Here is a 102,122-nt window from a genome sequence, read left to right as displayed (position 1 = left end):
CGACGGCACCGGCGTCGGCCTGCAAGACCTCGCCGTCGCCGCAAAAGTCACACAGATCGCCAAGGAAAAAGGCGTCGCGCTGGAAGTGGAGGTCTAGCGCAATCACCGACAAGGGAGGAGGAACCATGTCACAAATGGAACTCGACCGGGCATCGGACCCGGTCGAACAGATGCTGCCTGCGCCACGGCTATTCACGCTGGGCTTTCAGCATGTGCTTGTCATGTATGCGGGGGCAATCGCCGTTCCGCTGATCGTGGGCCGCGCCCTGCAGCTTTCGCCGCAGGACGTGGCATTTCTGATTTCTGCCGACCTGTTCGTCTGCGGTATCGTGTCGATCATCCAGTCGATGGGCGCGACGCAATGGTTCGGCATCAAGCTGCCCGTGATGATGGGTGTGACCTTCGCGGCCGTGGGGCCGATGGTGTCGATCGCCAGCGCCAATCCCGGCAACGAAGGCGCGAGGATGCTGTTCGGAGCGATCATCGCGGCGGGCGTCATCTCGATTTTTCTGGCGCCCTTCGTGGGCAAGCTGCTGCGGTTTTTCCCCAGCGTGGTGACGGGCACGGTTATTCTGGCCATCGGTATCAGCCTGATGCCCATCGGCATCAACTGGATCTTCGGCCTGCCGGTCGGGCCGACCGCGCCGAAACTGGTCGATCCCGCAGCGCAGGAATGGCTAAACGGCGCGATTGCCGCGGGCGGCGTACCGCAAGGCGTGCAACTGATGCCGACGGTGCCGAACCCGGCCTATGCCTCGGCGCAGAACATCATCATCGGCATCGTCGTCTTGGGCACGATCCTGCTGCTGTCGCGTTTTGGCCGTGGGTTCGTGTCGAACATCGCCGTGCTGCTGGGCATTATCGGCGGCGGCATTCTGGCGGCGGTCATGGGCATGATGCATTTCGACGCCGTGGCGAACGCCGCATGGTTCGCGCCGATCAAGCCGTTCCATTTCGGGATGCCGATCTTTGATCCGATCATGATCACCACCATGCTGCTGGTGATGTTCGTGACCATGGTGGAATCCACCGGCATGTTCCTTGCGCTGGGTGAGATCTGCAACCGCAAGATCACGCCCAAGACCCTGACCGCTGGCCTGCGTGTCGATGGGCTGGGCACGGCGCTTGGCGGGCTGTTCAACACCTTCCCCTATACTTCGTTCAGCCAGAATGTCGGGCTGGTGGGCGTCACGGGCATCCGGTCGCGCTTCGTCTGCGTGGCGGGCGGCGCGATCATGATCGTTCTGGGCCTGATACCCAAAATGGGCGCGCTGGTGGAATCGCTGCCCACCACCGTTCTGGGCGGCGCGGGGCTGGTAATGTTCGGCATGGTCGCCGCGACCGGCATCCGCATCCTCAGCAAGGTCGATTTCGCGGGCAACCGGCACAACCTGTTCGTGGTCGCAATCTCGCTTGGCTTCGCGATGATCCCGATGGTGGCGCCGGACTTCAACCAATGGATGCCCCATGCGATCCACCCGCTGATCCATTCGGGCATTCTGCTGGCCACCTTGGCAGCAGTGGCTTTGAACTGGTATTTCAACGGCGCTGCCCCGATCAGCGAAGACGAAATCCGCGCCGCTGGCCATGCCGCCGAAGCGCATTAAGGAGCTGCCATGAAAACCCTGATCCGCAAGGCCGAGGTGGTTGTCACCATGAACGGCACCCGGCGCGAGATCAAAGGCGGCGACGTGTTGATCGATGGCGGGGTGATCCTTGCCATCGGTCAGGACCTGCCCCGCGGCGATGCGCAAGTGGTCGAGGCGGCGGGCTGCGTCGTGACGCCGGGCCTGATCAACACCCATCATCACCTGTTCCAGACCCTGACCCGTGCCGTGCCCGCAGCCCAGGATGCGGCGCTGTTTGGCTGGCTGCGCACGCTTTACCCGATCTGGGGCCGCATGACGCCCCATGACATCCGCCTGTCGGCACAGATCGGACTGGCCGAACTGGCGCTGTCGGGCTGCACCTGTTCATCGGACCATCTGTATCTGTTCCCGAATGGCGCGCGGCTGGATGACAGCATCGAGGCCGCGACCGAAATCGGCATCCGCTTTCACGCCACGCGCGGCGCCATGTCCATCGGCGAAAGCAAGGGCGGCCTGCCCCCCGACGCGCTGGTCGAAGATGAAGCCGCGATCCTGCGCGACAGCGAACGCCTGATCGCCGCCTTCCACGACCCCAATCCCGGCGCGATGGTGCAGGTGGGTCTTGCCCCCTGCTCGCCCTTCTCGGTCAGCCGCGAACTCATGCGAGACGCGGCCATCCTTGCACGGGGAAAAGGCGTCCGCCTGCACACCCATCTGGCCGAGAATGATGAAGACATCGCCTATTCTCTGGCCAATTTCGGGATGCTGCCCGGTGATTACGCTGAAAGCCTTGGCTGGACCGGTGATGATGTGTGGCACGCCCATTGCGTGAAGCTGTCGGATAAGGAAATCGACCTGTTCGCCCGCACCGGCACCGGGGTCGCACATTGCCCCTGTTCCAACGCCCGCCTTGCATCCGGCATCGCGCCGGTGCGCGCAATGCGCGATGCGGGCGTGCCGGTGGGGTTGGGCGTGGACGGCTCGGCCAGCAATGATTGCAGCCATCTGGGGCTTGAGGCCCGCCAGGCCATGCTGATGGCACGCCTGAAGAACGGCCCCGCCGCGATGGGCGCGCGCGAGGCGCTGGAGATTGCCACCCTTGGCGGTGCCCGCGTCCTTGGCCGCCCCGACCTTGGCAGCCTTGAACCCGGAAAACGCGCGGATCTTGTCCTGTGGGACATCACCGAACTGGCAGCGGCGGGCGAATGGGATCCGGTCGCGGCCCTTGTCTTCTGCGCGCCGATGCGGCCCAAATCCGTTTATGTCGAGGGGCGTGCCATCGTCCAGAATCACCGCCTTCTGACCGCCGACCCGCGAAAATTGAACGAACAGGCCCGTGCGGCCACCATCCGCCTAGCGAACTGAAAGGACCGTCATGACCGGCTACCTGACCACCCATGTCCTCGACACCGCCAATGGCGCCCCGGCGCAGGGCATGAAGATCGAACTTTACCGCCTTGATCCCGACCGCCGCCTGATCGCGGAAACCGTGACCAATCACGACGGCCGCACCGACAGCCACATCCTGCCCGCCGCCGATTTTCAACCCGGCGAATACGAACTGGTCTTCCACGTGGGCGCATGGCTTGACGCTCAGGGCCACCAGGCCCCGAAACCCCGTTTCCTAGACACTATCCCGCTGCGTTTCGGCATGTCGGAACAGGACCATTACCACGTCCCGCTGCTGATCTCGCCCTATGGCTACTCCACCTATCGCGGCAGCTGACTTCTTGGTTCTGCAAATACCCTGGGGGTGAAGGCCCCACAGGGGCCGAGGGGGCAACGCCCCCTTTTCGCATTCTTCTGCCCAAAAGATTTTCAACCAATTCTTTAGACAGCCACGGCACTCCTCTGGATTTCCGCAAAGACGCCCGATGCGCTAGAATTTCCCCAGCAAGACAGGGAGCATATGAATGTCCGATTTCGCCGTGATCTGGGACTGGCTGGCCTTTGCGATCCGCTGGACGCATGTCGTCACCGCGATTGCCTGGATCGGCTCGTCCTTCTATTTCGTCGCCCTTGATCTGGGCCTGCAAAAAGCCCCGCATCTGCCCAAAGGCGCACATGGCGAGGAATGGCAGGTTCATGGCGGCGGCTTCTACCACATCCAGAAATATCTGGTCGCCCCCGAAACAATGCCCGAGCATCTGACATGGTTCAAATGGGAAAGCTACGCCACATGGCTGTCGGGCGCGGCACTGCTGATGGTCACCTATTGGGTCGGGTCCGAACTGTTCCTGATCGACCCCGCCAAGATGGAGCTGGTGCCCTGGCAGGCCATCCTGATCTCGGCCGGATCGCTGTCGATCGGCTGGCTGGTCTATGACACGCTGTGCAAATCGAAACTGGGCGAGACGCCGACGCTGCTGATGCTGCTGCTGTTCGTGCTGCTGCTGGTCATGGGCTACAGCTACAATCAGGTTTTCACCGGACGCGCGACCATGCTGCATCTGGGCGCATTCACGGCGACGATCATGACCGCGAACGTGTTCCTGATCATCATGCCGAACCAGCGCATCGTGGTGGCCGACCTCAAGGCCGGGCGCGCGCCGGACCCGAAATACGGCAAGATCGCCAAGCTGCGTTCGACGCATAACAACTACCTGACGCTGCCTGTCGTCTTTCTGATGCTGTCGAACCACTATCCGCTGGCCTTCGCCTCGGAACTGAACTGGGTCATTGCCGGGCTGATCTTCCTGATGGGCGTCACCATCCGGCATTTCTTCAACACCATGCACGCCCGCAAGGGCTATCAATGGTGGACCTGGGCCGTGACCACGATCCTGTTCATCATCGTCATGTGGCTTTCGACCGCGCCGATGTTCCGCGAAACCGTCGAAGAATCCGAGGCCCGCGCCCTGACCCCCACGCAGGTCGCCATGACCGAGGCGCCGGGCTGGGACGCGGCTTACGGCGCGGTGATGGGGCGCTGCAGCATGTGCCACGCCCGCGAACCCAGCTACGAAGGCATCCACACCGCCCCAAAGGGCATCTTGCTGGAAACCCCCGACGACATCACCCGCGCCGCGCGCGAGATCTATATCCAGGCGGGCGTGACGAATGCCATGCCCCCCGCCAATGTCAGCTTCATGGAGCCTGCCGAGCGGCAGGCGATCATTGACTGGTATCGCAGCTTGCCCAAAACCTTCGCCTTCAACTAATCTGCCCGGACGCCCCAAGGTCAGGCCCGTGCCGCCCCAAGGGGCGGCTTTCGTCGTTTTCGGGGATCAACCATGCCAGAGCTGCCGAACCTGCTAGCATTCGCCGCCATCGCGATGGGGATGGTGCTGACGCCGGGGCCGAACATGATCTATCTGATTTCCCGCTCGATCAGTCAGGGTCCGATGGCCGGGCTGATCTCGCTGGGCGGCGTGGCGCTGGGATTCGTGTTTTACATGCTTTGCGCCGCCTTTGGGATCACGGCGATGCTGATGGCCGTGCCCTATGCCTATGACGCGCTGCGCCTTGCTGGCGCGGCCTATCTGCTGTGGCTGGCATGGCAAGCCGTGCGGCCCGGTGGCGCATCGGCCTTTCAGGTGCGCGATCTGCCGCGCGACGGACCGCGCAAGCTGTTCCTGATGGGTTTCCTGACCAACCTGCTGAACCCCAAGATCGCCGTGCTTTATCTGTCGCTGCTGCCCCAATTCATCCGCCCCGAACAAGGCGGCGTGCTGGGCCAATCGTTGACCCTTGGCGCGGTGCAGATCGCGATCAGCGTCTCGGTGAACGCGACGATCGCGCTGACCGCAGGCGGGGTGGCGCTGTTTCTGGCCCGGCGTCCGGCATGGGTGCTGGTGCAGCGTTGGCTGATGGGCACCGTGCTGGCGGGACTGGCCGTCAGGATGCTGACCGAGGCGAAACGCTAGACCCCGCACCCACGCCGCGCTAAGGGAAGCCCTTTGCCGCGAGCGGAGGGGATCATGGACGACAGCAATGGATGGGATGCCTCGGCCGAGGCATGGATCGCCGATATGGGCGACAGCGGCGATTTCTCGCGCCGTCATGTGCTGGACCGTCCAATGCTGGCGCGCGTGGGTCAGGTGGGCACCGCGCTGGACGTGGGCTGCGGCGAAGGACGGTTCTGCCGGATGCTGGCCGCGCGAGGTATCCGAACCACCGGCATCGACCCGACGCAGCGCCTGATCCAGACCGCCCGCGAACGCCACCCCGAAGGCCGCTATCTTGAGGCGCGGGCCGAAGCCCTGCCCTTTGACGATGCCAGCTTTGATCTGGTCGTCAGCTACCTGACGCTGATCGACATCGACGACAGCGATGCGGCCATTGCGGAAATGGCGCGGGTGCTGCGCCCCGGCGGTCGGCTGCTGGTCGCCAACCTCAACAGCTTCAGCACGGCGGGCCAATGGGCGGGCGAACGCACATCGCCCCGCGGCTACCTGATCGACAATTACCTTGAGCCGCGGGCGGAATGGGTCAGCTGGCGCGGCATCATGATCCGCAACTGGCACCGCCCGCTGCATCACTACATGCAGGCGCTGCTGGCAAACGGCCTGCGCCTGACCCATTTCGACGAGCCGCAGCCCGTGGACGGCGATCCGCAACTGGTCGCCCGCTACAAGCGCGCGCCCTATCACCACGTGATGGAGTGGGAAAAGCCCGCCTAGTCGAACTGGCCCCGCGTTTCGCGCGCGATGTAATCGGCAAACAGCCGGACCTTGGGGTCTTGCAGGCGGCGATGCGGGGTCAAGACGCCGAATTGCGCGGGCATCGGCAGCGTATCGGGCAGAATCTGCAACAGCCGACCCGAGGCGATATGCTCGGCCACCTCGTATTTCGGGCGGTTGGCGATGCCGCGTCCCTCCAATGCCCAATCGGTCAGCACGTCCCCGTCATCGGCGTCGAAATGGCCGTTCACCAGCATCTTTTGCGGGCCTTCGGGGGTTTGCAGCACCCAGTAGAATTCCGGGCTGCGCGGGTAACGCAGCAGCAGGCAATTATGCCCCATCAGGTCATCGGGCACCTGTGGCGTGCCGTGTTTGGCCAGATATTCCGGCGTCGCGACCAGAATGCGGGTGCATTCGGCGATGCGGCGCCATTTCAGCGCGCTGTCCTGCGGTTCGCCCAAAAAGAACGACAGATCGATGCCGTCAGCGATGATGTCCACGTTGCGGTCGGACAGGCGCAGACGGATCTCAACCCCCGGATATTCCTCGCAGAAACGTGGAACCAGCGGCGCGATCAGACGCCGCCCCAGACCCAGCGGTGCCGTCACGCGCAAGGCGCCATGCGGCATCCCGGAAAAGCCCGAAACGACCGCCTCGGCCTCGTCCAGCGTCTCGATCACGCGGCGCGCGCTGTCATAGAATGCACGCCCCACCTCGGTCGGGACCAGCTTGCGGGTGGTGCGGTTCAGCAGCCTCACCCCGAAGCGTGTTTCAAGATCCTTGATGCGGTTTGAGGCAACTGCCGGGGACATGCGCAGATCACGCCCCCCCGCTGTGATCGAACCCAGTTCGACCACGCGCACGAAAACGCGAAGACTTTCAAGATATGCCACGGTCCAAACCCGCTTCTTTCAAGGAACGGCTGAAAGTCTTATGCTCAATCCACGGATTCCGCAAAGGGCAATTCGCATCTAGGCTTTCATCATACCCAGCGACCTGCAGCGAGGACCTGATGGGCGGCGAGATACGCTTTCTGCTAAACGACACCGAGATCAGCCTGACCGAGGCGGGATCGCGCGACACGCTTTTGGACTTTCTGCGGCTGAACCGCCGCCTGACCGGCACCAAGGAAGGCTGCGCCGAAGGCGATTGCGGCGCCTGCACCGTGCTGGTCGGACGCCTGCATCACGGGCATATGCATTATGAGCCGATCAACGCCTGCATCCGCTTTCTGGCATCCTGCCATGGCTGCCATGTCGTGACGGTCGAACATCTGCGCGGCGCTGATGGCGGGCTGCATCCCGTCCAGGCGGCGATGGTCGAACATCACGGCAGCCAATGCGGCTTTTGCACGCCGGGCTTCGTCATGGCGCTGTATGGGCTGTGGATGCAAAACCCCCGCCCCGACATGCTGGCGATCGAGACCGCGCTGCAGGGCAACCTGTGCCGCTGCACGGGCTATGAGCCGATCGTTAAGGCCGCCTTTGCCGCGGGCGAGGCGGGGGGGCAGAATTTCGACGCGCTGACCGTCGAACGCGACCGGGTGATGGCCGCGTTGATTGCGATGCCGCGTGAACGGGTGCAAGTGTCGCGCGGCGATGACCGGGCGATCCTGCCGGCGGACGCCGCCGATCTGGCCGCCGTGCTGGCCGAAAACCCCAAAGCCACCATCGTCGCGGGCGCGACCGATGTCGGACTGTGGGTGACGAAATTCCTGCGCGACATCTCTCCCGCCGTCTTCATCGGCCATCTGACCGACCTGAAGCGGATCGAGATCACGCCGGGCCAGATCAGCATCGGCGCGGGCGTCACCTATTCCGAATTCGAGCCCTTCATCCTGCAGCATTTCCCCGAGGCGCTGGATTACTGGCGCCGCATCGGCGGCTGGCAGGTCCGCAACGCGGGCACGATTGGCGGGAATGTCGCCAACGGCTCTCCCATCGGGGAGACGCCGCCCTTGCTGATCGCTTTGGGTGCCACGATGACTCTGCGCAGCACCGAAGGCGCGCGCGACATCGCTGTCGAGGATTTCTTTATCGACTATGGCAAACAGGACCGCCGCCCCGGCGAATTCGTTGAAAGCATCCATATTCCGCTGAAGGGCGATGCGCGGATCGCGGCCTACAAGGTCTCGAAACGCCACCACGCCGACATCACCGCATCCGCCGCCGCGTTCCACATCGAAACCGATGGCACGACGATCATCGACGCGCGGGTGGCCTTCGGCGGTATGGCTGCGACCCCCAAGCGCGCCCGCGCCGCCGAGGCCGCGCTGAAAGGCCAGCCCTTTGCCGCCGAAAGCTTCGAGGCTGCGGCCAAGGCCGTCGCCAATGACTTCCAGCCGCTTTCCGACTGGCGGGCCAGCGCGGCCTATCGCCAGACGCTTGCCGCCAATTTCTTCCGCCGCTTCTGGTTGGAACAATCCGGCCAGGAACACCGCCTGAGGAGGGTCGAATGAAACAGGACGTTACCCTGCGCGGCGCCGCGCATAGCAGCATCACCCATGACAGCGCCGAAAAGCATGTCACCGGGCTGGCCGATTACACCGACGACCTGATGCTGCCCGAAGGCACGCTGCACGCCTATCTGGGGCTGTCGACGGTGGCGCATGGCCGCATCACCCGCATGGACCTTGATGCCGTGCGCAAGGCCCCCGGCGTGCATCTGGTGCTGACGGCGGACGACATTCCCGGCGTCAACGACATCAGCCCGAACGGACTGCATGACGACCCGGTCTTTGCCTTCCCCGAGGTGCAGTTCCACGGCCAGCCGATCTTTGCCGTCATCGCCGAAACCCGCGATCAGGCGCGGCGTGCGTGCAAGCTGGCACAGATCGAATACGAGGAACTGCCCTTTGCGCTGGACGCGATCTCGGCCCGCGACGCGGGCATGGGCTATGTCACCAAGCCCCTGAAACTGGCGCGAGGCGACATGGCCGCGCTGGACGCAGCCCCCCGTCGCCTGAACGGTCGCCTGACGGTCGGCGGGCAGGAACACTTTTATCTGGAAAGCCAGATCGCCATGGCCGTGCCGGGCGAGGATGACGAGATCGTCATCCACACCTCGACCCAGCACCCGACCGAGGTGCAGCACATGGTCGCCCATGTCATGCATGTCCCGGCCAATGCGGTCGTCGTCAACGTGCGGCGCATGGGCGGCGGCTTTGGCGGCAAGGAAACGCAGATGAACCTGTTCTGCTGCGTGGCCGCCATCGCCGCGAAACGGCTGCGCCGCGCCATCAAGCTGCGTCCCGACCGCGACGACGATTTCGCCATCACCGGCAAACGGCATGACTTCGTCATCGACTATGACGTGGGCTATGACGACAGCGGCAAGATCCATGCCGTCAGCGGTGATTTCTATGCCCGCTGCGGCTTTTCGGCAGACCTGTCCGGCCCCGTCACCGACCGGGCGCTGTTCCACGCCGACAACGCCTATTACTACCCTGCGGTGGAACTGCGCAGCCACCCGATGAAGACCAACACCTGCTCGAACACCGCATTCCGCGGCTTCGGTGGCCCGCAGGGCGTCATCATGGCCGAACGCGTGGTCGAGGACATCGCCTATGCTCTGGGCCGCGACCCGTTGGAAATCCGCAAGCTGAACCTTTACGAAAACGGCCAGCTGACCCCCTATCACCAAGAGGTCGAGGATCAGATCCTGCCCCGCATCTTCGCGGATCTGGAGGCGTCGTCCGACTACCACGCCCGCCGTCAAACCGTGCTGGATTTCAACGCTCGCGCCTTGGTTTCGGGCGGCGCGATCCGCAAAGGCATCGCCCTGACGCCGGTCAAGTTCGGCATCAGCTTCACCGCGACGTGGTATAACCAAGCGGGCGCGCTGATCCACATCTATTCCGACGGCTCGGTCCACCTGAACCATGGCGGGACCGAAATGGGTCAGGGCCTGAACACCAAGGTCGCGCAGGTCGTGGCCGAGGCGTTGGGCATCAGCATCGACCGCATCAAGATCACCAAGACGACCACGGAAAAAGTGCCCAACACCTCGGCCACCGCCGCGTCCTCGGGGACCGATCTGAACGGGATGGCGGCGCTGGATGCCTGCCAACAGTTGATCACCCGCCTGACCGCCTTCGCCGCTGATGCGAAAAACCTGTCCCCCGACCAGATCAGCATCGGCGAAACCGTCCGCATGGGCGATGAGGAGATGCCGTTCCAGGACTTCATCAAGACCGCCTATATCGCGCGCATCCAGCTTTCGGCGGCGGGTTTCTACAAGACGCCGAAAATCCATTGGAACCGCGAAACGGGCCGGGGTCGCCCCTTCTATTACTACGCCTATGGCGCGGCCTGTTCCGAGGTTTCGGTGGACACACTGACCGGCGAATATGTCATCGAACGCGCCGACGTGCTGCATGACGTGGGCCGCAGCCTGAACCCCGCGCTGGACAAGGGCCAGGTCGAAGGCGCCTTCGTTCAGGGCACCGGCTGGCTGACGACCGAGGAATTGTGGTGGGACCAGAAAGGTCGTCTGCGCACGCATGCACCGTCGACCTACAAGATCCCGCTGGCATCCGACCGGCCCAAGATCTTCAACGTCAATCTGGCCGATTGGTCGGTGAACCGCGAAAAGACCATCAAACGCTCGAAAGCCGTGGGTGAGCCGCCCTTCATGCTGGGCATCAGCGTGTTTCAGGCGCTGAACATGGCGGTGGCCAGCTTCAACGGCTACCGCGAAAACCCGCGCATCGACGCCCCCGCCACGCCCGAGCGCGTGCTGATGGCCATCGAGGGCTTGCGGTGATCCGGGTGCTGGTGACGCATACGCGCGGTTCCACCCCGCGCGAGGCGGGGGCCGAGATGATGGTAATGGATGACAGCACCATCGGCACCATCGGCGGCGGGCAGCTGGAATACATGGCCATCGACCGCGCCCGCCAGATGATCGCGCGGGGCGAGGTGGTGGCGCATATGAACGTGCCGCTTGGCCCGGAAATCGGCCAATGCTGTGGCGGGCGCGTCGAACTGGCACTGACCCGCACCGACAAGCTGCCGGGCCGGCCCGACCATCCGCAGGTGATGATTTTTGGCGCGGGCCATGTCGGACGGGCATTGTCGCGCGCCATGTCGCTGCTGCCCTTGCGCCCGATCCTGATCGACCAGCGCGCGCCGGAAATCGCGCAATCACCCGGCGAAACCCGCCTGACCCCCCTGCCCGAGGCCGAGATCCGCCACGCCCCCTATGGCACCAGCCACGTCATCCTGACCCATGACCATGCGCTTGATTTCCTGCTGGCCGCCGAGGCGCTGCGCCGCATGGACGCCCCCTATATCGGCATGATCGGCAGCGCCACGAAACTGGCACAGTTCCGGCGCTACGCTCGGGCGCAGGGGCTGGACACCGACCGCCTGACCTGCCCCATCGGCGCAGGCTATTCCCACGATAAACGCCCCGAAGTCATCGCGGCCTTCACCGCCGCCGAAGTCATCGGCCAATTGACGAAAACGGTTCAAAGACAGACATGCGACAACTAATCCGGGGACGCACCCTTTCCTTCCACGCCGATCCCGTCACCACGGAAAACGCCTATAGCTATCACGAAGACGGCGCGATCATCGTGTCGGATGGCCTGATCGAGGCGATTGGGGACTATGCCGACCTGCGTCAGGCCGACATGCCCGAAATCGATCATCGTCCGCATCTGATCCTGCCGGGTTTCATCGACACGCATATCCATTTCCCGCAGGTGCAGGTCGTCGCCAGCTGGGGTGCGCAGCTTCTGGACTGGCTGAACACCTATACCTTCCCCGAGGAATCGCGCTTTTCCCAGCAAGGCCACGCCCCCGAAATGGCCGAGCATTTCCTGAACCTGTTGCTGGCGCATGGCACGACCACCGCCGTCGCCTTCTGCTCATCCCACAAGCAATCCGCCGAGGCGCTGTTTTCCGCAGCCCATGCCCGCAACATGGCCATGATCGCAGGCAAGGTGATGATGGACCGAAATGCGCCCGAAGGCGTCTTGGACACGCCGCAATCGGGCTATGACGACAGCAAGGCGCTGATCGAGAAATGGCACGGCACCGGCCGCCAGCGCTACGCGATCACGCCGCGCTTTGCGATCACCTCGACGCCCCAGCAGATGGCGATGACTGGCCAACTTGTCCGCGAACATCCCGATTGCCACATCCAGACGCATCTGTCGGAAAACCTTGACGAGATCGCCTTCACCCTCAGCCTTTACCCCGAAGCCCGCGACTATCTGGACATTTACGAGACCTACGGCCTGCTGTCCGACAAACTGCTGCTGGGCCATTCGATCCACCTTGAGCCACGCGAGATCGCCCGCATGGCGGAAACCGGCAGCCGCGCGGTGTTCTGCCCGACCTCGAACCTGTTCCTCGGCTCGGGTCTGTTCGATGAGGCGGGCCTGCGTAAGGCGGGCGTCGTCAGCGGCATCGCCACGGACATCGGCGGCGGCACCAGCTATTCGATGCTGCAAACCCTGAACGAAGGCTACAAGATCCTGCAATTGCGCGGGCAAAAGCTGCATCCCTTTGCCGCTTTCCACTGGGCCACACGCGGAAATGCCGTGGCACTGGGGATGGAGGATCAGATCGGCACTTTGGCCCCCGGCTCTGCCGCCGACCTTGTCGTGCTGGACAGCCGCGCGACCCCCGCAATGGCCCTGCGCATGGCCCGCGCCGAAACGCTGGCCGAAGAACTGTTCGTGCTGCAAATCATGGGCGATGACAGGTCCGTCGCGCAGACCTATGTCGCAGGACAGGCGATGCTGTGAAGGCTGCGGGTGGGCAGAGCCAGAACAGGGGAAGCGTGCGCAAACGAAAGCAATAGCGTGCGCAAACCCTTCAACGCTTTGCAGCCAAGGGATCGAAGCGGCCCTCCGCGCTGTCGCTGACCAGCCCCGCAGCTTGCGATGCTCAAAATGTTCTGACGATACCGATAGCGCTTCGGAAAATTCTGTCCCGGTCATACCTGTGTTCAACCGTTTGATCGTATCATTGCGGGGATTGCCGCGCTGGCGATCTCGGGCAGCTAAACCTATCTTGGCCCCGCAAACCCGGCGAGCCACTTGCCCGATGACTGGTTGCTGGTCGCGGTGATCGGTATCGCCGTGCAGGGCGAAGAACTGCCGTCAGGATTTTTCCTTGCCAAGCTGATCGCCATACTTGTTTCGGGCATTCAGGGCGGGATCTTTGCCCCCCTCGCTTTCGGTCGGGGCGGGACTGGGCAACACGATTGGCGGCATTCTGGGCGCATCGCTGGGACTTACCGGGGTTCGGGGCATCGCGCCGATGACCCTGTTTGTCATCGTCATGAAATGAACGCCGCGCAGGCACATGCATGGCCGATCATGGCTGCGGCTATGCTGGGGTTCGGTGTCTCTCGCTTGACTCCAAGCCCAAACCGCTTTGTCACCGCCTTGCCCGGCTTTGGCTGGTTGATGCGATCAGACAAGGCCGGGGTGACGCAGGACGACAGGTGGTAAATCGGATGATGCCAGACAGTTCGCCATATCACCAAGCCGACTATATGAAGGCCGGTCAGACCATCTCTGAAATCTCCTGCGAAATCAGCAGGTCGGGCGTGGGCCATATGTCGGTCAATATTGGGCGATCATCGCGCTTTTTCTGCACGCTTTTCTTTGATTGGCACTTCGGTCCGCCCCACTTCACTCCAACGCGCCCCCGATAGCGGGAATGGCAACGCGGGAAAAGTCGATCTTTCCGGTCATGCCATCGGCCATCCGGGCAAAGCTCATGCTGTGGATATTGCCCGAAATACTGGTTCCATCGGCATAGCTCACACAAACCACACCGCGAAACAGCGTCTGGTCCTGAAAATCCAGCCCACCGAATTCGACCGAGGCGATTTGCGCCGCGCTGATCGGGAAAGCCGAACCTTCGAACGGGCCGGTATCACCGATCATAAAGGTGACGCGCTCCATGTCATTCGCCCCCGTTGGTGGCGCGGTCATTTTGCCGGGCATGACGGTCGCCCGCCTCGCGGTTCTCGCCCCCGGCATTTGGCGGATTGGCCTTGTGCAATTGCTGCGGGTTCTGCAGTTGGTTCATCTGGTTCAGCTTTTCCTGCTGCGCCCTGTTCTTGGTGTTGAAGTCTTCGTTGGCTTTTTCGGGGTCGAATTTCTGGCCCATCGGGAAAACTCCTTGTGCTTCACAGGCAATAACGTCTGCGTGCGGACGATGTTCCTGCCAAATCGCAAAGGGGCCGTCATGGCCCCCTTGCGGTGGTGGTTCAGGCGGCTTGGGCCGCGGTCTTGTTGGACTCGGTCCGGGCGATCTCGGTCAGAAGCTCATCCGTGGTCGCCTCTTCCTCAAGCGTCTGGTCCAGAAGCTTGGCGGCGTCCTTCATGCCCAGCATTTCGGCCCATTGGCGCAATGTGCCGTAACGCGCGATTTCGTAATGCTCGACCGCCTGCGCTGCCGCGACCAGCCCGGCATCCAATGCGGGCGTACCCTTGAACGCATCAAGGATTTCCTCGCCCTCTTCGATGATACCGTCGATCGCGTGGCAGGTTTTCCCCCGAGGATTCTTGCCGATCAGTTCGAACACCTGCTGCAAGCGTTCGATATGGGTCTGGGTTTCTTCGCGGTGCTTCAGAAACGCATCGCGCAGCTTATCGGACTGCGCACCACGCGCCATCTTGGGCAGAGCCTTCAATATCTGGCGCTCGGCGTAATAGATATCCTTGAGCGTTTCGTGAAACAGGTCGTCGAGGGTCTTTGCGGACATGTCTTCCTCCGATCCATAAGCGTCGATGCGCTATGAACCGAAGGGACCGGGATTTGTTTCTGCTGTGTTGGGGATTTTGGCCGGATGGGCCGTTAAGGCGCTGATCGGATGCCGAAGAATTCCGCAGGCTACAGGATCGGCGCAGTCGCGCGGGCAATGAACCTGCGGATCAGCTCGGGGTCTTTCACCCCCGGCGCGCTTTCCACGCCCGAGGACACATCAACCCCCTGTGCCCGCGTCAGCCGCAAGGCTTGCGACACGTTGTCGGGCGTCAGCCCCCCGGCCAGCAACCAAGGTTTCAGAATTTGCCGCCCCGCCAACAGGCGCCAGTCAAATGCCAGGCCATTGCCGCCCGGAAGGTCTGCCCCCTTGGGCGGCTTGGCATCGATCAACAGCATATCCGCGACAAGGCCGTAATCCCACAGCGCATCCAGATCCTGCGGCTCGGCCACGCCGACGGCCTTCATCACAGGCAAGCCTGTCAGCGATTTCACCTCGGCCACGCGGGCGGGGTCTTCGCTGCCGTGAAGCTGGATCACGTCCAGCGGCACCGTCGCCAATGTGCTTTCCAAAAGCGCATCATCGGGGTTCACGAACAGCCCGACGCGGGCGATGCCCAACGGCACCTCGGCGGCCAAAGCAGCCGCCTGCGTCGCGCTGACATGGCGCGGCGATTTCGGGAAAAACACGAAACCCAGATAGCGCGCGCCAGCCTTTACGGCAGCGTCAACGGCATCGGGCTGAGTCAGCCCGCATATCTTGACCGAAACGGACATGGCTTAGCGGGTCGCGGGCAGCCCGGCGGCCTTGGAGTTTGCCGGGCGGGTCGCGGATTCGTCAAGGATGGCCAGCACCTCGTCGCGCGGCCCTGCGTGGGTGCGACGCAGATCGCCGACCTCACGCTCCAACCGTGCCAGTTCCTTGGCCCGGACTTTGGATTCGGCACGCAGGTTGGCTTCGCGCAGCCATTCCCAGACCAGTCCGACGACAAGGCCGAACACCATGGCAAGGAACAGCGCAAGGAAAGCAGGCATCGACAGCGACCATTGCCCACCCGTGAAATGCGCCATGCTGGCCGGGATCAGGCTGATCGTGACAATGTCACGGTTCGCCAAAGCGACAAGGATCAGCACCACGGCCAAAAGAGCAATGAAGAACAGCCGGATCGCGCGCATGATTCACCTTTAATGAATTTCGCCGCCAATCTGGACTATTCGACTTCGCCGTTCAACCGCTCGCGCAAAAGCTTGCCCGTCTTGAAGAACGGAACATGCTTTTGGTCAACGCTGACCGCCTCGCCGGTGCGGGGATTGCGCCCCTGCCGTGCATCGCGTTTCTTGACCGAGAAGGCCCCGAAGCCGCGCAATTCGACCCGGTCACCGCGCGCCATCGCATTGATGATTTCCTCGAAGACCGTGTTGACGATCCGTTCGACGTCGCGTTGGAAAAGGTGCGGATTCTCTTCTGAGATTTTCTGGATCAGTTCGGATCGGATCATTTCGGTTCCCGAATTTGGCAGTTCCAACAGATTACCTGCCGTGACGATCTTAGATCAGCCCCGGCGTCTTGCAATCCCAGAACGCCTTGTCGCTGATTTGGTTGCGCTATTTTTCACCAAGCTGCAAATCTTGGGCGAAATCCCGCATGAAAACGCCCCCGGGCCAGTGACCCGGGGGCGTTTCAAGTGCTTCAGACTAAGGATCAGTTCTTGCTTTTCAGCGCAGCGCCCAGGATGTCGCCCAGCGAAGCGCCCGAGTCGGACGAACCGAACTGCTCGACAGCTTCACGCTCTTCGGCGATTTCGCGGGCTTTGATCGACAGGCCCAGACGGCGGGTCTTGGCGTCGATGTTGGTCACGCGAACGTCCACGTTGTCGCCAACCTGGAAGCGCTCGGGGCGCTGGTCCTGACGGTCGCGGGCAAGGTCCGAACGACGGATGAAGGATTTCATGCCGTTGTATTCGACCTCGATGCCGCCGTCTTCGATCGCAGTCACGGTAACGGTCACGACCGAACCGCGCTTCACGCCTTCGACAGCTTCAGCCATGGCTTCGTTTTCCAGCGCCTTGATCGAGAGCGAGATGCGCTCTTTCTCGACGTCGACTTCCTGGACAACGGCTTTCACCATGTCGCCCTTGCGGAAGTCCTGGATGGCTTCTTCGCCACGCTGGTCCCACGAGATGTCGGACAGGTGAACCATGCCGTCGATATCGCCTTCCAGGCCGATGAACAGACCGAATTCGGTGATGTTCTTGACTTCGCCCTCGATGACGGTGCCCTCGGGGTGGGTTTCGGCAAAGACTTCCCACGGGTTGCGCATGGTCTGTTTCAGACCCAGCGACACGCGGCGTTTGGCTTCGTCGATTTCCAGCACCATGACGTCAACCTCTTGCGAGGTCGAGACGATCTTGCCGGGGTGCACGTTCTTCTTGGTCCAGGACATTTCCGAAACGTGGACCAGACCTTCGACACCGGCTTCCAGCTCGACGAACGCGCCGTAGTCGGTGATGTTGGTCACGCGACCCGAATGGACCGAGCCGATCGGGAACTTGTCGGCAACCGTATCCCACGGATCGGCCTGCAGCTGTTTCATGCCAAGGCTGATGCGGTGGGTGTCTTTGTTGATCTTGACGACCTGGACCTTGACGGTCTCGCCGATCGACAGGATCTCGGACGGGTGGTTGACGCGGCGCCAGGCCATGTCGGTGACGTGCAGCAGGCCGTCAACGCCGCCCAGATCAACGAACGCACCATATTCGGTGATGTTCTTGACCACGCCCTCGACCGTCTGACCTTCGGTCAGGTTGGCGATGACTTCGGCGCGCTGTTCGGCGCGGCTTTCTTCCAGGATGGCGCGGCGCGACACGACGATGTTGCCACGACGACGGTCCATTTTCAGGATCTGGAACGGCTGCTTCAGACCCATCAGCGGGCCGGCATCGCGCACGGGGCGCACGTCCACCTGCGAACCCGGCAGGAACGCAACAGCGCCGCCCAGATCCACGGTGAAGCCGCCTTTGACGCGACCGAAGATGGCGCCTTCGACGCGCTCTTCTGCGGCATAGGCTTTTTCCAGACGGTCCCATGCCTCTTCGCGGCGAGCTTTCTCGCGCGAGATCGAGGCTTCGCCGCGGGCGTTTTCGACGCGGTCAAGGTAAACCTCGACTTCGTCGCCAACCGCGATCGAGGGCGCTTCGCCCGGATTTGCGAATTCTTTCAGATCGACGCGGCCTTCCATCTTGTAGCCGACGTCGATGATGGCTTGGCCCGCCTCGATGGCGATGACCTTACCTTTGACGACCGAACCTTCGTCCGGGGTGTCGATTGCGAGGCTTTCGTTCAGGAGGGCCTCGAACTCCTCCATGGTCGCTTTAGCGCACATATAGATCCAGTTTCCTTTACATGGTTTTCTGGCCTTGCGGTTGGCTCCGCCGGTCTTTGTCGTTGCCGCCGGTAATGCTGAAAGGGCCGAAGGCTTGCGCCCGACCCTTCCCGAATTGGCCTGTCATGGCCGTATTCTTCATCCCGACCGGCGCGATATAACGAGGATTTACCAGCCTGGCAAGGGTTTCAGGCTGCCAGTGCCGCCTCGATCTCATCTGCCAGCTGTGCGACCAGCCGGCCCGCAGGCATCGCGCGGGCGCGCGCAGCCCCGGTTCCCGCCCATTGCGCGGCATAATCCGACCCGCCCGCCGCTGCGTGCAGCGCCTTGGCGGCATCATAGGCAATGGGATAGTCGGGCAGCGGCGGCGCGTCGGGGCGCATTCCCAGCGCGATCAGCCGATTTTCCAGCCCCCGCGCCGGACGGCCCGAAATCGCGCGGGTCATCACCGTTCGCCCCAGCCGCAGCCGTGCGCGCCATTCGGGCGAGGCGGCAGATTCGGGGCAAGGCAGAAAGGCCGTGCCCATCTGGACCGCGACCGCGCCCGACCGCAGATGCCGGGCAGCGTCCTCGCCGTTCATGATGCCGCCTGCGGCGATCAGGGGCAGACCCAGATGGGCAAAGTCGCGCAGAAGCTCGATCGAGGGTTGGCAGGCGTCAGGTCCGTCCGGGTCGAAAATGCCGCGATGGCCGCCCGCCTCGAACCCCTGCGCAATGATCGCGTCCAGCCCCGCATCGCGGATCGCACGCGCCTCGGGCAGCGACGTGGCGCTAGCGGCAATCAGCGCGCCCGTCTGCCGCAGGGCCGCGATGCGCCCCGCCGAGGGTAGGCCGAAATGGAAGCTGATCATCGCCGGCCGCGCCGCAATCACGGCGGCCAGCATCGCGTCGTCATTCAGAAAACTGGGATAGATTTCATGCAATTCGCTGGGCGTATTTGCCCCCGCCCTGGCAAATTCGGGCGACAGGAAGTCCAGCCAGCCAGCCTCTCGGGCCGGGTCTGCCTTGGCCGGGTGGTGGCAGAACAGGTTCACGCCGAAATATCCCGATCCCAGCTTTTGCCGCGTCGCCGCCATCATCGCCGCCGCCTGTTCGGCATTCGACGCCCCAAGCCCCAGCGACCCCAAGCCCCCCGCAGCGCTGACCGCCGCCGCAAGCGCAGGCGTTGCAGCCCCCGCCATAGGCGCCTGAATGACCGGAACCTGCAACGCGGTCAGCAGCACGCTCATGCGCGCACCCGCTCGGCATGGGCGATGGCTTGCGTCAAGGCCTGCTCGATCGTCAGGTCGGAGGTATCCAGCATGATCGCATCATCCGCAGGCCGCATCGGTGCGACATCGCGCGCTGCGTCGCGGGCATCGCGTTCGCGCAATTCGGTCAGGATCTGGGCAACATCCGCGCCCAGTTCCAGCGCGCGACGTCCCGCGCGCACCTGATCGCTGGCGGTAACGTAAAGCTTCACCTCGGCCTCGGGGCAGATCACCGTGCCGATGTCGCGACCATCCAGCACGGCACCCGGTTCACTGCGCGCAAAGCGGCGCTGGAAATCGACAAGCGCCGCCCGCACCTCGGGGATGGCAGCGACGCGGCTGGCCGCCTGCCCCGCCTCGGCGCTGCGCAAGTCGTCACGTTCCAGATCGGCAGGCTGCAATCCACGCGCCGCGACAATCGGATCGCCGCCCAACGCACCTACGGCCCGGTAAAGCAGCCCCGTATCCAGATGCGAAAAGCCGAAATGCCGCGCCATGGCCCGCGCAATCGTGCCCTTGCCCGACGCTGCCGGTCCGTCAATGGCGATGGTGAATGGCATGGGCCTGTCTCCGTGACTTTTAGAACCTGTCTTCATCCATGCCACGCCATTTCCCGCGACGCCATAGCACGCCCCGCAAGCCATGCACGGCACGCAACGCAGTCCAGAGGACTGTGCACATGTGTCGAACAGCCCTTTTGGTTCTGGTCGCACATGATATTTATCATATAAACCGGCCTGTATTGCGCATACCGCCGCCCAAGGGCAATAATATTACCATACGAGCCCGGCGACCTTGGCCGAGACGAACGGAAAGTAGACTGACATAAGATGGACTTGCTGGACCGGATCGAAGCGATACTTCAGGCACGAACGATCGAAGATGCCTGGGACATCTATGTCGATCGCCTGACCGCAATCGGCTTTCCGCATTCGGTCTATGGTGGGCACCGCCTGCTGGGCACGGTCGAGCGGATGATCCTTGACGACGGGCTGGCGCTGTCATCGCTTCCCGATACGCTGCACACGGAACTGCTGGAGAAGCGGCTGTGCAACAGCCTGCCAATGCTCAGCTGGATGACGCGCAATCACGGTATGCAAAGCTGGGATTGGGTGCACAAACGCAGGATGGCCGGAAAGCTGGCAGCTCCGGAATCGCAAAGCCTTGCAATATTCGAACGCTACGGTTTAAGCGCAGGCATCGCGCTTAGCCTGTCGGACCGCGTTCCGCGCGTTCGGGCCGGTCTCTTGCTGATCGGACCCAGCGGCGCGACACAAAAGCAGATCGACCGCATATGGCAGAAAGATGAGCGCGAGATCATCGTCCTCAGCTCGGTCCTGCATCAGCGCCTGTCCAACCTGCCCTATCGCGAACCCGAGCAGATCCTGACCCTGCGCCAACGCGAGGCGCTGGAACTGACCGGATCGGGACTTTCCACGCAGGAAATCGCGGAATGTCTGGACCTGACCCCCGGCACGGTCGAAAAACACCTGCGACTGGCCCGCAAGTCGTTGGGCGCAAGAACCACGGCGCAGGCCGTGCTTCTGGCCATGAGCCGCCGCCAGATCTTTTGCGATCCGGGCGAAAGCTGCGCGCCTGTCCCCTCTGACATGACCGCGATGTCCAGCGGCGCTTTCCCGAAACCCTGGACCTATCTGAAGTTCGTGCAAGTGGCGCAGCATCTGCCGAACATCGCCAAAATCTAGTCCGGCAAATGAAAAACGCCGGTCAGAAAGACCGGCGTTTCCCATAGTGGCAAAAGTCTGAAGATCAGGCGCCAGCGCGGGTCTTGGCGACCTCGGCAGCGAAATCTTCTTCTTTCTTCTCGATGCCTTCACCGACGACGATGCGGGCGAAACCGGTCACTTCCACACCTGCGTCAGCAGCGGCCTGCGCCACGGTGACATCGGGGTTGATGACGAATTTCTGGCCCAGCAGCGTCACTTCTTCGAAGTATTTCGCCATGCGGCCGACGATCATCTTTTCGATCACGGCGTCGGGCTTGCCCGATTCACGCGCTTGCTCGGTCAGAACGGATTTCTCGCGTGCGACCAGCGCCGGGTCCAGATCGGCTTCCGACAGCGAGGCCGGGTTGGTCGCAGCAATGTGCATCGCGATCTGCTTGCCGATTTCCTGCGCTTTGTCCGCATCGCCTTTCAGCGCGACCAGCACGCCAATCTTGCCCATGCCGGCGGTCGCAGCGTTGTGGACATAGGACACAACGGTGTCGCCTTCCAGAACGTGCATACGGCGCAGGGTCAGATTTTCACCGATGCGCGCGATGGCGTCGGTGACGACTTCTGAAACCGGCTTGCCGTTCAGATGCGTGGCTTTCAGCACTTCGACATCGGTGGCGGTTTCCAGCGCGACTTCGGTGATTTCGCGGACCAGTTGCTGGAAGTCAGCGTTCTTGGCAACGAAGTCGGTTTCCGAGTTCAGCTCGACGGCGACACCACGGCCAGCGGCGACGGAGACGCCCACCAGACCTTCGGCGGCAACGCGGTCGGCTTTCTTGGCAGCTTTGGCAAGGCCCTTGGTGCGCAGCCAGTCAACCGCGGCTTCCATGTCGCCATTGGTTTCGGTCAGCGCCTTCTTGGCGTCCATCATGCCCGCGCCGGTCGATTCGCGCAGGTCTTTCACCATCGCAGCGGTGATAGCCATCGGATGTCTCCTTGCTTTTCTCATGCGTCAGGCGGGGCTTATCCCCGCCTGATGAATATTCCATGAACCCTGACGGGTCCGGGCGGGTCCAGCATATAGCTGGACCCTATCCGATCAGGCTTCGGCGGTCTCTTCGACTTCGCCTTCCAGATCTTCGTCCAGGCTGGCTTCCAAAGCACCCAGATCAACGCCGGCCGCACCCATCTGGGCGGTCATGCCGTCCAGCGCCGCGCGCGAGGCCAGGTCGCAATACAGCGCGATCGCACGTGCCGCGTCGTCGTTGCCCGGAATGATATAGTCCACGCCCTTGGGCGAGCAGTTGGTGTCGACGATCGCGACGACCGGGATGCCCAGCTTTTTCGCTTCTGCGATGGCCAGGTCTTCCTTGTTCACGTCGATCACGAACAGCAGGTCCGGCAGGCCGCCCATTTCACGGATGCCGCCCAGCGACGCTTGCAGTTTGGCCTGCTCGCGTTCCATCTGGAGGCGCTCTTTCTTGGTCAGACCTTCGGCACCGCCCGACATGGTTTCGTCGATGGCTTTCAGGCGCTGGATCGACTGGGAAACGGTTTTCCAGTTGGTCAGCGTGCCGCCCAGCCAGCGGTGGTTCATGTAGTATTGGGCCGATTTCTCGGCGGCTTCGGCGACGGCTTTCTGGGCCTGACGCTTGGTGCCGACGAACAGAACACGACCGCCTTTGGCGACGGTGTCGCGAATGGCTTGCAGCGCGGCGTCCAGCATCGGGACGGTCTGCGTCAGGTCGAGGATGTGGATGCCGTTACGTTCACCATAGATGAACTCGGCCATACGGGGATTCCAGCGTTGCGTCTGGTGACCGTAGTGCACGCCAGCTTCAAGCAGCTGACGCATGGAGAATTCGGGAAGCGCCATTCCATGTTCCTTTCCGGTTTGCGCCTTGGCGGGGTTTTCAGGACGCGGCCTTGCATGGCCTGCCCCAACCGGTGGACCACCGAGGATTTCTCCCCCGAAGGCCCGACCCCACCTGTGAAGTGCGCGCGACTTAGGCCCATTCCGGCGCGATTGCAAGTCAAATACGCCAAACGGCCTGGACAAAGGATCAGAATTCGCCCGGATGTGTTTCAGGCGGCTTGCGCATGCCGGAATGAGCAGGTATCGGGACTGGATGCCGGTTTAGCTCAGCAGGTAGAGCAGCTGATTTGTAATCAGAAGGTCGTGGGTTCGATTCCTATAACCGGCACCATGCCATTTTGCGCGCAAACGCGACAGCAACATGCAAAAGTGCGCCGGCCCTGCCATATCATCTCGTCAATCTTAAGATGAGTTCAGATTGCAGGTTGCACGTCAGCCGTGGGTCATGCCTAACAAAGGCATAAAACTGGCTGGGACCATAGCTGATGAAGAAAGTTACAGTTCTTGCGCTTGGCGGCTCGAATACCGTCATGCGGCCCGGATATCTGACCGAGTTGCCCCGATGCCTGCAGAAACACGGCATCGATATGACGCTGTCTGCCAATTTATCGGTTGGGAATACATCGATCTTCATGGGGCTGATGCAACTCAAGATGAACGTGGAGGCCATCAGCAGATCAGATGTGATGCTGATAGAATATACACTAAACGACACTGGCTTCTTTTCGGCATCGCTTCAGCGCGTCGGCGAATGGGCCAAGGGAATGGAGGCGGTCATCCGGTTTGCCCGGCTCACAAACCCCAAGATCAAGATCATACCAATTATCTTCGCGACCCAAACCGGCATTCACAGGAACGGCATCAACCCGCTGCATGCAGGCGTGCATTATCTTGCGAGTTACTATGGAATTCGCGTGGTCGACGTGAACGCCGAACTTGTCTCAAGATTTGGTGTAGATTTTCACGACATCCCTGGAGCTTATCAGGATCCCGCCCATTACCAGCGCCCCCTGATCACGACGCTCGCCGCCGAGATTGTCGCTGAGAAATCGGGCGACTACCTGCGCTCGCACGTTCTGCCTTCAAACCTGCCACCCCAGATCTGCGCTGGCCGATACACGGAAGCCAACATCGTAACTCACGCGCAGGTCGTGGAACTCGATACAGCGAACTTCAAGAACTATCTATATGACGAAACGACCTACGATCTGACCTCTGGCAGCATTACCCTGGAGATCGAAGGCGGCACGATCCTGGCAACAAAATATGTCTGCACAGACGACGCAGCGCAGCTATTCCTTAACGTGAACGGCAAATGGTTCCAGACACAAACGATGCAGCCAGGCATGGTGGAACCCAAATACAAGTTTTTGCTTTCGATGCTGTCATTTGATGGCCTGCCAGCATCAGAGGGCATCAACAATATCACTTTGACCGCCGTTCGTCCCGAAGGGGTCGAGATCAGTCCGCTACCCCAGCCGGGCGCAAAGCCCCCCGTTCGCGACGAAAAGCGGCTGCCGATCGCCGCCATCCTGCATACCGGAAAGCTCGTGGGCTTCAAGGTCTCGCGCGCCGATCAACGCTTGACCGACACTGCCGCCTGACGACAACATCCAAAGATACAAGACAGCCCCGTCGATTAAGACGGGGCTTTTGCAATGTGACACACATCGCTCACCCGGAACGGTTCAGTTCGAATTAACCGTTTTTCCACCTCGTCAGAAACCCGATTCCCACCCTCTCTGACATCGATTTCACCCAATTTTTGCGAGAATCCGCAACAAACCTATCCAAAGGGACAGGCGCCCGTCCAAGGAAACTAACCAAATAGCCAACTACTCGTGCCACGGGAAATTTGGCATATGTTCGGTGTCGGTAGGCGGTTGCTGGTTGTGGTTTTAAGCGGTTGTTTTTTATGGCCCCGACAGAACCGGGCGAGTGTTGTGGTGGCGCTCGCCCGGTTGTCCCCTTCCCCAAAGTAAGCTCGCTTTTGGCGCGATTTCTGCTGAGCCAGAGCTTCACATTCCCAGGTTGAAATCGCAGTCTGACTCGCGGCAAGCGTGCCCGGATTGCCCCCGGTTCGCGCGGGTGGTTTTCCTGCTGCGCAATGGCCGCTACTGTGCGCGCTCAAACGAGTCAGGAGCGCGCATCGTATGCAAGTCGTCTTTCACTGCGGGGTCCACGGCACCGATCTTTATCGCATGGTCAAAACCCTGACGCAGAACCGCGACTGGCTGACAGAGCATGGAATCGAGGCGCCGACCCCCGACAAGCACCGCGAGGTCTTTAAGGACGCCCTGAAAGCACTGGACGGCGATGTTGCGACGCCTGAAATGGAACAGGTGATGCTGGACGCTATCCTGGAATCCGACGATCCCAGTCGCATCATCTTTTCGACCCCTACCTTTCTGGGCAAGGCCACGCGGGCGGTGTCGGCGGACGGGCTGTATGCAGCGGCGGGCGAAAAGATGGCAGCCCTTGCCAACCTGTTTCCCAGCGCCGAGGCGGAATTTTTCATCGCGCTCAAGAACCCCGCGACGTTGATTCCGTTCATCGTGGGTCAGGATGGGGGCAGCTACGAACAGATCATGTCGGGCACACCGCCCGAAAGCCTGCGCTGGGGCCCGGCGATCCGTGCCATTCAGGCAGCGATCCCCGACCACCGGCTGGTGGTCTGGTGTCACGAAGACACCTCCCTCATCTGGCCCGAGGTGGTGCGCCGCATCGCGACCATGCCCAGCGATGTCCCGCTGAAAGCCGGGCTTCAGGTGCTGGGCGACATCCTGCAACCCGAAGGCATCCACATGATCCGTGCGGAAATGGCCAAACAGGATCGACTGACCGTCGAAAGCCGCCGCGCGATCTTTTCGGCGGCGCTGGCGCAACATGCCCTGCCCGACCAGATGGAGATCGAGGTCACCCTGCCCGGCTGGACGCAGGAACTGGTGGACCATATCAGCGACCTTTACGACGAGGACGTGGCCCAGATCGCCGCCCTGCCCGGCATCGAATTCATCACACCATAAGAAAAAGGGGGCGCGACGCCCCCGATTTCATGCCATGCCAAGCGCGGCCTTATACATTTCAAGGATGGCTTCTTCCTCGGCGATGTCGTCCTTGTCGCGCTTACGCAGCGCGATGACCTTGCGCATGACCTTGGTGTCGTAACCGCGGGCCTTGGCTTCGGCCATCAATTCCTTCTGACGCTCGGCCACGTCTTTCTTTTCGGCTTCCAATTGCTCGAATTGCTCGATGAACTGGCGCAGCTCTCCGGCTGCGATGCCATAGGCGTTGTCGTCCGACATGTTCCGCTCCTTCGTTTTGGGGCGGGAATAGGCGGTCTTGCGAGCTTGTGCAATCGCGGCTAGTCCCGAGCCTGCGAATGAGATGGGGGCAGGCATGACGATCTGGGACGGCATCATCTGGGGCGGCGCGGCGCTGACCCTTGCCGGAGTGGCGGGACTGGTCTGGTGCATCGTCACGGCAAGCCGCGCCAAGGCGCGCAAGCTGGATGACGACGCCATGCGCGCGGTGATGCGCAAGGTCGTCACGGTGAACATGGCGGCACTGGGGGCTTCGGTTTTTGGCCTGATGTTCGTGGTGCTTGGCATCATGCTGGGGCGCTGACATGCGCGCCCTGATCCAGCGCGTGACGCAGGCGCAGGTCGATGTGGACGGCCAGACCATCGGCCAGATCGGCCCCGGCCTGATGGTGCTGGTTTGCGCCATGCAGGGCGATCCCGACGACGCGCCGGAAAAGCTGGCCGCGCGCATCGCCAAGCTGCGCATCTTCCGCGACGAGGCGGGCAAGATGAACCGTTCGGTCACCGATATTCGGGGCGGTGTGCTGGTCGTCAGCCAGTTCACGCTGGCCGCCGATACCCGCACCGGCAACCGCCCCGGCTTTTCATCTGCCGAAGGGCCCGCGCGGGGTCAGGCACTGTATCTGCAATTCGCCGATGCCCTGCGCAAGCTGGGGCTGCCTGTGGAAACCGGCAGCTTTGGCGCGGATATGGCAGTGTCACTGACAAATGACGGTCCGGTCACCATCTGGATGGATAGCACGGACCGCGCTTGACTTTTCGCGCGTCCGGCCCCAATTGGGCCATGTTGCCGCCCGCTGCCGCGTGAGCAGCCGACGCTTGCGCGTCAGGTCGGCACAAGATTTCAGTTTCCCATTCACGCGGGGAGGCTTGCGGGCAATGCGTATCGCGCCCGCCCCCTCGCAACCTGCCGCGCATGATCGCGGCCCCGTGTCATTTGCGCCGATACGCAGGCGGAATGGCTGAAAGACGACATGACCACTGAAAACACCCGCCCGGCCCGTTCGGGCAAACCCCACCAGCCCCGTGGCGCCAACGCCAAGCCGCGTGGCCCCAAGACCGACAAGCCGCGCTTTCCGCGCAATGATGGTGGCCCGATGACGCATCACCGCCGCCACCGCGAGGAGCCGGAGGAAAAGTTCATCCGCCGCGCAATCCCCGACATCGACACGCCCTTTACCCGCATGGGCATCGACGCCCGCGTGGCCGTGAACCTGCCGCCGATGGGGATCGAGGCCCCCTCGCCCATTCAGGAAAAATCCATCCCCGGTATCGTCGCCGGTCGTGACCTGCTGGGTCTGGCCCAGACCGGCACCGGCAAGACGGCGGCCTTTGGCCTGCCGATGCTGACGCGCCTGCTGAACATCGGCCGCAAGCCCGAACCCAAGACCTGCCGCGCGCTGATCCTTGCGCCGACCCGCGAACTGGCGACCCAGATCGCGGAAAACATCGACGCCTATGCCGCTGGCACCGCCATTCGTCAGTTCCGCGTCGTGGGCGGTGCGTCGATCAACGTGCAGACCATGCGGATGGAACGTGGCGTTGACGTGCTGATCGCCACCCCCGGTCGTCTGATCGACCTGCTGGAGCGTGGCGCGGTCGATCTGTCGCAAACCAAATATCTGGTGCTGGACGAGGCAGACCAGATGCTGGACATCGGCTTTATCCATGCCCTGCGCCGCATCGCAAAGCTGCTGCCGCGCGAACGCCAGACGCTGCTTTTTTCGGCCACCATGCCGAAACTGATGGAGGAGTTGGCCGACAGCTATCTGAACGATCCGCTGAAGGTCGCCGTGAACCCGCCGGGTCAGGCCGCCGCCAAGATCGATCAGGGGGTGCATTTCGTCAATCAGGGCGACAAGGCGACGCTGCTGGCCGAGTATCTTGCCAAGCATCGCGACGAATTGGCGATCGTCTTTGGCCGCACCAAGCACGGCAGCGAAAAACTGTCGAAGCTGCTGGAGAAATGGGGCTTCAAGGTCGCGGCGATCCACGGCAACAAATCGCAGGGCCAGCGCGAGCGCGCCCTTTCCAGCTTCCGTGCCGGCGATACCAAGGTGCTTGTCGCGACCGACGTGGCTGCACGCGGCATCGACATCCCCGAAGTCGCGCATGTCTATAACTACGACCTGCCGAACGTGCCCGACCAATATGTCCACCGCATCGGCCGCACCGCGCGCGCCGGTCGCGACGGTCGCGCCATCGCCTTCTGCTCACCCGCGGAAATGGGCGAATTGCGCGCCATCGAGAAGGCGATGAAATCGGCGATTCCGGTCGTCGGTGGCGAAGTTCCGTTCGAGGCCGCGAAGATGCGCGAACGCGGCGGCCCCGCTGGTCGCAGCGGCGCACCCGCCGGTGGCGCGCGCAAGCGCCCTGCCCGCCGCCCCTCGCGCGCGCCGAAATCGTCACAACGCGACTGAACAATGCCGTGAGCCGCCGCGTCATCCGTGATGCGGCGGCTTGCCTGAAAGGCCCCGGCGCGGCTATCTGCCCGCATGGCCAAGCTTTATTTCCACTATTCAACGATGAATGCCGGCAAAAGCACGCTTTTGCTGCAGGCGTCCTATAACTATCGCGAACGCGGAATGCGGACGCTGCTGCTGACCGCATCGCTGGATGATCGCGCAGGACCGGGGCTGATCGCGAGCCGCATCGGCATCTCGGACATGGCCACGACCTTCACGCCTGACACCGACCTTTTCACGCTGATCGCGGATCAGGGCGCGGGCTGCGCCTGCATCTTCGTCGATGAGGCACAATTTCTGACCGAGGCTCAGGTCTGGCAACTGGCCCGTGTCGCGGACGATCTGGGTCAGCCTGTCATGTGCTACGGGCTGCGCGTCGATTTCCGGGGCCAGCTTTTCCCCGGATCGCGCGCGCTGCTGGCCTGGGCCGATGACATGCGCGAGGTTCGCACCATCTGCCATTGCGGCCGCAAGGCCACCATGGTCGTCCGCCATGACGACCATGGACAAGTCCTGCGCGAGGGGGCGCAGGTCCAGATCGGGGGGAATGAAACCTATGTGTCGCTGTGCCGCCGACATTGGCGCGAAGCGATGGGAGAAATCTGATGAAAGCCAGCAATGACGCCCGCGCCTATGGCGGGGTGGCCCGCCTGTTTCACTGGTCGATCGCGCTTCTGATCCTTGCCGCCATCGGCCTTGGACTTTACGCGGGCAACCTGCCGCGCGGCACGCAGGACCAGTTGCAGGCGATCTTTGCCGCGTTCTCGGTCCACAAGACCGTGGGCGTGGCGGTGCTGATCCTTGCGGTGCTGCGCATCCTTTGGACGCTGACCCAGACCAAGCCGAAACCCCTGCACCCGCAGCGCCGCGCGGAAACCTTCGTGGCCGAGATGGTGCATTGGGCCATGTGGATCGGCATGGTCATCATGCCGCTGACCGGCTGGCTGCTGCATTCGGCGGCTCCGGGCGGCTTTTCGCGAATCCTGTGGCCCTTGGGCCAGCGCCTGCCGATGGTCCCCGAGGACGCCCATCTGGCCGAGCGTTTTGCCGCTTTCCACGAAACCGGCTGGTGGGTGCTGGCCGGGCTGATCGTCTTGCATGTCGCGGGCGCGATCAAGCACACGGTCATCGACCGTGATGGCACGCTGAACCGCATGGCAGGCCCCGCCCATCGCGCGCCCGAGCCGCCGCATTCCGAACATCCCCTGCTGATGCATCTGCTGGCAGCCGTGGGCGCGCTGTTGATCTGGGCCGCGACCGCTGTTCTGGCAACGCCCGAGCCGGAAGCGGCCGAGGCCCCCGTGACCGAGCAGCCCGCGACCGCGCCGGTTGCCGCGCAAGCCTCGGGCTGGGCGGTGCAGCAGGGCACGCTTGGGATCGAGGTCATTCAGGGTGGGAACCCGATCCAGGGCCAGTTCGGCACCTGGAACGCGCAGATCGACTATGATCCCGAAACGCAGGCGGGCCGGATCAATGTGGGCATCGACATTGCCTCGTTGTCCTTGGGGTCGGTCAGCGACAGCGCCAAGGGTCCTGATTTCCTGAACGCCGCGGCCCATCCACAGGCGAATTTCGCGGCTGACATCCTGCCCCCGGCAGATGGCGGCCAGCATATCGCCAAGGGCAAGCTGACCATCGCGGGCAAGACGGTCGATGCGGAACTGCCCTTTGACCTGACGGTGGACGGCGCCAACGCGACGGCCAGCGGCATGATGAAGGTGGATCGCCGCGATTTCGGCATCGGCACGGGCTATGCCGATGAAAGCACTGTGGGCTTTACCGTCGCGATCAAGTTTGACCTGACCGCTACCCAACAATAGGCCTTGCGCGGCCGGGGGGCGCCCCCGGCCGCCGACTTATTCCGCCAGCAGCGCGCGGATCAACTGATGCGTGGCGCGGACCCGCGCCTCGTTCGGATAGCTGCGGTTTGCCAGCACGATGATGCCCAGATCCTCGCCCGGCACGATCGCGACATAGCCGCCGAAACCACCGGTCGATCCGGTCTTGTTCAGGATCACGCCCTGCGGAGCCTGCGGCACCACGGTCTGCATCGGCTGGGGCGACATGATGAAATCAGTCCCGTTCCCCGCCACCATGGTTTCGACATCCACCGGCCAGGGATAAGCTTCCCAGATCATCGCCTGCGTAAAGAACGCGGTCTGGCCCTGCCCCATCTGCGTCCTGGCGATCGCCGCGCGCAGCTCGGGTGATCCGCCGTGACCCAGTTCCAGATCCAACAGCTTCAGCATGTCGCGCGCGCTGGATTTGACACCATAGGATTCGTCGTCCAGCACGCCGGGATTGACGCGGATCGCAGCATCCGTCTTGCGGTCATAACCCCATGCGTAATCCGGCATCCGCTGGGCCGGAACGTCGATCCATGTATCCGTCAGACCCATTGCCGGGAACAGCACGTTCTGCGCAGCCTGCGCATAGGGCATCTCGAACGCCCGCGCGGTGATATGCCCCAGCAGCCCGATGCTGATATTGCTGTAGCTGCGCGCGCCGGGCTGGGACGGTGCCCAACCGGCCAGCCAGCGGACCACCCCTGAGGTATCGCCCGCCTGATCGGGCACCTGCAAGGGCATTCCCCCGGTGTGATGCGTGGCCAGATCCATCAGCGTCAGCGCGCCTGCCGGGGTCTTGTCCAGTTGCGGCAGATGGGTCGCGACGGGTGCATCCAGCGACAGCTTGCCGCGTTCTTCGGCCAATGCCGCCAGCGTCACGTTGAAGATCTTGCTGATCGAGCCAAGTTCGAACAGCGTGTCCGGCGTCGCCGCCCGCCCCTCGTGACGCGAGGCAAGGCCCGTCGCGTAAAAGCTGTGCTGGCCGTGATGGGTGATGCCGACCACAAGGCCGGGGATCTTGTATTCCGCGACAGCGTCCCGAAACGCAGCCTCGGCGGCTTGGGTCGGTTCCTGGGCCACGGCCAGAGTTGGCACAAGGGATGCAGCGATCAGCAGGGCGGCTGCCCCGGTCATTTTTGTCATGGTTCCGCCTGTTTTTGTCTGTTGGTGGACTGATACCGCAAGCCGGGCCACAGGGGAACCAAACGAAAAGGGCCGCCCCGACGGACGGCCCCAGCAGTTCCGGTGATTGGCTGAAATCAGCCGACCAGTTCCAGACCCGAGAAGAAGAAGGCGATTTCGCGCGCAGCGGCTTCCGGGCTGTCCGAACCGTGGACCGAGTTTTCGCCGACCGACAGGGCGAATTCCTTGCGGATCGTGCCTTCGTCGGCGTTGGCGGGGTTGGTTGCACCCATGACTTCGCGGTTTTTCAGGATGGCGCCTTCGCCTTCCAGAACCTGCACGACGACCGGCTCGGACACCATGAATTCGGTCAGTTCACCAAAGAAGGGGCGTTCCTTGTGCTCGGCATAGAATTGGCCGGCTTGGGCCAGCGTCAGCTGGATGCGCTTTTGTGCGACGACGCGCAGGCCAGCTTCTTCGAACTTGGCGTTGATCTTGCCGGTCAGGTTGCGCTTGGTAGCGTCGGGTTTGATGATCGAAAGCGTGCGTTCGGTGGCCATGATGCTGTCCTTTTTCCGTCCCAAACCCCATGGTCCGGGCAATCCGCGCCCGGTTATCATGGGCAGCGTCCGATGAAAAGCCGGGTCGGAATGGCCCATGCGCAGCGCTCCGCCACAGGATAGCCGCATCGTGACCGTCCTTTGCCTTGTCCCCATTGACGGCGGCCAAGGTCTGGGTCAAGGACCGGACATGCTGCGCATTGATGACATATCCTATTCCATCGCCGGTCGCCCGCTGCTTGAGCACGCCTCGGCCACGATCCCCTATGGCCACAAGGTCGGCCTTGTCGGTCCGAACGGCGCGGGCAAGACGACGCTGTTCAAGCTGATCCGGGGCGAACTGACGCTGGATGGCGGCGACATCAGCCTGCCCAGTCGCGCCCGCATCGGCGGCGTGCGCCAAGAGGCGGCGGGAACCGCGATCAGCGTGCTGGAAACCGTGCTGGCCGCCGATGAGGAACGCGCCAGCCTGCTTGCGGAATCCGAGACGGCGACCGACCCGCACAGGATCGGTGAAATCCAGACCCGTCTGGCCGACATCGACGCATGGTCGGCCGAGGCGCGGGCCGCGACCATCCTGCGCGGCCTTGGCTTTTCGACCGAGGATCAGGCCCGCCCGACCAGCGATTATTCCGGCGGCTGGCGGATGCGCGTCGCGCTGGCGGGTGTGCTGTTCTCGCAGCCCGATCTGCTGCTGTTGGACGAACCGACCAACTATCTGGATCTTGAAGGGGCGCTGTGGCTGGAAAGCTATCTGCAGCGTTACCCCCATACCGTCATCGTCATCAGCCACGACCGCGACCTTTTGAACCGCGCCGTGGGCCATATCCTGCATCTGGAAGAACGCAAGCTGGTCCTTTACACCGGCGGCTATGACACGTTCGCCCGCACCCGCGCCGAAAAGCGCGCGCTGCAAGCTGCCGAGGCGAAGAAGCAGGAAGCCCGCCGCGCCCATCTGCAAAGCTTCGTTGATCGTTTCCGCGCCAAGGCCAGCAAGGCCGTGCAGGCGCAGGCCCGCATCAAGATGCTGGCCAAGATGGAGCCGATCACCGCCCCCGAGGAAGCCAAGTTCCACCGCTTCAGCTTTCCGCAGCCCGACCAGCTGTCGCCGCCCATCATCTCGCTCGACAGTCTTTCGGTGGGCTATGAAGACCGCGCGGTGCTGAAAAAGCTGAACCTGCGCATTGATCAGGACGACCGCATCGCCCTGCTGGGCCGCAACGGTCAGGGCAAATCCACGCTGTCCAAGCTGCTTGCCGACCGGCTGCAACCGATGGATGGTCGCATCGCCCGTTCCGGCAAGTTGCGCATCGGCTATTTCGCGCAGCATCAGGTCGATGAGCTGCATCTGGACGAAACCCCGCTGGATCACGTCCGGCGGATGCGTCCCAATGAGGCCCCGCCCAAGCATCGCGCAAGACTGGCGGGCTTTGGCCTGATGGAGGCACAGGCCACGACGCTGGTCGGCCAGCTTTCGGGCGGTCAAAAGGCGCGGCTTTCGCTGCTGCTGGCGACGATCGACGCGCCGCATCTGCTGATCCTTGACGAACCGACCAACCACCTCGACATCGAATCCCGCGAGGCTTTGACCGAGGCACTGAACGACTATACCGGCGCCGTCGTGCTGGTCAGCCACGACATGCACCTGCTAAGCCTTGTTGCGGACCGGCTTTGGCTGGTCGATCAGGGCGCGGTCGAGCCGTGGCAGGGCGATCTGGACGACTATCGCCGGATGCTTTTGTCGGGCGAACAGACCTATACGCCCAAGCCCGAACCCAAGGCGGCAAAGCGCCCCTCGCGTGACCGCATCCTTGAACTGCGCGCCGAGGCTCGCAAGGCCGAGGAGCGGATCGAAAAGCTGACCGAGATGCTGGAAAAGCTGGACAAGATCATGGCCGATCCCGCGACCTATGACGACAAATCCCGCGCAGAAGCCTACGGTCGCAAGCATTCAGAAGCGACCGAGGCGATGAGCCGTGCGGAAAGCCTGTGGATGAAGGCGCTGGAACGTCTGGAGGCAGCCGAGCGCGCCTGATTGCAACAGCTACAGCTTTTTGATCGGCAATATGTCATTGTTGGGTTGCCGCAAAGCAGCGAATCGCCCATTGGTCGAACTTAGACATAAGTGGAAAAATTGATGCGCCGCCTTCTTGCCCTTACCCTGATCTCGACCTCGTTGGCTGCCCCCGCCGTGGCGCAGTCATTTCTGGACGTCGATCAGGTATCCTTGGATGCAGGGATCGGCGCAAGCTACAGCCCGGAATATATGGGTTCGGGCGACAATAACGCCTCGCCGTGGTTCATCCTGAAGAACGTGACGCTGGGCACCCCCGAAGGCGAAAAGCAGGGCTTTTCGTTCATCCCGTCGCTGCGCTACATGGGCGACCGCGACAGCAGCGATTACGACCGCCTGCAAGGGCTGGACGACATCGACCGCGCGGGCGAACTGGGTCTGCGCGTGAACTATGTCACCGGACCCTTCACCAGCTATGGCGCGGTGCGCAAGGGCTTTGGCGGCCATGACGGCGTGGTCGGCGAAATCGGCACGAAATACCGCTTTGAGCCGAACGACAAGCTGACCCTGTGGACCGGGGCCGAGCTGGAATTGGGCGATGACAAGTTCACCGGCACCTATTTCGGCGTCTCGGATTCGGAAGCAGTGTCCAGCGGATATTCGGCCTATGATCCCGATGGTGGCCCCTATCGGGCCAATATCAGCCTTGAGGCGCGTTATATGCTGACGCCCGACACCTCGCTTCTGGGCAAGGTCACCTATGGTCGCCTGATGGGCGATGCGGCCGACAGCCCGATCGTCGAAGAAAAGGGCCAGCCCTCGATCAGCATCGGCGTGGCGCGTCGTCTGAATTTCCGTTTCTGACGCGCCTATTCCGCGCCTTGGGGTTGCGGTCTGGACCCCGGCGGGCCACGGTCCTATATATGCGCCAAGCATTGACAGGACTCCACGAATGAGCACCGAGAATCTTCAGGAAGGCGATCCGCTGATTGCGCCTTCCAGCACCGAACATCCGCTTTACGACAGCATCGTCGAAGCGTGCAGAACTGTTTATGACCCGGAGATTCCGGTCAACATCTTCGATCTTGGCCTGATCTATACCATCGCCATCGACGACGCGAATGCCGTGCGGGTCATCATGACGCTGACAGCCCCCGGCTGCCCGGTCGCAGGCGAAATGCCCGGCTGGGTCGCTGATGCCGTCGAAGCGATCCCCGGCGTCAAGCAGGTCGATGTGGAAATGACCTTCCAGCCGCAATGGGGCATGGACATGATGTCTGACGAGGCCCGTCTGGAGCTTGGGTTCATTTGACGGCGCGCGAGGACATGCTGGCCGGGCGGCCCTATGCCCCCGGCGATGGGGAATTGGTCGCCATGCGCAAGACCGCTCAGGGTCTGATGCGCGACTACAATTCCACGATCATTGGCGACAAGACGCGCGCCCGTATCCTGACGCAGCTGTTGGGCACATGGAACGGGACGGTCATCCGCACGCCATTCCATGTAGATTACGGCAAGCATATCCATTTCGGCCCGGATTGCTTCGTCAATTTTGGCTGCTTTTTCATGGATATCTGTGAAATCCGCATCGGCGCACGCTGCCAGTTCGGCACAGGCGTCCAATTGCTGACCGAGGATCGTCCGCGTGAACGCGCCCGTCGCGCCACCGGGGTCGAGTGGGGCAAGCCCGTGACAATCGGCGACGATGTATGGGTCGGCGGCGGCGCGATCATCCTGCCCGGCATCACCGTCGGCGCAGGCGCGATCATCGGCGCGGGCGCAGTCGTCACGCGCGACGTGCCCGAAGGCGCGACGGTCGTGGGCAACCCCGCCCGCCCGCTGATCAAGGACTAAAGCGTAATCCGATGCGTGCCTGCGCCGATATGGTGCAGCGCGCCTTGGGTCATCTCGATCTCGGCCATGCGGGCTGCCGGCAGTCCCATCACCAGCGCACAAATCATGCGCAGTGTGATGCCATGCGTGACGATCACCGCAGGTCCGTCAAGATCGGCAAGGAAATCGCGCACCCGCGCCTCAAGCGCGGCGAAACCCTCGCCGTTCGGGGTGCGATCATACCAGCCGATGCCGCCATCTGCGAAAATCGCGGGATGGGCGGCGCGCAGATCAGCCTCGCTTGATCCGGTGAAATCCCCCACATCGATTTCGTGCAGGCGGTCGTCCTGCATAAAGGCCCGCCCCCTGAACACGATGCGCGCGGTTTCGACCGCCCTGCCCGCCGGACTGCTAAAACGCAGCAGATCATCGGGCAATGCCGCCACCAATTCAGCCTGCCGCCCCGCCTGCGCACGCCCCAGCGCGGTCAAAGGTGAATCGCTGCGCCCCTGAAAGCGCCCGGCCAGATTCCATTCGGTCTGACCATGGCGCAGCACATATAGCGCGGGCAGGTTCAGACCCATTTCGCCAGCGGTGGCAAGCTCATCAGCACTGCTTCGGCATCATGGCCGGTCGCCAGGCCGAATTTCGTCCCGCGATCGTAGACAAGGTTATATTCGGCATAAAGCCCGCGATGTATCAGTTGCGCATCGCGGTCCGCGTCGGTCCAGGGCGTCACCATCCGGCGTTCGGCCAAGGGCAGGAAGGCGGGCAGAAACGCCTCGCCGACGTCATGGGTAAAGGCGAAATCGGCCTGCCAGTCGCCGGTGTTCAGATCGTCGTAAAAGATGCCGCCGACACCCCGCGCCCGACCGCGATGCGGGATAAAGAAATACTCATCCGCCCACGCCTTGAAGCGGTCGTAATAATCCGGCGCATGGGCCGTGCAGGTCGCCCGCAGCACGTCGTGGAAATGTGCCGTGTCCTGCGCGATTTCGATGCAAGGGTTGAGGTCGGTTCCACCGCCGAACCACCACGCATTCGGCGTCCAGAACATCCGGGTATTCATATGCACCGCAGGCGCGTGCGGGTTTTGCATATGTGCGACCAGACTGATCCCCGAGGCCCAGAAACTCGGGTCGGCCTCGATCCCAGGCACGCCCCGCGCGGCCATCGCCTGCTGGGCTGCGGGGCCAAGCGTGCCATGGACCGCTGACCAGTTGACGCCGACCTTTTCGAACACGCGCCCGCCCCGCATGACCGACATCAGACCACCGCCGCCGTCTTCGCCGCGCCGGGTTTCCTTGACCTCGAAACGTCCGGCGGGCTGATCGCCCGGCGCTTTATCCTCCAGCGCCTCGAATGCCGCGACGATCCGGTCGCGCAGCGTTCGGAACCATGCCGCGGCCTGTTCGCGTTCTGCCTGCATCTGCATGTCCCACGTCCTCTTTCGTGAATTGCCCGATTGCCAAGTCGGTCATATGCTTGCCCTAAACAACTAGAGTTCCGCACCATGACCCGCAACATCGTGTTCGGCCTCTTGCCCGTCCTTATTGTCGCAGCTTGCGGCACGCCGCAGGAACGCTGCATCAGCCGCAATACCAGCGAATATCGCACCGTCTCGAAGCTGCTGGCCGAGGTCGAGGGCAATATCGCCCGTGGTTACGCCTGGGAAGAACGGCAGGTGACGCGCACCGAATGGGACGATTGCCCCTATGTCGTGCGCGGCAAGGATGGTGAACGGCGCGTGGCCTATCGTTCCTGCCTGCGCGACGTCACCGATACCGAGCGTTACCGCGTCCCGATTGACCCGCTAGCCGAAGAACGCAAGCGCGACAACCTGATCGCCCGCCGCACCGCATTGGCAAAACCAGCGGCCAGCGCCGTCGATGCCTGCAAGGCCGCCTACCCCGAGGAAAAATCCTAGAAGGCGCCGGCAGCCAGCGGGTCACCCAGCGAACGCCCGCCATCGACCCGCAGGATCTGGCCGGTAACGAAGCTCGCGCCGTCGCTGACCAGATATTGCACCGTCGCACCCAGCTCATCCGCGCCAGCGATGCGGCCCAGCGGAGTTGCAGACAGCAGCTTGTCGCGCAGGTTCGGCTCTTCGCGCAGCTTAAGTTGCAACTGGTTCGACATAATCGAGCCGAAGGCCACGCCATTCACGCGAATGCGTTTGGGGGCCAACGCCATGGCCAGCGACCGCGTGGCCTGCGCCTGCGCCGCACTGGCGATGGAATAGGCCAGCATCTGCGGCTCGGGCCGGTCGGCAGCAAGCGAGGTCAGGTTGACGATGGCCCCGTTCTGCAAGACCTCGCGCTCCGGCTCTGCCTCGGACTGGGCGACCATGCGCTTTGCGACCATCTGCGACAGCTTCAGCCCAGACGCCATGTTTTCGCGCAGCATATCGCCAAGCAATTCGTCGCTGACCGCCAGCGGATCGCAAAGCTGAACCATGCGATGCGCGTTGACCAGAATGTCGATCCGGTCGAACGCATCGATCGTGGCCGACACAAGATTGGCCAGAGTCAGTTTCTGCCCCAGATCGCCTGCGAAAGCCCGTGCCGACCCTTCGGTCCACGCACTGCTGCCCAATTCCGCCTCTAGACCCGCCTCGTCGGCATCGGCGAACATCACATTCGCACCCGCTTCCTCGAGGTGGCGGGCGATGGCCAGACCGATGCCGCGTGCGGCGCCGGTGACAATGGCGGTCCTGCCCTGAACCGAAAAGCTCATCTTCTGCGACCCTTTGGCACGGATTTCGCGGTCCCCGGCCTGCGTGCGCCGGTGGCAGTCAGGATCTTGAAACGGGTATCGCCGCCGATTTCCTGCACATCGGCAAAGCTCTCGCGCAGCACCGCCTCATAGGGCAGATGCCGGTTTGCAACCATCCACAGCCGCCCCGCGCCGGTCAGCAGACCCGCTGCGGCACGGATGAAGCCCGCACCCAGCGACGGATCGGCTGCGCGACCTTCGTGGAAAGGCGGGTTCATCACGACGCCGTTCACCGGCTCGGCCAAACGGAAATTCAGCGCATCGGCCCAGTGGAACTGGGCGCGCGGATCGGTGATATTGCGGCGCGCGCAGTCAAGCGCGACGGCATCCGCCTCGATCAGGTGCAGGGTAGCAACGCCAGGACGTTTCAGCACCTCGGCCGACAGCCAACCCCAGCCAGCGCCCAGATCGACCATGCGCGTCGGCAGCTTTTCAGGCAGATGCGCGGCCAGCGCGACCGAGGCCGGGTCCGGCCCATCCGCCGAAAACACGCCAGCCCGCGTCACGAAACCGGGGGCTGCCTGAATATCGCGGTCGGCCCAATCAGCGGGTACCCAGCCCGCATCGGGTAGCGTCAGGTGAAAAATCTTGCCATGCGCGCGCGATTGAGGCTCATCGACCGGGGCCAGCGTGCGCATTTCCTTCAGCGCGGCATCAATGCCATCGGTCTTTTGCCCGTCGATCCAAAGCGAGGCGCCGGGCGCAAGATGCGCCACCGCCTCGGCGATGCGGGCATGGGCCTCGGCGCGGGCGCGCGGCAGAAACACCACGGCCGCATCGAAGCTGCCTTCGGCGGCAGTCACCGGGGCAAACCCCCGCGCCTGCAAAGCCGAAACATCGGGAAAGCGACGCTGCACGATCTGCGTGCGCGCGGGGTCGAAATGGCTAAGATCGGTCTGCGCATCGGCACCGATCAACAGCATACGACCATCAGGCGGCGTGCCGCCAAATACCAATTCCAGTCGGGAACCTGCCACGAACTACTCTTTTTCCAGGGTGCATTGCAGCGGATGCTGCTGGCGGCGTGCAAGTTCCATCACCTGCGCCACCTTGGTTTCGGCAATCTCGTGCGAGAAAACGCCAACGACCGCAACGCCTTTGCGGTGGACGGTCAGCATGATCTCGATCGCTTGGGCATGCGTCATGTTGAAAAGCCGCTCAAGCACATGCACGACGAATTCCATCGGCGTGAAATCATCGTTCAGCAGCAACACCTTATACAAAGGGGGACGCTGCGTGCGCGGCTTGGTCTTGACCGCTAGATCGACATCCTCGCGGTCGTCGGGACGGTTGGTCATGTGCGGATCTGTCACTGCGCCTGCAAAGGGATAAGGGTTGCCTAGAACGCCGAATATAGGGCTTCTTCCAGCCGGATGTAAGCCCCGCATCGGCGACAGGGCAGTCTGACAGCCTGCAATCACAGGGCGAATAATGGCCAAAACCAACAAAGTTACAGTTTCCGTGACGCGGAAGCCGTGGTATTGTCGGTTTATTAATGAAGGGTCCGCAAATTGAACGGACCCTCAGAGGCAGAAGAGACCGGGACAGTGAGCAGAATCACCAAGAACGTCCGACTCGGACTGATGATCCTATTTGCATGGGCAATTCCCATGTCCGTCGCCGCGGCACCGTTCGCGGCTTATGTCATGGACGCGCGCACCGGCAACGAGATCTATTCGCAGAACGCGAATACGCGGCTGCATCCCGCCTCGCTGACCAAGATGATGACGCTTTACATGGCCTTCAATGCCATTGAGCGTGGTCAGGTCCGGCTGGACAGCAAGTTTCTGGTCTCAAGCCATGCCGCGTCGCAGCCGCCGTCGCGGCTGGGTCTGCGTGCAGGCCAGCGGATCGAGCTGCGCTATCTGATCCGCGCCGCTGCGGTGAAGTCGGCCAATGACGCCGCCACCACCATCGGGGAAGGTCTTGCGGGATCCGAACCGAAATTCGCGGCCCAGATGACCGCGATGGCCAAGGCGCTGGGGATGAGCAACACCAATTTCCGCAACGCGAATGGCCTGACCGTCGAAGGGCACTATTCGACCGCGCGGGACATGAGCGTGCTTGGGCGTCGCCTGTTCTATGATTATCCGCAATATTACAACATTTTCTCGCGTCGTTCGGCGGATGCAGGGATCGCGACCGTTTCCAGCACCAACAAGCGTTTCCTTGACAGCTACGAAGGCGCGGACGGCATCAAGACCGGCTATACCCGTGCGGCAGGCTTCAACCTGACCGCTTCGGCCAAGCGCGGCTCCAAGCGCATCATCGCGACGGTGCTGGGCGGCAATTCGACCGCGCATCGCAACGCGGTCATGGCGCAGTTGCTGGACGCAGGCTTTGGAAAGGCACCCACCCGCGCGCGCGAGGTCAAACCCGCGCCGCCCGAGCTGATCGTGGCTGAGCCCAAGAAGGTGGTTCGCCGCGTGGTGCAGGTTGCGCGGGCTGAACCTGCTGCCCCGGCAGCCGCTGCCGCATCGACGGTGCGCCTGTCCGCATCGGATCGTCCGGTTGCCCGCGCCTCCAGCGCAAGCGTCGTCACGCCTGCGGCGATCACCGCCGCCGTGTCGCGGGCTCAAGCCGCAGCCAAGCGTGGCGATGACCGCATTGCCGCAAGCTCGCGCCCCGTGCGCAAGCCCGGCCCGGCGGTCGCCACCGCCTCGACCAAGGGCAGCGAGGAGTTGCTGGCAACCGCACGCCCCGCGTCGCGCCCCGAAGGCGATGTCCCTGCGGATGCGGCTTTGGTCGAATCGGTTCGCCCGACCCCGGCCCCGCGCGACGACAAATCGGCAAGCGCGGGTCAGGCGCAGCCCACCGCGTCGCTGTTCATGATGTCCACCCCGGTCCCGACCGAGGCGGATGCCCAACCCGCCCCGCAACTGGCGCTGGCCGAAACCACCGCGCCGGTTCCGCCCGCGGCGCGTCAGGATACGATCATCCTGACCTCGCTTGCCCCGAACGAAGCGGATGAGGACGTGGCCCGCGAAATCGTCAGCCGCGATCCAAGTGCCGGGCGTGGCTATGGCGTGACGCTGGGCCTTTACCGTTCGCAGCGCGAGGCCGAGCAACTGCTGCTGCGCACCGCGCTGCAGGAAAACGGCACGCTGGGCAACGCGGCCAGCCATGTCGCGAATACCAAACGCGGTTTCCAGCCGAACTTTACCGGTATGTCCAAGGAAACCGCAGAACTGGCTTGTGGCAGGCTGTCGGCCCGCCAACTGGATTGCACCGTCGTCGGTCCCTGATCCTTTCGAACCAAGCCAGACCTTGCACCGCCCGGACATCTCCGGGCGGTTTTCTTTTGCCCCCATGTGGCGACGGGTCGCATCCCCGATCCGAACATTCCAAAGCCCGGTGGCGAAACCCGCAGGCCATTCAGCGCGTTGCATCCTTGCCGATACAACCGGAGCGGCACATTTCCGACGCATCGGCGCAACAAGCCGCAATCGCGGCGAAAGGAGAAGCCGATGGGCTATAAGTCGATCCTGACCGTTCTGACCCGCGAGCAGCCCGAGCTGCTGGATTCCGCAATCGCCATGACGCAGCGCGAAGATGCCCATCTGGACGTGTTCTGCATGGGGGTCGATCACACGCAAAGCGGCTACTATTACGCGGGCGCATCGGCCTATGTTTTCCAGGAATCCATAGACAAGGCGATGACTGCCGCCAGCGAGTTAGAAGAGATGGTCCGCGCCCGACTGGCCAACGAACAGATCCGCTGGTCGGTTGAATCCGCCGTGGCGCAGGTCGGCGGCCTTTCGACGCTTGTCGGGATGCGGGCGCGCTACTCGGATCTTGTGGTGCTGACCCGCCCGTATGCCGACGATGCGACCCCCGATGCCGAGGCCGTGACCGAGGCTGCGCTGTTCGAAGGTTCGGCCCCCGTGCTGATCGTGCCGCAAGACCTGAGCAAACCCTGCGGGCGCAAAATCATGATCGCGTGGAACCAATCGAATGAGGCGATGGCCGCCGTCCGCCGCGCCATGCCCCTGCTGCAAGCCGCAGATGAGGTCGAGATCACGGTCATCGATCCCTCGCCGCACGGTCCCGAACGCTCGGACCCCGGCGCGGCGCTATGCCAGATGCTGACCCGTCAAGGTGTCAAGGCCGACATTGCCGTGCTGGCCCGCACCCTGCCCCAGATCAGCGATGTCATAAACCGCCGCGCAATCGAGATCGGAGCGGATATGATCGTCATGGGCGCTTACGGCCATTCGCGGTTCCGGCAGGCATTTCTGGGCGGCGCGACGCGCAGTATGCTGGAAAAAGCGCAAATCCCGGTGCTGATGGCGCATTAGCCTTAATGCGCCTCGGCCCAGCTTGCCCCTGATCCCGCATCCACGACCAATGGCACGTCCAGTTGGATTGCAGGTGTTGCCGCGTTTTCCATGACGTCGCGGGCGCGGGCGATCAACTCGTCCAGCGCATCCTCCTGCGCCTCGAAAACCAGTTCATCATGGACCTGCAGCAGCATCTTGGCAGGCAGATCAGCAATCGCGGCGGGCATTCGGATCATCGCGCGACGGATGATGTCAGCCGCGGCCCCCTGGATCGGCGCATTGATCGCGGCGCGACGGGCACCACCCGCTGCGGGACCGGACTGGTTGATCCCCGGCGTCATGATGCGCCGCCCGAACAGCGTGCGGACGTAACCGTCCTGCTTCGCTTCGGCCACCGTGCGGTCCATATAGGCGCGGATTTCGGGGAAACGCTCGAAATAGGTATCGATGAACGCTTGCGCCTCGGCGCGCGGAATGCGCAGATTCCGCGCCAGCCCAAAGCCCGAGATGCCATAGATCACCCCGAAATTGATAGCCTTGGCGCGACGGCGGATCATCGGATCCATGCCTTCGATCGGCACGCCGAACATCTGGCTGGCGGTCATCGCGTGAATGTCGATCCCGTCGCGGAAGGCCTGCTTCAGCGCCGGGATCTGCGCGACATGCGCCAGAATGCGCAGCTCGATCTGGCTGTAATCCAGACTGACGATCCGCATCCCCGGTCCTGCGACAAAGGCCTGACGGATGCGCCTCCCTTCCTCGGTCCGCACCGGGATGTTCTGCAGGTTCGGGTCGGTCGAGGCAAGACGCCCGGTCTGCGCCCCGGTGATCGAATAGCTGGTATGGACGCGCCCGGTTTCCGGGTTCACATGCAAAGGCAGCGCATCGGTATAGGTCGATTTCAGCTTGGAAATCCCGCGCCAGTCCAGCACGCGGGCGGGCAGGTCGTGCCCCTCGGCCGCCAGATCCTCCAGCACATCAGCACTGGTCGAAAATGCGCCGGTCTTGCCTTGCTTGCCACCCGCCAGACCCATGCGATCAAACAGGATTTCGCCCAATTGCTTGGGGCTGCCGACGTTGAAGGGACCGCCCGCCAGTTCATGGATTTCCGCCTCCAACGCCGCCATTTTCTGGGCAAAGGCGCTGGACATGCGCTTCAGGTGATCGGCATCGATGCGGATGCCGGTCATCTCCATATCGGCCAGCACCCCCACCATCGGACGTTCCAGCAGCTGATAGGCAGTCGCCACACGGTTTTTGGGCAGCAACGGGCGGAAATGATGCCATAGCCGCCAGGTAATCTCGGCATCCTCGGCGGCATATTCGCCCGCCTTTTCAATCGGCACCTCGGCAAAGCCGATCTGCGACTTGCCCGAGCCGATCAGCTCTTTGATCGGAATGCATTTATGGCCCAGATAGCGGTCGGCCAGCTCGTCCATGCCGTGATTGTGGTCGCCCGCATTCAAGGCATAGGACATCAGCATCGTGTCCTCGATGGGCGCCATGCGGATGCCGTTCCGCGCCAGAATCTTCCAGTCATACTTGATGTTCTGGCCGATCTTCAGCGTGCCGGCATCTTCCAGCAGCGGCTTCAGCATCTCCAGCGCACGGGCGGGGTCGATCTGCCCCTCCAGACGCACGGGCGCGCCGAACAGATCGCCCGCAGCACCTTCGCTGACATGGGCCAGCGGCAGATAGGCCGCGCGCCCTGGCCCCGTGCAAAGCGAGATGCCGATCAGATCGGCCCGCATCTCATCCAGCCCCGAGGTTTCGGTGTCGATGGCGACCAACCCCTTTTCCGCAATCTCGACCAACCATGCGGTCAGTGCGGTCTCATCGCGGATGATCTCGTAGCGGCTGCGGTCGATGCCGGGCAGTTCCACCTTGCTTTCCGCGGCCACAGCGACCTCGACCGCGGGCGGCGCCTCGGCTCCGAAACGCTCGGCCACGCGGGTGGTCAGGGTGCGGAACTCCATCCGGGTCAGGAATTCCAGCAGCCCTTCCGGGTCCGGCTCGCGCACCTCCAGCGTCTCCAGCCCGAAATCCAGCGGCGTGTTGCAATCCAGCTCGACCAACCGTTTCGAAATGCGGATCAGCTCGGCATTGTCGATCAGCGTCTGGCGGCGCTTGGGCTGCTTGATCTCGGCTGCACGTGCAAGCAATGTCTCAAGATCGCCGTATTCTTCAATAAGTTGCGCGGCAGTTTTGATGCCAATTCCAGGTGCGCCGGGCACGTTATCAACCGAATCTCCGGCCAAGGCCTGCACATCCACCACACGTTCAGGCCCGACGCCGAATTTCTCGCGCACCTCATCTGGACCGATGGCCTTGCCCTTGATCGGGTCCATCATCTCGACGCCGTTGCCCACCAACTGCATCAGATCCTTGTCGGAACTGATGATGGTGACGCGCCCCCCGGCATCGCGCGCCTGACAGGACAGGGCCGCGATGATGTCATCGGCCTCATAGCCCTCGGTCTCGATGCAAGCGATGTTGAAAGCCCGCGTCGCCTCCCGCGTCAGCGGGAATTGCGGGCGCAGATCCTCGGGCGGCTCGGGGCGGTTCGCTTTGTAAAGCGCATAAATATCATTGCGGAACGTCTTCGAGGAATGGTCAAAGATTACCGCCGCATGTGTGGGCGCATCGCTGCCCTTGCCGTCCTGGATGTATTTCCACAGCATATTGCAGAAACCCGCGACCGCCCCGATCGGAATCCCGTCCGAGCGGCGCGTCAGCGGCGGCAGCGCGTGATAGGCGCGAAAGATAAAGGCCGAACCGTCGATCAGATGCAGATGGTGGCCCTTGCCGAATGTCTCGCCCATGCCTGCCGCTCCTTCTGCAAAAATTCAGAACCCCCTTCTGCCACGAAGGCAGCCGGGGGCCAAGCCCGCGACTTGGGCGGGCAACGTCTTCTTGGTTCTTATAATACCCCCGCCGGAGGCATCCCGACCGCGCGACCGGCGCGGCGCCGGGATCAGTGATCGTCGTGCGCGTGATCGCGGTCGATGACGAAGCGCTTGTCACAATAGCCGCATTCGACTTCGCCCGTGGTCTGCGGGATCGCCAGCCAGACGCGCGGATGGCCAAGACCGCGGCTTTCATCGCCATCGCAAGCCACCTTCCACGAGGTGACGACCTGAATCTCGGGGGCCGGAAGGGTCATGGCAGTTCCTTGAGCTTTGACGACAAACGGGGTTAAACCGGCGGCGATCATAATGACAGCCGAGGCGCTATGCCAGCCCCCCAGAACCCGATGGAAACCGCGAATGCAATCGAAATCCGCGGTCTGGCCAAGACCTATGCGGCAGCGGGTGGCAATCCGCCCAAGGCTGCGGTCAAGGGGCTGGACCTGACGATTCCCGCCGGATCGATCTTTGGGCTTCTTGGCCCGAACGGTGCGGGCAAGTCCACGACGATCAATATCCTGGCCGGACTGGTGCGCAAAACGGCGGGCAAGGTCACGATCTGGGGCTTCGATCAGGACGTGAACCCGCGCCAGTCCCGCGCGGCAATCGGCGTCATGCCGCAGGAATTGAACATTGACCCCTTCCTGTCGCCCCGCGCCAGCCTTGAGGTGCAGGCGGGCCTTTACGGCGTGCCCAAAAGCGAACGCTGGACGGATGAGCTGCTGGAACTCGTCGGCCTGACCGAACAGGCGAACAGCTATTCGCGCCACCTGTCGGGCGGCATGAAGCGGCGCTTGCTGCTGGCCAAGGCGCTGGTGCATCGCCCGCAGATCCTTGTGCTGGACGAACCTACAGCGGGCGTGGACATCCAGCTGCGCGACATGCTGTGGCGCAATGTCCGCCGCCTGAACGAGCAGGGCATGACCATCATCCTGACGACGCATTATCTGGAAGAGGCCGAGATGATGTGCGACCGTATCGCCATCATCGACCGGGGCGAATTGATCTTGTGCGAAGACACGCGGACCCTGCTTGGCCGTGCCGATTCGAAATCGCTGGTGGTCGATACGGGCAGCGACACCACCTTGCCCGCCCTGCCCGAAGGCGTGCGCGCCGAACGCCGCGCGGACGGAAGACTGGCCATCAGCTATGCGCCGTCGCGGGTCACGGCAGACGGGCTGATCGACATGCTGCGCGCGGCCGACCTGCCCATCCGCGACATCGCGGTCGAGGTGCCGGATCTGGAAGATGTCTTCGTCCAGCTGACCTCGCGCCGCTAGGGCTTATTCCGGCTGAAGCATCCGGCCAAGACTGCGTCCGCCAAGGATATGCATATGGAAATGCGGCACTTCCTGAAGTCCGTATTCCCCGGCATTGGCGATGACGCGGTGGCCGTTGCCGCCGTCCAGATCGACGCCCAGATCGCGGGTCAGCCGCCCGACAGTGCGGGTGAAATCCACGATTTCGGCGTCCGAGGCGTTTTGCGCGAAATCGTCATAGCTGACATAAGCCCCCTTTGGGATCACCAGCACATGCACCGGGGCTTGGGGGCGGATATCTTCGAACGCCAAGGTATGTTCGGTTTCAAGCACCGTCTTGTTGGGGATCTCGCCGCGCAGGATGCGGGCGAAAATATTGGTGTCGTCATAGGTCGGCATCTTTCGCGCCCTCGTGGTTTCAGTCGCTGAACAGATAATCGGTGCTGACGATGCGATGCGCCGTATCGGGCATCACATCAAGGAAATTGGCGATCTGGACCGCATTGTCCTCGGCGCTGCGCCAAGGTGCAACCGAGTGGAAATGCGTGAATTCGACATCGCGGATACGCTCGGCCTCATGCTCCAGATCGGCGCGGACGGTGGGGACCAGCCGGTCGATGACGCCGGGCGGGGTTTCTGGCCCCGCCAGACCGACCCGCCCGATATGGCCGCGCACGTAATCTTCGTCGAACTGCGAATCGATCAGCAGGATGCGCGTATCGGCTTTGTCGGCCATCAGATCCTGAATCAGATGCAGCGCCGAGGGGTCAAGGCAGATGACCAGCCGATTCGATTCAAATTGCTCGAACAGCAGCTTGATCAGCGCGCGGCGGTGACGCTGACGTTTTTCGACCGTAGTCTCAACCCCGCCCAGATCGGGCAGATGCGCATTCGCTTCGTTGAACAGATAGTCCACGGCGGGAATGTCGGTATTGGCGCGGATCGCGGCGGTCAGGCGCTTGGCCACATGCCATTTTTTGCCCACGATCAGCCGCAACGAATTTTCGCGCCCAAGGCTGCCATCCGTTTCCCAGAAACGCGGGGCAAAGCGGCGCCCGATCCGCCCGCGCCCTGTCAGGAACTTGAACAGCCCAGTCGCCTCGTTCGAGATCGGGAAATGCACGCCCGTTGCTGCCCAAAGCGCGCCCAGCCTTTCGCGCAGCCGGATCGCCTCGGGGCTGATCTTGCGGGCGAACAGATAGTTCTGCCCGATCAGCAGGTCGTAATGGTCGTTATGGAACACCACCGGCATCCCGTAATCGGTGAACACAAGATAGGTCAGCGTGCGCGCCCGCAATTCCTTGCGCGGCACGACATGGGGCACGATGGTCTGGAAGAACGTTTCGTCCGGGATCCATGTCGTGGCGAAAAAGCGCATGACATCAGGGCGGCTGTCGCAGAATTCCAGCACCCGCTCGATCGAGCGACGGCGCAGGCACCACCATTGCGACCCGATCTGCACCTGAATATCGGCAGGAACCTGACGTGTGACCTTGAACCGCTTCTGCAGATTGAAGCTGCTGTAGAACAGCTTGGGCTGGGTGCGTTCGTTGAACCAGTGGCGATAGATCAGCCGTTCTTCCTTGAAGCCGGTCTTGATCCAGTCCGAACCGAAGAAGTCGAAATTCTCGATATAGTCGCATTCTTCGGCGTCAAGGAAGGCGTGGGCATACTCGGCCGACTTGATCGGCATACAGTCGCCCGACAGCATGTAGAAATGCGTTGCCAGCGGAAACGAATCAACCGCCGCGCGAACGGTGTCCAGCGTGGCGCCCACCAGCGACCATTCGCCCCAGCCGCATTTCCACCGCTTTGCGGCAAAGACCACGCCGGGATTGTCGGCCAGCGCCGCGGTGATAAGCTCAAAATCCTTGGGATTTGCGCGTGCGTCAAAGTGGATGGCCACATAATCGCCCGATGCGGTCAGCCGCTTGGCCTGCGCAATCACCCCCTTGGGGTCTTTATGACAGAGCAGAATGAAGGCAATCCGCGCCATTTATGTAATCAATCCGTAATCAAGAGCTGCCATGCCGTTCTACACGCGGTTGAATCTCTTTCGGCGATTTGCTTTCTGTCCTTACCGATTTTGGCGATGGCGGCAACCCGGCCCAAAGCCCGAGAACAAGGAATGATAGAATGGGATTTCCCGGAACCTGGATGACAGAGAGCGAAAGCATGGTCTATCGGGTTGTCCCGAAATGCGCCTGCTCTTCGATTGGTCAGATCATGTTCTATTCCGATCATGGCCGATATTTCGACGGTGACATTCACGACTCGACCGACGGGATGCACAAGTGGAGCCAGGACAAAAGCCAGCGCGCCATCGAAGAAAGCGTGCGTGGCCACAAGGCTCTGACCTTCACCTGCGTGCGCAACCCCTACGGGCGCATCCTGTCGTCGTTCTTTGACAAGATCGCGGGCATCCAGCGCAACGGCAAACGCTATCGCGGCAATCTGGTGCCACAGCTGATCCAGCGTTACGGCATCGACGTGGGCAGCCCGGAAAACAATTTCGACTTCGACCAGATCGCCAGCTTCCGCCGCTTTTTGCTGTTCGCGCGCGACACCATCCGCTGGCGCCGCCCGATGGAGCCAGACATCCACTGGTCGTCCATGGCCGGTCACATCTCGACATTCATCGTCAACGGCGGGCGCTATGACCAGATTTTCTTTACCGAAAAGTTCAACGAAGGCATGCAAAAGGTGCTGGACGCCTCGCCCACCCGCGTCAAAATGGACGTGAACGACGTGCCCAAGTTCAACGAATCCGAAGGGCACGGACCGAAACGCGCCCACAAGATCAGTGAATATTTCGACGATCTGTCGCGCCATCTGGTCTGGGAAATCTATAAAAAGGATTTCCAGCTGTTCAAATACGACTTTGACAATCCCGACAACAAGATGCCCAAGAACGATGTGGATCTGGAAGAGGTCCACGCAAAGCTGGGCCGCTAGGGCTTTCGCCGCCCCGATCGTTTCCTTTCGTCGTTGTGCTTTCCCGGCCACGCGAAAGGCCAAGATTTGACTTGCGGAATGCGAAAATCTCGCTATTTTCGCGCGTTCATTCGACCGGCGGGGGAAGACCCGGACCGAAGCCCCCGTATGCGCAACACGGTTTCGCGACTTGCGGCTGACGCTCCATTGTCCTATGCCCCGCCCCAGAAACGATATCAGAATCCGGGGCCGTCACATGGCCGCCCCCCTAACCTTGAGGTTGTGACATGGCTGTCCCTCAGAACCGAGTTACCCGCTCCCGCCGCAACATGCGTCGTTCGCATGATGCACTGGTTGCCGGCAACCCGAACGAATGCACCAACTGCGGCGAGCTGAAGCGCCCGCACCACGTCTGCCCGTCTTGCGGCCACTACGGTGATCGTGAAGTCGTCGCGCAGGCGAACGAAGTCGATCTGGACGACGACGCGGCGTAAGCGGACCGACCGCGGACATGACTTCGGCGGAAAGCACAAGCAACGCGCCTGCCCCTGAATCCAAGGGCGGCGTGGTTATATCTGTTGACGCCATGGGCGGAGACCGGGGCCCTGCCGCGGTCGTGGCGGGTATAGCACAAAGTGCCGAAAAGAATCCCGATATCCGGTTCATCGTCCACGGTCCACGGACCGAACTGGAGCGTTTGATCGGACGTCGCCGCGACCTCGCGGCGCGTTGCGACATTCGTGACGCCCAGGGCGTGGTCAGCATGGAAGACAAGCCCAGTCAGGTGCTTCGCAAAGGCGAAGGAACCTCGATGTGGTCCACCGTCGAATCCGTCCGCAAGGGCGAAGCGACGGTGGCTGTCTCCTGCGGGAATACCGGCGCGCTTATGGCGCTGTCCATGCTGCGTCTGCGCAAGCTGCCCGGCGTGAATCGCCCGGCGATCGCCTGTCTTTGGCCCTCGCGCAATCCGCAGGGGTTCAATGTCATGCTCGACGTCGGTGCGGATATTCGCGCCGATGCGCAGGACTTGCTGACTTATGCGCTGATGGGCGCATCCTATGCCCGTAACGGCCTTGGCCTTGCCCGTCCTCGGGTGGGGCTTTTGAACGTGGGCACGGAAGAACACAAAGGCCGCGCCGAGCTGAAACAGGCGCATGAACTGATCGGCGGCACCGCCGATGCGGGCAATTTCGAATATATCGGCTTCGTGGAAGGCGGCGATCTGCCCTCGTCCCGCGTCGATGTGATCGTGACCGACGGCTTTACCGGCAATGTCGCGCTGAAGACCGGCGAAGGCACCGCCAAGCTGGTTGGCGACTTCCTGAAGGAAGCCTTCGGCAATTCCGTGATGTCGAAATTCGCGGCGCTTCTGGCGATGACTTCGTTGAAGCGGCTGCAAAAACGCATCGACCCCCGGCGCGTCAATGGCGGGGTCTTTCTGGGCCTGAACGGCACGGTCGTGAAATCGCATGGCTCGGCCGATGCGATGGGCGTTTCGTCCGCGATCAAGCTGGCTTTCCAATTGGCGCAGTCGGGCTTTCACGACCGTCTTGCGGCGCGTGTCGCGCAATCGCTGACCGTCGAGAATACGGTACACCTAGAAGAAGTTGCGAATAAGGGGGCGTCCTGATGCGACGTGCGATCGTCCGGGGCACCGGTCACTACCTTCCCGAACGTATCGTCGAAAACAGCTGGTTCGAAGACAAGCTGGAAACCACCGACGAATGGATCCGCTCTCGCACCGGGATCGAGCGTCGCCATTTCGCAGCCGAAGGCCAGGGGACCAGCGATCTGGGCATCCGTGCCGCCCAGGCGGCTTTGGCCAATGCCGGGCTTGAGGCCGACGACATTGATGCGGTGATCGTGGCGACCTCGACGCCGGATTACACCTTCCCTTCGGTCGCGACGATGATTCAGGCCGGTCTGGGCATGAAGCGCGGCTTTGCATTCGACGTGCAGGCGGTCTGCGCGGGCTTTATCTATGCGCTGGCCAATGCCGATGCGATGATCCGTTCGGGTCAGGCCGGGCGCGTGCTGGTCATCGGGGCCGAGACCTTCACCCGCATCATGGACTGGACCGATCGCGGCACCTGCGTGCTGTTTGGCGATGGCGCGGGGGCATTGGTGCTGGAAGCTGCTGAAGTCGCGGGCGAAAGCAGCGATCGCGGCATCCTTGCCACCGATCTGAACAGCGACGGGCAATACCGTGATCTGCTTTATGTCGATGGCGGCGTCGCCTCGACCGGAACGGCGGGTTTCCTGCGGATGCAGGGCAATCTGGTGTTCCGTCATGCGGTCGAAAAACTGGCCGATACCGCGCATCGCGCGCTGGACAAGGCAGGCATCCCCGAAGAACAGGTGGATTGGCTTGTCCCCCATCAGGCGAACCTGCGCATCATCGAAGCGACGGCCAAGCGGATGCATCTGCCGATGGAAAAAGTCGTGCTGACCGTTGCCGATCACGGCAATACCTCGGCTGCGTCGATCCCGCTGGCCCTTTCGGTCGCAAATTCGCAAGGACGTTTTCAGCCCGGTCAGGTGCTGGTGGCCGAGGCGATCGGCGGCGGTCTGGCCTGGGGTGCGGTGGTGCTGCGCTGGTAATCAGCGCAGCTGCGAATCCTTCGATCCGCGACGGTTGATCCCGGCACGGGGCCGAAAAGCCTTGTCGCGCCCGGATTGGCAATCCACGCATAGCTGCACGCCCGGAATGGCCTTGCGCCGCGCATCGGGGATGGGTTCATCGCATTCCGCGCAGAATTCGGCGCTTTCACCCACGGTCCGGCTGGCATTGCGCAGCTGCATCCGCTCGATCGCTTCCTGAGTCGAGATGTCGATCTGTTCGTTCACCGCCTCGTCACGCGCCCAACCGCCGGCCATGCTGCCCTCTGTCGCAATAGCAAACCGTTTAGATAGGCGTTAATTCGTGACAGTCAAATGACACCACTTGCGGATACCCGCAATCGCCTTGCGCGAATTGGTGAAATCCCGGTATGGCGGAACCCGAAACGGGCGCAGGTTGTTGACACAACGCGACAAAAAAATCATCCTTGAACCAAGAGAGAGGTTTTCAGATGAGCGACTCCACCCTGACCCGAATGGATCTGGCAGAAGCTGTGTTCCGCGAGGTCGGTCTGTCCCGCCATGAATCCGCGCAATTGGTCGAAAGCGTCCTTGGACATATTTCGGATGCGCTGGTGCGTGGCGAACAGGTCAAGATCTCATCCTTCGGCACCTTTTCGGTGCGCGACAAAAATGAACGCATCGGTCGCAATCCAAAGACCGGCGAAGAAGTTCCGATCACCCCCCGGCGGGTGCTGTCCTTTCGCCCCTCGCATCTGATGAAGGATCGGGTGGCTGCCGGAAACGATTCCGAAAGCTGATGGACAAATCGCCCGACGCCTTCCGATCCATCGGAGAAGTTTCGCGACTGGTCGGCGTCGCGCCCCATGTCCTGCGCTATTGGGAAACGCAATTCAGCCAGCTTTCGCCCGTCAAGCGTGGTGATGGCAGACGATATTACCGCCCCGACGATGTGCGCCTTGTGGCCGGACTTTGTCAGGTCATGCGCGAGGAAGGGCTTAGCATTCGCGGTGCCAAGCGCCTGATCGCTGCTGATCGCGGTCTGGGCCTGCGCCGGATCGGTGCGGCGCGTTTGGGTGAAAGCGTGCCCGACAATGATCCGGCAGAGGCGGTTTCGCTGCCTCGGGCCGAACAGCTGACCCTGCCCGCAGATGATCCCAGACCCGAACTGGACCGCGTGAATGTCGCACGCGCGGCCGCGCGCCGCCGGAAACCTGTGGGCGATGCGCAGTCCTTGCCGCTGTTTGACGGTCCGCAGCAGACGTCCCGGCCTGACTGGCTGCATCGCCTGACGCGCATCGCGCAGCAATTGCGTAAAAGCGAAAGCGCGGGTGCGGTCCTGCCTGCCGCCGCCATCGACCTACGCGATGCACTTCGCGACGCGCGCTGACGCCGCGGAACTGCCCAGATGCGGGATCGTCGTCATAACATCGACATTATCCCCAGATTTCCACTTGCTACCCCTTGTGCTGGCCGCGCGCTTCGCTCTATATGCCCCTCGTCGGGCCGTGGCGCAGCCTGGTTAGCGCGTCCGTCTGGGGGGCGGAAGGCCGAGAGTTCGAATCTCTCCGGCCCGACCATTCCGAAAACGCCCATCCCTTTTCAGGGGTGGGCGTTTCCCTTTTCCGAAAGATCGTAAGATGAACGGTGTCCTGCCCGATAACGCCCTGCACAAGCTGATCCAATCGGGGGCGATCCGCGCCGATCAACCGTTCCTGCCCGGCCAGATCCAGCCTGCCAGCCTTGACCTGCGCCTTGGCACGACCGCGTGGCGCCTGCGGGCATCGTTCCTGTGCGGGCGCGGGCGCAAGGTCAGCGAACGTCTGGCCGATTTCGAAATGCACCGCATGGACCTGACCGGCGGCGCGGTGCTGGAAAAGGGCTGCGTCTATCTGGTCCCCCTGATGGAGCGTCTGACCCTGCCCCACGGGCTGGATGCGGTGGCGAATGCCAAAAGCTCGACCGGGCGGCTGGACCTGTTGACGCGGCTTGTGACCGACGAAGGCACCGAATTCGACCGCCTGCCCGATGGCTATGACGGCCCGATCTATGCCGAGATCTGCCCGCGCAGCTTTTCCGTGCTGGTGCGCCCCGGTATGCGGCTGAATCAGCTACGGCTGCGTCAGGGGCAGGCAGTGCTGTCAGATGCCGATCTGCGCGCCCTGCACGCCGCGCAGCCGCTGGTGACCGGCGATGCCCTGATTGATGACGGTCTGGGCTTTTCGGTCGATCTGCGCCCCGACACGGGCGATCTGGTGGGCTACCGCGCCCGTCCCCATAGCGGCGTGATCGACTTGGACCGCATCGGTGCCTATCGCGCGGCGGATTTCTGGGACGAACTTCGCACGACCGAAGGCCAGCTTATTCTGGACCCCGGCGCGTTCTACATCCTTGTCAGCCGCGAATCGGTGGCAATCCCGCCCGATTACGCCGCCGAAATGGCGCCCTATCTGGCAATGGTGGGCGAATTCCGCGTGCATTACGCGGGCTTTTTCGATCCCGGTTTCGGCCACGGTTCAGGCATGGGCGCGCGCGGCGTGCTTGAGGTGCGCTGCCATGAGGCGCCCTTTGCGCTGGAACATGGTCAGGTCGTCGGACGCCTGGTCTATGAACGCATGGCCGCGCGGCCCGAGCGGCTTTACGGCACGGGCATCGCGTCGAACTATCAGGGGCAGGGTCTGAAGCTGGCGAAACAGTTTGCCTAGCGCATCCGCTTGGTGATCCGCGCCGCCTGACGCGCGCGCTTGACGGCCTGCCGCGTGGCTTTCTCGCGGCTTTTCTGCTGTGGCGTCTGTGTGCCGCCGGTCTGGTTCACCTTGCGGATGCCCTTGTTGATGCCCCAGTTCAGCAGGCGGTTGGTCACCATCCGGCTAAGCATGTTGAAAAGCTGGTTCATTGGCGAAGTTCCTTCACTCGTCCTCGAACAGGTCTTCTGCGGGAACGCCCGGCTGACCCGTCTCATCATCATCTGCGTCGGTGTGGGCCGGGAATAGCGGTGCATCCCCCGGCGGGCGCGATTCCAGCAGGCCCGCCGCGCGCAATTCGGCAAGCCCCGGCAGATCCCGTGCGCTTTCCAGCCCGAAATGGTCAAGGAATGTTTCCGTGACCACGAATGTCACCGGACGGCCCGGCGTCTGCCGCCTGCGGCCCACGCGCACCCATTCCAGTTCGATCAGCTGATCCAGCGTGCCGCGATTGACGGCGACGCCTCTGATCTCCTCGATCTCGGCGCGGGTGACGGGCTGGTGATAGGCGATGATCGCCAGCGTTTCCGTGGCCGCGCGGGACAGGCGGCGGCTTTCGACGGTCTGTTCCTGCATCAGGAACCCCAGATCGGCAGCCGTGCGAAACGCCCAGGCATCGCCCACGCGCAAAAGCTGCACCCCACGCCCGTCATAGCGCGCCCGCAGGGCCTGCAACGCCTCGGGGGCATCGCAACCCACGGGCAGGCGCTGGGTGATTTCGCGCAGGCTCATGGGTTCGGCGGCGGCGAACAGCACGGCCTCGACCATGCGTTCCTGCTGATCCATGGGCGGCGGCGGGAAGCGTTGCAGATCGGTTTCGGTCATTCGGGACGCCTGCGGATGGTCAGAGGGGCAAAGGTATCGGTCTGCCGCAATTCCAGCTTGCCCTGCCGCGCCAGTTCCAGCGTGGCGGCAAAGGTGGCCGCAGTGGCCGAGCGGCGACGCTTGGGGTCCATGTCCCAGCCATCGGGCAGGAAATCGGCAAGCGAGGTCCAGTCACCCACATAGCCGATCAGCCCGCGGACCCGCTCCAGCGCCTGCTCCATGGTGAAGACATCCGTGCGGTCAAAAGCATAGGGGCGGAATTCATCGCGGGTGCGCAGCCGGGCATAGGCGCGCATCAGGTCGATCAGCCCCGCCTGCCATGCCACCTGGCGCGAGCGCACGACCGTTTCAGGCGCACCCCGTGCGAAACGCTGATGCCCCAGCCTGTCGCGGCCCATCAGCTGCGCCGAAACTTCGCGCATGGCTTGCAGGCGTTCCAGCTGAAAGGCCAGATGGGCGGCCATGTCTTCGGCGCTTGGCCCCTCGGCCTCGGGGTCGGGGGGCAGCAGCAGGCGTGATTTCAGATAGGCCAGCCACGCCGCCATGACCAGATAATCCGCCGCCAGTTCGATCCGCAATGCGCGGGCCTGTTCGACAAAGGCCAGATACTGATCCGCCAGCTGCAGGACCGAGACCTGCATCAGATCGACCTTTTGCGTGCGCGACAGGGTCAGCAACAGGTCCAGCGGCCCTTCGAAACCCGACACATCGACGACCAGAACCTCATCGGCCTGCCGCTCGGCCACGCTTTGCGGCTCAAGCCCCGGCAGTGCGGCCTGGTCGGGAACGGGCGTCAGATAGGGAACCTTGGTCATGGCAGGGCCGCGCGAAAAGATCGGCGCAGAATCGGGCATCGCTGGTCCTGAGTCAATCGCTCAGGCCAGCCCGCCCAAGGCGCGCAGCTCATCGCGCAGACCCGCCACCGGACCCGGCACCTGACGCAGCGCCAACGCGGCATCGCCCCGGCGCGTGGCATCGGCGGTCATGGCACCTGCTGCGGCCACGATCTCCTCCATCTGGGACAGCGTTTCGTTGCAGGACAGGACCAGATCGCAGCCTGCGCCGATGATGGCGCTTGTGCGTTCGGCCATCGTGCCCGACAAAGCCTGCATCCCAATATCGTCCGACATCAGCAAACCGTCGAAACCGATATGGTCGCGGATCATGCGGATCACCGTCCCCGAGGCCGTCGCGGGTGCATCGTCCAGCGCCGTGAACCGGATATGCGCGGTCATCGCCATCGGCAGATCCGCCAAGGCGCGAAAGGGGGCGAAATCCGTTTCCTCAAGCTCGGCCAGCGGTGCATCGACCACGGGCAGGTCTTTGTGGCTGTCCACCCGCGCGCGGCCATGGCCCGGCATGTGCTTGACGATGGGCAGGACGCCCGCCGCCAGCAGCGCCTGCGCCGCGATGCGGCCCAGACGGATCACCGTTTCGGCGTCGGTGCCAAGGCAGCGGTTGCGCAGGAACGGATGGGTGTCGTCGCGGGCAATGTCCAGAACCGGGGCGCAATCGGCATCGATTCCCATCTCGCGCAGTTCCTGCCCCAGCAGATAGTGGTGCAGCCAGATCGCCCGGTCGCCCAAGGCTGCCTGATCCAGCGGCGCGGGCCAGTCGGTCCAATGCGGCGCGCGCATCCGCTGCACCCGTCCACCTTCCTGATCGATCAGGATCGGTGCATCACGGCCCACGGCATCACGCAGATCACTGGTCAGGCGACGCAGACGGTCGGGCGTGTCGATATTGCGGCCAAACAGGATGAAACCCCAAGGATTGGCCGAGCGGAAAAAATCCCGCTCGGCCATCGTCAGGTCGGGACCCGAGATCCCGCCAAGTATCGTTGCGCCAGTCACTTTGCGGTGGCCGGGATACAGTCCACGCCTTCGGCGATCAGGGCGGCGCAGAAACGGCGCGCCTCGTCCTTTGAGGCAAAGCCTGCGGCGCGCAGACGCCAGAACTTGCGGCCATTGGCGGAATGTTCCTGCACGATCATGTTCTTGCCGGCAAACAGCCCGCCGAACTTGCCGGAAACGCGGTTCCATTCGCCCCGCGCCAGTTTGTCGCTGTCAAACGCACCAATCTGGGCCATCGACGAACCGGCGCTGACCTTTGCCGCAGGTGCCGCCTCGGGTGCCGCGTCAGCCGGGGCGGCTGCGGGACGGTCGGCAGGCGCGGTTTCGGCCACGGCGGGCGCAGGTGCGACGGCGCTGGCCGCAGCAACGCGCCGCGGACGCGGTGCCGGACGGACCGAGGCTGCGACGGCAGGCGGCGGACCGGGTTCAGCCGTCGCCTCGGCCAGCGCCTGATTGATGGCGGTGTCTTGGGTCTGCTGGCCGGAAAGATCGGTCAGCGCCTCGTTCACCGGGGCTTCGGGGGCGGTCGGCACGTCGGCGATGATCGCCGCTTCGACCGAATCCGGCTCGATGGTGGATTGCGCGGCTTCGGCAGCGGCGCGGGCGGCATCGGCGTCCGGCGTGGCGATGACGCGGGCCGTTTCGTCCAGCGGCGGCAGCTCGACGGCGCGCGACGGCTCAATGGCGGTGGCACCCAAGACGCCCATGGCCACGTCCTGCGCCTGCAGACCCGTAGCCCCCGGCGCGATGGCAACCTGATCGACGCGCTGCGCTTCGGTCCCGGCGGCGACGGAATTGACGGCAAGCCCGGTGCGATCGGTCAGCTCACCCCCCGGATTTTCCGGCGCGGTCCGCGCCTCACCCTGCACGGCGCGGATCACGGGCACGCCCGAGACGTCGCGCACGACCAGCTTGAAGCCCCAGACCGCAAGAACCACGATCAGCCCGACCGAGACCAGCGCACCCAGATAATGCGTCAACCGCGACAGCCGCCCCAACATCGAAGGCGGCTCTGCCGTGGCTTGCCCATAAGGGTCGTCATAGCGGGGATCATCCCAGCTTTCGTCGCGCGCATCGTCATATTCGTCGGCATACGCGTCATGACCGTAGCCATGAGCATGCCGGTCCTGCGGATGCGTGCCCTGAAACCCGCCAGAGCGGAAGTCTACTACTGCCATTCCTGCCTGCCTGCCGGTTTGCCCGGATCTGTCTGCTCGTTGCTCTGCTCGACACCCGACAGGACGCTGTTATCAGCGCATCTCTTTGGCCGGAGTCACGCCCAAGATACCAAGACCGGCCGAAATGACAACGCCAACGCTGCGCACAAGCGCGATTTTCGCGGCAGTTGCGGCGAAATTCCCATCCTGGACAAAGCGCAGGCTGGTTTCGTCATTGCCGCGGTTCCACAGCGAATGCAGGTCGGACGCGATGTCGTATAGGAAAAAGGCGATGCGATGCGGTTCATTGGCGCGGGCCGCGATTTCAACCGTGCGCGGCCATTCGGCAACCTTGCGGGCCAGCTCCAGCTCGGCCGCGTGATCCAAAAGCGTCAGATCGGCCCCGGCCAGCGCCGCGTCCGAGGTGTCCACGCCCATTTCCGACGCCCGACCCAGAACCGAGTTCACCCGCGCGCTGGCATATTGCACATACCAGACCGGGTTGTCCTTGGACTGTTCCAGCACCTTGTCGAAATCGAAATCCAGCGCCGCGTCATTCTTGCGTGTCAGCATGTGGAAGCGGGTCACGTCGGCCCCCGCCTGTTCCACCACGTCGCGCAGCGTGACGAAGGTGCCCGCGCGCTTGGACATCTTGAAGGGCTCGCCGTTCTTGAACAGCTTGACCAACTGGATCAGCTTGACGTCCAGCGGCACGCGACCGTTCGACAGCGCCTTAACGGCAGCGGTCATGCGCTTGACATAGCCGCCATGGTCGGCGCCGAACACGTCGATCAGCTGATCGAAACCGCGGTCGATCTTGTCCCAGTGATAGGCGATGTCGGGTGCGAAATAGGTCCAGGCGCCGTCCGATTTCTTGACCGGACGGTCCACGTCATCGCCATGGCTGGTCGAGCGGAACAGAGTCTGTTCACGCGGCTCCCAATCCTCGGGGGTCTTGCCTTTCGGCGGCTCCAGCACGCCTTCATAGATCAGGCCCGCATCGCGCAGCCGGTCGATGGCGGCTTCGATCCGGCCCGTGCCGTAAAGCGCCTTTTCGCTGGAAAAGACATCCATATGGACATTCAGCAGCGCCAGATCCTGACGGATCACCTCCATCATCGCCTGGGTGGCGAATTCGCGGATGTCGGTCAGCCACACATCCTCGGACTGGTCCAGCAGGCTGTCGCCATATTTGTCCTTCAGCGCCTGACCCACGGGAATCAGGTAATCGCCGGGATAAAGCCCTTCGCGGATCGCAGGCTCCAGCCCGTTCGCCTCGCGGTAGCGTTCAAAGGCCGAGCGCGCCAGCACATCCACCTGCGCGCCGCCGTCGTTGATGTAATATTCGCGCGTGACGTCATAGCCTGCGAAATCCAGCAGCGACGACAAGGCATCGCCAAAGACCGCGCCGCGCGTATGGCCGACATGCATCGGCCCGGTGGGGTTGGCGCTGACGAATTCGACGTTGACCTTGACCCCCTGCCCCAGATTTGAACGGCCATATGCCGCGCCTTGGGTCAGAGCCGCGCGGATGACGCTCTGCCACTGGGCCGGGTCGATGCGCAGGTTCAGAAAGCCCGGACCTGCCACCTCGGCTGCGGTGATGCGCGGATCGGCAGCAAGGCGCGCGGCCAATGTGTCGGCGATGTCGCGCGGCTTTTTCCCGGCGGGCTTGGCCAGCACCATCGCGGCATTGGTCGCCATGTCGCCATGCGCGGCGTCGCGCGGCGGCTCGACCGTCACGGCTGCGGTATCAAGACCTGCGGGCAGTTCGCCCGCCTGTTCCATCTGCGTCAGCGCGTCGATCACCAGCGCGCGAATATCCGAGAAAAGGTTCATCGCTTCCATCCTTAGTCGATGCGGGATAGCCCTTGGCGCGGGGGGCCGTCAACCACGCCGGCACCCTGCCCCACGCGATCAGATTGACGCAGCGCCGCTTTTCGGTTAGGTCCGGCGCGTCTGCATCCGGCAGACATGGCGAGGGGCGTGCGGAAATTGCGTCCCTGAACGTTGCCCCGGTTCCTGAAGGTTGCGGGTTCCACGGGTGGCGATGGACGCAAAAGACAGCGCAGGCAAGCTGCGCTTTGACACGAAAGCCCTGAATGACCAAGTTTTCCGATCTGAAGCTCGACCCCAAAGTTCTGCAAGCCATTGCCGAGGCGGGGTATGAAACCCCCACCCCGATTCAGGCCGGGGCGATTCCCCCTGCGCTGGAAGGCCGCGACGTCCTGGGCATCGCGCAGACCGGGACCGGAAAGACCGCCAGCTTTACGCTGCCGATGATCACCCTGCTGGGCCGTGGCCGGGCGCGGGCGCGGATGCCGCGTTCGCTGGTGCTGTGCCCGACGCGGGAACTGGCAGCCCAGGTGGCCGAGAATTTCGACGTCTATGCCAAGCATACCCGTCTGACCAAGGCGCTGCTGATCGGCGGCGTCAGCTTTGGCGAACAGGACAAGCTGATCGACCGCGGTGTAGACGTGCTGATTGCGACGCCCGGTCGCCTGCTGGACCATTTCGAACGCGGCAAGCTGTTGCTGACCGGCGTTCAGATCATGGTCGTGGACGAAGCCGACCGGATGCTGGACATGGGCTTCATCCCCGACATCGAACGCATCTTCCAGCTGACGCCCTTTACCCGTCAGACGCTGTTCTTCTCGGCGACGATGGCGCCGGAAATCGAACGCATCACCGACACCTTCCTGCACGCGCCGGAACGGATCGAGGTGGCACGTCAGGCCACAACCAGCGAAACCATCACCCAAAAGCTGGTCGAGATCACGCCGACCCGCCGCGACCAGTCGGCCAAGCAGAAACGCGAATTGCTGCGCGCCCTGATCCGCGCCGAGGGTGAGGGGCTGAAGAACGCCATCATCTTCTGCAACCGTAAAACCGATGTAGATATTGTTGCCAAATCCTTGAAATCGCACGGATTTGACGCCGCACCGATTCATGGCGACCTTGACCAGCGCCACCGCATGGCCACGTTGGACGAATTCCGTGAAGGCAAGCTGCGCATTCTGGTCGCCTCGGACGTGGCGGCGCGCGGTCTGGATATTCCGGCCGTGGGTCACGTCTTCAACTATGACCTGCCCAGCCATGCCGAGGATTACGTCCACCGCATCGGCCGCACCGGCCGCGCCGGACGTCTGGGGACCGCAATCTCGATCTCGACCCCAGCGGATGAGAAGTATTTGACCGCAATCGAAACTCTGGTGAAACAGACATTGCCCCGCGCTGACATCCCCGAAGGCTTTACCCTGACCGACGCCGCACAAGAGGCACCCCGCGCCCCGCGCGAAAATGGCCGCCGTTCGGGCCGTGACCGCGACCGTCGCGGTCGCCGCGACGACAGCGAACAGCGCCCTCAGGCCGAACCGCGTGCCGAAGCCAAAGCTGAGGCGAAGCCGGCCGAGAGCCGCGAACGTCCCCAGCGCGAAGAACGCCGCGACGATCGCCGCGAACGGCATGAGCGGCACGACCGCCATGAACGTCAGGATCGGCATGAACGTCAGGACCGCCGCGAAGAACGTCGCGGAGATCGCGGCGACCGTCATCCCGTCATGGGCATGGGTGATCACATGCCGGAATTCATGACCCGCAGCTTCCGCCCCGGCATCATCGAAGGCGCACCGTCAGATGACGCGCCCGAGATCGAAGCCCCCGAGGTGCAGGCCGTGGCCGAAACCGTGCCCCCGACCTTTGTCGCCGCCGAAATCCCGGCTCAGGCTCCGGTTGAGACCATCGACGCCCCGATCGAGGCCGCCGCCCAGCCCGAAGCGGTCGCGGAAGCCGCGCCCGTGGCCGAGCCTGCCGCCGAAGCCCCGGCCAAGCCCGCCCGCAAGCCGCGCGCCCCGCGCAAAAGCCGTGCGAAAGCGCCCGAGCCTGCGGAAACCGTAACCGAGGCGGAAGCACCCGCCGAGGCACCTGCAGCGACAGAAACCGCCCCCGCAGTGGAAGCGGTTGCAGAACCTGCCGAAGCGCCCGCGGAAAAGCCCAAGCGCCGCACCGCGACGCGCAAGCCCGCCGCCGCAAAAGCGCCCGCCAAGCCCCGCGCACAGCGCAAGAAAAAGACCGACGCTGCCGAGGCAGACGCGGCCACCCCCGCGCCCGGCGCGGATGAGACCTCAAGCGAGGCGTAAATCTTGGCCATGACGGCCCCGATGACCCAGACACGCCAGCGGGGCCGTCCCTCGCTGGCGTCGCTTGCTTTCGACCTGACGCTTGGCGTTGCAGCGGCCCTGGGACAAGCGCCGTGGAACCTGTGGTTCCTGACGGTTCTTGCCATGGCGCTGCTGTGCTGGCGAATTGCACAAGCCCAAAGCGCGAACCGCGCAGCGTGGCACGCCTTTGGCGCGGGCCTTGGCCATTTCGCGCTGGCGATGTCGTGGATCGTCGAACCCTTCCTTGTCGAACCCGAGGTTTACGGCTGGATGGCCCCCTTTGCCTTGCTGCTGATGGCGGCGGGCGGGGCGCTGTTCTGGACCGCACCCGCATGGTTTTCGGCGAAACTCAGCCCCGGTTTCGCACGGGCGGGCGTGGCCTTCGCGGGGCTGATGGTGCTGTCGGACTGGCTGCGCGGCTGGATATTCACCGGACTTCCCTGGGCGCTGACCGGCCATATCTGGATCGCGACCCCGGCGGGTCAGACCGCTGCCAGTTTCGGGGCCATCGGCCTTTCCGCGCTGACGATGCTGGCCGCCGTGCTGCCGCTGATATTCTGGCGCAGCCACGCACGCTTTCCAGCCCTTCCCGGCGCGGTCCTGTCCACCCTGCTGATCGGCACGGCATGGAGCCATGGCATGGCACGGCTGGCCCACCCCCTGCCCGCCGATACCGATCACCACATCCGCCTGATCCAGCCCAATGCCACGCAGGCGCTGAAATGGGATCCCTATTGGTCTGAAGTGTTTTTCCGCCGCCTGCTGGACCAGTCCGCCGCCCGCGATCCCGGCAAGCCGGCGCCTGACGCGGTGATCTGGCCCGAAACGGCGGTGAATTTCCTGCTGGACCAGTCCGGCACCGCGCCTCAGGACATCGCGGCCTATGTCGGCGCGCCCGTCGTTCTGGGCATCCAGCGTTCGTGGGGCGAACGTTATTTCAACAGCCTGACCGAGTTTTCGTCCAAGGGCATCGGCCCGATCTATGACAAGTTCCACCTTGTCCCTTTCGGCGAATATACGCCCTGGGGCGATCTGATGGCCCGTCTTGGCATCCGCGCCTTTGCCGCCCAGCACGGCTTTGGCTACTCGCCCGGACATGGCCCCGAGGTGCTGCATCTGGAAACGCTGCCCCCGGTCCAGCCCCTGATCTGCTATGAGGCGGTGTTTCCCCAGCATCTGATCACTGGCGAAAACCGTCCCGCATGGCTGCTGCAGGTCACCAATGACGGCTGGTTCGGCAATCTTTCCGGGCCGTGGCAGCATCTGGCGCAGGCCCGCCTGCGCGCCATCGAATCCGGCCTGCCCCTGATGCGGGCGGCCAATACCGGGGTCTCGGCGGTGATCGACGCGCGTGGGCAGGTGCGCGCGGAACTGGGCCTGAACCTGGAAGGCCGGATTGATGCGCGCCTGCCTGGCGCGCTGCCGCCCACGCTATGGTCGCTGTGGCGCGACTGGCCTGCGCTGCTTCTGGCTTGCGCTCTGGTCATACTGGGTTTTTCCCGACGCAGGTTGACGACAACTGGGGCGTGATCTATCGCTGATCCGACCGTCACAACGGCTTCCTGGCGTGACGGCGTGATCTAACGGAGCAATTCTCATGGCCAGACAGAATTATGTGTTCACCTCGGAATCGGTATCCGAGGGGCATCCCGACAAATTATGCGACCAGATCTCTGACGCGGTGCTGGATGCGCTGCTGGCCGAAGATCCCATGGCCCGCGTTGCCTGCGAAACCTTCGCGACCACCGGCACCGTCGTCATCGGCGGCGAAATCGGCCTGACCGACCAGAAGAAACTGGGCGAATACATGGGTCGCGTGACGCAGATCGCCCGCGATACCATCCACGACATCGGCTATGAGCAGGAAAAGTTCCACTGGAACACCTGCCACGTCCACAACTACCTGCACGAACAATCGGCCCATATCAGCCAGGGCGTGGACCGCGACGGTGCGGGCGATCAGGGCATCATGTTCGGCTACGCGATCGACGAAACGCCCGAACTCATGCCCGCGCCGATCCAGTATTCGCACGCCATCCTGCGCCGTCTGGCCGAGGCGCGCAAATCCGGCGCCGAGCCGATGCTTGGCCCCGACGCCAAGTCGCAACTGTCGCTGCGCTATGAAAACGGCAAGCCGGTCGAAGTCACCAGCCTGGTCCTGTCGCATCAGCACAAGGACGAGGCGCAGACCTCGGACGACATCCGCGCGATCGTGGAACCCTATATCCGCGAAGTCCTGCCTGCCGAATGGCTGACCGAAAACACCGAATGGTGGGTCAACCCGACCGGCACCTTTGTCATCGGTGGGCCCGACGGCGACGCGGGACTGACCGGACGCAAGATCATCGTCGATACCTATGGCGGCGCGGCGCCACATGGCGGCGGCGCGTTTTCGGGCAAAGACCCGACCAAGGTTGACCGTTCGGCCGCCTATGCCGCGCGCTATCTGGCAAAGAACGTGGTCGCGGCGGGTCTGGCAAAACGCTGCGTGATCCAGCTTTCCTATGCCATCGGCGTAGCGAAACCGCTGTCGATCTATGCCGACACCTTCGGCACCTCGGAACTCCCCGAGGCCGAGATCGAGCGCGCGATCTCCCGCGCCATGGACCTGACGCCCCGCGGCATCCGCGAGCATCTGGACCTGTGCCGCCCGATCTATCGTCGCACGGCGGCTTACGGCCATTTCGGCCGCGCCCCCGAGGCCGATGGCGGCTTCTCATGGGAACGCACCGACCTTGCGGATGCGCTGAAGCGCGAGCTGTAAAGACAAGGGCCGGGGCGCAACCCCGGCCTTTCTCGGTTCTGGAAATACCCTGGGGGGAGCGCGGAACGCGCGGGGGGCAAAGCCCCCTATCCTTCAATCCTTGAAGCTGCGGCTGTCCTTGATCTGGTCCCAGGCCCAGACGACCTCTTGCAGCCGGTCTTCGTCGGACCGGTCGCCGCCATTCATATCAGGATGAAGATCCTTCACCAACGACTTGTATTGCTTGCGGATTTCTGCGCGGGTCCAGCTGTCCTTGGCCTCAAGGATTTCCAGCGCCTTGCGTTCGGTCGGCGGCAGCTTGCGGGTGGCGGTGCGCCGCACCTCGGGATTGGTGCCGTTTGCGCCCAGAATCTCCAGCGGGTCGCTGACGCCGTGGCGCGCCCATTTGTCTTCCTGCGCCGAACGGCCAAAGGGTTTGGTCGGGCGTTCCCAGACCGTGGCATTGTCCAGGAACTCCTGAAACTCGGCCTCTGACTGACCTTGGAAATAGTTCCAGTTCAGATTGTATTCGCGCACGTGATCCTTGCAGAACCAGAAATAGTCGTCGAGGTTGCGCGGCGATTTCGGCGCGCGATACTGGCCGGGTTCGTTGCACCCCGCCTTGTCGCAGCGCCGCGTCGAGGTCTCGAAAGCGCCGGACATGCCCCGCCGGCCCTTGGACCGCCGCTTCTTGTCCGAGGCTGCGGAAATATCGAATCCGAACGGGTCGTTCTTGCTCATCTGCCTGCCTTGTCCTGATCGGGACGCGCAGTCTAAGCTATTTCACGGGACATGAAAGGGGCATTCAGGATGATTGCGGACGAGATGCGGGAACGGCTTCAGCAGCTTCACCCGACACGGCTTGAGGTGATCGACGAAAGCGAAGGCCATCGCGGCCATGGTGGCTGGCGCGAGGGCGGAGAAACCCATTTCCGCGTCCGTATCGCCAGCGCGGAATTCGCCGGATTGGGTCATGTGGCACGCCATCGCCTTGTTCATCGCACATTGGGCGATATCGTGCCCAGAATCCACGCTTTGGCGCTGGAACTTGCGGAAAACTGAACCGTTAGCGCACCCAGACTTGCCGGTGTCACAGACGCCACGTAGAAGCCAGACAAAGCGCCATTACAAGGAATTAACCAAATGACTGCGCCCACGGATTTCAATGACCGCATGCTTTCCCTGGGCCTCGCCCGCGTCAGCGAGGCGGCGGCCCATGCCTCGGCCCGCCTGATCGGTCGCGGCGACGAAAAAGCCGCCGACCAGGCCGCCGTCAACGCCATGCGCGAACAGCTGAACATGCTGGACATCAAAGGTGTCGTCGTGATCGGCGAGGGTGAGCGTGACGAAGCCCCGATGCTGTATATCGGCGAAGAAGTCGGCACCGGCAGCGGTCCCGAGGTGGACATCGCGCTGGACCCGCTGGAAGGCACAACGCTGACCGCCAAGGACATGCCGAACGCGCTGACCGTGATCGCCATGGCCCCGCGCGGCACGCTGCTGCACGCCCCCGACGTCTATATGGAAAAGCTGGCCATCGGTCCGGGTTATGACAAGGACGTGGTCAGCCTGAACATGTCCCCGTCCGAGCGTGTGCGCGCATTGGCCAAGGCCCGTGGCGTCAAGGACAGCGACATCACCGTCTGCATTCTGGAACGCCCCCGCCACGAAGACCTGATTGCCGAAGTCCGCTCGACCGGCGCCGCAATCCGCCTGATCACCGATGGCGACGTGGCCGGTGTAATCCACTGCGCCGAAGCCGAGCTGACCGGCATCGACATGTATATGGGTTCGGGCGGCGCGCCCGAGGGTGTGCTGGCCGCATCCGCGCTGAAATGCATGGGCGGCCAGATGTGGGGCAAGCTGTTGTTCCGCAACGACGACGAAAAAGGCCGCGCGCACAAGGCAGGCATCACCGATCTGGACCGCATTTATTCGCGCGACGAACTGGTGACCGGCGACGTGATCTTTGCCGCGACCGGCGTGACCAACGGCTCGATCGTGGCTGGCGTCAAGCGCGAGCCGGGCTTCCTGCAGACCGAAACCATCCTGATGCGTTCCAAGACCGGTTCGGTCCGTCGCATGATCTATCGCAACCCGATCAAGTAAGGCCGAACCGGCCCCAGTTGAAACGGGACGCTTGATTGCCGGGCGGTCATGGGGGAATAAGCTCCATGACCGCCTTTCTTTCTGTCGAATCCTCGCTGACCGGACGCCTGTGGCGCGGTCCCGATGCCGCCCTTGAACGCGCCGCCGAGGCGCTGGCGCAGGACAGCCGCCTGCCCCTGCCCGTCAGCCGCGTTCTGGCCGCGCGCGGCATCCCCTCGCACGAGGCGGCGGGGTTTCTGGACCCGAAGCTGCGCGACCTGCTGCCCGATCCCCTGACCCTGCGCGACATGGACCGCGCGGCGGCCCGCATCGTCGCCGCCGTGCAGGCGCGTCAGCGCATCGCGATTTTCGCCGATTATGACGTGGACGGCGGATCATCCGCCGCGCTGCTGATCGACTGGCTGCGCCGTCAGGGCCTGGATGCGACCCTGTATATCCCCGACCGCATCGACGAGGGTTACGGCCCCAACATCCCCGCCATGCAGGGTCTTGCCGCGAGCCACGACCTGATCGTCTGCGTCGATTGCGGCACGCTTAGCCATGATGCACTAGCCGCCGCGCCCCGCGACGTGATTGTGCTGGACCACCACCAGGGCGCCGAGACTTTGCCCGACGTGCTGGCCGTGGTGAACCCCAATCGGCAGGACGAAGACGGCAGCCTTGGCCATCTGTGCGCGGCGGGCGTCGTGTTTCTGACGCTGGTGCAATGCAACCGCCTGCTGCGCGCGGCGGGTCTGCCGCAGCCCGACCTGATCGCGCTGCTGGATCTGGTGGCGCTGGCGACAGTCGCCGATGTCGCGCCGCTGATCGGCGTCAACCGCGCTTTTGTGCGGCAGGGCTTGGCGATTATGGCGCGGCGCGAACGTCCGGGTCTGGTCGCCTTGTCCGATGTGGCACGGCTAGACAGCGCCCCCAGCGCCTTTCATCTGGGCTTTCTGCTGGGGCCGCGCATCAATGCCGGTGGCCGCGTGGGCCGCGCCGATCTGGGCGCGCAATGCCTGTCCTGTGTCGATACCACTCTGGCCGGGAAATACGCCGCGGAACTGGACGATTTGAACCGCGAACGTCGCGCCATCGAAGCGGCGGTCCGCGAAGCCGCGCTGGCGCAGGTTGATGCCCGTGGCGGCACGCCGCTGGTCGCATGGGCCGCCGATCAGGGCTGGCATCCCGGCGTCGTGGGCATCGTCGCCGCCCGCATGAAAGAGGCGACGGGCCTGCCCTCGGTCGTGATCGGCGTGGAACGCGGCATCGGCAAGGGCTCCGCCCGGTCGGTGCCCGGCGTTGATCTTGGCCGCGCGATCCAGCGCCTTGCGACCGAGGGGCTGCTGCTGAAGGGTGGCGGACACGCCATGGCCGCAGGTCTGACGGTCGAGGAAGCGAAAATTCCCGCCGCGATGGAACGCCTGTCCGAATTGCTGGCACGCGAGATGGCCGAACGCACCGGCGCGGATGAACTGCGCATTTCCGGCCTGCTGGACCCTGCGGGCGCGACGGTCGAGCTGATGCAGATGCTGGAACGCGCCGGACCCTTCGGTCAGGCTGCCCCCGCTCCGCGTTTCGCCTTTGCCGATCAGGTGATCGACAGCGCCTCGACCATGGGGGACAGCCATCTGCGGCTGCGGTTCCGCAGCCCCGGCAGCGCGCCACTGGAAGCGGTGGCATGGGGCGCGATGACCGGTCCGCTTGGCCCCGCTTTGCTGGGGGCCAAGGGGCGGCGCTTCCATCTGGCGGGCAAGCTGGAGCTGTCGATTTGGGGTGGCAGGGAACGGGTGCGCCTGCGTCTGGACGACGCCGCAGCGGTGAGGTGAAAAAACTTCACCGAACTGCCATTTTTGTGCTTGCGTGATATGCGCGGCTGACCTAAACACCGCTCCACGCCGCAGGGCACTGACCCGGCGGAAACGAAAGTGGCCCGTTCGTCTATCGGTTAGGACGTCAGGTTTTCAACCTGAAAAGAGGGGTTCGACTCCCCTACGGGCTGCCACTTCTTCCTGTTACAAGCAGGTTGCGCGCCGAAAGCATCACGCTTTCCGGCGCATTTTCTTTTCTCCATCAGCCACTTCCGCGCCTTTCGAAAATTCGTCGGAAACTTTGGCGATACCCTCTTGCGGCTTTCCGCCGGGTGGCCTAAACGCCCCTCAGCCGCAGGCAAGCGGCGCATGATGTGGCCCGTTCGTCTATCGGTTAGGACGTCAGGTTTTCAACCTGAAAAGAGGGGTTCGACTCCCCTACGGGCTGCCACTTCCTTCAAATTGCCGGTTATGAAAAAGGGCGCTTAACGCGCCCCCGTTCGTTTATCCGACATCTTCAATGCGCCGCATCAGCATCAACGCCAGCCCCGAACAGATCAGCGTTGCCAGCATGATCGGACGCGCTGTTCCGTCATAAAGTTGACCCACGGGCGCTGCGATCAAAACCGCGCCGATGGTGGACACGGCCGCCACTACAGATGCCGCCATGCCCGCCAGATGACCCATGCGTTGCAAGGCCATGGCGTTCAGGTTGCCAAAGGTCACGCCCGCCATAAAGAACACGCTGACGGCCCACAGGAAGAATGCCGGGAACCGCAACGTCTGGGGCAGCAGATCGCCCCATACCAGCACGACCATCACGGCGGACACGCAGACCTGCATGGCATAGGCGCTGGTCACGATCCGCTTCATCCCAAGCCGCAGCACATAGCGCGCGTTCAGCACCGTTCCCGACCCCGACAGCAGTGCCATGACGGCGAACCATGTCGGGAAGCTGTCGGTCTTGCCATAGGTGTCCGCGAACAGCTGCTGGGCCGAGCTCAGCAGCGCAAACATCTGGCCAAAGCCCAGCGTCATCACCACCGCAATCATCCGCACCTGCGCATTGCCCAGCACCTCGCGCGCACCAGAGATCATGTTGCGGGCGTTCATGGGGCGGCGCTTCTCGACGGGCAGGGTTTCGGCCTGGCGCAGGTTCAGCCAAAGGCTGCCGATCAGCGCCAGCACCACGAAGGAACCGAACACGCCACGCCAGCCGACCAGATGGATCACCCCTGCCCCGACAGACGGCGCAACCGCCGGGATCAGGATGAAGATCATCATCACGAAGCTGGTGATCCGCGCCATCTCGCGCCCTTGATACAGATCGCGCACCAGTGCCAGCGAAACGATCCGCGGGGCCGCCGCGCCAAGCCCCTGCACGAAGCGGGCCACCAGCAGCATCTCAAGCGATTGCGCGAAAACCGCAGCAATCGCCGCCAGCGCATAGATGGCAAAGCCCAGCGTGATGACGCGCTTGCGACCGTAAGCATCCGATAGCGGCCCGGCCACGAACAGCCCCAACCCCATGCCCCCGACAAAGGCTGTCAGGACAAGCTGGGCGCGGTTCACGTTGTCAGGCGTCAGCACCTGCGCAATCTCGGGCAATGCGGGCAGCATCGAATCGATGGAAAAAGCGATGACCGCAAAGATCACGGCAAGCATCGCAATGAATTCGGGCTGGCTCTGCCGGGCGGCGGCTGGCGATGTCGTATCGGACATTGGGGGCCTCAAGGTATGGGAGCCTTTGCGGGGTATCCGCCCCCATCCAAAGGTGCAAGACCCGCGCCGTTGCACATTGCCGCGCGCAGGCTATATCTGGCGCATGAGCATGTCCCCACCCCTGAACCTGATGAAGCTTTGCGTCGGCTGCGATAGCCCGGCTGAACTGGCGGCCTGGCAAAAGGACCGCTGGAAAGGCGGCCCCGCGCGCCACGTCACCCGCATGTGGCCCAAGCGCGAGGCCGAGATTCTCAACGGCGGCTCGATCTACTGGGTATTCAAGGGGGTGATGCAGGCCCGCCAACGCCTGATCGGCATGGATGAGGTCAAGGGCGAGGACGGCATTCGCCGCTGCGCACTGGTGATGGAGCCAAAGCTGATCCGCACCGCCGCTGTCCCCCGCCGCCCGTTTCAGGGCTGGCGCTACCTGAACCCCGCCGACGCGCCCCCCGACCTGCCCGAAGGCCGCGAGGAGGAACCCAGCCTGCCCGCAGAGATCGCCCGCGCTCTGGCCGAAATGGGCCTGCGCTAAGGCGTCACCAGCCAAAGCCGATCCACGCGATCTGCGACATGTCATGAAGGCTGGATATTTGGAGCGGGTAGCGGGAATCGAACCCGCGCCAAGAGCTTGGGAAGCTCGTGTGATACCATTTCACCATACCCGCGCAGGCGACCCGATAGCATTGCAACCCGCCCTGCCGCAAGCCCCTTCTCGTGCGGCCCGCGGCTTCTCGGTTCTACAAATACCCAAATGCAACGCCTGCCACGCTGCGCGACCTCAGATCAACTCGCGCGCCTGATTACGCAGCAGGAATTTCTGGATCTTGCCGGTCGAGGTCTTGGGCAATTCCCCGAACACCACCGTCTTGGGTGCCTTGTAGCGGGCCATGTTCTGTCGGCAGAACTCGATCAACTCCTCGGCTTCGGCGTGGCGTCCGGCCTTCAGCGTGACGAAGGCGCAGGGCGTTTCGCCCCATTGCGGGTCCGGGCGGGCAACGACGGCGGCCTCCATCACGGCGGGATGGCGGTAAAGCACATCCTCGACCTCGACCGAGGAGATGTTTTCCCCACCCGAGATGATGATGTCCTTGCTGCGATCCTTCAGCTCGACATAACCGTCCGGGTGCATCACCCCCAGGTCGCCCGAGGCGAACCAGCCGCCGCGAAAGGATTTCTGCGTGGCGGCGGGGTTCTTCAGATAGCCCTTCATCACGTTATTGCCACGCATGAAAATCTCGCCCATCGTCGCGCCATCGGCGGGAACGGGAACCAGCGTTTCGGGATCGGCGACCATCAGCCCACCAAGCGCCGCGTTGCGCACGCCTTGGCGCGATTTCAGCCGGGCGCGTTCATCGGCGGGCCGGTCGTCCCATTCGTCCTTCCATGCGCATACGACCGAAGGACCATAGGTCTCGGTCAGGCCATAGGCGTGCGTCACCTCGATCCCCATTGCCTCGACCGCAGAGATCACGGCGGCGGGCGGCGGCGCGCCTGCGGTCATAACCTTGATCGGGTGATCAAAACCTTTCAGCTCATCGGGGGCATTGGCCAGCATGTTCAGAACGATCGGCGCACCGCAGAAATGCGTGACCTTTTCGTCGCGGAAAAGCCGAAAGATCGGCTCGGCCCGAACGGCGCGCAGGCAGATGCAGACGCCCGCATTCGCGGCGATGGACCACGGGAAACACCAGCCGTTGCAATGAAACATTGGCAGCGTCCACAGATAGCGCGCGTGCTGCGGCATCTGCCACGAAATGATATTGGCCATCGCGTTCAGCGTCGCACCGCGGTGGTGATAGACGACGCCCTTGGGATCGCCGGTCGTGCCGGATGTATAGTTCAGCGAGATCGCGTCCCATTCGCTTGCGGGCATCTGCCAGTCGAAATCGGCACTGCCCTCGGCCAGCAATTCCTCATAGCTGATCTGGCCCAGACGCGGCGCGTCGATCGCCGGATCAAGGATGTCCACGACCGGAATGTCGCGCCCGGCAATCTGCAGCGCCTGCGAGGCGGTATCGGCAAACTCGGGATCGACGATCAGCAGCTTCGCCTCGCCGTGGTTCAGGATGAAGGCCACGGTCTGCGCATCCAGCCGGGTGTTGATCGCATTCAGCACCGCGCCGGTCATGGGAATGCCGAAATGCGCTTCGAACATCTCGGGGATGTTGGCCGCGATGATCGCAACGGTATCGCCCTTGCCCAGCCCGCGCGCAGCCAATGCCCCTGCCAGCTGACGGCAACGGGCATAGGTTTCGGCCCAGTTGCGCCGCAGATCACCATGGATGACGGCAGGCGCATCGGGGAATGTCGCAGCCGCCCGTTCAATAAAGCGCAGGGGCGAGAGTTGTTCGAAATTGGCCGGCCCCGCCTCCAGCCCGGTTTCATAGATATTGCCTTGCGCCATTCTGTCCTGTCCTCCGCTTCATGCGGCGAATGGCCCCCTCTGCCCGCCGCGCTGGATCGAAGGTTAGCGCAGCTTCGAAGCACTTCGCCAGAGGCGTGACACCGTGGGCCGCTTGCCGCGCCGATCCGCGCATTCCGGGAGGTCATGTCACAAAAAGATTGAACATCGTCACGAAACCGTGGGTTATAGGCACAAAGTCAGAACATGCCCCGGAGCCCGATCATGTCAGCGCTTGTGCGCCGGTTTACCGTCACGTTCCTTTTGGCCCATGCCGCCGGGCTGGCCTGCGCACCCGCATGGGCGCAGGCGCCGGGGGGCGAAATGCCGCCCCCCACGGTCACGGTCGTCACCCTGCACGCGCAAGACGTGCCGCTGACGACCACCCTGCCCGGTCGCGTCACTGCCTCAGCCGAGGCCGAGGTGCGCCCGCAGGTCAATGGCATCGTCACCGAGCGCATGTTCGACGAAGGGCGGCAGGTCAAGCGCGGCGATCCGCTGTTCCGCATCGACCAGACCACCTATGAGGCGGCCGTCGCACAAGCCGAGGCGGCCGTGGCCCAAGCCCGCGCCACGGCCGACAACGCCCGGCGCGAGGCCGAGCGCGCGGGCGCGCTGCGCGACCGGCGCGTGACCAGCGAAAGCACCTCGGACACCGCCATCGCCACGCGCGACGCCGCCGAAGCCGCGGTGAAAGTGGCCGAGGCACAGCTTCTGTCCGCCCGGATCGAGCTTGAGCGCACCACAATCCGCGCCGAACTGGATGGCGAGATCGGCCTTGCGCAGACCAGCCAGGGCGCGCTGGTCACCGCCAGTCAGGCCAATCCGCTGGCCGTGATCCGCACGCTTGACCCGGTGCATGTCGATGTGACGCAATCGGCGGCGGAACTGATCCGCTGGCGGCGCGACATGGCCGCGCAAAACGCCGCGCAAGACGGCGAACATCCCGGCCAGACCGTTACCCTGCGTCTGGCCGACGGCACCGAATATCCCGAAAAAGGCACGCTGACCGCAGCCGAGCCTTACGTCAACGAAACCACCGGCGTCGTGACGCTGCGCCTGTCATTCGCCAATCCCGAACGCATTCTGCTGCCCGGCATGTATGTGCAGGCGGTGGTGCAGCAGGCCACGGCGCGCAACGTCATCCTTGCCCCGCAGGAAGGTGTCAGCCGCGACCGCCGCGGCCTGCCCGTGGCCATGGTGGTGAATGCGCAAAATCAGGTCGAAAGCCGCGAACTGACCGTATTGCAGGATCTTGGCAATGACTGGGTGGTCAGCAAGGGCCTGAACGACGGCGACCGCCTGATCGTCGAGGGTGTGCAGTTCATCGCCCCCGGCGCCCCCGTCAATGTCGAGGAGCGTCAGGCCGGTGCCCCGCCCACCGAAGGTGCGGCCCCGGACAGCCCGCCGCAAGGCGAAGCGCCTCAGCAGGAAGGCCAGGCACAACCGGCCCAGCCAGGCGAGGCAGCCCCAACGAGCGAGGCCGCCCCCGAAGCCGCAGCCCCCGCAGAAGGTGGCGCAGCCCCGCAGCAAACCGAAGGCACGACAGGCTCGGACGGTTAATCCCGTTTCGAGGTAATACCTACAGGAGCCTATAATGGCGCGCTTTTTCATCGACCGTCCGGTCTTTGCCTGGGTTATCTCGATCCTGATCATGGGGATCGGGCTGCTGTCGATCTTTACCCTGCCCGTCGCGCAGTATCCCCAGATTGCGCCGCCTTCGGTCACGATCCGCGCCACTTATCCGGGCGCGTCTGCGGATACGATCGCGAACACGGTCACGCAGGTGATCGAACAGCAGATGACGGGTTTGGACGGTCTGCGCTATTTCAACTCAAGCTCCAGCTCGGCAGGCACGTCCAGCACCACCCTGACATTCGAGACGGGCACGGATGCCGACATCGCGCAGGTGCAGGTCCAGAACAAGCTGGCGCAGGCGACGTCGCTTTTGCCCGAACCCGTGCAGCGTCAGGGCGTCACGGTCGAGAAATCGGCCGAGGGTTTTCTGATGGTGATCGGCCTGATTTCCGAAGGTGGAAAGCTGGAGGAGGTCGATCTTGCCGACTACATGATTTCGAACCTCGTGAACGATCTTAGCCGGGTCGAAGGCGTGGGCTCGGTCCAGATATTCGGTGCGCAATATGCCATGCGCATCTGGCTGGACCCGTCGAAACTGGCGGCCTACGAATTGACGCCGGGCGATGTGGTCAGCGCGGTTTCGGCGGAAAACGCGCAGATCTCGGCGGGGTCTTTCGGCAGCGAACCTGCGCCGCAGGGCCAGATGCTGAACGCCACGATCACTGCACAATCGCTGCTTTCCACGCCCGAGGATTTCGAACAGATCGTCCTGCGTGCCGAACCCGATGGCGGTCTGATCCTGCTCAAGGACGTGGCCCGCGTCGAAATCGGGGCCGAGGATTACGCGACCAGCGCCAAGTTCAACGGCAACCCCGCCTCGGGTCTGGCGATCAGCCTTGCCTCGGGCGCGAACGCGCTGGACACCGCCGAACGGGTCAAGGCGCGGATGGAAGAATTCGCCAAGTTCTTTCCCGAAGGCGTCAGTTACGTCATCCCCTTTGACACCACGCCTTTCGTCCTGATCTCGATTGAGGAGGTGGTGAAAACGCTGGTCGAGGCGATCGTGCTGGTCTTCTTCGTCATGCTGCTGTTCCTGCAGAACTGGCGCGCGACGCTGATCCCCACGCTGGCGGTCCCGGTCGTCATTCTGGGCACCTTCGGCATCCTTGCCGCGCTGGGATTCACCATCAACACGCTGACCATGCTGGCCATGGTGCTGGCCATCGGGTTGCTGGTCGATGACGCCATCGTCGTTGTCGAAAACGTCGAGCGGATCATGGAGGAGGAAGACCTTGAACCGCGCGAGGCGACCCGCAAATCCATGGGTCAGATCACCGGGGCGCTGGTCGGCATCGCGCTGGTCCTGTCGGCGGTGTTCGTGCCGATGGCGTTCTTTGGCGGCTCGACCGGGGTGATCTACAAGCAGTTCGCGATCACCATCGCATCGGCCATGGGCCTGTCGGTTGTGGTGGCGCTGACGCTGACGCCCGCGCTGTGTGCGACGCTTCTGCGCAACGAACACGGCCACAAGACACGCGGCTTTTTCGGGCTGTTCAACCGCGGATTCGACCGCACGATGCATGGCTACAGTTCGTGGGTGAACTGGATCATCCGGCGGCCTTTGCGGATGATGCTGGTCTATCTGGCGCTTGGCGCGGCGATGGTTTTCCTGTTCCTGCGCACCCCCACGGGTTTCCTGCCGGACGAAGATCAGGGCATCATGTTCGTGCTGGTCCAAGGCCCCACCGGGGCCACGACCGAACGGACCGAGGCGGTGATCGAACAGATCCAGCATTATTTCGCCGAACAGGAATCCGCGAATGTGGACAGCATGTTCGGCGTCACCGGCTTCAGCTTTGCCGGTCAGGGCCAGAACATGGGCATCGCCTTTGTGCGAATGAAGGACTGGGCCGACAGGCCGAACGCCGATCAGAACGTGCAGGCGGTGGCGGGCCGGGCATTCGGCGCCTTCAGCCAGATCCGCGATGCGATGGTCTTTCCCATCGTGCCGCCTTCGGTAATCGAGCTTGGCAACGTCTCGGGCTTCGATTTCTATCTGCAGGCCCGATCCGGCCAGACGCATGAACAATTGCTTGACGCGCGCAATCAGCTTCTGGGCATGGCTGCGCAGGACGGGCGCATCGCGCAGGCCCGACCCAACGGGTTGGAGGATGCGTCGCAATACAATCTGGACATCGACTGGCGCAAGGCGGGTGCCATGGGCGTGTCGGCCACCGATGTGGGCAGCCTGTTGTCCGTGGCATGGGCGGGAACCTATGTGAACGACTTCGTTGACCGGGGCCGCATCAAAAAGGTCTATGTGCAGGGTGAGCCGAACTCGCGTGCGCAACCCACGGACATCGACAAATGGCGGGTCAGGAACAGCTCGGGCGGGTTGGTCCCCTTTTCGAACTTTGCCGAGGGGCGATGGACCTTTGGTCCGCAGGGGCTGGACCGCTATAACGGCGTGCCCGCGATGCAGATACAGGGCAACCCGATCCCCGTCATCTCATCCGGCGAAGGCATGGCCGCAATCGAGGAGATCGCGGGCCAACTGCCCGACGGCTTCGACGTGGCATGGACCGGCCTGTCGCTGGAGGAGCAGCAGGCCGGAAACCAGACCACGCTGCTATATTCGCTGTCGCTGGCCGTGGTGTTCCTGTGTCTGGCGGCGCTTTACGAAAGCTGGTCGATCCCCTTCGCCGTCATGCTGGCCATGCCCATCGGGGTGCTTGGCGCGCTGGTCGGCGCGTGGCTGGGCAAGTTCGACAATGGCGTGTTCTTTCAGGTCGGCCTGCTGACCGTGATCGGCCTGACGGGCAAGAATGCCATCCTGATCGTCGAATTCGCCCGCGAACAGGCCGAACAACACGGCAAACCATTGTATGAGGCGGTGGTCGAGGCGGCACGCCAGCGGTTCCGCCCGATCATGATGACCTCGGTCGCGTTCTCGCTGGGGGTGCTGCCGCTGGTGCTGTCATCGGGGGCGGGTTCGAACGGGCGCAACACCATTGGCGCGACAGTGCTGGGCGGCACGGTGTCTGCCACGGTGCTGGGCATCCTGTTCGTGCCGTTGTTCTTCGTGCTGGTGCGCCGCGCATTGCGCCGTCCTGACCAGAAACCCACCGTCGCGCAAACTTGATCGTGGTGCTTGCCCCGCGCCAGCGCCGCGCCTAATCTGCTCGATCAGGGGAACTGCCGTCTGCGGCAGAGGGGGAACATGGACGCAACGGGCCAGATCGGCACGATGGCGAAGGCGCAGCCTGTCGGGCGGCGACGCGGCATGGCCCTGTCGGGGATCGCGCTTGGCGGCTCGGCCTTGGTCTGGATCGTGATGTTCGCCATTACCGTGACCGTGGTGATCTGGAATGCGCGGGATTCGGTCCGGCAGGAAACCGAATCCGCCTTTCGGCTGGCCAATGCGGCGGCGACGCTGCGCCTGCCCACCTCGTTCGGACGCAAGGACATGATGGCCGAGGCCGCGATGATCGCCGCCGATATTCGCAGCCAGCGCCATGTCACGGCCGAGCTGCGCGATGTGCAGGGCAAGCCCGTCCCCCTGCCTGACCTTGCGACACCACGGGACAAGGTGCCCGACTGGTTCGCCGCCCTGTTGCGCCCCGAACCGCAGCGCGATCTGATCCCGGTGACGCATTATCCCAACGTGCTTGGCGTCTTGGAAATCCGCACCGAGCCGTCGGATGAAATCGCCGAGGTGTGGCGCGACCTGCGTGTGCTGCTGCCGCTTTTGCTGGTCACGGCGCTGGTCGCAATCGGTGTGACGATGGCCGTGACGGGGCTGGTCTTGCGGCGTTTGGGCCTTTTGGGTGCGGCGCTTGATCAGATGCGGGCAGGCAATCTGGAACAGCGCGCGCCTCTGACCGGCCTGACCGAGCTGAACGATCTGACCGAAGGCGTGAACGCCCTTGCCGCGCATCTGGCGCAGGAACGGGCCGAAAACCGCCGCCTTCAGGCCCGCATGATGACATTGGCCGAGGCCGAGCGCGCCCGCATCGCCAGCGACCTGCATGACGAAATCGGCCCGCAGCTTTTCGCTTTGCACGCAGCCGTGGGTCAGGCCACGCGCCACAAGACCGATCCCGAACTGGCCGAGACGCTGGGCGCAATCTCTCGTCACTCGGATGCGATCCGCAAAAGCGCGCGGGCGGCGATTGACGACCTGCGCCTTGGACCTGCGGACGGCGCGTCCCTGCCCGAGATGCTGCATGAACTGCTGATCGAATTCGAAGACCTCGCGCCCAACACCGCCTTTCGTTTCGCTGCCGACGATGACCTGCCCGACCCCGATGAGGCAGGGCAGATCGCCATCTATCGCTTTGTGCGTGAAAGCGTGCTGAACGCGTTGCGTCACGCGGCCCCCGCGCAGATCGGCGTGGAACTGCGGGCGGGGTCCGAACTGGTCGCCCGCGTGACCGATGACGGCGTGGGTGCCGCCGTCTCGCAGCGGCGCGGCATGGGCCAGACGGGGATGCGCGACCGTGCCGCGGCGCTTGGCGCGACATGGCTGGCCCCCGAACGCCGCGATGAACGCACCGTTACCGAATTCCGCATCCCGATGAACCAAGGCGCGCCATGACCCAGACATCGACCGAAACCCTGCGCGTCCTGATCATCGACGATCATCCCGTGGTGGCCGAGGGCTGGGACCGCATCACCCGCGGGCGGCTGGATTGTCAGGTCATCGCCGCCTCGACCCCGTCACAGGGCTTTCAGGCATGGCGCAGGGAAGCGCCCGACGCCATCGTCGTCGATCTGACCATGGGCGATTCCAAGCTGGCCGGGGTGCGGCTGATCGAACGCCTGCGGGCGGCAGGGGCGGCGCAACCCATGCTGGTATTCACCATGCATCGAAGCCCGATCATCGCGCGCCGCGCGCTGCAAGCCGGCTGCAATGGCATCATCATGAAGGACGCGCCTTCGGACCAGATTTGCGACGCGCTGGAACAGGTGGCTGCGGGCGGCGATTACGTGCCCGCCGATCTTGCCCGCAAGATCGCGCTGCTGGAACGTCCCGGCGGCACGGCCCGTCCCCGCCTGACCCCGCGCGAACTGGACATTCTGCGCGCCATTGCCGAAGGGCTGGCTTACCGCGAAATCGCCGAACGCGCCCGCATCAGCTATAAGACCGTGTCGAATGTCAGCCAGACGCTGAAGGATAAGCTGGGTGCCAACAGCTTCGCCGATCTGGTCGTCAAGGCGATCCGGCATCTGGATGAGACCGGAGACCGGGTCTGACCCATGCCGCGCCCGCCGCAAAATCCCACCCCCGGACGCGCCGCAGCCCGACCTCAGGCCAAAAGGCCGCTGATCGGCACGCGCATCCGCGAACGCAGGCTTTCGCTGGGTTGTCGCCAGACCGAGGTGGCGCGGAGGGCCGAAATCTCGGCCGCTTATCTGAACCTGATCGAGCACAACCGCCGCCCCGTGGGCGAGGCGCTGCTGGCGCGGCTGGCCGAGGCGCTGGAAATCGACGCGACCGAGCTTGCCTCGGACCGCGAGGAGGCGCTGATCTCGGGCCTGCGAGAGGCGGCGGCGCTGGCACAGGACCATTCGCTGATCATCGAGCTGGACCAGATTGCGGAATTTGCCGCACGGTTTCCGGGCTGGGCCACGGCGCTGTCCGCCTCGGTCCGTCGGGCCGATGCACTGGAGCGGCGGCTGATCGCGCTGTCAGACCGCATGACGCGCGACCCCTATCTGCTGGCTACGTTGCACGAAGTCCAGTCAGCTGTAACCGCCGTGCGTTCGACCGCCTCGATCCTGTCGGAAACGCCGGATATCGAGACCGAATGGCGCGAACGTTTCCACGCCAATCTGGACAGTGACAGCCAGCGTCTTGCCCGCACCGCGCAATCGCTGGTCGCATATCTGGACACGTTCGAAGACGACGCCGTGCCCATGTCGCCGCAAGAGGAAGTCGAGGCGTGGATCGCCGCAGGTCAACCCCAGCCCGACGGTCTGGCATCGGATGCGGCGCGTGCTCTGGCGCAGGATTTGCTGACGGCGCAAGCCCGCGACCGGGCGATGCTGCCCGATGCGGAACTGGCCAGCGCCGCCGGTTCTTTCGACGGCTTCGACCCCGCGGCGCTGGCCGTGCGGATCGGTCGTCCGCTGGATCTGGTGCTGCGCCGTCTGGGCGTGCTGCGCCCCGGTCCATGGGCGAATGCCGGGCTGATCATCTGCGACGGTTCGGGCGCCACGCTGTTTCGCCATGCGCCGGGTGGGTTCGAACTGCCGCGCCCCGGTGAAGGCTGCGCGCTTTGGCCGCTGTTCGAGGCGCTGGCCCAACCTCAGCTGCCGGTGGTGCGGCTGATCGAAACGCCGGGCGGCGGGCGGTTTCTGGCATGGGCCGTGGCCGAAAGGCTGCTGCCCATGGGCTTTGACGGCCCGCCCCTTAGCCGCGCGCAGATGCTGCTGTTGCCCGCAGGTGGTGGCCATGACCGCACGCCTTTGGCGGTCGGTCCGGCCTGCCGCATCTGCCCGCGTCCGGCCTGCCCTGCCCGTCACGAACCCTCGATTCTTGGCCCGGCATGAGACCGCGCAGCCGTCGCCTGTTTCTGGGCCGCACCGCATATCGCCGCCGCCGCATGATCGAGGCGACGCGGCTGGTCCCCGTCATCTTTGCGCTGCTGGTGCTGCTGCCGCCGATCTGGTTGCCCGCCCGTTTCAGCTTTGCCGCCGGAACGATTTGGCTGGCCTGCGGCTGGAGCCTGACCATTCTGGCGACCGCGCTGCTGCATCGCGCCATCGGCTGGTCGGAAGACGCGCCGGAGGATGACGATGACGCCTGAGACGCTGGGCGCGGCGGGCATCATCTATGTCGCGGGCATGTTCCTTTTGGCCCATGCCGCAGACCGCGCGGCCGCGGCGGGCCGCTGGCGCTGGATGGACAGCCCGCTGGTCTACACGCTGTCGCTGTCGGTCTATTGCTCGGCATGGACGTTTTACGGCGCGGTCGGCTATGCCACGCGGTCCGGGCTGGAGTTCATGACCATCTATCTTGGCCCCGGCATCGTCTTTGCGGGCGCATGGTGGGGTCTGCGGCATCTGGTGCGGGTGGCACGGATGCATCGCGTGACCTCGATCGCGGACCTCATCTCTAGCCGCTTCGGCAAATCGGCGGGACTGGCGGCGCTGGTCACATTGATCGCCGTGGTGGCGGTGACACCCTATATCGCGCTGCAATTGCAATCCGTGCATATGGCTCTGTCGGCATTTGCCACCGATGGCCGCGTCGTGCCCGGCGGCATCGCGCTTTGGACGGGGCTGGGGCTGGCGGCGTTCACCATCCTGTTCGGCACGCGCAATCTGGCCGCCGACGAACGCCACCACGGCGTCGTCATGGCCATCGCGCTTGAGGCGGTGGTCAAGCTGCTGGCCTTTGTCGCCGTCGGCTGCTTTGTCCTGTGGGGACTGGCGGACGGGCCGGGCGACGTGCTGGCCCGCATCGACCGCATTGCCGCATCCCCCGAAGGCGCGGGCTGGATCATCAAGCCCGACCGCTGGGCCGTTCTGATCACCCTGTCGGGCGCGGCCGTCATCGTGCTGCCGCGCATGTTTCAGGTCATGGTGGTCGAGGCAAGCGATGACGACCGCCTGCGCCACGCGGGCTGGGCATTCCCGCTTTACCTGTTCGTGATGACCTTTCTGGTGCTGCCCATCGCCGTGGTCGGGCGCGACATGATGCCCGCAAGCGCCAATCCCGATCTTTACGTTCTGGAGCTGCCGCTGTCGCAGGGACAGGACGCGCTGGCAGGGCTGGCCTTTATCGGCGGCTTTTCCTCGGCCATGTCGATGGTTGTGGTCAGCGCCATCGCCGTTTCGACCATGATGGCGAACCATTGGCTGGTGCCTGTGTGGCTTTGGCTGCGCGGCGGCTTTCATGCCCGTCCCCTGCCCGGCGCAGGACGCGAGGATCTGCGCGCCATGATGCTGAACGCCAGACGGCTGGCGATCCTTGCCATTATCGGCGGCGGCTGGGCCTATCACCAGATGTCGGGCGGCACCTCGGCGCTTGCGGTCATGGGGATCGTCGCGTTTTCCGGCATGGCGCAGGTCTTGCCCGCAATGGTGGCCGGGCTGTGCTGGCGCGGCGCGACGCGCAGGGGCGCAATGGCCGGGATCGCGCTGGGGGCCGCGGTGTGGTTTTCGCTGATCTTCCTGCCCTCGCTGGGGTTGATCGGCGCGCCGCCCATGCCGGACGGGATCGACCCCTTTGCGGGCGCGGTTCTGCTGGCGCTGGGGCTGAACATGGCCGTGCTGACGCTTGTATCGCTGTTCGATTTCCCGAACCCGGTCGAACGGTTGCAAGCCCTGTCCTTTGTCCACGCCATCGCCCCCGACCGCTCGCCCCGCGATGCGGCGGGCGGCAACAGGGCCGAGGCGCTTTTGACGCTGGGAGGCAGGCTTTGGGGCAGCGACCGGGCGCTTTCGCTGTTTCGCGCCGCCACGCTTGAACAAGGCAAATCGGGCTATCTGCCGGATATGACCCCGCGTTTCCTGTCCGAGTTCGAGCGTCAGATCGCCGGGACCGTGGGCGCTGCGACCGCTGCCGCCCTGATGGGTCGCGTGACCGGGCGCGGCGGCGTGACCGTGGCCGACCTTATGGAGGTCGCGGGCGAGGCCAGTCAGGCCCGCGCCGACAATATCCGCCTTGAAACCGCGACCGAGGAACTGGCCCGCTCTGCCCGCAAGCTGCAAGAGGCCAATGACAAGCTGACCGCGCTTTCCGCGCAGAAGGACGCCTTTCTGGGCCAGATCAGCCACGAATTGCGCACGCCCATGACCTCGATCCGGGCGTTTTCCGAAATTTTGATGGATCCGCAGCTGGGTCGCGACGACCGCACCCGCTTTGCCGCGATCATCCATGACGAAACCCGCCGCATGACCCGCCTGATCGAGGATATTCTGGACCTTGCCGTGTTGGAATCGGGTCAGGCCAAGCTGCTGCCCCGCGTGCTGAACCTGCATGACCTGATCGAACGCGCGCTGCTTTCGACCCCTGCAGGCCCGGACGGGCGCAGGTTCACGCTAAGCCGTGACATTCCGGGCGAACAGCTGATGCTGATCACCGACGCCGACCGGCTGCTGCAGGTGCTGCTGAACGTTCTGGCCAATGCCCGCAAATATTGCGACGCGCCCGAACCCGAGATCCGCATCCAGACCCGCCGCCGCCCGGACGGCACGACCGAAATCGACATCGGCGACAACGGCACGGGCATCGCGCCTGCAAATCGCGCCCTGATATTCGAAAAATTCGCACGGCTGGACGATCCTTCGCGGGCAGGCGGCGCGGGGCTTGGCCTGGCGATCTGCCGCGAGATCATGCAATTTCTGGGCGGAACGATCGTCTATCTGCCCGGACAGGGCGGCGCGGCATTCCGCATCACGCTGCCCGCGCGTCCGCCGGGAATGACCGATCGGGAAAATGCCGGGGCCGTTTCCGGGTAAACCTTTTGGAAACCACTCGTTGCGATGCTGTCCCTTGGGGGTAACGACGATTCGGATATTGATATGGACAGCGTGAATTCGGAAAGCCCGGCTATTGGTGCCCCCGTCCTGCGCCGTATGATCGCCCAACGCGAAAAACTGCGCGGCCCCGCGTTGCAGACCGCGCTGGCGCTTCGCGATGCGGCACATGTCAGCACTGAACGCGCCGCCGCGACCGCGCTGGGGCGCGCCGCAGAACGGCTGCATCGATTGCCCGTCTTTGTCGAAAAGGCCGAATTTGGCCCGGTCAGCCTGTCGGAACTGTCCGAATTGCTGCCCGAACGCGCCCTGCTGGCCGTGTTGGAAGGCGGGCGGGACATGCTGGGGGTGATGGCGATCTGCCCCGCGCTGCTGACCTCGCTGATCGAGATGCAGGCGCTTGGCCGTGTCACCTCGCGCCCGCCCGTGCCACGGCGCGCGACGCGGACCGATGCCGCGATCACCGCCGATCTTGTGAACGGATTTCTGGCTGAGCTGACGCGGGAACTGGGCGGCAGACCGGACATGCCGGACTTTGGGCAGTTCCGTTATGCGACATATCTGGACGATCCCCGCCCGCTTGGGCTGATGCTGGATGACGTCGAAATGACGCGGTTGGTGCTGAAATTCCGCATCGGCGGCGGCGGTCAGCGCGACGGCTTGATCCTGCTGGCGCTGCCCGCGACGCATCTGGCCAAGACCAGGCCCGCCTCCGGCCAGATGCAGATCACCGCCGAAACGCCGCAGCAGTCGCCACCCGCACCAACGCTGGCAATCGCGATGCAGCAGGCCCCTGTCCGGGTCGTGGGGGTGCTGTGCCGCCGCACGCTGAGCCTGCGGACCCTGCGCGGCCTTGTGCCCGGTGCGGTGATCCCGCTTCCACAGAACGCACTGGACGATGCGCGGATCGAAACGACCGCCGGCCAGTTGCTGGCCCGTGGCCGTCTGGGTGAGGCAGAAGGGATGCACGCCATCCGGCTTAGGGCCAGTGCCGAGCCCAAAGCCACGCCGACCGACGCCGTGCCGATAGCGGATCTGGATCAGCCCGACGCCTTCCGAAGCGCACCTGATGCAGGACAGGCCACCCGTCACGCCCCACCTGAACAGGCCCGGTCGCATGGCTGAACAGCCCCGTTTCGGTCACAAAAACGGCCCATCCTGACACATTGCCCAAGCTCTCCTGCGCCTGCAAGTCAGATTCCCCTTGAAAATCCGGCCCTGCGGACGCATGTAGCGGGCGCCCGTCACATAGCGGGTCACCCTTACAGGAGAGAACATGGCCAAGGAAGAAATGCTCGAATTTCCCGGCGTCGTGAAGGAACTCCTGCCCAATGCGACATTCCGGGTCGAGCTTGAAAACGGCCATGAGATCATCGCACATATGGCAGGAAAGATGCGCAAGAACCGCATCCGCGTTCTGGCAGGCGACAAGGTGCAGGTGGAAATGAACACCTATGACCTGACCAAGGGGCGGATCAATTACCGCTTCAAGTAAGCCCTCTGCCCCATCTGCGGCCGCGTCCGCAGATGCAGGCAAGTGGAAGGCGGTTTTTCCATGACTGAACAGACCCAACCCCGCGCGGATGCCGCTGCCGGGGCTTTCGGCGTTCCCCGGCTGGTGCTGGGATCGGCCAGCCCGCGCAGGCTGGAACTGCTGGCCCAGATCGGCATCGTGCCCGATCAGGTGCTGCCCGCCGATATCGACGAAACGCCCCACCGCGCCGAAGATGCGCGCCACTATACCGCCCGCATGGCCCGCGAGAAAGCGCAAGCCCTGACGGGCGCGGATGGCGCGGTGCTGTGCGCCGATACCTCGGTCGTGGCGGGACGGCGTATTCTGGGCAAGCCCGAGGATGCGGATGAGGCGCGGGCTTTCCTGCGGCTTTTGTCCGGGCGGCGCCACCGCGTGCTGACCTCGGTCGCGCTGGCGCATGGTGGCAGATTGCACGAACGTCTGGTCGAAACCACAATCCGCCTGCGCCCCCTGTCCCCCACCGAGATCGAGGGCTACGTCGCCTCGGGCGAATGGCAGGGCAAGGCGGGCGGTTATGGCATCCAGGGCCGCGCCGGTGCGTTCGTCGCGTGGATGCAGGGATCATACAGCGCCGTGGTGGGCCTGCCGCTTGCGGAAACCGCCACCATGCTGGCGCATATCGGAATACGGGGGAAACCATGAAGGGACGTCAGATCGTTCTGGGTCAGGTCTTTGGCCGCGATGCCGCCGCGTTGGTGCAGGACGGCGTGCTGCAGGACCTGATCATCGACCCCACCGGCGCGACGCCGCTTGCCCCCGGCGCCATTTGCCGGGGCAAGGTGGACCGTCTGGTCAAGGGTCAGGGCGGCGTGTTCCTGCGCCTGCCCGATGGTGCCAAGGGCTATCTGCGCGACCGCGGTGGCCTGCGCGAAGGTCAGGCGCTGCTGGTTCAGATCAGCGGCGCGGCCGAGGATGGCAAGGCGATCCCGGTATCGTCGCGCCTGAATTTCCGGGGTCGCAATGTCATCGTGACACCGGGGATGCCGGGCGTGAACGTGTCGCGCCGCATCCGCGAAGATGACATCCGCGAGGAGTTGGCCGGTCTTGGCGAAGCCGCGATCGAGGGGCAGGCAGACGCCCCCGGTATCGTCTTTCGCAGCGCCGCCGCTCAGGCCGAACTGGACGAGATCGCGGATGAGCTGAACCAGCTTCTGGACCTTGCCCGCGCCGTGACCGCGGATGCCGACGGCCAGCCCGAATTGCTGCTGGACGCCCCCGAACCCGCCGAGGCCGCGTGGCACGACTGGGCCGAACCCGCGCCCGATGCGGTGGAAGACGGCCCCGATGCATTCGACCAGACCGGGACGACCGATGCAGTCGAGGCGCTGCTGTCGCCCCGCGTCGATCTGGGCGCAGGCGCTTGGGCCGAAATCGAGGCGCTGCGCGCACTGGTCGCGATCGACGTGAATACCGGCGCCGACACCTCGCCTGCCGCCGGGCTCAAGGCCAATATCGCATTGGCGCGCGATCTGCCCCGCCAGTTGCGGCTGCGCGGTCTGGGCGGGCAGATCGTCGTCGATTTCGCCCCGATGCCCAAGCGCGACCGTGGCACGCTGGAACAGACCCTGCGCGCCGCGTTCAAGGCCGAGGCCGCCGAGACTGTGCTGATCGGCTGGACCGCGATGGGACTTTTCGAGATCAGCCGCAAACGCGACCGGATGCCTTTGTCGCGCCTTGCCGAGACGCTGTGATGGCCTGTCCGATCTGCGGCAAGCCCGCCACCGAACGCTATCGCCCCTTCTGCTCGCGCCGCTGCGCGGATGTCGATCTTGCGCATTGGTTGCGGGGCGACTACCGCATTCCGGGCGAGCCCGTGGACGACCCCGATGCTGCCCTTGGCAACGCTTCCGGGCAGCGTGATACAGAAGAGTAAAAAATCTGTCTTTTCTCTCTGGACACCGCCGCGCGTGTCGCCTAATTACCCGCCAGTCGAAAGCGAAAGCGCGACGCCCGGATAGCTCAGTTGGTAGAGCAGCGGATTGAAAATCCGCGTGTCGGCGGTTCAAATCCGTCTCCGGGCACCACTCCTCCCCCTTATCCCGATACTGCGACATAGCCAGACCGTTTGCGGTCGGCAGACGCCAATCCGGTCAGTCGTCATCATCGTCGTCACCACGATAGCGCCCGCGCCGGCCGTCATCGTCGTCATCGTCGTCATCGTCGTCGTCATCCCAATCCACATGACGCGATCTGCGGCGGTCGTCGTAATACCAGCCGTGATGCGGCGGATAACCCCATCCGATCACGCCGCGCATCAGCAGATGCTCCAGCGCGTCACGCTCGGATATGCGATAGCGCTGGCGGTCGTCGTCATCGGCAAGGGCCGCAACGGGAGCAAGGGCCAGCGCCCCAGCGGTCAGCATGATGTGAAACAGCCTCATCGTCCTTTTCCATCCCTTTCTGGGCAGCACTTCGCGGCTGCAAAAGGGTTACGGACGACGAGGCTTGGCTATTCCCGGCGGCGACGAATTTCCTAAAGGACCGAGGCCATGCCCCCATCCGCCATGATCAGTTGCCCGTTGACATAGTTCGACGCATCCGAGGCCAGAAAGATCGCGATGCCCGCCAGTTCCTCGGGTTTGCCCCAGCGCCGCATGGGGACGCGGCCCTTGACCCATTTGTCGAAATCAGGGTTCGCGATCAGCGCCTCGTTCATGTCGGTGATCATGTAGCCCGGTCCGATGGCATTCGACTGAATGCCCAGCTCGCCCCATTCGGCAGCCATCGCCTTGGTCAGCATCTTGATGCCGCCCTTGGCGACGGTGTAGGGCGCGATCGTCGCCCGCGCCAGTTCCGAGGTGAGCGAGCCGATATTGACGATCTTGCCCCGGCCCCGGCCCGCCATGCGCCGCGCGGCTTCGCGCCCCACGACAAAGGCCGCCGTCAGATTGGTGTCGATCACGCGCTGCCAGTCGGCAGTCGCAAGCTCAAGCATCGGTTTGCGGAACTGGATGCCCGCGTTGTTGACCAGAATATCGACCTGAACCCCGGCCTGATCCAGCGCGGCAAAGCCTGCGACCACCGCCGCCTCATCCGCCACGTCAAAGGCTGCGGTCAGAACGTCATGGCCTGCTGCGCGCATCTCGGCCTCGGCTTCGGCCAGACGGTCGGGGCTGACGCCGTTCAGCACGACACGCGCCCCCGCCTTGGCCAGACCTTCGGCCATGGCGCGGCCCAGCCCACGCGATGAGCCGGTCACAAGTGCGGTGCGGCCTGACAGATCGAACAATTCCATGATTTCCCCCAACTTGAGTCGCGATCAATGTATACATTGTGTCTGGCTGCGCCATTGCAAATCGCGTCGGGAAAGCGGATAAGCCTGCGCTTACCGGGAAACCCAGATGAATATACCCAATCGCCTTCGCCCGCTGACCACCCTGCCCGAGCTGACGCAAGCCGGGCTGGCCGTGGCCGATCCGCGACTAGAGCGGGTGGCGCAGGAATTCCGCATCCGCATCACGCCCGCGATGCAAAGCGCCGATCCGGGCATCGCCGCGCAATTCGTGCCCGATGTGCGGGAACTGGTCACGCGCCCCGAGGAATTGCTGGACCCGATCGGCGACGATGCCTTTAGCCCAACCCCCGGCCTGACGCATCGCTATCCCGACCGGGTGATCTTGCACATCACCAAGACCTGCGAGGTCTATTGCCGCTTCTGCTTCCGACGCGAGACGGTGGGCGACAGCGGCAACCTGCCGCCCGATCAGGTGGATGCCGCGCTGGATTACATCGCCCGCACCCCGGCGATTCATGAGGTGATCCTGACCGGCGGCGATCCCCTTGTGCTGTCGGCCCGCCGCATCGCTGCGCTGATGACACGGCTGGCGGCGATCCCGCATCTGGACGTGGTCCGGTTTCATACCCGCGTGCCGGTGGTGGCCCCTGCCCGGATCGACGCGGCCCTGCTTTCGGCGCTTCGGCCTGACCGGCTGGCGGTCTGGGTTGTGCTGCATACCAACCACCCCGCCGAGCTGACGCCTGACGCCTGCGCGGCGCTGGCGCGGCTGGCCGATGCGGGCATCCCGCTGCTGTCGCAATCGGTGCTGCTGCGGGGGGTGAATGCCGATGCCGGGATCCTGGCCGAATTGTTCCGCGCCCTGATCCGCAACCGGGTGAAGCCCTATTACCTGCATCATTGCGATCTGGCGCGGGGAACCAGCCATTTCCGCACCACGATTGCTGAAGGTCAGGCGATCATGGCCAGCCTGCGCGGGCGTATCTCGGGGACGTGCCTGCCGACCTATGTGCTGGATTTGCCGGGGGGGCACGGCAAGGCGCCGCTGGGATTGGGCCATGTCGAGACGCTGGATACGGGGCGGTATCATGTGCGGGACTGGCGCGGCAATCTGCACGAATATCGCGACCCCGAAGCGTAGCACCGGGGGCGCTTCGCCCCCCGGACCCCCCGAGGGTATTTCAGGAACCAAGAAGAATGGCCGCGCCGCGGGTTTCGCGGCGCGGTTTCTTCAGATCGTAGCCGCGCGCAATGCCTGACGGCGCGCGACGCGGGCGCGGATCGCCTCGACATCCGTGATCGGGGTCGCGGCGAACAATTCGCGGGTATAGGGGTGCGACGGCGCAGCAAAGACCGCCTCGCGGGTGCCTTGTTCCACGGCCTCGCCCTTGTTCATCACCAGCACGTCGTCGGCGATGTAGCGCACCACCGACAGATCGTGGCTGATGAAGACATAGGCCAGATTGAACTCGGCCTGCAGATCCGCCAGCAGGTTCAGAACCTGCGCCTGCACCGACAGGTCAAGGGCCGAGACGGGTTCGTCCAGCACCAGAAGCGTCGGTTTCAGCATCAGGGCGCGCGCGATCGCGATCCGCTGGCGCTGCCCGCCCGAGAACATATGCGGGTAGCGGTTGAAGACCTCGACCGGCAGGCCGACCTTGACCAGCATCTCCTCGGCCCGTCGCCTGCGTTCGGCGGCGGGGGTGTCCGTGTTCAGAAGGAGCGGCTCCATCAGCACGTCGCCGATCTTCTGGCGCGGGTTGAGGCTGCCGTAGGGGTTCTGGAACACCATCTGCACCTTGGACCGCATCTCGCGCGTCAGGCGTTGGCTGGCGATATCGACGGGCTGGCCCTCGATCCGCAGCTCGCCGCCTGATGCCGGGTCGATGAGCGCGATGATCCGCGCCAAAGTCGATTTGCCCGAGCCGGATTCGCCCACGATGGCCAGCGTTTTGCCGCGTTCAACGGCAAAACTGATGCCCTTGACCGCGTGGACGGTTTTCGCCTTGCGGGTCAGCGAGCCGGGGACCAGATAATCGCGCGTGATGGCGCGACCTTCGACGACAACAGTCATACCTTCACCTCCGGTTCCACCATGAAGCTGCTGACGGTGGGCAGGCGGTCGCCCGTGGCGTTTTCCGGCAGCGCCGAAAGCAATGCGCGGGTATAGGGGTGCTTGGGTGCTTCGAACAGCGACAGCACGTCGGCTTCCTCCATCTTCTTGCCCTTGTATTGCACCTGCACGCGGTCGGCGGTTTCCGCGACCACGCCCATGTCATGGGTGATCAGGATCAGTGCCATGCCGGTCTGTTCCTGCAACTTCATCAAAAGGTCCAGGATCTGCTTTTGAATGGTCACGTCCAGCGCGGTCGTCGGTTCGTCGGCGATCAGCAGGCGCGGGCCGGTGGCAATCGCCATTGCGATCATCACGCGCTGGCACTGGCCGCCCGACATCTGGTGAGGATAGCTTTTCAGCTTCTCCTCGGGTTCGGGGATGCCGACCTGTTTGAACAGCTCCAGCGCGCGGGCGCGGGCATCGCGTTTGGACATGCCCGCGTTGTAGCGCAGCACCTCCTCGATCTGGTAGCCCGCCGTGAAGGACGGGTTCAGCGATGCGATAGGTTCCTGAAAGATCATCGTGATCTCTCGTCCGATGATGCGGCGGCGGTCGCGGGGCGACATGGCCAGCAGGTTCTGACCGTCGAAGGTCATTTCATCGGCCGTCACCGTGGCGGTGTCGGGCAAAAGCCCCATCGCCGCCAGCATCGACACCGACTTGCCCGAGCCAGATTCGCCCACGATCGCCAGCACTTCGCCCTTGTCCACGCGCACGTCGATGCCGTCCACAGCGGTAAAGCTGCCGGTCGAGGTGGCAAAGCGGACGGTCAGGTTGCGGATGTTGAGGATAGACATGGTCATCAGCTCCGCTTCAGTTTCGGGTCAAGCGCATCCCGCAACCCGTCGCCCATCAGGTTGATCGCAAGGACCGAGATCAGGATGGCAAGGCCCGGAAAGGTCACGACCCACCAGGCGCGCAGGATGAATTCGCGCGCCTCGGCCAGCATGGTGCCCCATTCGGATGCCGGGGGCTGCGCGCCCATGCCAAGGAAACCAAGCGCCGCGCTGTCCAGAACCGCGCTGGAAAACGACAGCGTGGCCTGCACGATCAGCGGGGCCAGGCAGTTGGGCAGGATCGTCTTGAACATCAGGCGCAGGTTCGACGCGCCCGCCACCTTGGCGGCGGTGACGTATTCGCGCGCCTTTTCCGACATGACCGCCGCCCGCGTCAGACGCGCGAAATGCGGCTGATAGACGATGGCGATGGCGATCATCGCATTGGTCAGGCCCGGCCCAAGGATCGCAACCAGCACCAAAGCCAGCAGCAGCGATGGGAATGCCAGCACGACATCCATGACCCGCATGATAACCGTATCGACCCAGCCGCCGAAAAAGCCCGCGACAAGCCCGATGATGATGCCGCCGGTCAGCGCGATGGCGACGACGACGATGCCGATGAACAGCGAATATTGTGCGCCATAGATCAGCCGCGACAGCATGTCCCGGCCCACGGCATCGGTGCCCAGGATGAAGCCCGCGCGCCCGTTTTCATCCCAGATCGGCGGCAGCAACAGCGCATCGCGATATTGCTGCGTCGGATCATGGGGTGCCAGCACCGACGCAAAGATGGCGGTCAGCACCAGCAGCAGAAAGACGACCAGACCCGCGACGGCCCCCCGGTTCTGGCTGAAATAGAACCAGAATTCGCGCAGCATCCGCCCGCGCATGGCCGAGTTGGTGATTTTGACGGTGGTATCGGTCATTTGTGGCGGATCCTCGGGTTGATGAGACCATAGGTCAGGTCCACGATCAGGTTCACGACCATCACGATGCCCGCGATCAGCAGCAGGCCCGATTGCACCACGGGATAGTCGCGGCGCGAGATGGAATCGATCATCCACTTGCCGATGCCCGGCCAGCTGAAGATCGTTTCGGTCAGAATGGCCCCGGCCATCAGCACGCCGATCTGCAAACCGATGGTGGTGATGACGGGGATCATGGCGTTGCGCAGCGCATGGACGCCGATCACGCGGCGCATCGGCAGGCCCTTGGCCTTGGCGGTGCGGACGTAATCCTCGCCCATCACCTCAAGCATCGCCGAACGGGTCTGGCGTGCGATGACTGCCAGCGGGATCGTGGCCAGCACGATCGAGGGCAGGATCAGGTGGCTGACGGCCGAAGCAAACGCGCCCTCCTGCCCCGAAATCAGGCTGTCGATCAGCATGAAGCCCGTCACGGACGGGAAGAAATACATCAGGCTGATGCGCCCCGACACCGGCGTCCATTGCAGCACGCCCGAGAAAAAGATGATCAGCAGCAGCCCCCACCAGAAGATCGGCATCGAAAAGCCGACCAGCGCCCCGGTCATCGAAATCTGGTCGAACCACGATCCGCGCTTGATGGCGGCGATGACGCCCACCGGCACGCCGATCAGGGTGGCGATGACGATGGCGACCAGCGCAAGCTCGACCGTCGCGGGAAACAGCGACAGGAACTCGGCCAGCACGGGTTTCTTGGTGACGATCGAATTGCCCAGATCGCCCTGCAGCAGATTGCCAAGATAGGTGAAATACTGCTGCCACATGGGCTGATCATAGCCCAACTGGGCCGAAATCTGTGCGTAGCGTTCGGGCGAGACGCCGCGTTCGCCCGCCATCAGCAAGACCGGATCGCCCGGCAAAAGCCGGATGAAGCCAAAGGCCACCAGCGTGATCCCAAGCATCGTGGGGATCAGGTAAAGAAGTTTCGAGAGGATGAATCTAAGCATCAGACCCTTAACCTAAGGGCCGTGCGAAGGGTCGCCCCCCGCACGGCCGCATGAGTTGCAGATTGGCTTGGCCTTACTCGGCCAGGTCCACGGTTTCGAAGGTGTAGTCACCCAGCGGCGACTGCACGAAGCCCGTCACGTTCTTGGCCATCGGCACATATTGCGTCGAATGTGCCAGCGTGGCCCAAGGCGCTTCTTTCTTGAAGATGACCTGCGCCTCTTCGTACAGCTTCACGCGCTCATCGTGGTCCGAGGAAGACTTGGCCTTGGCAAGCAGGTCCGAGAATTCCTTGTTGCACCAGAATGCGCGGTTGGCCCCGCCTTCGGTGGCGGCGGCGCAGGACAGCAGCACGGTCAGGAAGTTGTCCGGGTCGCCGTTATCGCCCGTCCAGCCCAGGATGACGGCGCCCTTGCGGCCCGCTTCCATCGACTTTTTCAGATACTCACCCCATTCGTAGCTGACGATTTCCACGTTCACGCCAACTTTCGACATGTCGTTCTGGATCAGCTCGGCGGTGCGGCGGGCGTTGGGCATGTAGGGACGCTGGACGGGCATCGCCCAGACTTCCATCGTCAGGCCCGAAACGCCGGCATCTTCCAGCATCTTCTTGGCCGCTTCGGGGTCGTATTTGTCGTCCTCGATCGCGTTGCTATAGGACCACATGGTCGGCGGGATCGGGTTCTTCGCGATTTCCGCATCGCCCTGATAGACCGCATCCACGATGGCTTTCTTGTCGATCGCCATGTTCAGGGCCTTGCGGACCTCGGGCTTGTCGAAGGGCGCGACGGTCGTGTTATAGGCCAGATAGCCCACGTTCAGACCAGCCTGTTCGTCCAGCTTCAGGTTCGGGTCGTTGCGGATGTCCGCGATGTCGGCCGGCGACGGGTAAGGCATCAGGTGGCATTCGCCTGCCTTCAGCTTTTGCAGACGGACCGAGGCGTCGGGCGTGATCGCAAAGATCAGATCGTCGATCTTGGGCGCTTCGCCCCAGTAATCGGCGTTCTTCTGGTAACGGATCACGGCGTCTTTCTGATAGGCCACGAACTTGAACGGACCCGTGCCGATCGGCGCGTTGTTCAGGTCTTCCTTCGTGCCCGCCGCGTCCAGCGCGTCGGCATATTCCTTGCTGACGATCGACACGAAGGGCATCGCCACATTGGCCAGGAACGGCGCTTCAGGCTGGTTCAGCGTGAACTTGACGGTGTTGTCGTCAACCTTCTCGATGGACTTGATCAGCTTGTCCATTTCCATCGAGGAGTAATATTCATACGTGATCCCGGCGATATACTGGTGCCACGGATCATCGGCATTTGCCTGACGGTTGAACGTAAAGATCACGTCATCGGCGTTGAAATCGCGCGAGGGGGTGAACTTGTCGTTCGAGTGGAACTTGACGCCTTTGCGCAGGTGAAAGGTGTAGGTCAGGCCGTCTTCCGAAACTTCCCAGCTTTCTGCCAGAGCGGGTTCGATTTCGGTGGTGCCGGGTTTGAACTGCACAAGACGGTTATAGACCGCGTGACCCGACGCATCGAACGTCGTGCCCGAGGTATAGGGTGCCGGGTCGAAACCTTCGGGCGAACCTTCCGAGCAGTAGACAAAGGTCTTTGCGTGCAGCGGTGCCGCAGCCATCAGCGCGAAAGCCGACGCGGCTAGGAACCGGGTGGAGAAGAGCGACATTTTGCCTCCCATGTCGTGTTTTGTTCTTCAGCCTGCCGATGCAAACCAAACCAAACCTCAGGTCAAGAGCCTTGACCTTTACCGCGGGCATATCGCCGCATCTGACGTAGCGGAATGCAGCAGTCTGACAGCTTTACTGTCATTCTGCCAAACGCCCGAAGGTAGATCTTCCCGTTTCACGGCGCGGCTTGGCGAACCATTTCCTTGCTGCGCAAAAGATTCGAAAACGCTCTTCTTGCCTGCGGATCGGCGCGCATCACGCAAAGGGTCGCGCGGACAAGGCGATGTGTCAACCGTTGCGCGTATGGGCGCGGTGGATTAGCTGCAGGGGCACGGAATGGCGGATGGATATGACGATGGCAGCGCGCATCATGGTGGTCGCCGACCTGCACCTGGATCATTGGAAACATGCAGGACGCAATCCGCTGGACGCGCTGACCATGCCGGAATGGGCGATGCTGGACGGGCTGATCGTCGCGGGTGATCTGTCGAACGAGGCATTGCGCAAATGGCCGCGTTTTCTGTCCGCATTGACCGACCGCGTGGCGCCGGGGCGCATCCATATCGTGCCGGGCAATCACGATTATTACGGCCTTTCGCTGGACCGCGACGATGCGCTGGCCGACATTTGCGCCGCGCATGGCGTGGGCTTTGCGCAGGAACGCACCGTGACGATTGCGGGACAAAGGTTTCTGTGTGCGACCCTGTGGACCGATATTGCGCAGGATCTTGGACGCGACGCGGACCGCATCGCAGGTGCCTCGCCCCGGACCATCACCGCGATGCATCGCAGGCACGTGGGTTGGCTGGACCATGCGCTGGCCGAGAGCGGGCCGGATGCCACGGTCGTCACCCATCATGCCCCTCATCCCGATCTGCTGCCGCCCGATCAGCCCATGCCAGACCTGTTCGCCTCGGATCTTGGCGCGTTGATCCGCAGGCACCGGCCCCGGCAGTGGCTGTTCGGCCACGCGCACCGCGCCCATAGCGCGGTGATCGAGGGCTGCTATTGCCGCAATGTCGCATTCGGTCCGCCCGCGCACCGACCCGATCCCGGCGCGCGGCTGCGTCAGCTGATCATCTGACGCAAAAGCCGCGCAGTTTCCGCCGCCCCGTCCAGACGCAGACCGACCTGCCCCTGCGGCGGCGCGTCGGCAATCGCGGCGGCCATGCATTCGGCGCTTAATCCGTCTTCGGGCAGCATCCGCACCAGCCCCAGCCCCGCCAACTTTTCGGCGCGCAGCGTCTGCTCTGTCTCTCCGCCGCTGGCAAAGGGGACCAGCACGGCGCGGCACCCTGCCTGCAACACATCGCAGACCGTGTTGTAACCCGCCTGCGAGACCGAGACCCCTGCCCCCGCCATCAGCCCCGCCAGATCGGGGCGGAACCGATGCACGGCCAGCCGGTCGCCCCCCCGCGCCGCGATCGCGTCATATTCGGCTTGTGGCAGGTTCGGCCCGGTCAGCACACACCATGTCAGGTGATCCGGCAGCAGGTCACGCGCGCCCATCGCCGCCGAAATCAGCGGCGCACCCACCGCACCCCCGCCAGCCGAGACGATCACGTCGAACCGTTCGGACGGTTGCGGGCGGGCGGGCGCGACAAGGCCGGTATAATGCACCTTGTCCGCGATCTCATCGGCCAGGGGAAAGCTTTCCTCGATCCGGGCGAATGTCGGGTCGCCATGCATCAGCACCGCGTCGAACGCGGCCAGCGTTTCGACCGTTTCGCGGTCGCGCCCCGGCTTGCGCCCCGATTGCAGGATGTCGCGCACCGATGCAGCGATCAGCGGACGAGGCTGGCGGGCATGGGCCGCATCCAGCAGCGGCAGCAATTCGAACCGCACCTGACGGCGGCCAAAGGGGAACGCCTCGATCAGCAGCACATCGGGGCGCAGGGCATCAAACGCCGCCAGCAGCGCGTCGCGGCGCGTGGCGCGGAATGCGTCGTCGATGGGCACGCCCTTGGCATCGACCAGATCGGCAAAGCCCTCGGTCCCGGCAGCGATCGGCGGCAAAGCCATATGCGCGATGCCCAGAGCGGGAAAGCCGGGCACCGGCATCCCCCCCGTGACGACCGTGACCTGCACCCCATCCGCCGCCATCGCCTGCGCGATGCGGCTGGCGCGGGCCAGATGGCCGATCCCCAGCAGATGCTGGACATAGAACATCACCTTCATGCCCGCCCCCAGCTTGCCTGAAACAGCGCCTTCAACTCGGCCACGCTGCTGGCGGCGTTGAAATCCCGCCGCACCCGCGTTTCCGCCGCCTGCCCCAGCCGTGCCCGCAACGCCGGATCACGCATGGCGCGTTCCAGCGCGGCGGCCAGCGCGGGCGCATCTTCGGGCGGGACCAGCAGGCCGTTTTCGCCGTCGGTGAACAGTTCCGGGATGCCCGAGATATTCGTGCCGATGCAGCATAGCCGCTGGCTTGCCGCCTCGACCATCACGTTCGGCAGCCCGTCGCGGTCGCCGTCCGGGGTGATGCGACTGGGCAGCGCGAACAGGTCGCTTTCGCGATACAACGCCAGAACGTCCTGCTGCGGCAAGGCTCCGCGCCACGCGATGCGGTCCGACAGCCCCAATTCCGCGGCCAGCGGGCGCAGCGTCTCGATCTCTGGCCCGCCGCCGATATGGTCAAAGCGCCAGTTCAGGTCTGCAGGCAGCAACGCCAGCGCGTGCAGCAGCACGTCATAGCCCTTTTTCGGGACCAGCCGTCCGACGCTGACCAGCCGCACCGGATCGCCCAACCCGTCCCGATCCGAAGCCGCGCCGTCCCAAGGGCCGAAACGGTCAAGGTTCAGGCCGTGGTAGCTAAGATGCACCGTCTCCTCGCGCGGGGCCAAGGATCGCAGATGTTCCCAACCCGACCGCGTGCAGGTCACGCACCAATCCGCATGGCCCAGTTTGGCGCGCAGATCCCAGTCCGGCGACGTCCAGATGTCCTTGGCATGGGCCGATACCGTCCAGCCCGTCCCGATCATCAAGGCGGCATAGCTGCCCACCGATGCGGGCGTGTGCAGGAAATGCACATGCAGCCAGCCCGCATCGCGCGGCCATTCCGCCGCCAGCACCGCCGCCTGCCCGAACCGCCGCACCCGGTTGCGGCTGGGATCGCGGATCAGATCGCCCAGAAACCGCCGCGCCGCGGCCCAAAACCCGGCACGCGCCGCCACCCGAGCCAAGGCGCGCAGAACACGGCGCGGTTCGTCATGCAGATATTCCGGCAGATAGCTGACAGGCGCCTGAATTTCGTCATGCACCGGATGACGGCGCGTATCGGTCGGGTGGCGCATCGAGACCAGATGCAACTCCTGCCCCGCAAGTTCCAACCCGCGCAATTCCTGCGCGATGAACGTTTCGGACAGGCGCGGATAGCCCTTCAGCAGCACAACGGTCTTACGCATCAGACGGCGACCGCCCCGACCCGCTTGGGGGCCAGCCATTCGCCCATGATGCGGATGATGTTCTCCAGCCCGTCCAGATCGGGATGCGGATACCCGACCGAGGGCGGAAGCTGCCGCCCCAGCGCCCGGATCGCATCGGCCATGACCGCCGGATCGCAGGACTGTTCCGGCATCAGCATGGTCGCGGCGTTCAGATCGGTGGCGCGGCGGGCGCGGATCAACTGCTCCTCTCGGGGTTCGGTGCGGGGCAGGATCAGCGCGGGCTTGTCAAAGGACAGCACCTCGCACCAGGTATTGTAACCGCTCATGCAGATGACGGCTGCGGCATTGGCCATCAGATCCTCCATCCGGGGCGAGAAATCCATCACCTCCAACTTGTCATGGCGGCAGGCCAGCTTGCGGAGTTCGGCGCGCTGTTCGGCGGGCATATAGGGGCCAAGCACGATTACGGCCCGCTGCGGCAGATCGGGCGCGTGGCGATAAGCGGCGATCACATCGCGGATCATTTCCGCCCCGTCCCCGCCACCGCCCGGCGTGACAAGAATATAGGGTTCATCGACCGGGCGCGGCTCGATCCCGTAAGATGTGCGTTTCAGAAACCCGACATAACGCATCCGGTCATGCACCGGCGCGGGCACCTCCAGCCCCATCAGCGGGTCGTGAAAACCGCGCGGGCCATAGACCCAGATGTCGTCGAAATACTGATCCACCCGCGGCATCAGCTTTTTGCGTGACCATTCGGCAGCCAGCAGTTCAGGGCTGTCCATCACCTCGCGCAGACCCAGGACCAGCCGCGTGCCCATGCCTTTCAGCACGGCCAGCGTCTCCTCGATCTCGCCGTGCAGGCCCATGGGTTCCTTGTCCACGATCAACACGTCGGGCGCAAAGCTGCGCGCCGTTTCAAGGATGATCGAGCGCCGCATCTTCAGCGTGTCCGACAGATCGACATGCTCGGCAAGCGAGGTGTATTCGCCGTTGCGCAGCTTGATGACGCTGGGCACCTTGACGAAATCGACCCGCGCCCGGTAATCGAACGCCCCCGCGATGGGCGCGCCTGAAATGATCAGGACTTGCAGGCCGCTATATGCCTCGACCAGCGCATGGGCGATGGCACGGCAGCGGCGCAGATGGCCCAGACCGAAAGTGTCGTGACTATACAGCAGGATGCGCGCGTCTTTTAGGCTTGTCATATGGCTCACTTAGCGCAGTGGATCGGCGGCGTCACGCAACCCGTCGCCCATGAAGTTGAAGGCAAGGATCACAAGAACGACAGGGATGACGGGAAACAACAACCACGGGTAAAGAGCCAGCGTATTGACGCTGCGCGCCTCGGTCAGCAGGATGCCCCAGCTAGTCACGGGCGGACGCAGTCCAAGCCCCAGAAAGCTTAGCGCGGTTTCGCCAAGGATCATGCCGGGAATCGTCAGCGTGGCCGAGGCGACCAGATGCGACATGAAGCCCGGCACCAGATGGCGGGCGATGATGCGGCGCGGCCTTGCCCCAAGGATCTGGGCGGCCTGCACGTAATCTTCTTCGCGCAGAGCCAGCAGCTTGGAGCGGACGGCACGGGCAAGCCCGGTCCAGTCCAGCATCCCAAGGATGATGGTGATCCCGGCATAGACCAGCAGCGGGCTCCAGGTCACCGGCATGATCGCCGCCAGCGCCATCCATAGCGGGATCGAGGGGATGGATTGCAAGACCTCGATCATGCGCTGCACGATCGCATCAATCCAGCCGCCGTAATAGCCCGCAAGCCCGCCGATCACGATGCCCAGAACAAAGCTCATGGCGACGCCAAGGATGCCGATTGTCAGCGAAATCCTTGCGCCGTGGATGATGCGCGACAGGA

99 protein-coding genes, 6 tRNA genes, 1 pseudogene and 1 riboswitch (1 of these 107 only partly in view) are annotated in these 102,122 nt (G+C 63.7%); of the genes and pseudogenes, 60 read left to right on the top strand and 46 right to left on the bottom strand.

The window, feature by feature from the left end:
- Positions 1–125 precede the first annotated feature (125 nt).
- The 6 genes from FN835_RS09615 to FN835_RS09590 all read left to right on the top strand — a co-directional run bounded on the left by FN835_RS09615 (position 126) and on the right by FN835_RS09590 (position 6,211).
- Positions 126–1,607 carry a nucleobase:cation symporter-2 family protein gene (locus FN835_RS09615; RefSeq protein WP_221930406.1) on the top strand — a complete coding sequence of 494 codons (1,482 nt, stop codon included), beginning with the start codon at positions 126–128 and terminating at the stop codon, positions 1,605–1,607.
- Between the two features lie 9 nt (positions 1,608–1,616).
- Positions 1,617–2,954 (top strand): 8-oxoguanine deaminase, encoded by a 1,338-nt coding sequence (locus FN835_RS09610; RefSeq protein ID WP_142662999.1) that lies wholly within the window; start codon positions 1,617–1,619, stop codon positions 2,952–2,954.
- Positions 2,955–2,964: 10 nt separating this feature from the next.
- Positions 2,965–3,315 carry a hydroxyisourate hydrolase gene (uraH, locus tag FN835_RS09605; RefSeq protein ID WP_142662998.1) on the top strand — a complete coding sequence of 117 codons (351 nt, stop codon included), beginning with the start codon at positions 2,965–2,967 and terminating at the stop codon, positions 3,313–3,315.
- Between the two features lie 187 nt (positions 3,316–3,502).
- A complete protein-coding gene (locus tag FN835_RS09600; RefSeq protein WP_142662997.1) occupies positions 3,503–4,750 on the top strand; it encodes a urate hydroxylase PuuD in 1,248 nt (415 codons plus the stop codon).
- Between the two features lie 72 nt (positions 4,751–4,822).
- Complete coding sequence (locus FN835_RS09595) at positions 4,823–5,455, top strand: LysE family translocator (RefSeq protein WP_142662996.1); 633 nt, start codon at positions 4,823–4,825, stop codon at positions 5,453–5,455.
- A 54-nt stretch (positions 5,456–5,509) separates the two neighbouring features.
- A complete protein-coding gene (locus FN835_RS09590; protein ID WP_142662995.1) occupies positions 5,510–6,211 on the top strand; it encodes a class I SAM-dependent methyltransferase in 702 nt (233 codons plus the stop codon).
- On the opposite strand, the gene FN835_RS09585 is transcribed toward FN835_RS09590, so the two are convergent.
- Entirely contained in the window at positions 6,208–7,104 is an 897-nt protein-coding gene (locus FN835_RS09585) for a LysR family transcriptional regulator (RefSeq protein ID WP_142662994.1), read from the bottom strand. The genes FN835_RS09590 and FN835_RS09585 overlap by 4 nt on opposite strands.
- Positions 7,105–7,223: 119 nt before the next feature.
- Between FN835_RS09585 and xdhA the strand changes: the two genes are divergently transcribed.
- The 5 genes from xdhA (at position 7,224) to FN835_RS21755 (ending at position 13,515) form a co-directional block, all read left to right on the top strand.
- Positions 7,224–8,669: a xanthine dehydrogenase small subunit gene (gene xdhA, locus FN835_RS09580; protein WP_142662993.1), complete on the top strand. Its 1,446-nt coding sequence runs from the start codon at positions 7,224–7,226 to the stop codon at positions 8,667–8,669.
- The gene (gene xdhB, locus FN835_RS09575; RefSeq protein ID WP_142662992.1) at positions 8,666–10,975 is read left to right on the top strand and encodes a xanthine dehydrogenase molybdopterin binding subunit; all 2,310 of its coding nucleotides are present in this window, start codon (positions 8,666–8,668) and stop codon (positions 10,973–10,975) included. Before xdhA ends, xdhB begins: the two co-directional genes overlap by 4 nt.
- Entirely contained in the window at positions 10,972–11,706 is a 735-nt protein-coding gene (xdhC, locus tag FN835_RS09570) for a xanthine dehydrogenase accessory protein XdhC (protein WP_142662991.1), read from the top strand. Before xdhB ends, xdhC begins: the two co-directional genes overlap by 4 nt.
- A complete protein-coding gene (guaD, locus tag FN835_RS09565; protein WP_142662990.1) occupies positions 11,694–12,968 on the top strand; it encodes a guanine deaminase in 1,275 nt (424 codons plus the stop codon). The genes xdhC and guaD overlap by 13 nt, the downstream gene beginning before the upstream one ends.
- Before the next feature lie 418 nt (positions 12,969–13,386).
- Positions 13,387–13,515 carry a hypothetical protein gene (locus tag FN835_RS21755; protein WP_281285403.1) on the top strand — a complete coding sequence of 43 codons (129 nt, stop codon included), beginning with the start codon at positions 13,387–13,389 and terminating at the stop codon, positions 13,513–13,515.
- Between the two features lie 347 nt (positions 13,516–13,862).
- Here FN835_RS21755 and FN835_RS09555 read toward each other — a convergent pair whose 3' ends face one another.
- The 9 genes from FN835_RS09555 to FN835_RS09515 all read right to left on the bottom strand — a co-directional run bounded on the left by FN835_RS09555 (position 13,863) and on the right by FN835_RS09515 (position 20,135).
- Positions 13,863–14,168: a hypothetical protein gene (locus FN835_RS09555; RefSeq protein WP_185958638.1), complete on the bottom strand. Its 306-nt coding sequence runs from the start codon at positions 14,166–14,168 to the stop codon at positions 13,863–13,865.
- Entirely contained in the window at positions 14,140–14,346 is a 207-nt protein-coding gene (locus tag FN835_RS09550; protein ID WP_142662988.1) for a hypothetical protein, read from the bottom strand. The genes FN835_RS09555 and FN835_RS09550 overlap by 29 nt, the downstream gene beginning before the upstream one ends.
- A 100-nt stretch (positions 14,347–14,446) precedes the next feature.
- Entirely contained in the window at positions 14,447–14,944 is a 498-nt protein-coding gene (locus FN835_RS09545) for a YciE/YciF ferroxidase family protein (protein WP_142662987.1), read from the bottom strand.
- A 128-nt stretch (positions 14,945–15,072) separates the two neighbouring features.
- Positions 15,073–15,720 (bottom strand): phosphoribosylanthranilate isomerase, encoded by a 648-nt coding sequence (locus FN835_RS09540; RefSeq protein WP_142662986.1) that lies wholly within the window; start codon positions 15,718–15,720, stop codon positions 15,073–15,075.
- A gap of 3 nt (positions 15,721–15,723) precedes the next feature.
- Positions 15,724–16,119 (bottom strand): LapA family protein, encoded by a 396-nt coding sequence (locus FN835_RS09535; RefSeq protein WP_142662985.1) that lies wholly within the window; start codon positions 16,117–16,119, stop codon positions 15,724–15,726.
- Positions 16,120–16,154: 35 nt separating this feature from the next.
- The gene (gene ihfB, locus FN835_RS09530) at positions 16,155–16,442 is read right to left on the bottom strand and encodes an integration host factor subunit beta (protein WP_142662984.1); all 288 of its coding nucleotides are present in this window, start codon (positions 16,440–16,442) and stop codon (positions 16,155–16,157) included.
- A gap of 203 nt (positions 16,443–16,645) precedes the next feature.
- Positions 16,646–18,325, bottom strand: a complete 1,680-nt coding sequence (rpsA, locus tag FN835_RS09525) for a 30S ribosomal protein S1 (protein WP_142662983.1) — start codon at positions 18,323–18,325, stop codon at positions 16,646–16,648.
- A gap of 188 nt (positions 18,326–18,513) precedes the next feature.
- Positions 18,514–19,554, bottom strand: coding sequence for an NAD(P)H-dependent flavin oxidoreductase (locus FN835_RS09520; RefSeq protein ID WP_142662982.1), 1,041 nt, complete (start codon positions 19,552–19,554; stop codon positions 18,514–18,516).
- Entirely contained in the window at positions 19,551–20,135 is a 585-nt protein-coding gene (locus FN835_RS09515) for a (d)CMP kinase (RefSeq protein ID WP_142662981.1), read from the bottom strand. The genes FN835_RS09520 and FN835_RS09515 overlap by 4 nt, the downstream gene beginning before the upstream one ends.
- Before the next feature lie 270 nt (positions 20,136–20,405).
- Here FN835_RS09515 and FN835_RS09510 point away from each other — a divergent pair, with 270 nt between their 5' ends.
- The gene (locus FN835_RS09510; protein ID WP_142662980.1) at positions 20,406–21,281 is read left to right on the top strand and encodes a helix-turn-helix transcriptional regulator; all 876 of its coding nucleotides are present in this window, start codon (positions 20,406–20,408) and stop codon (positions 21,279–21,281) included.
- 64 nt (positions 21,282–21,345) lie between these two features.
- Here FN835_RS09510 and tsf read toward each other — a convergent pair whose 3' ends face one another.
- Together tsf and rpsB are read right to left on the bottom strand one after the other, a co-directional pair.
- Positions 21,346–22,236: a translation elongation factor Ts gene (tsf, locus tag FN835_RS09505; protein ID WP_142662979.1), complete on the bottom strand. Its 891-nt coding sequence runs from the start codon at positions 22,234–22,236 to the stop codon at positions 21,346–21,348.
- 114 nt (positions 22,237–22,350) lie between these two features.
- Entirely contained in the window at positions 22,351–23,127 is a 777-nt protein-coding gene (gene rpsB, locus FN835_RS09500) for a 30S ribosomal protein S2 (protein ID WP_142662978.1), read from the bottom strand.
- A gap of 255 nt (positions 23,128–23,382) precedes the next feature.
- Between rpsB and FN835_RS09495 the strand changes: the two genes are divergently transcribed.
- From FN835_RS09495 to FN835_RS09485, 3 genes are all read left to right on the top strand, one after another.
- A tRNA-Thr gene (locus FN835_RS09495) sits at positions 23,383–23,458 on the top strand.
- A gap of 154 nt (positions 23,459–23,612) precedes the next feature.
- Positions 23,613–24,731: a hypothetical protein gene (locus FN835_RS09490; RefSeq protein WP_142662977.1), complete on the top strand. Its 1,119-nt coding sequence runs from the start codon at positions 23,613–23,615 to the stop codon at positions 24,729–24,731.
- A gap of 549 nt (positions 24,732–25,280) precedes the next feature.
- Complete coding sequence (locus FN835_RS09485; protein WP_142662976.1) at positions 25,281–26,153, top strand: hypothetical protein; 873 nt, start codon at positions 25,281–25,283, stop codon at positions 26,151–26,153.
- 27 nt (positions 26,154–26,180) lie between these two features.
- Here the strand turns inward: FN835_RS09485 and FN835_RS09480 are convergent, their stop codons facing one another.
- Positions 26,181–26,432 (bottom strand): DUF2312 domain-containing protein, encoded by a 252-nt coding sequence (locus tag FN835_RS09480; RefSeq protein ID WP_142662975.1) that lies wholly within the window; start codon positions 26,430–26,432, stop codon positions 26,181–26,183.
- A 94-nt stretch (positions 26,433–26,526) separates the two neighbouring features.
- Here FN835_RS09480 and FN835_RS09475 point away from each other — a divergent pair, with 94 nt between their 5' ends.
- The 5 genes from FN835_RS09475 (at position 26,527) to FN835_RS09455 (ending at position 30,735) form a co-directional block, all read left to right on the top strand.
- Positions 26,527–26,754, top strand: a complete 228-nt coding sequence (locus FN835_RS09475) for a hypothetical protein (protein WP_185958637.1) — start codon at positions 26,527–26,529, stop codon at positions 26,752–26,754.
- 1 nt (position 26,755) lies between these two features.
- Positions 26,756–27,205, top strand: a complete 450-nt coding sequence (dtd, locus tag FN835_RS09470) for a D-aminoacyl-tRNA deacylase (RefSeq protein ID WP_142662974.1) — start codon at positions 26,756–26,758, stop codon at positions 27,203–27,205.
- Between the two features lie 219 nt (positions 27,206–27,424).
- Positions 27,425–28,870, top strand: coding sequence for a DEAD/DEAH box helicase (locus tag FN835_RS09465; protein WP_142662973.1), 1,446 nt, complete (start codon positions 27,425–27,427; stop codon positions 28,868–28,870).
- A 75-nt stretch (positions 28,871–28,945) separates the two neighbouring features.
- A complete protein-coding gene (locus FN835_RS09460; protein WP_142662972.1) occupies positions 28,946–29,521 on the top strand; it encodes a thymidine kinase in 576 nt (191 codons plus the stop codon).
- Entirely contained in the window at positions 29,521–30,735 is a 1,215-nt protein-coding gene (locus tag FN835_RS09455) for a cytochrome b/b6 domain-containing protein (protein WP_142662971.1), read from the top strand. The genes FN835_RS09460 and FN835_RS09455 overlap by 1 nt, the downstream gene beginning before the upstream one ends.
- Positions 30,736–30,771: 36 nt before the next feature.
- Here FN835_RS09455 and ampC read toward each other — a convergent pair whose 3' ends face one another.
- Positions 30,772–31,905, bottom strand: coding sequence for a class C beta-lactamase (ampC, locus tag FN835_RS09450; RefSeq protein ID WP_142662970.1), 1,134 nt, complete (start codon positions 31,903–31,905; stop codon positions 30,772–30,774).
- A 116-nt stretch (positions 31,906–32,021) separates the two neighbouring features.
- Entirely contained in the window at positions 32,022–32,444 is a 423-nt protein-coding gene (ndk, locus tag FN835_RS09445) for a nucleoside-diphosphate kinase (protein ID WP_142662969.1), read from the bottom strand.
- Positions 32,445–32,634: 190 nt separating this feature from the next.
- On the opposite strand from ndk, the gene FN835_RS09440 reads away from it, so the two are divergent.
- The 4 genes from FN835_RS09440 (at position 32,635) to FN835_RS09425 (ending at position 36,312) form a co-directional block, all read left to right on the top strand.
- Complete coding sequence (locus tag FN835_RS09440) at positions 32,635–34,479, top strand: ABC-F family ATP-binding cassette domain-containing protein (protein ID WP_142662968.1); 1,845 nt, start codon at positions 32,635–32,637, stop codon at positions 34,477–34,479.
- A gap of 102 nt (positions 34,480–34,581) precedes the next feature.
- The gene (locus FN835_RS09435) at positions 34,582–35,322 is read left to right on the top strand and encodes a MipA/OmpV family protein (RefSeq protein ID WP_142662967.1); all 741 of its coding nucleotides are present in this window, start codon (positions 34,582–34,584) and stop codon (positions 35,320–35,322) included.
- Positions 35,323–35,410: 88 nt separating this feature from the next.
- A complete protein-coding gene (locus FN835_RS09430; RefSeq protein WP_142662966.1) occupies positions 35,411–35,770 on the top strand; it encodes an SUF system Fe-S cluster assembly protein in 360 nt (119 codons plus the stop codon).
- Entirely contained in the window at positions 35,767–36,312 is a 546-nt protein-coding gene (locus tag FN835_RS09425; protein WP_142662965.1) for a sugar O-acetyltransferase, read from the top strand. The genes FN835_RS09430 and FN835_RS09425 overlap by 4 nt, the downstream gene beginning before the upstream one ends.
- Here the strand turns inward: FN835_RS09425 and FN835_RS09420 are convergent.
- Entirely contained in the window at positions 36,309–36,875 is a 567-nt protein-coding gene (locus FN835_RS09420) for a histidine phosphatase family protein (protein WP_142662964.1), read from the bottom strand. The two genes, FN835_RS09425 and FN835_RS09420, sit on opposite strands and share 4 nt — an antisense overlap.
- Positions 36,866–37,726: an oxygen-dependent coproporphyrinogen oxidase gene (gene hemF, locus FN835_RS09415; RefSeq protein ID WP_142662963.1), complete on the bottom strand. Its 861-nt coding sequence runs from the start codon at positions 37,724–37,726 to the stop codon at positions 36,866–36,868. Before hemF ends, FN835_RS09420 begins: the two co-directional genes overlap by 10 nt.
- Before the next feature lie 78 nt (positions 37,727–37,804).
- Between hemF and FN835_RS09410 the strand changes: the two genes are divergently transcribed.
- Positions 37,805–38,218 carry a hypothetical protein gene (locus FN835_RS09410; RefSeq protein WP_142662962.1) on the top strand — a complete coding sequence of 138 codons (414 nt, stop codon included), beginning with the start codon at positions 37,805–37,807 and terminating at the stop codon, positions 38,216–38,218.
- On the opposite strand, the gene FN835_RS09405 is transcribed toward FN835_RS09410, so the two are convergent.
- Genes FN835_RS09405 through clpS form a run of 3 tightly spaced genes read right to left on the bottom strand, consistent with a single transcriptional unit; the run spans position 38,215 to position 40,364 of the window.
- Positions 38,215–39,027 carry an SDR family NAD(P)-dependent oxidoreductase gene (locus FN835_RS09405; protein ID WP_142662961.1) on the bottom strand — a complete coding sequence of 271 codons (813 nt, stop codon included), beginning with the start codon at positions 39,025–39,027 and terminating at the stop codon, positions 38,215–38,217. The genes FN835_RS09410 and FN835_RS09405 overlap by 4 nt on opposite strands.
- On the bottom strand, positions 39,024–40,043 hold the full coding sequence (locus FN835_RS09400; RefSeq protein ID WP_142662960.1) for a class I SAM-dependent methyltransferase: 1,020 nt from the start codon (positions 40,041–40,043) through the stop codon (positions 39,024–39,026). Before FN835_RS09400 ends, FN835_RS09405 begins: the two co-directional genes overlap by 4 nt.
- Positions 40,044–40,046: 3 nt before the next feature.
- Complete coding sequence (gene clpS / locus FN835_RS09395) at positions 40,047–40,364, bottom strand: ATP-dependent Clp protease adapter ClpS (protein WP_142662959.1); 318 nt, start codon at positions 40,362–40,364, stop codon at positions 40,047–40,049.
- 312 nt (positions 40,365–40,676) lie between these two features.
- Here clpS and FN835_RS09390 point away from each other — a divergent pair, with 312 nt between their 5' ends.
- Entirely contained in the window at positions 40,677–42,311 is a 1,635-nt protein-coding gene (locus FN835_RS09390; RefSeq protein WP_142662958.1) for a serine hydrolase, read from the top strand.
- A gap of 222 nt (positions 42,312–42,533) precedes the next feature.
- Positions 42,534–43,364, top strand: coding sequence for a universal stress protein (locus FN835_RS09385; protein ID WP_142662957.1), 831 nt, complete (start codon positions 42,534–42,536; stop codon positions 43,362–43,364).
- Between the two features lie 2 nt (positions 43,365–43,366).
- Here the strand turns inward: FN835_RS09385 and polA are convergent, their stop codons facing one another.
- Entirely contained in the window at positions 43,367–46,168 is a 2,802-nt protein-coding gene (gene polA, locus FN835_RS09380; RefSeq protein ID WP_142662956.1) for a DNA polymerase I, read from the bottom strand.
- A gap of 152 nt (positions 46,169–46,320) precedes the next feature.
- Positions 46,321–46,509, bottom strand: a complete 189-nt coding sequence (locus FN835_RS09375; RefSeq protein WP_142662955.1) for a zinc-finger domain-containing protein — start codon at positions 46,507–46,509, stop codon at positions 46,321–46,323.
- A 69-nt stretch (positions 46,510–46,578) separates the two neighbouring features.
- Between FN835_RS09375 and FN835_RS09370 the strand changes: the two genes are divergently transcribed.
- Complete coding sequence (locus FN835_RS09370; protein WP_142662954.1) at positions 46,579–47,532, top strand: ABC transporter ATP-binding protein; 954 nt, start codon at positions 46,579–46,581, stop codon at positions 47,530–47,532.
- A 3-nt stretch (positions 47,533–47,535) separates the two neighbouring features.
- Here FN835_RS09370 and FN835_RS09365 read toward each other — a convergent pair whose 3' ends face one another.
- Both FN835_RS09365 and FN835_RS09360 read right to left on the bottom strand, forming a co-directional pair.
- Positions 47,536–47,910 carry a histidine triad nucleotide-binding protein gene (locus tag FN835_RS09365; RefSeq protein ID WP_142662953.1) on the bottom strand — a complete coding sequence of 125 codons (375 nt, stop codon included), beginning with the start codon at positions 47,908–47,910 and terminating at the stop codon, positions 47,536–47,538.
- A 19-nt stretch (positions 47,911–47,929) separates the two neighbouring features.
- The gene (locus FN835_RS09360; RefSeq protein ID WP_142662952.1) at positions 47,930–49,507 is read right to left on the bottom strand and encodes a DUF5928 domain-containing protein; all 1,578 of its coding nucleotides are present in this window, start codon (positions 49,505–49,507) and stop codon (positions 47,930–47,932) included.
- 140 nt (positions 49,508–49,647) lie between these two features.
- On the opposite strand from FN835_RS09360, the gene FN835_RS09355 reads away from it, so the two are divergent.
- The 4 genes from FN835_RS09355 (at position 49,648) to FN835_RS09340 (ending at position 53,046) form a co-directional block, all read left to right on the top strand.
- The gene (locus FN835_RS09355) at positions 49,648–50,466 is read left to right on the top strand and encodes a sulfotransferase family protein (protein WP_142662951.1); all 819 of its coding nucleotides are present in this window, start codon (positions 49,648–49,650) and stop codon (positions 50,464–50,466) included.
- Positions 50,467–50,732: 266 nt separating this feature from the next.
- Positions 50,733–50,939 (top strand): 50S ribosomal protein L32, encoded by a 207-nt coding sequence (gene rpmF / locus FN835_RS09350; protein ID WP_142662950.1) that lies wholly within the window; start codon positions 50,733–50,735, stop codon positions 50,937–50,939.
- 17 nt (positions 50,940–50,956) lie between these two features.
- The gene (plsX, locus tag FN835_RS09345) at positions 50,957–52,075 is read left to right on the top strand and encodes a phosphate acyltransferase PlsX (RefSeq protein WP_142662949.1); all 1,119 of its coding nucleotides are present in this window, start codon (positions 50,957–50,959) and stop codon (positions 52,073–52,075) included.
- The gene (locus tag FN835_RS09340) at positions 52,075–53,046 is read left to right on the top strand and encodes a beta-ketoacyl-ACP synthase III (RefSeq protein WP_142662948.1); all 972 of its coding nucleotides are present in this window, start codon (positions 52,075–52,077) and stop codon (positions 53,044–53,046) included. The genes plsX and FN835_RS09340 overlap by 1 nt, the downstream gene beginning before the upstream one ends.
- On the opposite strand, the gene FN835_RS09335 is transcribed toward FN835_RS09340, so the two are convergent.
- Complete coding sequence (locus tag FN835_RS09335; protein WP_142662947.1) at positions 53,047–53,322, bottom strand: DksA/TraR family C4-type zinc finger protein; 276 nt, start codon at positions 53,320–53,322, stop codon at positions 53,047–53,049.
- A gap of 194 nt (positions 53,323–53,516) precedes the next feature.
- On the opposite strand from FN835_RS09335, the gene ihfA reads away from it, so the two are divergent.
- The 4 genes from ihfA (at position 53,517) to FN835_RS09315 (ending at position 55,730) form a co-directional block, all read left to right on the top strand.
- Entirely contained in the window at positions 53,517–53,825 is a 309-nt protein-coding gene (gene ihfA / locus FN835_RS09330; protein WP_142662946.1) for an integration host factor subunit alpha, read from the top strand.
- A complete protein-coding gene (locus tag FN835_RS09325; protein WP_142662945.1) occupies positions 53,825–54,415 on the top strand; it encodes a MerR family transcriptional regulator in 591 nt (196 codons plus the stop codon). Before ihfA ends, FN835_RS09325 begins: the two co-directional genes overlap by 1 nt.
- A gap of 112 nt (positions 54,416–54,527) precedes the next feature.
- A tRNA-Pro gene (locus FN835_RS09320) sits at positions 54,528–54,605 on the top strand.
- A 60-nt stretch (positions 54,606–54,665) separates the two neighbouring features.
- Positions 54,666–55,730, top strand: coding sequence for a 2'-deoxycytidine 5'-triphosphate deaminase (locus FN835_RS09315; protein ID WP_142662944.1), 1,065 nt, complete (start codon positions 54,666–54,668; stop codon positions 55,728–55,730).
- Here FN835_RS09315 and FN835_RS09310 read toward each other — a convergent pair.
- The 6 genes from FN835_RS09310 to argS all read right to left on the bottom strand — a co-directional run bounded on the left by FN835_RS09310 (position 55,727) and on the right by argS (position 61,443).
- Positions 55,727–55,921: a hypothetical protein gene (locus tag FN835_RS09310; RefSeq protein WP_142662943.1), complete on the bottom strand. Its 195-nt coding sequence runs from the start codon at positions 55,919–55,921 to the stop codon at positions 55,727–55,729. The genes FN835_RS09315 and FN835_RS09310 overlap by 4 nt on opposite strands.
- 13 nt (positions 55,922–55,934) lie before the next feature.
- Entirely contained in the window at positions 55,935–56,594 is a 660-nt protein-coding gene (gene scpB / locus FN835_RS09305) for an SMC-Scp complex subunit ScpB (RefSeq protein ID WP_142662942.1), read from the bottom strand.
- Positions 56,591–57,409: a segregation and condensation protein A gene (locus FN835_RS09300; protein ID WP_142663003.1), complete on the bottom strand. Its 819-nt coding sequence runs from the start codon at positions 57,407–57,409 to the stop codon at positions 56,591–56,593. Before FN835_RS09300 ends, scpB begins: the two co-directional genes overlap by 4 nt.
- Before the next feature lie 60 nt (positions 57,410–57,469).
- Positions 57,470–58,447: a glycoside hydrolase family 3 N-terminal domain-containing protein gene (locus tag FN835_RS09295; RefSeq protein WP_142662941.1), complete on the bottom strand. Its 978-nt coding sequence runs from the start codon at positions 58,445–58,447 to the stop codon at positions 57,470–57,472.
- Positions 58,444–59,625, bottom strand: coding sequence for an SPOR domain-containing protein (locus FN835_RS09290; RefSeq protein WP_142662940.1), 1,182 nt, complete (start codon positions 59,623–59,625; stop codon positions 58,444–58,446). The genes FN835_RS09295 and FN835_RS09290 overlap by 4 nt, the downstream gene beginning before the upstream one ends.
- Before the next feature lie 72 nt (positions 59,626–59,697).
- Positions 59,698–61,443 carry an arginine--tRNA ligase gene (gene argS / locus FN835_RS09285; RefSeq protein WP_142662939.1) on the bottom strand — a complete coding sequence of 582 codons (1,746 nt, stop codon included), beginning with the start codon at positions 61,441–61,443 and terminating at the stop codon, positions 59,698–59,700.
- A gap of 263 nt (positions 61,444–61,706) precedes the next feature.
- Between argS and FN835_RS09280 the strand changes: the two are divergent.
- The 3 genes and pseudogenes from FN835_RS09280 to metK form a co-directional block, all read left to right on the top strand.
- Positions 61,707–63,269 (top strand): annotated as a pseudogene (locus FN835_RS09280) (DEAD/DEAH box helicase); the annotation flags it as partial.
- 495 nt (positions 63,270–63,764) lie between these two features.
- Positions 63,765–65,294 (top strand): apolipoprotein N-acyltransferase, encoded by a 1,530-nt coding sequence (gene lnt / locus FN835_RS09275; protein ID WP_142662937.1) that lies wholly within the window; start codon positions 63,765–63,767, stop codon positions 65,292–65,294.
- A 13-nt stretch (positions 65,295–65,307) separates the two neighbouring features.
- Positions 65,308–65,355, top strand: a riboswitch (SAM-SAH riboswitch).
- A gap of 6 nt (positions 65,356–65,361) precedes the next feature.
- Complete coding sequence (gene metK / locus FN835_RS09270) at positions 65,362–66,528, top strand: methionine adenosyltransferase (RefSeq protein WP_142662936.1); 1,167 nt, start codon at positions 65,362–65,364, stop codon at positions 66,526–66,528.
- 93 nt (positions 66,529–66,621) lie between these two features.
- Here metK and FN835_RS09265 read toward each other — a convergent pair whose 3' ends face one another.
- Positions 66,622–67,248: a J domain-containing protein gene (locus FN835_RS09265; protein ID WP_142662935.1), complete on the bottom strand. Its 627-nt coding sequence runs from the start codon at positions 67,246–67,248 to the stop codon at positions 66,622–66,624.
- Positions 67,249–67,317: 69 nt separating this feature from the next.
- On the opposite strand from FN835_RS09265, the gene FN835_RS09260 reads away from it, so the two are divergent.
- From FN835_RS09260 to FN835_RS09240, 5 genes are all read left to right on the top strand, one after another.
- Complete coding sequence (locus FN835_RS09260; protein ID WP_142662934.1) at positions 67,318–67,569, top strand: BolA family protein; 252 nt, start codon at positions 67,318–67,320, stop codon at positions 67,567–67,569.
- A gap of 81 nt (positions 67,570–67,650) precedes the next feature.
- Positions 67,651–68,616, top strand: coding sequence for a class II fructose-bisphosphatase (gene glpX / locus FN835_RS09255; RefSeq protein ID WP_142662933.1), 966 nt, complete (start codon positions 67,651–67,653; stop codon positions 68,614–68,616).
- 65 nt (positions 68,617–68,681) lie between these two features.
- Positions 68,682–70,424, top strand: coding sequence for a single-stranded-DNA-specific exonuclease RecJ (recJ, locus tag FN835_RS09250; protein WP_142662932.1), 1,743 nt, complete (start codon positions 68,682–68,684; stop codon positions 70,422–70,424).
- A 101-nt stretch (positions 70,425–70,525) separates the two neighbouring features.
- Positions 70,526–70,600: transfer RNA gene (locus FN835_RS09245), tRNA-Glu, on the top strand.
- Positions 70,601–70,782: 182 nt separating this feature from the next.
- A tRNA-Glu gene (locus FN835_RS09240) sits at positions 70,783–70,857 on the top strand.
- Between the two features lie 53 nt (positions 70,858–70,910).
- On the opposite strand, the gene FN835_RS09235 is transcribed toward FN835_RS09240, so the two are convergent.
- Positions 70,911–72,128, bottom strand: a complete 1,218-nt coding sequence (locus FN835_RS09235; protein ID WP_246098692.1) for a multidrug effflux MFS transporter — start codon at positions 72,126–72,128, stop codon at positions 70,911–70,913.
- A gap of 109 nt (positions 72,129–72,237) precedes the next feature.
- Here FN835_RS09235 and FN835_RS09230 point away from each other — a divergent pair, with 109 nt between their 5' ends.
- A complete protein-coding gene (locus FN835_RS09230) occupies positions 72,238–72,660 on the top strand; it encodes a DUF1489 family protein (RefSeq protein WP_142662931.1) in 423 nt (140 codons plus the stop codon).
- A 59-nt stretch (positions 72,661–72,719) separates the two neighbouring features.
- Here FN835_RS09230 and FN835_RS09225 read toward each other — a convergent pair.
- Positions 72,720–72,793: transfer RNA gene (locus tag FN835_RS09225), tRNA-Gly, on the bottom strand.
- Positions 72,794–72,906: 113 nt separating this feature from the next.
- The gene (locus FN835_RS09220; RefSeq protein ID WP_142662930.1) at positions 72,907–74,532 is read right to left on the bottom strand and encodes an acyl-CoA synthetase; all 1,626 of its coding nucleotides are present in this window, start codon (positions 74,530–74,532) and stop codon (positions 72,907–72,909) included.
- Between the two features lie 222 nt (positions 74,533–74,754).
- Between FN835_RS09220 and FN835_RS09215 the strand changes: the two genes are divergently transcribed.
- The 13 genes from FN835_RS09215 to FN835_RS09155 all read left to right on the top strand — a co-directional run bounded on the left by FN835_RS09215 (position 74,755) and on the right by FN835_RS09155 (position 89,154).
- Positions 74,755–76,092, top strand: a complete 1,338-nt coding sequence (locus FN835_RS09215) for an efflux RND transporter periplasmic adaptor subunit (protein WP_142662929.1) — start codon at positions 74,755–74,757, stop codon at positions 76,090–76,092.
- Between the two features lie 34 nt (positions 76,093–76,126).
- A complete protein-coding gene (locus FN835_RS09210; RefSeq protein ID WP_142662928.1) occupies positions 76,127–79,249 on the top strand; it encodes an efflux RND transporter permease subunit in 3,123 nt (1,040 codons plus the stop codon).
- Positions 79,250–79,327: 78 nt separating this feature from the next.
- Positions 79,328–80,704 carry a LapD/MoxY N-terminal periplasmic domain-containing protein gene (locus FN835_RS09205; protein ID WP_142662927.1) on the top strand — a complete coding sequence of 459 codons (1,377 nt, stop codon included), beginning with the start codon at positions 79,328–79,330 and terminating at the stop codon, positions 80,702–80,704.
- Positions 80,701–81,363 carry a response regulator transcription factor gene (locus tag FN835_RS09200; RefSeq protein ID WP_142662926.1) on the top strand — a complete coding sequence of 221 codons (663 nt, stop codon included), beginning with the start codon at positions 80,701–80,703 and terminating at the stop codon, positions 81,361–81,363. The genes FN835_RS09205 and FN835_RS09200 overlap by 4 nt, the downstream gene beginning before the upstream one ends.
- Before the next feature lie 3 nt (positions 81,364–81,366).
- A complete protein-coding gene (locus FN835_RS09195) occupies positions 81,367–82,662 on the top strand; it encodes a helix-turn-helix domain-containing protein (RefSeq protein ID WP_142662925.1) in 1,296 nt (431 codons plus the stop codon).
- Positions 82,659–82,919, top strand: a complete 261-nt coding sequence (locus tag FN835_RS09190; protein ID WP_142662924.1) for a hypothetical protein — start codon at positions 82,659–82,661, stop codon at positions 82,917–82,919. The genes FN835_RS09195 and FN835_RS09190 overlap by 4 nt, the downstream gene beginning before the upstream one ends.
- A complete protein-coding gene (locus tag FN835_RS09185; RefSeq protein ID WP_142662923.1) occupies positions 82,909–85,578 on the top strand; it encodes an ATP-binding protein in 2,670 nt (889 codons plus the stop codon). The genes FN835_RS09190 and FN835_RS09185 overlap by 11 nt, the downstream gene beginning before the upstream one ends.
- A 63-nt stretch (positions 85,579–85,641) precedes the next feature.
- A complete protein-coding gene (locus FN835_RS09180) occupies positions 85,642–86,721 on the top strand; it encodes a FliM/FliN family flagellar motor C-terminal domain-containing protein (RefSeq protein ID WP_142662922.1) in 1,080 nt (359 codons plus the stop codon).
- 151 nt (positions 86,722–86,872) lie between these two features.
- Positions 86,873–87,091, top strand: a complete 219-nt coding sequence (gene infA / locus FN835_RS09175; RefSeq protein ID WP_010397442.1) for a translation initiation factor IF-1 — start codon at positions 86,873–86,875, stop codon at positions 87,089–87,091.
- A gap of 60 nt (positions 87,092–87,151) precedes the next feature.
- On the top strand, positions 87,152–87,772 hold the full coding sequence (locus FN835_RS09170) for a Maf family protein (protein WP_142662921.1): 621 nt from the start codon (positions 87,152–87,154) through the stop codon (positions 87,770–87,772).
- Positions 87,769–88,821, top strand: coding sequence for a ribonuclease E/G (locus FN835_RS09165; protein ID WP_142662920.1), 1,053 nt, complete (start codon positions 87,769–87,771; stop codon positions 88,819–88,821). The genes FN835_RS09170 and FN835_RS09165 overlap by 4 nt, the downstream gene beginning before the upstream one ends.
- Positions 88,821–89,003 carry a DNA gyrase inhibitor YacG gene (locus FN835_RS09160; RefSeq protein WP_142662919.1) on the top strand — a complete coding sequence of 61 codons (183 nt, stop codon included), beginning with the start codon at positions 88,821–88,823 and terminating at the stop codon, positions 89,001–89,003. Before FN835_RS09165 ends, FN835_RS09160 begins: the two co-directional genes overlap by 1 nt.
- Positions 89,004–89,078: 75 nt before the next feature.
- Positions 89,079–89,154 (top strand) — tRNA-Phe (locus FN835_RS09155).
- A gap of 66 nt (positions 89,155–89,220) precedes the next feature.
- On the opposite strand, the gene FN835_RS09150 is transcribed toward FN835_RS09155, so the two are convergent.
- Both FN835_RS09150 and FN835_RS09145 read right to left on the bottom strand, forming a co-directional pair.
- Entirely contained in the window at positions 89,221–89,511 is a 291-nt protein-coding gene (locus tag FN835_RS09150; RefSeq protein ID WP_142662918.1) for a hypothetical protein, read from the bottom strand.
- A 92-nt stretch (positions 89,512–89,603) separates the two neighbouring features.
- The gene (locus FN835_RS09145; protein WP_142662917.1) at positions 89,604–90,365 is read right to left on the bottom strand and encodes an SDR family oxidoreductase; all 762 of its coding nucleotides are present in this window, start codon (positions 90,363–90,365) and stop codon (positions 89,604–89,606) included.
- A gap of 106 nt (positions 90,366–90,471) precedes the next feature.
- Between FN835_RS09145 and FN835_RS09140 the strand changes: the two genes are divergently transcribed.
- Positions 90,472–91,506 carry a lysine-2,3-aminomutase-like protein gene (locus FN835_RS09140; protein WP_142662916.1) on the top strand — a complete coding sequence of 345 codons (1,035 nt, stop codon included), beginning with the start codon at positions 90,472–90,474 and terminating at the stop codon, positions 91,504–91,506.
- 90 nt (positions 91,507–91,596) lie between these two features.
- Here the strand turns inward: FN835_RS09140 and FN835_RS09135 are convergent, their stop codons facing one another.
- The 5 genes from FN835_RS09135 to FN835_RS09115 all read right to left on the bottom strand — a co-directional run bounded on the left by FN835_RS09135 (position 91,597) and on the right by FN835_RS09115 (position 96,868).
- Entirely contained in the window at positions 91,597–92,439 is an 843-nt protein-coding gene (locus FN835_RS09135) for an ATP-binding cassette domain-containing protein (protein WP_142662915.1), read from the bottom strand.
- On the bottom strand, positions 92,436–93,278 hold the full coding sequence (locus FN835_RS09130; protein ID WP_142663001.1) for an ABC transporter ATP-binding protein: 843 nt from the start codon (positions 93,276–93,278) through the stop codon (positions 92,436–92,438). The genes FN835_RS09135 and FN835_RS09130 overlap by 4 nt, the downstream gene beginning before the upstream one ends.
- Positions 93,279–93,283: 5 nt before the next feature.
- Positions 93,284–94,186, bottom strand: coding sequence for an ABC transporter permease subunit (locus FN835_RS09125; RefSeq protein WP_142662914.1), 903 nt, complete (start codon positions 94,184–94,186; stop codon positions 93,284–93,286).
- Positions 94,183–95,190, bottom strand: coding sequence for an ABC transporter permease subunit (locus FN835_RS09120; RefSeq protein WP_142662913.1), 1,008 nt, complete (start codon positions 95,188–95,190; stop codon positions 94,183–94,185). The genes FN835_RS09125 and FN835_RS09120 overlap by 4 nt, the downstream gene beginning before the upstream one ends.
- 73 nt (positions 95,191–95,263) lie before the next feature.
- Positions 95,264–96,868 carry an ABC transporter substrate-binding protein gene (locus tag FN835_RS09115; RefSeq protein ID WP_142662912.1) on the bottom strand — a complete coding sequence of 535 codons (1,605 nt, stop codon included), beginning with the start codon at positions 96,866–96,868 and terminating at the stop codon, positions 95,264–95,266.
- Between the two features lie 344 nt (positions 96,869–97,212).
- Here FN835_RS09115 and FN835_RS09110 point away from each other — a divergent pair, with 344 nt between their 5' ends.
- A complete protein-coding gene (locus FN835_RS09110; protein WP_185958636.1) occupies positions 97,213–97,953 on the top strand; it encodes a metallophosphoesterase family protein in 741 nt (246 codons plus the stop codon).
- Here FN835_RS09110 and FN835_RS09105 read toward each other — a convergent pair.
- The 4 genes in view from FN835_RS09105 to FN835_RS09090 are tightly spaced (at most 9 nt apart) and all read right to left on the bottom strand, a layout consistent with a single transcriptional unit that may run on beyond the window.
- Positions 97,938–99,047 (bottom strand): glycosyltransferase family protein, encoded by a 1,110-nt coding sequence (locus tag FN835_RS09105; RefSeq protein WP_142662910.1) that lies wholly within the window; start codon positions 99,045–99,047, stop codon positions 97,938–97,940. The two genes, FN835_RS09110 and FN835_RS09105, sit on opposite strands and share 16 nt — an antisense overlap.
- Positions 99,044–100,273 (bottom strand): glycosyltransferase family 4 protein, encoded by a 1,230-nt coding sequence (locus FN835_RS09100; protein WP_142662909.1) that lies wholly within the window; start codon positions 100,271–100,273, stop codon positions 99,044–99,046. Before FN835_RS09100 ends, FN835_RS09105 begins: the two co-directional genes overlap by 4 nt.
- Complete coding sequence (locus FN835_RS09095) at positions 100,273–101,463, bottom strand: glycosyltransferase family protein (RefSeq protein ID WP_142662908.1); 1,191 nt, start codon at positions 101,461–101,463, stop codon at positions 100,273–100,275. Before FN835_RS09095 ends, FN835_RS09100 begins: the two co-directional genes overlap by 1 nt.
- A 9-nt stretch (positions 101,464–101,472) precedes the next feature.
- On the bottom strand, positions 101,473–102,122 hold the 3' portion of the coding sequence (locus FN835_RS09090; RefSeq protein ID WP_142662907.1) for an ABC transporter permease. 520 nt of this gene lie beyond the right edge of the window; 650 of the gene's 1,170 nt are visible here — the last part of the coding sequence; the start codon falls outside the window, past its right edge; it ends in the stop codon at positions 101,473–101,475.

Source organism: Paracoccus laeviglucosivorans (genome assembly GCF_900182695.1).
Taxonomy (GTDB): domain Bacteria; phylum Pseudomonadota; class Alphaproteobacteria; order Rhodobacterales; family Rhodobacteraceae; genus Paracoccus; species Paracoccus laeviglucosivorans.
This window is presented reverse-complemented; position numbering and strand designations above follow the sequence as displayed.

What these genes read in the sequence shown, in the direction of transcription:
- FN835_RS09615 (WP_221930406.1), top strand. Translation starts at nt 126, where the DNA reads ATGTCACAAATGGAACTCGACCGGGCATCGGACCCGGTCGAACAGATG.
- FN835_RS09610 (WP_142662999.1), top strand. Translation starts at nt 1,617, where the DNA reads ATGAAAACCCTGATCCGCAAGGCCGAGGTGGTTGTCACCATGAACGGC.
- uraH (WP_142662998.1), top strand. Translation starts at nt 2,965, where the DNA reads ATGACCGGCTACCTGACCACCCATGTCCTCGACACCGCCAATGGCGCC.
- FN835_RS09600 (WP_142662997.1), top strand. Translation starts at nt 3,503, where the DNA reads ATGTCCGATTTCGCCGTGATCTGGGACTGGCTGGCCTTTGCGATCCGC.
- FN835_RS09595 (WP_142662996.1), top strand. Translation starts at nt 4,823, where the DNA reads ATGCCAGAGCTGCCGAACCTGCTAGCATTCGCCGCCATCGCGATGGGG.
- FN835_RS09590 (WP_142662995.1), top strand. Translation starts at nt 5,510, where the DNA reads ATGGACGACAGCAATGGATGGGATGCCTCGGCCGAGGCATGGATCGCC.
- xdhA (WP_142662993.1), top strand. Translation starts at nt 7,224, where the DNA reads ATGGGCGGCGAGATACGCTTTCTGCTAAACGACACCGAGATCAGCCTG.
- xdhB (WP_142662992.1), top strand. Translation starts at nt 8,666, where the DNA reads ATGAAACAGGACGTTACCCTGCGCGGCGCCGCGCATAGCAGCATCACC.
- guaD (WP_142662990.1), top strand. Translation starts at nt 11,694, where the DNA reads ATGCGACAACTAATCCGGGGACGCACCCTTTCCTTCCACGCCGATCCC.
- FN835_RS09555 (WP_185958638.1), bottom strand. Translation starts at nt 14,168, where the DNA reads ATGACCGCGCCACCAACGGGGGCGAATGACATGGAGCGCGTCACCTTT.
- FN835_RS09550 (WP_142662988.1), bottom strand. Translation starts at nt 14,346, where the DNA reads ATGGGCCAGAAATTCGACCCCGAAAAAGCCAACGAAGACTTCAACACC.
- FN835_RS09545 (WP_142662987.1), bottom strand. Translation starts at nt 14,944, where the DNA reads ATGTCCGCAAAGACCCTCGACGACCTGTTTCACGAAACGCTCAAGGAT.
- FN835_RS09540 (WP_142662986.1), bottom strand. Translation starts at nt 15,720, where the DNA reads ATGTCCGTTTCGGTCAAGATATGCGGGCTGACTCAGCCCGATGCCGTT.
- FN835_RS09535 (WP_142662985.1), bottom strand. Translation starts at nt 16,119, where the DNA reads ATGCGCGCGATCCGGCTGTTCTTCATTGCTCTTTTGGCCGTGGTGCTG.
- ihfB (WP_142662984.1), bottom strand. Translation starts at nt 16,442, where the DNA reads ATGATCCGATCCGAACTGATCCAGAAAATCTCAGAAGAGAATCCGCAC.
- rpsA (WP_142662983.1), bottom strand. Translation starts at nt 18,325, where the DNA reads ATGTGCGCTAAAGCGACCATGGAGGAGTTCGAGGCCCTCCTGAACGAA.
- FN835_RS09520 (WP_142662982.1), bottom strand. Translation starts at nt 19,554, where the DNA reads ATGAGCGTGCTGCTGACCGCGTTGCAGGTTCCGGTCATTCAGGCGCCT.
- FN835_RS09515 (WP_142662981.1), bottom strand. Translation starts at nt 20,135, where the DNA reads ATGCCATTCACCATCGCCATTGACGGACCGGCAGCGTCGGGCAAGGGC.
- FN835_RS09510 (WP_142662980.1), top strand. Translation starts at nt 20,406, where the DNA reads ATGGACTTGCTGGACCGGATCGAAGCGATACTTCAGGCACGAACGATC.
- tsf (WP_142662979.1), bottom strand. Translation starts at nt 22,236, where the DNA reads ATGGCTATCACCGCTGCGATGGTGAAAGACCTGCGCGAATCGACCGGC.
- rpsB (WP_142662978.1), bottom strand. Translation starts at nt 23,127, where the DNA reads ATGGCGCTTCCCGAATTCTCCATGCGTCAGCTGCTTGAAGCTGGCGTG.
- FN835_RS09490 (WP_142662977.1), top strand. Translation starts at nt 23,613, where the DNA reads ATGAAGAAAGTTACAGTTCTTGCGCTTGGCGGCTCGAATACCGTCATG.
- FN835_RS09485 (WP_142662976.1), top strand. Translation starts at nt 25,281, where the DNA reads ATGCAAGTCGTCTTTCACTGCGGGGTCCACGGCACCGATCTTTATCGC.
- FN835_RS09480 (WP_142662975.1), bottom strand. Translation starts at nt 26,432, where the DNA reads ATGTCGGACGACAACGCCTATGGCATCGCAGCCGGAGAGCTGCGCCAG.
- FN835_RS09475 (WP_185958637.1), top strand. Translation starts at nt 26,527, where the DNA reads ATGACGATCTGGGACGGCATCATCTGGGGCGGCGCGGCGCTGACCCTT.
- dtd (WP_142662974.1), top strand. Translation starts at nt 26,756, where the DNA reads ATGCGCGCCCTGATCCAGCGCGTGACGCAGGCGCAGGTCGATGTGGAC.
- FN835_RS09465 (WP_142662973.1), top strand. Translation starts at nt 27,425, where the DNA reads ATGACCACTGAAAACACCCGCCCGGCCCGTTCGGGCAAACCCCACCAG.
- FN835_RS09460 (WP_142662972.1), top strand. Translation starts at nt 28,946, where the DNA reads ATGGCCAAGCTTTATTTCCACTATTCAACGATGAATGCCGGCAAAAGC.
- FN835_RS09455 (WP_142662971.1), top strand. Translation starts at nt 29,521, where the DNA reads ATGAAAGCCAGCAATGACGCCCGCGCCTATGGCGGGGTGGCCCGCCTG.
- ampC (WP_142662970.1), bottom strand. Translation starts at nt 31,905, where the DNA reads ATGACAAAAATGACCGGGGCAGCCGCCCTGCTGATCGCTGCATCCCTT.
- ndk (WP_142662969.1), bottom strand. Translation starts at nt 32,444, where the DNA reads ATGGCCACCGAACGCACGCTTTCGATCATCAAACCCGACGCTACCAAG.
- FN835_RS09440 (WP_142662968.1), top strand. Translation starts at nt 32,635, where the DNA reads ATGCTGCGCATTGATGACATATCCTATTCCATCGCCGGTCGCCCGCTG.
- FN835_RS09435 (WP_142662967.1), top strand. Translation starts at nt 34,582, where the DNA reads ATGCGCCGCCTTCTTGCCCTTACCCTGATCTCGACCTCGTTGGCTGCC.
- FN835_RS09430 (WP_142662966.1), top strand. Translation starts at nt 35,411, where the DNA reads ATGAGCACCGAGAATCTTCAGGAAGGCGATCCGCTGATTGCGCCTTCC.
- FN835_RS09420 (WP_142662964.1), bottom strand. Translation starts at nt 36,875, where the DNA reads ATGGGTCTGAACCTGCCCGCGCTATATGTGCTGCGCCATGGTCAGACC.
- hemF (WP_142662963.1), bottom strand. Translation starts at nt 37,726, where the DNA reads ATGCAGATGCAGGCAGAACGCGAACAGGCCGCGGCATGGTTCCGAACG.
- FN835_RS09410 (WP_142662962.1), top strand. Translation starts at nt 37,805, where the DNA reads ATGACCCGCAACATCGTGTTCGGCCTCTTGCCCGTCCTTATTGTCGCA.
- FN835_RS09405 (WP_142662961.1), bottom strand. Translation starts at nt 39,027, where the DNA reads ATGAGCTTTTCGGTTCAGGGCAGGACCGCCATTGTCACCGGCGCCGCA.
- clpS (WP_142662959.1), bottom strand. Translation starts at nt 40,364, where the DNA reads ATGACCAACCGTCCCGACGACCGCGAGGATGTCGATCTAGCGGTCAAG.
- FN835_RS09390 (WP_142662958.1), top strand. Translation starts at nt 40,677, where the DNA reads ATGTCCGTCGCCGCGGCACCGTTCGCGGCTTATGTCATGGACGCGCGC.
- FN835_RS09385 (WP_142662957.1), top strand. Translation starts at nt 42,534, where the DNA reads ATGGGCTATAAGTCGATCCTGACCGTTCTGACCCGCGAGCAGCCCGAG.
- polA (WP_142662956.1), bottom strand. Translation starts at nt 46,168, where the DNA reads ATGGGCGAGACATTCGGCAAGGGCCACCATCTGCATCTGATCGACGGT.
- FN835_RS09375 (WP_142662955.1), bottom strand. Translation starts at nt 46,509, where the DNA reads ATGACCCTTCCGGCCCCCGAGATTCAGGTCGTCACCTCGTGGAAGGTG.
- FN835_RS09370 (WP_142662954.1), top strand. Translation starts at nt 46,579, where the DNA reads ATGCCAGCCCCCCAGAACCCGATGGAAACCGCGAATGCAATCGAAATC.
- FN835_RS09365 (WP_142662953.1), bottom strand. Translation starts at nt 47,910, where the DNA reads ATGCCGACCTATGACGACACCAATATTTTCGCCCGCATCCTGCGCGGC.
- FN835_RS09360 (WP_142662952.1), bottom strand. Translation starts at nt 49,507, where the DNA reads ATGGCGCGGATTGCCTTCATTCTGCTCTGTCATAAAGACCCCAAGGGG.
- FN835_RS09355 (WP_142662951.1), top strand. Translation starts at nt 49,648, where the DNA reads ATGGGATTTCCCGGAACCTGGATGACAGAGAGCGAAAGCATGGTCTAT.
- rpmF (WP_142662950.1), top strand. Translation starts at nt 50,733, where the DNA reads ATGGCTGTCCCTCAGAACCGAGTTACCCGCTCCCGCCGCAACATGCGT.
- plsX (WP_142662949.1), top strand. Translation starts at nt 50,957, where the DNA reads ATGACTTCGGCGGAAAGCACAAGCAACGCGCCTGCCCCTGAATCCAAG.
- FN835_RS09340 (WP_142662948.1), top strand. Translation starts at nt 52,075, where the DNA reads ATGCGACGTGCGATCGTCCGGGGCACCGGTCACTACCTTCCCGAACGT.
- FN835_RS09335 (WP_142662947.1), bottom strand. Translation starts at nt 53,322, where the DNA reads ATGGCCGGCGGTTGGGCGCGTGACGAGGCGGTGAACGAACAGATCGAC.
- ihfA (WP_142662946.1), top strand. Translation starts at nt 53,517, where the DNA reads ATGAGCGACTCCACCCTGACCCGAATGGATCTGGCAGAAGCTGTGTTC.
- FN835_RS09325 (WP_142662945.1), top strand. Translation starts at nt 53,825, where the DNA reads ATGGACAAATCGCCCGACGCCTTCCGATCCATCGGAGAAGTTTCGCGA.
- FN835_RS09315 (WP_142662944.1), top strand. Translation starts at nt 54,666, where the DNA reads ATGAACGGTGTCCTGCCCGATAACGCCCTGCACAAGCTGATCCAATCG.
- FN835_RS09310 (WP_142662943.1), bottom strand. Translation starts at nt 55,921, where the DNA reads ATGAACCAGCTTTTCAACATGCTTAGCCGGATGGTGACCAACCGCCTG.
- scpB (WP_142662942.1), bottom strand. Translation starts at nt 56,594, where the DNA reads ATGACCGAAACCGATCTGCAACGCTTCCCGCCGCCGCCCATGGATCAG.
- FN835_RS09300 (WP_142663003.1), bottom strand. Translation starts at nt 57,409, where the DNA reads ATGACCAAGGTTCCCTATCTGACGCCCGTTCCCGACCAGGCCGCACTG.
- FN835_RS09290 (WP_142662940.1), bottom strand. Translation starts at nt 59,625, where the DNA reads ATGGCAGTAGTAGACTTCCGCTCTGGCGGGTTTCAGGGCACGCATCCG.
- argS (WP_142662939.1), bottom strand. Translation starts at nt 61,443, where the DNA reads ATGAACCTTTTCTCGGATATTCGCGCGCTGGTGATCGACGCGCTGACG.
- lnt (WP_142662937.1), top strand. Translation starts at nt 63,765, where the DNA reads ATGACCCAGACACGCCAGCGGGGCCGTCCCTCGCTGGCGTCGCTTGCT.
- metK (WP_142662936.1), top strand. Translation starts at nt 65,362, where the DNA reads ATGGCCAGACAGAATTATGTGTTCACCTCGGAATCGGTATCCGAGGGG.
- FN835_RS09265 (WP_142662935.1), bottom strand. Translation starts at nt 67,248, where the DNA reads ATGAGCAAGAACGACCCGTTCGGATTCGATATTTCCGCAGCCTCGGAC.
- FN835_RS09260 (WP_142662934.1), top strand. Translation starts at nt 67,318, where the DNA reads ATGATTGCGGACGAGATGCGGGAACGGCTTCAGCAGCTTCACCCGACA.
- glpX (WP_142662933.1), top strand. Translation starts at nt 67,651, where the DNA reads ATGACTGCGCCCACGGATTTCAATGACCGCATGCTTTCCCTGGGCCTC.
- recJ (WP_142662932.1), top strand. Translation starts at nt 68,682, where the DNA reads ATGACCGCCTTTCTTTCTGTCGAATCCTCGCTGACCGGACGCCTGTGG.
- FN835_RS09235 (WP_246098692.1), bottom strand. Translation starts at nt 72,128, where the DNA reads ATGTCCGATACGACATCGCCAGCCGCCGCCCGGCAGAGCCAGCCCGAA.
- FN835_RS09230 (WP_142662931.1), top strand. Translation starts at nt 72,238, where the DNA reads ATGTCCCCACCCCTGAACCTGATGAAGCTTTGCGTCGGCTGCGATAGC.
- FN835_RS09220 (WP_142662930.1), bottom strand. Translation starts at nt 74,532, where the DNA reads ATGGCGCAAGGCAATATCTATGAAACCGGGCTGGAGGCGGGGCCGGCC.
- FN835_RS09215 (WP_142662929.1), top strand. Translation starts at nt 74,755, where the DNA reads ATGTCAGCGCTTGTGCGCCGGTTTACCGTCACGTTCCTTTTGGCCCAT.
- FN835_RS09210 (WP_142662928.1), top strand. Translation starts at nt 76,127, where the DNA reads ATGGCGCGCTTTTTCATCGACCGTCCGGTCTTTGCCTGGGTTATCTCG.
- FN835_RS09205 (WP_142662927.1), top strand. Translation starts at nt 79,328, where the DNA reads ATGGACGCAACGGGCCAGATCGGCACGATGGCGAAGGCGCAGCCTGTC.
- FN835_RS09200 (WP_142662926.1), top strand. Translation starts at nt 80,701, where the DNA reads ATGACCCAGACATCGACCGAAACCCTGCGCGTCCTGATCATCGACGAT.
- FN835_RS09195 (WP_142662925.1), top strand. Translation starts at nt 81,367, where the DNA reads ATGCCGCGCCCGCCGCAAAATCCCACCCCCGGACGCGCCGCAGCCCGA.
- FN835_RS09190 (WP_142662924.1), top strand. Translation starts at nt 82,659, where the DNA reads ATGAGACCGCGCAGCCGTCGCCTGTTTCTGGGCCGCACCGCATATCGC.
- FN835_RS09185 (WP_142662923.1), top strand. Translation starts at nt 82,909, where the DNA reads ATGACGCCTGAGACGCTGGGCGCGGCGGGCATCATCTATGTCGCGGGC.
- FN835_RS09180 (WP_142662922.1), top strand. Translation starts at nt 85,642, where the DNA reads ATGGACAGCGTGAATTCGGAAAGCCCGGCTATTGGTGCCCCCGTCCTG.
- infA (WP_010397442.1), top strand. Translation starts at nt 86,873, where the DNA reads ATGGCCAAGGAAGAAATGCTCGAATTTCCCGGCGTCGTGAAGGAACTC.
- FN835_RS09170 (WP_142662921.1), top strand. Translation starts at nt 87,152, where the DNA reads ATGACTGAACAGACCCAACCCCGCGCGGATGCCGCTGCCGGGGCTTTC.
- FN835_RS09165 (WP_142662920.1), top strand. Translation starts at nt 87,769, where the DNA reads ATGAAGGGACGTCAGATCGTTCTGGGTCAGGTCTTTGGCCGCGATGCC.
- FN835_RS09160 (WP_142662919.1), top strand. Translation starts at nt 88,821, where the DNA reads ATGGCCTGTCCGATCTGCGGCAAGCCCGCCACCGAACGCTATCGCCCC.
- FN835_RS09150 (WP_142662918.1), bottom strand. Translation starts at nt 89,511, where the DNA reads ATGAGGCTGTTTCACATCATGCTGACCGCTGGGGCGCTGGCCCTTGCT.
- FN835_RS09145 (WP_142662917.1), bottom strand. Translation starts at nt 90,365, where the DNA reads ATGGAATTGTTCGATCTGTCAGGCCGCACCGCACTTGTGACCGGCTCA.
- FN835_RS09140 (WP_142662916.1), top strand. Translation starts at nt 90,472, where the DNA reads ATGAATATACCCAATCGCCTTCGCCCGCTGACCACCCTGCCCGAGCTG.
- FN835_RS09135 (WP_142662915.1), bottom strand. Translation starts at nt 92,439, where the DNA reads ATGACTGTTGTCGTCGAAGGTCGCGCCATCACGCGCGATTATCTGGTC.
- FN835_RS09130 (WP_142663001.1), bottom strand. Translation starts at nt 93,278, where the DNA reads ATGTCTATCCTCAACATCCGCAACCTGACCGTCCGCTTTGCCACCTCG.
- FN835_RS09125 (WP_142662914.1), bottom strand. Translation starts at nt 94,186, where the DNA reads ATGACCGATACCACCGTCAAAATCACCAACTCGGCCATGCGCGGGCGG.
- FN835_RS09120 (WP_142662913.1), bottom strand. Translation starts at nt 95,190, where the DNA reads ATGCTTAGATTCATCCTCTCGAAACTTCTTTACCTGATCCCCACGATG.
- FN835_RS09115 (WP_142662912.1), bottom strand. Translation starts at nt 96,868, where the DNA reads ATGTCGCTCTTCTCCACCCGGTTCCTAGCCGCGTCGGCTTTCGCGCTG.
- FN835_RS09110 (WP_185958636.1), top strand. Translation starts at nt 97,213, where the DNA reads ATGGATATGACGATGGCAGCGCGCATCATGGTGGTCGCCGACCTGCAC.
- FN835_RS09105 (WP_142662910.1), bottom strand. Translation starts at nt 99,047, where the DNA reads ATGAAGGTGATGTTCTATGTCCAGCATCTGCTGGGGATCGGCCATCTG.
- FN835_RS09100 (WP_142662909.1), bottom strand. Translation starts at nt 100,273, where the DNA reads ATGCGTAAGACCGTTGTGCTGCTGAAGGGCTATCCGCGCCTGTCCGAA.
- FN835_RS09095 (WP_142662908.1), bottom strand. Translation starts at nt 101,463, where the DNA reads ATGACAAGCCTAAAAGACGCGCGCATCCTGCTGTATAGTCACGACACT.